Source organism: Bacteroides mediterraneensis (assembly GCF_900128455.1).
Taxonomy (GTDB): Bacteria; Bacteroidota; Bacteroidia; order Bacteroidales; family Bacteroidaceae; genus Phocaeicola; species Phocaeicola mediterraneensis.
On record NZ_LT635783.1, the window covers coordinates 3,148,217 to 3,263,559 of the forward strand.

The following is a 115,343-nucleotide window of genomic DNA, read 5'->3' on the forward strand; positions in this document are numbered from 1 at the left end:
GTTATGGAAGCCGCATCCAAAGCAGTCCATTCTTCTTCTCCCTGCACACGATATTCTACCGCCAATTCGGTTCCGGCCCGGAAGCTGCCGCTGATATACGCCTTCGTGGCCCATGCATTCACGCTTTCCACCGAAGCAGGCACAGAAGACTTCTGCACATCCACTGTCCAGTCGCAAATGTAACGCCCGTTCCGATAGGCCTTAAACACACGAGGCCGTGTAAAATCGGTCACCGTTTCCGCAGCAGGTTCCAATACCGTCTTAGAACCTTCCAGATTCAATTTGTTGATTTTTATGTTTCTATAATCCGCCTCATCCGTCACATAAATAATCGCCACATGAGTTTCCAAATCCAGCAAAGGAGCCGTACCCGATTGATTTTCCACTTCAATGGTACGCTCAATCTCCTGTTTTACCGTAATTTTCCACCAATAATCCTGATACGTCTTCAGCAAGACACTTACCGGATTGGTAAAATTCACTGCCGTATTGGCATTGGCCGGTAACTCATCCAAAGAAGAAAAGCTGAAATCCGGAAAACCGGAAGGTTTGATACAAGCCGTCGAATCCGGATAAATCAATGCCTCCGCATTAGCCACCAATTTTGTAATTGGCAAACTGTCTATAAAAGCATCTTCACCTATAGTCAGTTCAATCGTATGTGTCTGATTATTGAACACGGCTTCTCCCTGCATCCCCTCCACCTGGATTTCCTGAATCACTCCTTCAATATACGGATAAGGGATGTCATTCTCAATACAAGAAGACAAGTTCAGTAACAAGAAAGATATAAAGCTATACTTCAAAGCTTTTACAAGCATAATCTGTCAATTTAAAAATAGGTACAAATTCCGATGTTAATCGAAAATATATTAATTTTAAAGTCCGCCGAACTCTGGCGATAGGAACCATGCTCCACCTGATTTGTAGTCTGTTCCGCCCATTTGAATTTCAATCCCACCACATTGATGGAAACTTCCACCGCCATGTTGTTGGTCACAAAAGCCGTCAAACCTGGAGCCGCACCAATCTGCAGGCTGTGCGTTGTCTGGTAAGTACCTGTCGCTTTCTCGTCTGAACCCGACAAAGTCTTTCCTTCCCCATAGCCATAAGTCAGCCGCAGTTCATTAAAGAATCCGAACACCTTGCTATTTCCCAGTCCCATATACGTCCGCAAGAAACCAGAAGCCGTATATTCATGTTCCAGATACTTATAGTCACTGATGTCAAACGACAAGTCATCCCCCAAATCCAAATTTATACTTCCCAAATCGGCATAAGTACGATTGTAATTCAGACGAAGGCCAGCCGCCATATTATCCCGAAAAAAATAGCCCGCATACGGACTCACTTTAAAGGTATATCCCTCTCCGTTTATATCGTCCAATATAAGAAACTTATAGTTATCTCCCGTCAATTCCATATAGGAGAAAGTCACACCTCCCATCCAGGAACCTTTGGGTACAAAAAGAGAAGGCTTTATATTACGATCATAACTTTTTCGTGCGTACACCGAAGTGACGCACAAAAAAGTTAAAAATAGAATCAAATATTTCTTCATGAAAAATATTAATAGTATGACAATTCAAAATCATCTACCCAAAGGGTACTGCCAACCGCCAGCTGTCCAATTACATTGATTCCGCTAAAGTATCCACCGTAACGACTGGAAGTTGCCACGATAGTAATCTTATCCGGACGCTTATTGGTGACTGTGTATTCAACTGGTATTTCAAAACGAGTATATTCAGAAACTGTCTGATTAGTAATAAAATGTCCTTCACCAATCGTTTCGTCTCCCGACCAAAGCATTACATAAATATCACATTCATCTGAGGTCAAAGTACGATCGGCAGGCACACTTCCACTAGACATCGTAGCTCCCGGCTGATACTTAAAGTATCCAGACAATTTCGTAGGACGGGCACCTGCATAAGGTCTACCAAATGTTACACTTGACGCAGGATCTGAAATATTGGTTTCATAACTTCCAATGAAAATATTTCCCGCAGCTTTTACCTTGACAATGAAAGCATTAACCTCTACGGTTTCCAATCGAGCTGCTAATCCTGTGTGAGAATCTGAAACTCCCGTACTATTTGAACTACCACCAATGGTAACTCCTTTATTACCCGTTGCCCAATAACTATTCGAAGCATCTGTATTTGGGAACCAATTTTTACCCTCCTGCGACCAATCTTCAAAGCCCAAATTAGGTATTGCTTCAAAAGCTTCTGTAGTAAAGCTACGAGTCTCACCCGTCTTATCCCCACACAAGATATAATATTCATATTCCGTATTGAAATCCAATGGGGATACTTTGGCTGAATAATTCTTTGTACCTTCTTCCTGAACAGCCTCTACCGTAATCCATTCCGAATCAGTTTTCTTTTTATAACGGAACTGTACCGGTGAGGTGATTTCTTCCAAATTACAAGCACCTGACAAATAAGCGAACTGGCCCCATACTTTAGATACATCCGATTTTATATCATCCGTTTTCAAATCCGGATTATCCTGCTTCGTGGGCACTTTTACTGTGACATCATATTGATGAATGGTCTGATCGACTGTAATATCAAATGAAGCATTACCTTCTTCTGTAATATCCAGGTTCACCTTATAATAATAAGCAGCTTCTGCGTTATCGGTTATTTCCTGAGAGAAAACTTTTCCACTTCCAAAATCAACCTTCAAAGTCAAAGCCTGTCCGGATTTCACGTATGCCGCACGAGTTTCGTCTTTTGCAAAAGAAATGCTCAATGCATCAGCCCCTTCAATGGAGCAAGCATAATCTGTAAATACATTCTTAAAGCTTTCTGAATAACTGACAGACACCATAGACTGAGCCAATTTGCAGGTCACTTCCACAGCTTTTGCCTTATTTGCTTCAATGGCCACTTCAGTCTGTCCTTCGTAATAAGGAGCTGCATCAAAACCTTGTGCCTCTTTATCTTTATCAGCCGAATAAGCTTTAATAGTATAAGTTGCTACAGGCAACAGCACATCATTTAATTCTTTCCAATCATCCGCATGTTTTACAACCGATGCCGATTCATCCAATACGTCCACAGCAATTGCTTCCGAACTTGTCACATCGGCACGAGTCGTCACACTCTTATTCACATCAACGGAAGATAACTGAAGATAGCCATATCCTTGGGCTTCTTCTATTTCTGACTGACAGGAAGAAACCAAACCCATCCCCAGAAACAATCCAATCATTATATTTGTTAATCTCATAACTTTTTACTCCCCTTATTTTGGATTTACAACAACTGTAATATCGCCGGCTTTTGTATTTACTCCATCATAAACTGATAAGTTAAACGTACTATTTCCAGAACTTACGACCTGTGGAATCAAAACTAATAAACCTCCCAGCTTAAATGTAAAGTCAGTACATGTACCTGCATGCAACTGGGTATATTCCTCGTCTGTAACAAGACCTAACCCTACAATCTTAGTTTTAAGGTCTTCATCCATATTACAAATATCAAATGTAGCAGGTAAATCAACCATAAACAGAAGACTGGCGATTTCTCCGGAAATAGTCACATTTAAATTTTTGATTCCTTTGGGAGCCAAGATACGCACATCCTGCAAGCCTGCAATATCAGAGTCTCCGTATGTACAAGTATAAGTGGCAGGTAATCCTTCAAAAGTAATGGACTCTTCTGGTGTTGGCGTAGGTTCAGGATCCTCACCGGGAGTCGGCACACTAGGACCGTCATAAATGATATTCCCTACCGGAATTTCGATGGTTTCTCCCACTTCTGTGAAGGTCAGATCCACAGTCAAGCCAATAGAAAGATAAGAATCTGTAGAACCTTCGTCTGTCAGATTAATCAAGAAAGAGTCACCGTCTGCCAAGTCTGCAATACCTCCTTCTGCGTCTTCAGGTTTCTGTACGGTGGCATTCAGTTCAATAAAGTTACCTTCTATGGAAGTAGCTTTAACTGAAACCGTCAAATGATTTTGCTGTTCAGGAGTCTGAAAATAATACTTTTTACCCAAGTTTTCTTTATCAAAGACTTGAGTAGCTCCATCCCCATTATCTACCGTAATCGCATAATCATCCTTGAAAGATTCTGTAAATGCACTTGTCACACCCAATTGAATTTCCACACATGAAAGTTTACAAGACAGATTCACATTGGTAGAAACTCCTTTTTTCACAGAGAAAGTTTGTTCTCCCTTGAAATACGGGCGCTCTGAAACCGTCACATTTTCACCCTCGTAATTATAAGCCTTCACTGAATAATTACCTTCAGTCAATGGAATTACCACCTTGCCTTCTTCATTCTTCAATTCGCTGACAAGTGCTTTTTCCACTTCTTCCTGTGTATCTGTATTGGTAACAACCAGCGTATAACCATCTACATTTACATCTTCCTCGTTGAAATTGCCAGTAGTTGTACCGCCATCTACAATTTCAGTGGCACGACTCATTTCGACCCCATTATAAACTGAAGACAAACTAAGCTCCAGCGTACCGGCATTCTCGCCTAATTCATTCTTGCCTAAGATTTCATCACGCATCTCACAAGATGAAAATCCTAACATAAGGCCCAAAAGCCAAATTAAACCTTTATATCTTTTCATATCTTTCGTCTTTTATTTTGAACTTGGAATATATTCGCCCGGGATAACCACTGTCACTTCTTGTTCTGTCACACCGTCATCTACCGTTACAGTCAGTCCAAACTTACCTCCTGCAATATCCGTACTATTCGGTTTAATAGTCAAAGTATAAGAGTAACACGGCTGCAAATTTATCTCTTTCATATCCTCAAAGCCTTCCACTGTTACAGGAGAACCACTTTTATCTGTCAAGGCAAACGACAAAGTAGCTTTCACACCTTCGTCGCCGGTCTTCAGATACAATTCCTGTCCTTCGTTCGATTTGTTCATCGTCCATGCCTTGTCCATGTAGTCAGTCTTGACAGAAACGGTGCAATCTCCAAAATAATCTTCAAAGGTATCGCTGTCATCGTTGCCTTTGTAAACCAGCTTCATTTTTGCATTTGCAGGCTTACAAGTCACATTCACTGTTTTTCTATCCCCCTGAGCCACAGTAAATGTCTGGCTGCCTTTCACATAGAGTTTATCGTAACCAGCCGGTACGTCTTCTCCATAATAAGCAACCAATGTGTAAGGAACTCCAAAATCAACCTTTTGGTCTACCTCCAAATCCCCATAAAGTTTGTCCGTATAAACAGCTTCTTCCCCTTTATACAGAGACACTTTGTAATTTTGTACATTCTGATAAGCGCTCTCATCAATTGAGCGGCTCTTGTAAGACAGGTTCGTTGACAAATCAATCATTACGCTGCCTTGTCCAGAAATACTCTCCTGTTCTTTCTCACTGCTGCAACTTCCCAAGAAAAGAAGTATCGCCAATGAAAAAAACGCCTTTAAATAGTTTCTCATCTTCATTTGATAATAAAATTTTTCTTTTTTCAGTGTGCAAAGTAACACCAATTCCAAAATCCTCACAAGGTCTTTTTTTTTTATTTTTGGCTGATTTTTAATAATACATTAGAAATAATCATCCCTTTTATCTGATAATTAGTATAAAAAACCATTTTATAAAGTAATTCAATGGTCTATTTTTAAAATTCCATCGAACCCCACTGGAGCATCCTATGAAAAAATTTATACCTTTGCAAATACAATACTAAACTGAAAACTATCAACCAAATGAATTCAAAGTACATTTTATCCGGATGCTTGTTAAGCCTCATCTTCAGTTCCTGCATTCAGGACGAGGCACCCAATGTAGAAGCAGCCATAGACGGCTGCGCCGGAGCACAGATTCAGTCTGCCACCATCGACCATTTAAGGAAAGAGGTGGAAGTCTATGTGTTGGACGGAACCGACATTTCCCAACAGGAACTGGTTTTCACCTTGCCTGAAGGCGCTTCCATCCAGGCGGAGGAAACAGAAACAAACGACCGCCCTCCTTTGTATGATTTCAGCCAGCACGCCTCCAGACATTTTGTGGTAACCTCCGAAGACGGAAATACACAGACCGAATACCTTATACGGATAAACAAGCTGGCCTTACCCACAAGTTACTCTTTCGAGGAACTGAAAACCGTCACTCCCTACCATGTCTTATATCTGACAAACGCATCGGGCATCATGCAATGGGCAAGCGGGAATCCCGGATACGACCTGAGCGGCATGGCCTTGAACGAAACGCAATACCCCACCGTACAGTCTCCCGAGGGCTATTCCGGAAAATGCGCCAAACTCACGACACTCAGTACCGGCAGTTTCGGTAAACCACTGGGGATGCCCATCGCCGCCGGAAATTTATTTATCGGTTCCTTTGACACCCAGAATGCCGTACTGGCTCCCTTGCAAGCCACTCACATGGGATTTCCTTTCACCAAACGCCCCTCCCGAATGACCGGCTGGTTCAAATACAAGGCGGGAGAAACCTTTACCGACAAGGCGGGCAACGCAGTGCCAGGGAAAAAGGACCGAGGCGACATCTATGCCGCACTCTATGAAGCTCCCAGCAGCGACTTCTCGCTCGACGGCAATCTTTTCCCGGACGGGACGGGAATCGATGAACACATCGTGCTTTTGGCCCGTATCCCGGAACAGGAAATGACAGAAACAAACGACTGGAAAAAGTTTGACCTGGAGTTTACTCCCCAAAACGGGAAGACTCTCAATGCCGAAGACCTGAAGAACGGAAAATACAAACTTGCCGTGGTGTTCTCTTCCAGCGTCATGGGAGCCTACTTCCAAGGGGCAGTCGGCAGCGAATTGTGGATAGATGAAGTGGAAATTATTTGTGAAAACTAACCGATAGAAAAAACATGAAAAAATATATACTACCCCTATTGGCCCTGTTCTTATGCGGCTTCACTCTGACGAGTCACGCACAGTCTGCCTCCCACAAAGGTCTGGCATGGCTGTCCTCACACGGACTGGACTATGAAATAAAGGCCGGAATTAATATAGGAGGAACTTCTCCCCTTCCTCTGCCCAAGGAAATCAGAAGCTTGGACAGCTATTCGCCCGGGTTGGCCATCACCTTGGAAGGAAATGCCACCAAATGGCTGGACGCAAAACAGAAGTGGGGCGTCAGCCTGGGGCTGCGGCTCGACAAAAAAGACATGGATACCAAAGCTACCGTAAAGAACTATGGCATGGAAATCTTCAGCGAAACCGGAGGGAAAATAAAAGGCCTCTGGACGGGAGGAGTAAAGACTACCGTGAAAATGTCTTACCTCACCATCCCGGTTCTGGCAAACTACCGTATCAGCAACCGCTGGAAAGTGATGGCGGGACCGTATTTCTCTTACATGATAAACGGAGAATTTTCCGGGAATGTATATGAAGGACATCTGCGTACACCCGATGCCAGCGGAAGCCGCGTTAATTTTGAAGGAGAGAACAAGGCTGCATACGATTTCTCGGACAACCTCCGCCGGTTTCAGTGGGGCCTGCAGGTAGGCGGAGAATGGAAAGCCTACAAACACCTGAACATCCATGCCGACCTGACCTGGGGACTGAACGACATTTTCCAGAAAGACTTCACCACGGTCTCTTTTGCCATGTATCCCATTTACCTGAACCTGGGATTCGGATATGAGTTCTGATTACACCTTATATAAAGGAAAGGGCTGAGACGCAAACCTCAGCCCTTTTCTTTATAGTAACCTCTACCTTATTATTATTCGAAGGTAATCTGCAAATCGTCCAGCAGCAATTTACTGTTGGGAGCGCCCTCATACACATCGCCGTTCTTACTGGAGGTGCAGATAAACGCTATTTTATATTTCTTATTGGCATCGTAAGATTTGCCGTTCACTTCCTCGAAGTTCAAGTCAAATTTCTTCCAGTCGGTCGCACCGCCATTCTCAATGCCCGCACGCATCACGATAGGCGCATCGGCCTGCTTGATGGTTTCCCCATCCAACACGAAGCTTTCACTTTCCGCCTCATACAACACCGCATAGATGTCACATTCATCCACTTTGTCGGCTACGGCATTCGCGTCTTTGTCATAATAGGTCTCACCCGGAGTGTACTTATACCATCCTGAGAATTTCAGGGGCTTTCCTTCATGCATCACGCCAAACTTGGTCGATTTCAAAGGTGCTGCCGCATTCAGTTCGAATGTACCCATAAACAAACTTCCTGCCGTAATGTTCGGTGCCATGGTGGCCATCAATGCCCCTACAAATCCGCCATAATTTTTCAGGTCTTGTTTGGCTTGCAGCAGACTGACGGTCTGCAGGCAGGCAGCTGTAGTGCCTTCCTTCACGTCTTTCGTTTCTTGAGTCACGCAGTAAGGAGGTACCACCACTTCCGGATGACTGGCAGCAACCCCTTCCAAAGAACTATACACAATAGCGCTTCCTCCGTTTGTCGAAGCATAAGGGCCTGCCGGGGTATAATAATGATAAGTGTCGTCGTAAGTCCAGTCTTCAAAATTCAAAGCCAGTACTTTCGAACTGATTGAAACCTTATAGGCAGCCACCGTACCGTCTTCAGCAGTTACAGTGTAAGTCACCACCTTGCCATTTGAGAAATCCTGTGCCTCTCCGCTGGCTGGAACCACCGTCGCTCCGGCCGAAACTTCAATGGTAGGTACCAGAGCCGTCAAATAGGCGGCCTTTGCCGTATCGGCAACCATAAAAGTAATGGTCTTTGCCTCTTCATTGATTGTCGTTTCGCCTACAACCAGAGAATCCACTGCGGCCACGGCCTTATCGAAGATAAAAGAAGTGATTTTGGCCTCACTGCTCTCGTTTCCCGTCAGGCGAGTACCTGAATAAGTCACTTTCACGGCCTGTTTGACTCCACCCGTCAGCGTGGCATCTATATCCAAATCCATATTCAGAGTTCCGTTGCTAATCACTCCGGTCGCATTTACGCCTGCCGTAAGCAGTTCGGCCTCAACCGTAGTCACTCCGGTAAACTCATATTTATCGCCATTGGCTGTCAACGCACAATCATTCAAGTTGATGTCTCCGATTTTTATTCCCATAAATGAGAAGTCCGTAATAGACAGACTAATCGTATTATTGCCGGCTTTGCTCACAGAAATAATTTGTGAGTTCACCGTTCCACCCGGAATATCTACACCGCCTTGCGAAATGGAAACATCTAGTTTTCCTTTATACTTACCTGCCAAATCGCTATCAATAGGAATCTCTATTGATTTGTCTTTACTACAAGAAGTAAACAAATTCACCACACACAAAAGGGCAAACATGTAAAAAAATAAGCTCTTTTTCATCTCTTGATTATGTTTTAAATTACAGTTGCAAAGGAAATCAATATGCATTGTTTCTGCAAGGTCGAATTATCTTATTTTTTGCCGATTTTTCAAATTGTCCCAAATCAATTCCTCAATAATTAACTTCTAGATGCATTTTTTCTCATTTCAAATAGTCTATTTTTAAAATATACTATTTTATCTTATTTCCTGTTTTTATATTTTTAAGTGTCAATCCATACAACCGTTTCAAATTTCCATTATCTTTGAAACCACTGAAACTGAAAAAGAAAACCAATATCTTAACTTTTATGAGACACAAAGCACTTGCACATTTCACAGGCATCTTTATTACTTTTTTGATTCTAAATGTATTCAACCTGCAGGCACAATATACCGTAAAAGGTACCCTCGTGGATTCGCTCACCCACGAAAGCGAGCCTTATGCCACCCTGCGCATTATGCTCGACAAATCGCCCGACAAACCGATCCGGCTGAACGTGACGGATACCCAAGGGAAGTTTCAGGAAAAACTGCCTCACACCGGCAATTACACACTGCAAATCACATCCGTAGGCAAGCGCACCGTTATCCGCCACTTTACCATCACGGAAAACAAGCGGGTGGCCGATTTGGGCACGCTCTACACCTGCGACGATACCCAGATGCTGAAAGGCGTGGAAGTGGTGGCACAAAAACCGCTCGTAAAAGCGGAAATCGACAAAATTTCCTACAGCATAGAAGATGACCCCGATTCCAAGACCAACACCACCCTCGAAATGTTGCGCAAGGTACCCCTTGTCACAGTCGACGGGGAGGATAACATCCAGGTCAACGGTTCCAGCAATTTCAAGGTGCATGTCAACGGAAAACCCAACACACTGATGAGCAACAACCCGAAAGAAGTGCTGCGAAGCCTGCCGGCCAATTCCGTCAAATCCATTGAAGTGATTACGGAACCGGGGGCCAAATACGATGCGGAAGGCATCGGAGGCATTCTGAACATTATCACCACCGATGCCAAGATGCAAGGCTACAACGTGACCCTCGGAGCCAATGCCAACAACATGGGCATTTCGGGATATGCGTATGGCACGGTGCAGGTAGGGAAATTCACCCTCACCGGAAACTATTCCTACAACTACCAGGACCAGCCGCGCAGCCTCTCGGAAAGCGGACGCGAGGATTTCACATCTACCGACTACCGCCACCTGTCTACCGGAGGCTCTTCCAAGAACAAGGGGAACTTCCAGTTTGGAAACATTGAAGGAAGCTATGAAATAGACACGCTGAACCTGATTACCTTCTCGGCCAACATTTTCGGAGGGAAGTTTGACACGCAAGGCGATTCGCATACGTCCATGAGCGACAACGAGTGGAACGAACGCTACAGCTATCTCACCCGCAACCAGTCGACCAACCAGTTCGGAAACATCGGCGTGAATGCCGACTACCAGCACTCCTTCAAGAAGAAAGGAGAATACCTCACCTTGTCCTATAAATTCAACAATTCCCCCAACAACAACGAGGCAGACACTTATTACGACGAGGTGAAAGACGTGCCTTTCAGTCTGCCACACCAATATTTCGACAACGAGGCCCACACGGCAGAGCATACCGCACAGATTGATTACGTCAATCCCTTTAACAGCGTTCACTACATGGATGCCGGAATGAAGTATATCTACCGCGAGAATTACAGTGACAGCCAGTACTTCCTGGAAAACGCCCAGGGCGAGATGGAGGCCAGCCAGGACCTTTCAAGCAAATACCAGCAGGGACAGCACATTCTTGCCGCCTACGCGGACTACCAGCTGAAGTGGAAAAAATTCGGGGCGAAAGCCGGTGTGCGCTATGAGCACACGTTCATGGACGTGGAATACGACTACATGCCCGAACGTAATTTCAAGGCCGGATTCGACGATGTGGTTCCCACCCTGAATCTCTCCTACATGCTGGGGATGAGCGCCACCCTCCGGGCCAACTACAACATGCGCATCAACCGTCCGGGTATATGGTACCTGAATCCTTTCCGCGACACCAGTAACCCCACGTCCGTCAGCTATGGAAACCCGGACCTGGACACCGAAAAAGCACATATCCTCGGAATGACGTTCAACACCTTCAGTGCCAAGTTCAGCCTGAATGCCAACCTTACCTATACGTTCATCAACAACGGTATCGAACGCTATTCCTTCATGAACAACGGGGTGCAGGAAAACACTTACGGCAATGTAGGAAAAAGCCAGCGCACACGCCTGGCCTTATGGATGAACTGGAACCCGGGCAGCACCACCCGCCTCTCGCTGAACGCCGGCGGCGACTATGCCGACTACCGGAGCAAGGAATTGAACTCATACAACAGCGGATTCTCCGGAAACCTGTTTGCCAACGTACAGCAGACCATCCCCTGGGAGCTACGCCTCAGCCTCTATGGCGGCGGAAGCACCCCGTACGTGTCGCTGCAAGGAAAAGGCTCTTCCTACTACTATTACGGCATCAACCTCAGCCGCTCCTTCCTGAAAGAAAAGCGGCTGAACATCTCGCTCTTTGCCAGCAGCATTTTCCAGAAATACAATTCCTACCGCAGCGAAACCGTGACCGATACCTTCCGCTCATGGTCGAACAGCAGTTATCCTTCCCGCAGATACGGCATCAGCATCAGCTGGCGGTTCGGTGAACTGAAGACACAGGTGAAAAAGACACAGCGAAGCATCACGAACGACGATTTGAAGGCAGGCGGCGACAACAAGACAGGCGGAACGATGCAGTAATTCCTGTAAATTAGCTATCTTTGCAAAAACTATGCACTATGGAAAAGGAACTGCCTAAAATAGATTTGCCGGAAGAATGGCTCATCGGCACCGGCATCAGCAAAGAACTGCTAGGACTCTACACCAATTATCCGGTACGCCTGAAATGTGAAATCTTCGTACTCTGCACATCCGGAGAGGTGGAAGCCTCGGTCAACCTGAATAAAATCAAGGTGGAAGCCCACGACTTCATTACGCTTACCCCCGGAAGCATCTTCCAGATAAACGCCATCAAGGGCGACCTGAACATCTACTTTGGCGGGTTCTCGTCCGAATACATGGAACACAACATTCAGTCGCACTCCTTCCTCGACACCATGTACCTCACGCTCGGACGCCCCGTCATCCGCCTGAAACCAGAAGGAGCCAAAATGATGGAGGAATACATGCAGCTGCTCATCAAGATGTATGAGTTTCTGCCCGAAAAAATCAGGCCGGAAATCGCCACCAACCTGTATGCCGACATACACAAAGGCATCTCCATGCTCTACCGGAACAAGACCGACGAGGTGCACACCCTGTCGAAGAGCGAGCTGATTTGCCGCAACTTTGCCCAGCTGGTCATGCAGCACTACAACCAGACGCGCAACGTGGCCTGGTATGCCGAAAAGCTCCAGATTACCCACGCCCACCTCTGCACCACGGTGAAACAGATTACGGGGAAGACCTGCGTGGACATCATTTCGTCCATGGTCATCATGGATGCCAAGTCGCAGCTGAAATCTTCACAGCTTTCCATCCAGAACATCTCCGATTCCCTGAACTTTGCCAACGTGTCGTTCTTCGGGAAATACTTCAAGCGATACGTGGGAATGAGTCCGCTGGAATACCGGAACAACGGGTAGAAAAAGGAAGAAATAAGAAGACTTCCGACGACATTCGAAACGTTTTGAAGACCGTAAAAAAACGCAAGTGCGTTTTGCTCAAAACGTACTTGCGTTTCAAGTAAAACGTCCTTGCATTTTAAACCAAACGCACTTGCGTTTTCACATCATCCTGAAACAAATATACAACACACAATAAAGACCTTGAAAAACATGAGAAAAGAAATTCTATTCCTAGCCGCACTGGCTTCTTGCATGTCCTCCTTCGCGCAGCATTTTGAAAAGACTGCCCAAGGGGGAAAATTCCAGACCGCACAACCTGTTTTGAACGGGGAAGTGATTTTTTACTCTCCTTCCATCGTGCGCATCGTGAAATATCCTTCGGCTGAAATGCCCGAGAAAAAAAGTTATCCCGTCATCAAGACTCCGGAAAAAGTGGAGATTGCCTACACTCAGAACGGGAACACGGTGTGCATGACCGCCGGAAAGATGAAAGTCACACTGGATGTGGCCACCGGAAAAGTGACCTACACCGATGAAAAAGGAAAAACCTTGTTAAAGGAAAAAGTAGAAGGCACCAACTTCATCCCCCGGAAAGATGTAAACCGCGATGCGTATACCGTGAGCCAGGCGTTCAGCCTTGCCCCCGATGAAGCCATCTACGGACTGGGACAACGGCAGAGCGGGGCCATGAACCACCGCAACCAGCAGATTCACCTGTCCAACGGCAACACCAACATCTGCATCCCCTATTTCACTTCCGAAAAAGGCTACGGTGTGTACTGGGACAATCCCGGCATCTCCGACTTCAGCGACACGCCCTACGAAACCTCGTTCTCTTCACAGGTGGGCCTTTGCTCCGACTATTACTTCCTCTATGAAGACGGCACACAGGACGGCGTGATTGCCTGCATCCGCGACCTGACGGGAAAAGCCACCATGTTCCCGCTCTGGACCATGGGCTACTGGCAGTGCCGCGAGCGCTACAAGAGTCCCGACGAACTCTGCGGCGTACTCGACAAGTACCGCAAACTCGAGATTCCCCTCGACGGCATCGTACAGGACTGGCAGTACTGGGGATGCGACTCCAACTGGAACGCCATGAAGTTCATGAACCCACGCTACATCAACAAGATGGACGATGCGGAAGCCCTGCGCTACCTGCCGAACGGCGAAGACAAGAACGCCCGCTATCCGAAACCCCGCTTCAAAAGCCCGGAAGAGATGGTGGAATACGTACACAAGAACAACGCCCACCTCATGATTTCCGTATGGGCCAGCTTCGGCCCCTGGACCGACCAGTTCAAGGAACTCGACAAGATGGGTGCCCTGCTGAAATTCGAAACCTGGCCGCCCAAGTCGGGAGCCCATCCCTACGACCCGTTCAACAAGGACGCACGCGACCTCTACTGGCGTTACCTCAGCCATTTGCATCAGATGGGCATCGATGCCTGGTGGACCGACTCTACGGAACCCGACCACCTGAACCCCAAGGAAAGTGATTTCGACCTGCTGACAGCCGACGGTTCTTTCCGTTCCGTACACAATGCCTTCCCGCTGACCCACAACCGGGGTATCTATGAACACCAGCGTGCCGTATCGGATGCCAAGCGAGTGTTCCAGATGACCCGCTCGGGCTACCTGGGCCAGCAGCACTACGGTGCCCTGAGCTGGAGTGGCGACGTAGTATCGAGCTGGGACGTACTCCGCCAGCAGATTCCCGCCGGACTGAACTTCACGCTTTGCGGCATCCCGTTCTGGAATACAGACTTAGGAGGTTTCTTCGGCTGGGAATACAACAACGACTGCACGAACGTGGCCTATCAGGAACTGCATGTACGCTGGTTCCAGTGGGGTTGCTTCATGCCGCTGATGCGCAACCACTGTTCTTCGCCGATGCTGAACGAAATCGACCTCTTCGGCAAGGAAGGCGACTGGGCCTACGACGCACAGAAACGCATCATCGAACTCCGCTACCGCCTCTTACCTTATATATATAGTCTGAACGGAGCCGTGGTACAGGAAGACGGCTGCATGATGCGCCCGCTGGTGATGGATTTCGCCACCGACCGCAAGGCCATCCTGCTGGACAACGAATACCTCTTCGGCAAACAGATTCTGGTACGTCCGGTCACCGAGCCGCTATACACCAAGAAGGTGGAAGGCAACAAGGGCGTGACCACCGTGCCCGATGTGGCCAAGGCTTCCGCTCCGGTGAAAGTGTACTTGCCGAAAGGCACGAAATGGATTGATTTCTGGACCAACGAGACCGTGGAAGGCGGACAGGAACTCCAACGCGCATGTCCGGTAGACATCCTGCCGCTCTACATCAAGGCCGGAAGCATCCTGCCGCTGGGCCCAAAAGTACAATATTCTACCGAAAAGAAGTGGGACAACCTGGACATCTGCGTTTATCCGGGTGCCGACGGCGAGTTCACCCTCTACGAAGACGAATTCGACAACTACAACTACGAAAAGGGAATGTTCTCCACCATCCGCTTCCATTGGAACGATGCCACCCGTACGCTGACCATCGACGACCGCAGCGGAGAATTCCCGCACATGCTGAAAAAGCGCAATTTCCACATCACCCTGATGCAGCCGGGCAAACAATCTGCCGAAACCGTCACGGTGAAACCCGACAAGAAAGTGTCTTATTCGGGTAAGAAGATGACAATCAAGCTGTAAACAAAAAAAGGAGCTGCATCCCCCAATGGCGACGCAGCTCCTTTGCTGTCAAATCATAGTCAAATCTTATGGTTTCTTCATCCAGACCACCGACGTACACAGCTGCGCGATGGCTTCACGGTGACTGATCAGAATCAATGTCTTTCCATGCAGCTGGCCCGACAGACGCTGCAACAGCAGCTGCTCCGTCTCGCTGTCCAGCGAAGAAGTCGGCTCATCCAACAAGAGGATGCTTCCCGGACGCAGCAGTCCCCGGGCAATGGCAATCCGCTGGGCCTGACCTTCACTCAGTCCCGTACCCCGCTCCCCGCACACCGCATCCAGTCCGTCGGACAAGGCAAACACAAAATCGGCCACCGCCAGATGAAGTGCCTGCCTCATCTCTTCCTCCGTCGCGTCGGGATTTCCCATCCGCAGGTTCTCCCGGATGGTGCCGCTCACCAGCGTGTTGCCCTGCGGCACATACGACAGGTTGCAACGTGTCTGCGGCGAAGCCACTACCTCCCGGTTGCCGTGATAGAAGACCACCCTTCCCTTGTCCGGCTCCAGCAAGGCCAACACCAGACGAAGCAGCGTGCTCTTTCCCACTCCGGTCTCTCCCACGATGGCCGTCAGGCTTCCCGGCGGGAAATCGTGCGAGAAATCCGTCAGCACCTGCCGGCTACCCCCCGGATAGGTATAACACACCTGCTCCATGCGGACACCGACCTCTCCCTCCAGGCGTACAGGCGTTCCCTGCCGTTCCTGCGGCAGTTCCTCCAGCTCCACCAGCCGTTCCGTCGAAGTGAAAATCCGGATAAAAGCCGGAATCTGCCGGCTCAGGTCCACCATCGGGCGCTGAATCTGCGCCACCAGCTGCAAGAACGCCGCCATCATGCCAAAAGTCACTGTCCCTTGTTGCAGGCCGAACACCCCCCACAGGAAGGCCACGGCATACCCCGTCATGAAACCTACCTGTACCATAGAGCGGGAAAACACCGAAAAATCCGTGCGCTCCTTCACCTTTCCCCACAGTTCCTCCTGCACCATTCCCAGTTTGCGGACTGCCTGGGCCGTATATTCCAGCGTACGAATCAAGACCCGATGCTGCAAGTTCTCCTGCAAATGACTCTGTATCCGGCTGTCCGTACTGCGAATCTCACGCGACAACCGGCGCATCTTCCGCACATAACTCTTGCTGAACAGCAGAGCCACCGGCATGATGCAGACCAACACCCCCGTCAGGCGGATATCCAGACGGGAAAGAAAGAACAAGGCCCCGCACAGCTGGAAAAACGTGATAAAGACCGAGGGAATCGTAGAGCACAACGCCCCTGTCACGGTCTGCACATCCTCTTCCAAGCGGTTCAGCATGTCGCCGGAGTGCAGTTTCTCCCGCCCCGACCAGCAGCTTTCCATCAGATGCACAAACAGCCGCCGGTGCAGCTCGTTCTGCAACGCCGTTTCCGTACGGCTGACCAGGCAGCTTCTGAACGCCGAAAAAGCCAACTGCGCCAGCAGACACCCTATCATCCACGCGATATAAATTCCCAGCGCATCGGCCGATACGCCCGTGGCAATATCAATCAGGTGCTTGCAGACATACACAAAAAACAGAGAAATACCGACATACAGCACCCCCATCCCTGCATACACGACAATGGGAATCCGAAAACCACAGGAGGTTTTCCACAGCCATCTCACACAATAACTTATCCTCATATCCTCCACCTTCTGCACAGATACAGCAACACCCGGCGCAACGGAAGCAGCTTCCGCCACACCCGCGCCCTGAAAAGTTCTTTTCGCGAAGTACAGTCCACAAACCGCCCGTCGCGTATGATTTTGACGGCCACGCCCACCACCTCGTTCCGGCGGCAACGCTCCGTGGCATACAGATTTCCGTCGCCCATCAGCACCATCGCCTCCTTTTCCAGCCGGTAGACCCGGTGCAACACATAGCTTCCGTTCTGCAACCGTACCAGTACGATACTGCCCACGGCAATATCCTTCCTTCCCTGCAACACCACACTGTCACGCTCGTCCCGGATGAACGGGAACATGCTGTTTCCCTTCGCCCGCATCGTCACGGAATGCCCGTTCTGCAACATCCGGCCTATCTCTTCAAAAAACTGCGCATTATTCAGCCACAACTTCTCCGTCTGCATCTCTTCCTGACACAAAAAATCCCCTTTCCGGCCATTTTCCAAAGCCAGAAAGGGGAGACAAAAAATTACTTACTACGTGTAATTACCACACGGCTCAAGCGAGGATTGTCATAGAACATATTGTCTACCCCACCCTTATATTCCACTTTAAGCTGTGATTTGGAAACACCAAATTCATTGACCAGACAGTCACAAACGGCTTCCGCACGTTCCTTGCTCAGACGCTCGTTCGTCTTCTGGCTGCCTGTACCTTTATCCGCATACCCCGTGATGGTGTACACCGTGTTGGAACCGCCAGCCTTGATGGCCTCAGCCAACAGCTGCAGGTTGGCACGTGCTTCTTTCGACAGAGTGGTCTTGCCAATCGGGAACACTATCAGGTTGGCCGCAATCACCTTGTTGATGACTTCCTGTTTCTGCTGGCCCTCTGCCGCAGCCAAAGCCTCTTTCAGACGGGCTACTTCCTGGTTCATCTCGTTCAGGCGGTCGCGCATCGCATTGGCCTCGGTCTGGTCGTAGCGGGTCACCGTCTTGCTGCGGTCCCATCCGCGACGTTTGAACTTATAGGTCAGGCCGACGGTAGCCGAGAGCAGACCGTCGAACTTGGATCCGCCGATTTCGCCGTCGATGGCATCATCCACCATGGAAGCCCGCAAGTCGATGTTGGCATCCAAGGCATCACACAGGCGGAAGGAATTCAACCAACCGGCACTCATCGTAATATCACCGGCTGTAGGTGCCTCCCACGTACGCATGTAGCCTACACCTGCATAAAAACTGCTGTTCCAGATACGGTTTTCACGATAACCGCAGAACAGGTTGGAAAGGTTGAACAACACATCGGCACGAAGGTTGTAATACTTGAACTTGGAGTAATCCATACCGCTTCCCCAGCCGGGCACCTGCTCGCCGGTAGAGTGGGCTGCTCCCCAACGGGTAGCCCCCTTCAAGGAAAGACCGTTGTACATCAAGCGGACACCGATGCCCGGAGTGAACCATTTACCTACAGCGATGTCCAGCGCAGGCGAAATACGTTTGCCGAACCCAATCTGCTTGTCATGGTCACCGAACATCACCTGCGGTCCCGCACCTACAGTGAGGAACCAATTGTCCCAGAAGTGATTGGTTTCCACTTTATATTTGTCGTCGGTGTATTCCACTTTTTCCGTGATACCACCGTTTTGTGCTGTCTGCTCCGACTGAGCCAAAGCAGGACTTGCAGCCGCCAACGCGAGGGCTGCAAAAAGTGTTTTCTTCATCATAACATTATGTATTAGTTAATGTATTTTTTAGTTTATTCCTCTCTTACGCAACGAATTGCACAGGCATCACGACGACTGGAACTGAAGTCACAGACATTGACCTTGTTTTCTGCTCCCCATGGGGTTGAACCATTCACGTCCGTATAAGAACCTATCGACATATAAGCCGAATAGGCATCCGTTGTACCACCGATATCATAAGGAGAAGCCGACCAATATCTGGATGAACCTCCTCTCATCAGCACCGATCCTTGCCCGGCAGACCACATCGTACCAGTCGATCCATACCGGCTACCCGTCTGAGGATAGAATGTACCTTCGGTATCCGAGTCGTTCTTCTTGAAATAATAACCGTTGTCATACTTGACATAGTTAATATAATCAAGTCGACTCGTCGTACCGGAAATGCCGGCTGTATTCCCGTCACTTCTCTTCACAAATCCAGTCCATGTGTACTTGTTTGCCACACGGTATCCCACCGGTGAAGGATCGTAGATGGTCTTCACATCCGTCCATCCGGCACATGCCGTCGAATCTTCCAGATAATCCGGATACTTCGGGTTGGTACCGTTTGTGTCTCCCCACAGGTAATTGTTGGTTTCACCCAGCCAATTGCCATAAGTGTTGTCGATATATTTCTGCAACTCTGCAGGATGCTGTACACTTTCGGCTATCGTTCCGGTTTGTGAAACATAGATGGGGAAAGAAGTTTCCACCTCTGTCGCCACACCGTCCACATAATAAACCGAAGTGTTCGGGAACGGATCTTTGCGTCCCCACTGATACAAGGTAACATAAAGTGAGGTCTTGGAATGTGCGCCCAGCGTACGGTCCATCACGGTGAACTGTGAACCTACTTTGTTAGTATATACTTCATCAGACGGCATTTCATCGCCTACCCCCCAGATGTGCCAGCTCCAAAGAATATCCCCGGTCTGGTTCTCGCCACTATAAACGGCAATCACCGCATTGCCCACATTCTGGTTTGCAGTATAATAACAACGTCCGTCAGCGCCAAGTCTGACAGAAGGTGCATCAACGAAACCCTCCACATCCTGCCACAACAGTTTAGCAGATTTCGGACTAATGTATGCAGACTCCGTATGGAATCCAGCCCCCGGAATGATACCTTTCTGACCATTGCCTATAACGGTAGCCAAGAAAGAATGTTCCCCAACCGCATTAATCATATAGCAGTTTGCAGTTTCCTCTTCCACCAGGTCAGGAGCTTCTTCTATCACAGCCTGATTGTTTTCCAACACGGTCGCATTCAGCGGCATAACGTAATACTTGCCAGCCTCGAAGTCACAAAGAGCCGTAGTGGTGAATGAAACCTGATGTTTATCGGTCAGGAACATACACTCCCATGTTTTGCCGCCTTGAGCGCCCGGAGCTGCCACAGCGTATGCTATCACCTTTTCCGAAAGCGAAGGTTGGTTGACGAAAGTCAGATTCAGCGAAGTGCTTTGAGCCTCAGATGAACCCGTGAAACCGTTATCCAGATTGGTTAGGTCGTAGGTATAACTCCCGGTAACCGGAGCACCGGTTTTCAGTTCCACACGCTGTAACTTTTCATCTGTGGCTAAACCGTCCACGCCGGTCAGACTGATTTCAAAACGAACCAGTGAAACCATCTGCCGCATATTCAGCTGATAACTTCCGTTTCCCTTATCCGTAATGACATCAGTAGCCTTTACATCGTATGCAGCAATCGAATTCACATCCGCATAAGCCTGCTCTGTAGGGATGGTTACAGGTATAGCCTGAAGATTGACTGCTTGCTCACTATACGGATAGTAAGCATACTTCGGCACATCGCCCGAAGTCATATTTCCAGAGAAAGTCGTTTGAGCAGCAGGAGCCGTATGATTCCCCGTAAACGATGCGTTCACGGTATTATCACCAAACACACCCACCTGGTCACCAACCGACCACTCCATCAGTAATGCCCCGTCTCCAGCCATACTGCCCACCTGCGTGCGGGTTGAAGGCAAAGCGGAGAAACCCTCAAGCGTACCGTTAATACTAATCTGCTCTTGTGCAGGAGAAAAACCTTCGTTCATCTCCGAGCAGGAAACCATCAGGGCGGCCAACCCTAAGAAACAGCCTGTCAATCGAATGTTTTTCATCTATTCTCGTTTAGTAAAAGAGTTAAGGAAGTCATCCGGCTTTAGGCCGGATGACTGTTTTTCCCATTTTGTTTATTTAATTACACTTCCTCCTGAAGTATATGAAGCATCAGAAGCTGTTTGTCCCTGAGCATTATCCTTAGTAATAAGCGGGAAGCGGTAATTATTGTTAATAATTACTGACGGCAAATAAGAACCACCACCTGATTCATACACTCTATCCAGAATTACAATATTCATCGGGCCATAGATATTTTCTGCGCCATAATTCAATATTTTATTATAGAACCAGTTATTGATATCTGTCGCAAAAGACTCAATGTTGCCGGCTATACCACCGTTACCATAACCCAAAGATTGAGTATCACCATTACTATCTGTATAAATACCTGAACCTCCCTCAATATATGGTTTTTTACTTAACTCCACTGCATCATCCACATAATATCCGTCTAGACAGTTAATATAGAATGTCGAACCCTGTTTGTTATTATTATCTTCTATGGCAAGCTCAAAAGTATTCCATATGTCATTTTGTTTTTCTGTTAAAGATTCCTGCCAATAGATACATTGAGTATAGTCTACAACATAATCCCATGTAGGCCTTCCTTCATATGTGTAAGAGGTATATAAGCTATAGTTCTTAGATTCTTTCGCAACGCGTGCCCAATCCTGAATATACGCACTTCCTGTAGTACCATCAGCACGTGTAGTATTATGCTTATAATTTACAGCACCTTTAGTTGGTAAAGTAGGGATAGTACCTCTATTTAACATAGAATTCTCAATAGAACTAGATAAAGAAGAATTCTTAGCCCAGTTATCAACCGGATAACCACGTCTGTTCCAGTTATCCTTCAATGAGCCCCATTGGTCTATAAATACACCTTGTCCAGGATTCGAAAGCTTAAGACTACCATCTTCTTCACTGGTAATACGAGCTAAGAACATCAACGTACCTCTTGCTTCTCCAACAGTAAGATCTCTTGAATAAGTTGTATATTTATATCCTAGATGATCAGTAAAGAACTGATTCAAATCGTCGGCAAAATCTGATACATTAGTTCCACGTCCTGCATTCGATTCAAAGGCAGGCATAATCATAGCGAACTCACCGGAGTTTTGAACTTTTTTCCAAATTTCATCCACAGCCTCACCGAATGTAATACCAAGATCTTGACGATTACACTGCAACTGTACATCTTCAAGACTATTGGTGCTACTATTTGGACATCTCAATTCAAAGCAACGGATTCCGGAATTCCACTGTTGTTCAAAATCAATAGTTTGCGCTTTATAATTTTGTGCATCACTACCAGTATATTTATTAGAGAACGAATTAGCTGTTCCAGGAATAGACAACTGTGAAACAAGCACATTGTCATTCATACCTGTAATCCAATTGTTCACTCCACCAGAGCTAATTTTCGGCGCATTAACTGTAACACGAGTTTTCTGATGTGGACGAAGCAACACTGATGAGCCTTTACTATCAACAAGTTTCATTGTCTTACTTGCTGTATTGAATCCGGCAACTCTGACACTAATGTTATCCAAATCAGTATGTGGTAAAAGGAATACATTAAATGTAATAGATTCTCCATCTTTAAGCTCCAACGGTTTCTGAGTTCCTCCATCATCATAATACCCACTTATCGTAATCATATTCCTTACAGTAGCTGATGACTCATAATCGCAGGTCAATTTGCTATTATCAATTGTTGTAGTACTGGCCTTTGTCAAGTCACAGCTAAAATATCCGGCAATATTATCGCCATCATTTGCAAAAACATTTATTGACGCGATAGGTGCTTCAGTAGGACCTTTTATTGTCAATTCCAGTGTAGTGGTCAATGGTACAAAATGCAAAGATACACCATCATCCTGGGTATCACCACTCGGTATAGGATAATCCTTCAGAACCGCAGCCATATACAGATAATCCATATTCGGTTTTGCAGTCCAAGTACCATCCGTATTATGTGTAATAGTGTGTTGCTGGTTCACAGGTATATACCCTTTCAGAACACCATTTTCAAACGAAACGACATTTTTTACAGCAGTATTACTCATACTTTCTATAGCAGGATAAATAGCATAAAAGTCCTGAGTAGAAGATGCTCCATCCCATTGTAATCCATCACCTAGAGCCAGTAAATAAGCATGACTATTATCAGCATCATTAATATTCGTAATACCATATTCAACCTGTTGCAAAGTTGGAGATGCTGGAGAATATATATCTACATGATCATCAGTCACCCAATTTATAGCCTGACTTACTTTCTCGCCATTGTCACCAGTTACATAATCTCCATACTCTGTTCTGCTTTGAGGATCACCCGCATAACTTGCATTAGCTCCAAACACAATTCCATTTCCCTTAGGAATGTTATTATCTTTTTGTACGAACTCTTCTTCAGTACATCCGCTCATTGCAGCAAGCATCATCGCACTGAATAGAGACCAGTTCAAATACGATTTAAATTTCATAATAAACTCCTTTCTTTTTATTGCCATTCGTTTCCGGTAAAATCATAATCCCCTGAAATCTCTTGATTACCCGCAGTGACGTCACTATTAGGCTCATCTTTGTCTACAACCGAGGCCTTCATAAACCCCTGTTCCAACTCCACTTCCACAAAGGTGGTCTGCGGAGTTTCATACTCTTTTTGCTTTTGATTCTTCATAAAAATTCCTCACTTTCTTTTTAGATTTAATTAATTAACTTCCAAATTCTCAAATAATTCGCTTCACTCTCATTTAGTTTTTCCATACACATTTATTTAAAAACAAGTTTCACTTTTTCTTCTTTTCATGCCCGTATCCATAACCATACCCGTAACCATATCCGTACCCGTAGCCATACCCGTGACGTTCCGGATTAGCCCCGTTCAGCACCAAAGCCATATTCTTCAGCTTCTTTTCCTGATACAGCTGTTCGATGTCGGGCAGCTGGCGGCGGTCCAGCTTGCCGGCACGTACCACGAAAATGGTCAGGTCGGTCACACGGTTGGCAATCGTGGCATCGGCAATCAGCCCTACCGGCACATTGTCCACAATGATGTAGTCATAGCGGCGGCGCAGCTCGTTCATCAGCTCGTCCAGCCGTACGTCCATCAGTAGTTCAGCAGGGTTGGGCGCTACCGGACCCGAACCGATAAAGTCGAACTGCTCCTTTTGCTGGATGATTTCGTCCACCTGAATGGTATTGTCCGACAGGTAGTTGGTCATCCCTTTATGGTGGTGATGCCCAAATTTCCGGCTCAATGTCCCCTTACGGATATCCAGGTCGACGATAATGACCCGCTTCTTCATGTAAGCCAGACTCATGGCCAGGTTGCGGGCAATGAAGGTCTTTCCGGCACCGATGTTGAACGAGGTAAAGGTGATGACCTGCATCGGCTTGTCTTTCTTGGCCAGAAACGCCATGTTAGTACGCAGAATACGGAAAGCCTCGGTCACGATGTCATCCCCCTGCTCTTTCACGGTAAAGGCATTCTTTCCATGCTCTTTCAAAGCCTCCTTGTCCAGCGGGATTTCGCCCAGATAAGGCACGGAAGTGGCACCTTCGATGTCTTTCCGTCCGTGCACCCGCGTATCCATGAAGAGGATGCCCAGGAAAACCACTCCCGGCAAGGCGATGCCAACCAGCACGCCCAGCAGCAGGATACGGTTCCGCTTGGGAGAGATAGGTGCGTTGCTGCCCTCTGCCCCGTCTATCACGCGGGCATTGTTGTCGGCCATGGCCTGCGAAAGCGCATTCTCTTCCCGCTTGTTCAGCAGGAACAGATAAAGTGCCTCCTTGATTTTCTGCTGGCGTTCGATAGACAACATCTTTCTTTCCTTGGTCGGGATGGCCGTCACACGGCTCTGTGCCCGCATCTCGCGGTTCTGCGCATCGTTGCGCTTCACGTCCAGACTCACAATCATGTTGTCCACCGCCCGGATGATGCTCTGCTTCATGGCATGCAAGGAGTTGTTCAGCTCCTTCACCACGGGGTTGTTCACGCTGCTGTCGTCTATCAGACGGTCACGCTTCAGCTTGGCCGCATTGTACAAGCTGATCTGGTTCTCGATGTTCATGTCGCTGATACCCGTATTCGACGGAATCAGGTCGGTTTCCTTGCTGGGGTCGGTCAGGTAGTTCTTGATAAAGCCCGCCAACCGAATCTGCGTCTCCAGTTCCAAGGCATCCGAGCTGTATTTCTGCGACTCGCTCATGTACATGCCTGCCGAAGAAGAGATGTCCACAATCTGGTTCTGCTGCTTGAACGATTCCAGGTCGGATTCCACATTGCCCAGCTCGCGTTCGATGATAATCAGACGCTCACTGATGAAATTGGCGGTATTCACTGCCACCTGGTTCTTTTCCTTGATGGCTTCTTCGTTGTACACCGTAATCAAAGTGTTCAGCACATCCTCCGCACGGGCCGGCGAACTGTCTTTCAGGGCCAGTGTCAGGATGGAAGATTCTTCCTCTTCCTGCTGGATGCCCAACCCGTTTTTATAGTAGTTCACCATTGCCTCTACCGGAAGTTTCCGCACGCGTATCGGTGTGTCCAGCCACGCCTTCTGCAAATAGTTTGTCGCCGTCACCACCACGTTTATTCCTTTGCTGATGGCCACCGTGTCGTTCAATTTCACGTCACGGGGAGCGGCGGCGATGCCCGAAAAGTCGGACAAGGAAACTGTCTTCTCGTTTTTCAGGGTCATCGTGAACGAGAAGCTCTGCTCCGGCAGCACATCCGGGAAACTGACCAACACGGGCGACTGCGTGTAAAGCTCATTCATGCGCAAGCCGTCCTCCACCTGATAGCTCACCTCGGCATGTATGCGCTGCACCACCTCACGCATCAGTTTCTTGGAGCGGAACTGCAAGATTTCGTTGGCCACATTCACCTTGTTGATGATATTGTCAAAACGGTCCAGCCCGGAAGTGGAAGTCTTGTTCGACGGGTCTTTGATGATGACCGTGGCCGAACGGAAATACACCAGCGGCGAACGGGCGTAATTGTACCAGGCGATGCCTCCGCAAATCAGGACGGAAAGCAAGAACCATTTCCACTGGGAAGCCAGATAGACAAATAAATCCACCAGGTTGAGTCCCTGGTCGTTTTTACTAGAAGATTTGGTTGTCTGCATATTGTTCTGAAAAAATAATTAGCGTTACTTTTATTTGAGTACCCACAGCAGAGAACATACTGCCGTAACCACAGACAGCAGGGTGGTACCAATCTGCCAGCCGCGGTCTTCGTTGTCTTTCTTCTTGTACTTGGGCTCTACATACACGATGTCGTTCTGCTGGAGGTAGAAGCAGGGGGAGTCGAAGATGTCCTTGCTGCGCAGGTCGTGCATGAACATCTGCCGATTGCCGTCTACCTCGCGAATCACGGCCACCCGGTCTATTCTCGCCTTGGCCGTCAGGTCGCCCGCCTTGGCAATGGCTTCCAGCAGTGTCACCCGGTCGCCGTCTACCGTGTAAGTGCCGTTACCTCCCACAGCTCCCAGCACGGTGTACTTGAAGTTCAGGAATTCGATGGAAACCAACGGGTCTTTCATGTATTCTCCCTCTTCTATCTTTTCCTTAATCAAATCGCGCACCTCGCTCACCTTCATGCCTTCGATGTGCAACTTGCCCAGAATCGGGAAATCGATGTTTCCGTCCACATCCACCCGGTAGCCTTTTTCATTGACCTTGCTCGTGGCATCCGATGTCACATTTCCGTCTGCCCCGACACGGAACGTTCCGTCGTAGATGTTGAACGGGATGGCCAGTTCCGGGTTCTTGCAACTGACCGTAATGCTCAACCGGTCGTCCCGGTGAATCACAGCCTCATATTTGTTTTCGATGGGATATTTCAGTCCCATTTCCATATCCTGCAAATACACAAAATTCTTGCGTGAAGCGCAGGAACTCAACAGTAGCAGGGCAAACAAGCTTGCCCATAAAAACGATTGTTTTCTCATAATCCAGGTATATAATAATTAAAGTATTATTCGTTTCATTCTCATTGGTCGGACGGTGACAAGGCACGGTGGCACATCAGAGCCGCCTCTTCATCGGGTCTGCATTCCAGTATCCCGACCGGAACCTGTTCGGCCAGCTGGACCAGTGTATCGTACAGGCACGAACGCAAAGCCACATCCTGACGGATGACCGAACAGCCGGGAAGGATGGCCGCAAAAGCATCCACCTCCTTCTGCCGGTAAAACCGGTTGGCCGGAGCCTGCTTCAGACGCACCATTCCCCCCAAGGGAAAACAAAGCGGCTTGTAGCAGGGAGTCTTACCGCTCCACGGAGTGCCGTAAGTATATGCCTTTCCCTGAATCATACGCAGGGTGGGGTTGTCATCGTTCAGCAGTTCCACTCCAGGCACATACTTCATCCACAGTGCCGCATGTGTGCTTTTGCCGGTCCCGCTTCTGCCCATGAAAAGGAAAGCCCGGTTTCCGCAAAAGACCGCCGAAGCATGGAGGGAAATTCCCCCACGGTAAAGCACCGCCTGCGAATAGGCAATCCGAAGTAAGGAAGATAATGCATGCCCTGCCAGCCTTTCGTTTTCATACAAATATACCTGGACAGTAGAAAAGAAAACGTCGGCCTGCATGACATGCAATCTTCCTTTTTGTTCCGCGGAAAGGGTGACACAATACCCCTCAGCTTCCTTATCATATTTATACAAACTCACATAGCCCATATCATTGACCGTACTTTCCAGCAAAGTGCCGGGAAGCACACCGGAAGGTCTTTCCGTTTCCGCCGCCGCATACACCGTACACGTCAGCAGTTTTTCTGTCTCTTCCGCCTCGTCCGGGCAACGGAAAGCGCGGAACGAGGGCAGCAAGGCATCTACATTCCATCCCTGAGGCAGGCTGATTTGCAATGTGAAACCTGCTACCGAAAAATTATATTTTATCCTCATTTGAATTGTCCTTTCAACAGACTGGATACAATCCAGAAACTTTCTTTCGGGGCATAGCGGAACGCAAACCCCATATTTCTCCGAAAAGCGCATGCCGTCTGCCACTTCCGTTTCCACGATGGAACCATCGGGCGCAGATTACCGGCATTGTACTGGCCGAAATTGCCTCCCCGCCAGATTATATCGAGCAAGGGGGAAGCCTCGGAAGCCCTGTCCGGATAAGGCAGACATTCCACCGGCAGTCCGAGATGATTCACCAGGCAGGCATGCAACAGGCTGTGCCAACGTCCCAGTCCCAGGCGAAGACTGATTCTTTTCACTTCCACGGCATCGACTTCCTGATGCAAGGTGTAGCAGGTACGGGCCAGGTCGCACAACTGCCGCAACCCGATGCCCCATCCAAGAGCATGTTTCAAGATATGCAGGCTCTGCAACAACAGATTCAGTACCGGAGAAGGCACCGTGATTTCAGTCCCGTCCTCATTTCCTAAAGAAACGTGGCTGTAGCCGTACCGAGGCACCAGCTGACCTGCATAATGCCGCAGAAAAGGATTGTGTAAATCCAGCAACCGGGTGTGATGCTCTATCGCCACGCCTTTCCAGGTATAGGCAATGCTCTGGTCGGGCATTTTTTCTTCCTGCAACTTGCAGCGGCGCACGAAATAAGAAGCCCGCTCAAAGTCCTGCCGGCTTTCAAAATAAAGATCAATGTCGCCGCATTCCCGCCACAACGGTTTTTCATACAACGAAGCCACGCCTTGTCCTTTCTGCAACACAGGGCTCACACCAATGGATGTAAACATCTTCACAAGCGACACCAGCACCTCATTCATCCGACGGTTCTTCCGCTCGATGGCATCCGTCTCCGCCATCCAGCGCACAAGCAACGGTTCCGAAGGCAACAGGTCCTCGCTCAAAGACAACACCCCTTGGAACACGATTCCGGTCACCGTCTGCTGCCGTGACAACAGATAAACCTTTTGCCACTCCGCTTCCGTCAGCGGGAAACAGGAAGCATCTTCCACTCCACGCTCCCACAAACCGGCTCTCAACAGCACAAGCAATGCCGCATGTATCTTCTCCACTGTCCGATTCTGTTTCAGTGTATGATTCTTTTAGGATTCAGTCACCACCAGTCCGAACTGCCGCCATTCCGCCAGCTGGTTTTCCACGTCGTGGAAAGCCCTTTCCCGTTCCACCTGATAGTCTCCACACAGCCGGTCGGCGAGTTCATCCGGCGAAGAGACACCTTCCGCCAGCCGTTCCCACATCCATGCCGCCGTACCATTCAGACTGTACACATGGCTCAGGTTCACATTATTCTCACACGCATCCACAATCATGTAACGGTTGCCAATCTTCCGCAACTGCAATCCTTTTCGTATTCCAAACTTGTTCTGCTCCATAATTCATCTTCCAATTAAAACTTCTTTCCTCCCAAAATGGCCGTTGCCGTCAGCCAGATAATCTTGATATCCACCCATAACGAACGGGTACGCATGTACTCCAGATCCATCCGCAGACGTTCCAACATCTTCTCCATGGTATCGGTGTACCCATTGTAGAGCGTAGCCTTGGAGAACAGTCCCGGACGCAGCTTGTACAACAGCTCATAATCCGGATTGATGGCCCTGATTTTGTCTACAAAAAACTTCCGTTCCGGGCGTGGTCCCACAAAGCTCATCTCCCCTTTCAGCACATTCCACAGCTGAGGAAGCTCATCCAAATGGTGTTCCCGCAGGAAACGTCCGATTCTGGTCAGCCGCGCATCATCTTTCTGGCATAAGGCCGGCTTTCCGTCCGACTCAGAATCCACCCTCATGGAGCGGAACTTATACAAAGTGAACGGTTTGCCTTTATATCCAATCCGTTCCTGGCTGAAGATTACCGGACCACCGTCTTCCCGTTTGATAAGCCAGGATATCAGCAAAAATACCGGTGAAAAGACAAGCAATGCCACCAGACTTCCCGCTATATCCGCCACACGCTTTATCCTGCAGGAAGTAACCGACATTCCCTCCCCAAAATAATAAGTGCCGCTTGCCATATATGCCATCATAGCTTTCGACATGACATCTTCTTCATTAACCTTTTTCATAACTCCAAATATATCGTTAAACATCTCTCTATCATACGTTCTTTGGTGAACAGGTCCCGATAACGCTTTCTCGCCCCTTCGGAAAACCGCCGATAGGTTTCCGCGTCTCCTGTCACCTTCTCAATGGCCTCCGCCAGCTCCTGCGCCTTTTCCGGTTCCACATTCAAACCCGACACGCCCTCCTGGTTCACCCAGGAAACCCCCGACTGAGGAATTCGTGTGGCCACCACCGGCTTGCCGCACGACATCGCCTCTATCTGTACGATGCCGAACGCCTCCGTCTTCTGTACACTGCTCAGGCAGAACACGTCACAAGCTCCATAATAGGCCGGTAAATCCTCGTCACTGACCCGTCCCAACAGCTTTACTTTCTCTTGCAGGTTCAAATCCTCTATCTGCCGTTGCAACTCTTCCTCCAAGGCTCCCGTGCCGCCAATCAGCACCACATAGTCCTCGCTCAGATACCGGGCTGCCTCGACCAGGAAACAAAATCCTTTGTAAGCCACCAGCCGCCCTAGGGAGAACACGATTTTCTTCCCCGGATATTGCTTCCGGACAGCCTCTACAGCTTCGGGTACAGACACCACGGGCACCACCCCTATGGGCAGGCAAACCGTCTTTTCCTGCACCTCCTGCAAGCAAGGCGATTCGGCCAGATAGACGGGAGAAGTCCCCACAATCTTATCGGCCCGGCGCAACAGCCATTGCTGTAGCGGGCGATACAATTTCAACAGGATTTTCTGCTTCTGAATGTCACTGTGCCAGTGTAGTACCACCTTCCCTCTATACCCCGAAAGAAAAAGGGCCAAACAGGCCATCGGGTCGGGATGATGCACATGGATAATATCGTATTCCCCACAAATCTTCCGCAACGTGAAAATCATGGAAGGCGAAATCATGGTCGCACACGCCTTTACCCACGTCCGGCAACAGATGAGCCGGGCATATTCGTTCAACCGGATGTTCCGGTCGCCCCCCTCTTCTGCCGCACAAAGCATGTCACAAGGTATGTGCCTTTCCGACAATCCCCTCATCAAATCAAACGCCACCTTTTCCACCCCACCCCGTATCGGATAGAATTTCCCCAGTTGCAGCACTTTCATCTTATCTGGATTCATACACCCACAATTTATTTTTCAATTCTGTATCTTTATCTATTTTTCGGACGGGCATTTCCGCTGTTTCACCAGCTCCGGATAGTTTCTCCGGACATACCCTCCCAAACTCTTCTCGTTCAAGTCCAGCCGCCGTGCAATTTCTTTCAGTGTATCCGTCGTAGTGGCATACAGACGTATCGCCTCCGCATATTTGTCTTCACTTCGATGTAACACCTTCCGCCCTTCTTCCGTCACCGTCATCCCCTGCCGGCGGGCCAGTTCCGGCTCATATTTGTGAAGGTAGTTTCTGAACGTTTCCGGATGCAGATGAAATTCCGCAGCCACCTGTGCCACCGCCCGTGGATTCGCTTTCAGGCTTTCAATCGCCTCTGCATATTTGGCTGTCACTGTCTTCATCCGTCGGCGTTCCCGGCACAAATTCGTATGTGCGTCTATCGGTCCTGTTATACCAGCACGCTCAGCCACCAACTCTTTATGCCACTTATGCAGATAAAAACGAAAGCCCTCAGCCGGTACCCCCGTACGCCGCACAATCTCTTTCAGCGTCAAGGCCGTATCTTTGTAAAGCGCCAACGCCTCCGCATATTTCCGTTCCGTCTGCGGTAAAGGCCGGTAGATACGTCCGTTCCCCGTCAGATTTCCCTGCAATTGGCATCCCTTTGCCGCTTTCCGGGATTCCCTTTTCTGCTGCAGCAATTCTTTATGGTAAAAACGCAAATACTGCATCAATCCCCCCACCGAAAGCTGGCACACATCCGCAATCTCCGGCAGCGTCGTATTCGTGGTCTGGTATAATTTCACGGCTTCCGCATACTGTTCCACACTCTCCATGCGTGCCCCACGCCGGAGGTTGTCATTAATTCCCAGCCGGACACGTACCTTCTCACGCCACACCAGCGTATCCTCATAATGAATATGCATGAAATTGGCCAGCGAAGCCCCGTCCACTCCAAACTTACGTGCCACCTGAGACAGGTTCAAATCGATATATTCCAAAGAATCACAAGCTGCTACAGCCTCCTTGTACTTCTCATGTGCATTCACATTCTGTTGGCCGACAGCCTTAATCTTCAGGTTCTCCAGCTGCTTTCCCTCCGCTGAAATATGATTTCGCTTCAGTACCAGCTCCCGCCAGTAACGACGCAGATAATTCCCCAATCCCCCTACCGACACACGGCAGGCTTCTGCAATGTCCGCCAGTGTCTGGTCGGTATCCGCATACAGCTCCACCGCCTTCTCATATTTGCAATGAAGCGCATGCCGGCGCAACAACCTTTCCTTTTCTTTGCCCGTCAAGGAAAAGGTTTCCGATTCAAAGCCCTCAAGAGGATTCATAGTGATTGGGTTTCGTGCGGTTACCCCCGCATTGTCAGTTCGTCGTACAAACGGATATAATCCGCATAACGGTCTTCTTTCTTGAAATGCGCCAACGCATATTCCCGGCACCGGCCTTGGTAATAAGCTTTTCCCCGCTGTTCCACCTGCCGTGCCGCTTCCAACAAGCCTTGCCAGTCACCTTGTTCCACCACAAAGCCCGTCTCTTCCGTCACCGCTTCCACACTTCCCCCCGTCCGGTACGTCACTACGGGAGTACCACAGGCAATCGCCTCCATATTCACCGTAGGATAATTATCCTGCCAGGTGGGATTGATGAACGCATCCGCAGCCGCATACAGTTCCGCCAGCTGCCGTATATTTTCTGTCCGGGCTATCCCGACCACCTTGCCGGGCAGTCTTTTTCTTTCTTCCGGCTTGACTCCTACCAGCACAATGAGCTCATCCTCCCGCAACCGTTCCGCCATCTGGATGAAATCGTCCAGCCCCTTCTCCTTACTCCAGATACTGGCTACCCCCAGCAGCACATGCTTGTTTCCCAGTCCATACTTCTTCCTTACTTCCGTGGAGTCATACACCTGAAACGCCTCCGTATTGATGCCATTGTGAATCACCCGGAAATCATATCCGCGGAAAAACGATTGCTGCATCTCCGACTTAATCCACTCGGACACCGGCACCATAACCAACCGGTCTTTCGGCATGGAAGTAAACGCCTTCCGCTTGTCCTCATAATTTTGTTCGCTCCGGTCATGCCACAAACTCGTCGGGAACAGTCCGCGCTGCGGGCAATCATGACACCCTTCCTGCCAACGGTTGCACCGCACATACGAATAATAATAACAATGCCCCGTGTACAACCAGCAGTCGTGTACCGTCCATACCACCGGGATGTCACATTTTGCCAGATAATCGAACAAAATCCGGTAATTCAGGAAATACCCATGAATGTTGTGGATATGAATCACGTCTGGCTTTATCTGTTCCATCCGTCGGATAAACTGCCGGGTAGCCCCCGAAGAAGCCAGTCCGTGTGCGTCCAGCAACCGCGTTTTCACGCCGTGCCACGCCACGCTCCACTTGTTGCCCACCGGCACCAGTTTCGAGGTGCACGGCTTGATGCCATCCCGTCCGCGGCTGTAGGCAATATAGCTTTCCCAACCATTCCGAATGGCCAGTTCCCCAATTTCCTGCATGATACGTCCCGTTGAAGTAGAGATCCTCAACACAGGATTTATCTGAAGCAATTTTTTCATCGTGCTGTAATAGAAGTAAACAAGCGGATCCATCGTGCCATGACCGCTTCTTCCGAGTATGTGTCGACCACCTTCCGTGCATTCCGTGACAACATTCTGCGGTAAGTCTCATCCGTCATCACCTCCATCATGGCATTGGCCAACGCCTTAATATCCCCCTCGGGCACCAGCAAACCGTTTATTCCGTGCTGGATAATATCTTTCGGACCACATTTACAGTCAAATGAAACTACCGGTACTCCACATGACATAGCTTCTACTAAAACCATGCCAAATCCTTCATAATGTGAACTCATCACTAACAAAGAACTTTGAGCATACTCATTCATAATAGCATTCGTAGGTGGATTTATCCGAGCTGTATCTTGCAATCCTTTTTCATCTATCATGTGCTGAAGCATTTCTCGCCATTCCCCTTGGCCGAAAATATCCAGCCGCCAGTCCGTCAGTTTCCCTGTGCCCTGTATCCATTCCCAAGCTTCAATCAGGCGGTCGAACCCTTTCTGGTAATCCAGCCGTCCCACCGCAATGACCCGTTTGTTCGTCACGTCCGAGTAGCTTTCGCTCACCTGCATGGCCGCATTGGGAATCACCTCGATGTTCGGCAGGTTTCCCCAATATCCCTTGTCTTCGTGGGTCAGCACCACGAATTTGTCAAACCTCCGAACAATCCGTTCATCCTGACGAGTGCGTAGCTTGTCAATCCATCCCAACAAGCCCTTCCGGCCATACTGTAAACGGAAAAACTTACAGAAATGCAGTTCGAGCACCTTCTTGCTTCCATCCTTGATGCCCGGAATGAAGGACGATTCCGAAGGGTAAAGCGACACCACGATGTCCGGCCTTTCTTTTTCAAGCAGTGCCGTCAGTTTCCGTTTGTGCTCCTTCCGCTTGCGGAGATAGCCAAAAATCTTTTTCCACACCCCTTTGTCATTGTCGTCCGAATAGTTGATGTCCAGATCGGTCATCCGTACCTTCTCCGGAAAGGGATAGAACGGAGGACGGTGATGCTGGTCGGTAGTAACTACCGAAATCTCCCATCCTGGAAGCTGGGAAAGGTACGTCACTTTGTTCAACAGTACACGTTCCATTCCGCCGGGGTTACATGTGGAGTGGGTGCAATAGAGGATTTTCATTGATTCTTCAATCCTTTTTATTCACAAGTTGAGGCTTATCCCCAAATAATAAAAACGCAAGATACGATTTCTTTAAAGATATATAGGAATTTACACATACACTAAACCATATAACTCCAATTGACAAAAGTGGGAAAATCAAAATTATATAGATTGCAGAATGTTCTAAATCTGCTTGAATAAATCGTATCGTGATAATCTCTACAATTACTGTCTGAATAACATAAATACCTAACGTATATTTTCCGCTATCTGCCCACTTTTTCAGCAGCCCCCACAACCTGATATTTCTAAATAACTTATAGGATCCAATAATAAAAAACACTGAAGCCGCAATTCCTACAATCATGTTAAGATAACGACGACCCACAATATCCAATAAAAACAAAAAATTTGATTCTATTGACATTAAACCACTAAATAAAGCTTGACGTATCCCTTTACCTGTTATCCAATATTCAGGAGAGAAAGATAAATATAGCGATAATATTAAAAAGAAAGTCCCAGAAATCCATAAGACCAATTTTAAATTATTCAACAAACAATTGAAATATTTATAGATAAACATGCCACATAAAAAACATGGAAACATTATAAAAACATTCCACAGCAAACAAATCTGACTAATCAAAAGTGATAAAATAATATATAATACCCGATTCCCTTTCTTTTTATATGCCAAATATCCTAAAAGAGAACAGATAAAAAGGCTCTTGAAAAACCATAAATCATTGATTAATGTTGCTTTTAACATTGATAAAGACCAAGTATTATCCGCCATTAAACCTTTTACTAAAAAGATTATCATAAGCCAATTTATACAAGGTAACATTACTCGCATAAAACGTTTTGTAAAATATTCTTTAAATGTATTTTTCTCATAGCCTTTACCAGCAAAGAGTCCTGCTAGAGTCATAAACAATGGCATATGAAAAGTCTGAATCCATGCAAATACCGGACATTCAAAAGGAGACCAACTTACCATATATTGTAAAAAATGTCCCATTATCACAAGAAAAATAGCAAAAGTTTTAAGTAAGTCCCATGCCTCAACACGATGATAATTTATTTCTTTTTTATCCATTCCATAGATTGGTTTTTATTATTGACAACACTTAAAGCCTTTAAAACAAAAAGATTTCATCTTTTTTACAATTATAGAACAAAAATGAGCAACATTATATCCGAATAACCGTCTTATCAATCTAAAAATTTTTTTATCCATCGGATACCATGAAGCTGCAAAATGATGAATGGAATATGTATACGAAGAAACCGGACATTTAAAGCTATTAGGATATTTAGGTGAAAAATATGTTGCGGGAAACACACAAAATATATTTTCATCTTTTATAAAATCAGAAGGATATTTCATACGTATATATTTGTATTTCTTATTAATATTGCCTGACATGATTACAGGCAATGTTATCATATCAAAAACACCATTTACATTAAAATGTCTGTTATCATAGTACTCCATCATTTCCTTCATAAATTTCCAGCCCTTTTCACATCCCATAACAGCAGGTTCTATATTACCCCCCTGTTCTTCACCTATAAAATAAGAAAGATGAAGAAGATCATCAAATGGTTTTAAGATTTCCACGTCAGAATCCAAATAAATTCCTCCTTCTGTATACAATGCATAACAACGAATATAATCTGCAGCAAATGCATATTTTCGTGACTCAAAAGCCTCTTTGCACCACACAGAAGAATCTATATCAAAACGTGATAAATTCCATAAACGTATTTCGTAATCAGGAAGTTTATCCTTCCACGAATTAATGCAATATGCTATTTTTGAAGGATATTCATCGTTTGAAAGCCAGCAAAAATGGATTATTTTAGGTATCATATAAACAAATATAAAGTATTTTTTACTATCAATAGTATACCAATTCTATATTGTTTCAATGTATCCATTTGTATTGATATCATCACTTTCCTTAACATCATTAATACACAAAAAAGGAGCAAATACCAAGAATATATCTGTAGAGACTTTAATCCAAATAGATAATCCTAATATAAGAATAGCTATAAATAAGAGTCGATTTTTTTCTATCCCTTTTATACATTCATTACATACAATGATAAAAAAAAGAATAAATGAGGAAAGGCCTATCAATCCAAAATAAAAGATAAAGCGAGAATATCCTGCATCCGTATTCATATAAAAACCATAATCGGCAGGGCCTATATAGTAGGGATCATTTGATCCACTTGCCATATATCCATCACCAATTATCCAAGTTCTAAAATTGTCAGGGAATATCATTCCTTCTGATAACATATTGGTAGAATTAGTCTCAAAAGTACCATGTTCAAAATAATTAAAGAAGGCTTCAAATCCGAATCTTAACAATTTATGCATTTCCGGACTTACATTATATAGCCCGACGCAGATAATCACTCCAATAATGACCACTAAGCCGGCAATAGATAGAAAAGAACGGATAGAGGTTGCCTCAATCTTTCGATCAGAACAAAGAGAGAAGACTAAATAAGCGATGGCTATGGCTGCTCCTACGATGGTAGTACGTCCAATCATATTACCTATTACCAAGATATAGAAAAAGGATCCCAGCAGGCCCATAAACACCCACCAGGCTTTCTGGCGTTTGATAGACTGTAAAATCACATAAGCCAGTATGATGAGTATGGCGCCTAAGCGACCTCCACCGACATCTAAGGCACAACCTATTCCATGAATTCTACCTTCAATTCCTATCATGTATTTCTCTCCAGTAACAATACTATTAACTGCATTATTAATAAATGGGAAATAATTTATTAGCATACCGAGTGTACATTGTAATAAAGCTACCGCCACCAAATAGTTACCAATCGTTTCTACAGATACTTCCCCATGTACCTGACGCATGAGATATACGCAAAAATAAGCGGCAAACAACCATACCCACATGGAAATAATATAACTTAAATAAGAATTATCAGGCGTATTATTTATAGTCATTGAAAGGAAACTACAAAATGAAACGCCTAAGGCCCCTATAGAGATTCTAAAGAGTTTATTCTCAAAAAACTGCGTATGGTTGTTTGAGCGATCTATCACAAAAATAATCAAACCTAAAGCCGCCAAAATCATTTTTGTGTTTACAGACGGTAAAAAGGTAAAGAAAAAAGGAAAGAAGAAAAAACTAGTTAATATAGTTATTATAGAAACTTGTATTGCTCTTATCATTATTTTTTACTCTGATTTATGAATTTATTATGGCCATACTATTGTACATTTTCTAGCTATCAGATTAAATAACTATTTATATATAACACCATACACTAAATGACATATTAATTGATAATGTAACCATACTGCCCAATATAAGTGATAGCGTGCACATATTTGGACCATCCTACTCCTTAATGATATATTTTTATTCTTGAGAATATACTGATTAGCTTCAGGATATAAATTATTCCATAGACGATACAGAGACATCTTGGAAGACATTATCAATAAGGGGTATTTTGCTTCAAGTTTTAAGAATGCTATTTCTGCATCAAACTTATGTCCATAAGTATTATATAAATATTTTTCTATTCTAGATACATTATATTTTAAATCCTCCCAATATTTTTCTGAATAATTACTACTAATAGCAGAAGTGTTTAGTTTTACATAATGATAAAATGCTTTAGGCAAATATATAACCTTTTGAGCATGTACAAACAGCAGCATCATTGTCATATCTTCTCCCATAGCATATCCTGAAGGAAATGTTATATGATTCTTGGCATAAAGTTCTCGGTTTACCAATTTATTCCAGACATTAAACTTCATTCTTCCACCCAACATGGCTTTTAAAGCTTCTTCGGCAGTTGCAAAGTTTGGTTGCTTCATATAGCGTTCTGATTTCTCAAAAGTCAGATACCAGTCACACCACACGATATCTGCACCAGTTTCCGTAGCTTTGTTATAAAGCTGTTCAAGCATTTCCGAATCCACGAAATCATCGCTGTCACAATGAAAGATATACTCTCCTTCAGCCACAGAAAGTCCAGTGTTGCGAGCTGCCGGCAGTCCTTTATTCTCAGTATGTGTCAGAATCCTGACGTGGCTACTTCGTTCGGGATACTCAGCAAGAACAGTACGTAACATGGTGAGGCTGTTATCAGGTGAGGCATCATCTACAAAGATATATTCCACATCCGCCAACGTTTGCTCCATCAACGACCGCGCACATCGCTCTATAAATTTTTCAACTTTATAAACTGGTATAATAACCGAAACTTTATATTCCATCCTATCGTGATTTTATACTGCCAACCAGTTTTTACACAAAATTCTTTCAGAAGTGAATTCTGCACAGCTGTCCGAATTAAACCACACCTTGGGTGCAATGACAGTCTTACCAGAATACACGTTCAGGAATGCACTCCACCAACTATAAGTACTGTTGGATATAATATTATGTTTACACACACTCATCAACTGCATGTCAAAATGACTACCCCAGCCACTGGCGGGATTCCCTTCTACCAGCGTGTAGGGGAAGTCATTAAAATGCTCTTTCACCCATGCCGGATTATCGGTGAAGACATAAAACTTAGGATGGCTCACCTTCTCGGTAATCAGCCGGATTGCCCTTTGATAATATTCCACGGGACAGGTGTTCTGATACCATACTCGCTGTGCGTAGTCCTCTCCTTTGCGGACGTGAATACCAACAGACTCACAGGCAGACATTTCTTTTTCCAGTCTTTGGTTTCGTTCGTCGGTAAAAGGCTTAAAAGTGAAACAACGTTTCACATCCTTTTCTACGGCTTCCACCATCTTCGCATTCTGAAATACACCGATGATATATTGGTTTTTTTTGTCACAAACAGGCAGGTCAGCGTCAAAGGCCGTAGGCATATTAATCACACCAGTGAGAAAAGGTAGATATCTGCGACGAATCTTGGATAAGAAATCAGAGCCTCCTCCCAGTCTCAGCACATTCCAGGAAGAAGCTTGGTCTATCTTTGCCTCTGGGAAGATGTCGTACCAGGCCACTTTCTCATGAGCCAGCTTGGCCGAATGATAGAAATCCACCTGTACTTGGTAACCCTGATGTTTCAGGAAGAGGTAATAGCTATATTGGAACATCCGGTTGGCAAGGCCGCAGGCCATATTTACAATAACAGACATATAGAACGTTCTTAGAATGATAATTTAAACCACAATGCAATGGAGAAGCCTTTACAAAATATCTTTTCCAATATGGGATATTGGGCTATTCTTCTCCATAATCGGATATGGAGATTAAGCGAATTGATATATTGATACAGGAAAGGAGCATTGACTTTGAATTTCCGGTCAAACTCTCTAATAAGGGCCTTGTCTATTTTGGATGTATTAGTGAAATAAGTAAGGTAGATGTCCTGTACATTCGGACGGATCCGGGCATCCAAATAGGCTTTAACAGCAGGGGATACCTTCTGATACAGTCTTTCATATTGAATAGCCATGTCTAACGCACATTTGATACGGTCTACCATCTTCTTTATTTTAACTGCAGGGTCTACGGTTTGTCCTACACGGCCTATCAAGTATTTATAGACAGGCCGGTTAAAGATACCCACGGTCTTCACAGTAGCCATGGGACTAAAAATCCATTGCTGGTCTGTATAAGAAATACCTTCCGTTTGGGAATATCCAGAACTCAACAGTAATTCTCTTCTATATGTGACAGCATGCATTTCCATATCCTTAAAACGATTTGTAGAACAAATCTGTTCCATGGGAATTAAGGATTTACCGAAATTGTAAGATATCTTTTTGGTTTCTATCCGATCTTCATTGACTAGTGTGAAATCAGAAAGCGCTAAATCCACGTCATGCTCTGCAAGGAATGAGACGAAATCGTCCAGATTCTCGGTATTTACGCTGTCATCGGCATCTACCACCTTTACATATTTTGCTGTGGCGACCGGTAGGGCAGCATTGATACAAGAACCATAATTCCCGTTTTTCTTATTTATAATCTTAAAGACATCTTCAGCGCAGGAAACATATTTCTTGGCAATATCCAATGACTTATCGGTACTTCCGTCATTCACAATCAAAACCTCAAGCTTGTTAAGGTTCTTATGAATCAGAAATGAGTCCATACAATATGCGAGATATTTCTCCATATTGTATGTCGGTACGATGATTGATAAAACTTTCTGGGACATTTCCATCTGATTTATTGGATAATAAATCCTGTTTTTCTATCTTTTAAACGCTGCTCCCGTAAGAATTCCAGCAGAATCTCCGGAATGAACCGCTTTATGCGTGCATGCGGAATCTTCCGCGGAGGCACTCGTCTGTACGGAGAGGGAAGGCTCTCAAGCTCAACCTGTTTGGATTGTATGTTTTGCATGATGCTTTGCACGGAATCGGAAATATCTTTCATCATGGAATCCTTATTCCAACTTTCAATGCAGATTCGGCCGTATTTCTCGAGAATCCCCATTTTGTCCAGTTCTTCACGCTGCGTGAAGAATGCGAAGTGTGCTACAATGGCATCTCCATTCCAAGCATTTGACACTCCTTGTGAGGTAGGATATATGCAAGACAGAAATTCCTCATCGTCTCCCGGTACCTTTCCTTCTATTTTCTTCATCTCGTCTCCGAACCACAATACAGCATTAATGGAAAATCGGGTCATGCCCATTTCTCTCTTGCCAAGGTGTAATTCGTTCCATTTCCCGGCCTTTAGATAGTTTTGTATGAACCAAAGGTGTAGGTCACTGGCAAAAAAGCCGTTCTCCCAAAGCACGGGATGAGAAGAGGCTGCCGAATAATATTGGTCCAATTTTATTTTACCTGCAACTTGCAACAAATAGGTGGATAACGAGTTATTAATGACGAGCGGAGAGACCAGGAAGTAGTGAGGATTCTCAACTCTAAACCGAACCATCTTTTCTATCAATTCCGGTTCCATCCACACTACATCATCATCCAGTTTAAAGTAAATCGTATCTGGTTCTATGCAGGCCTTATAAAAAGCATTAATACTTTCGTTGCCATTCACGACGCCGTCCGGTTGCCAGACAAGGTTCACGACGGGAAAGCGGTGTGCTATCTGTTTAAAAAATTCGATATCGGCTCCGTTGTGGGTATTGATCCAGATATCATATCGGTCTACAATAGGAGAAGACACGATATAAGGTATCAGATACTGCATGTATCGCCGGCGTCCTGCTGCGGTATTGACTACCACTTTATAGTTCTTGTACATGATAGATTAAAATTTGAAGTGTTTCAACACCGACTCTATAGTAGGAGCCATATCGTAATATTTATATTCTGCTAATCTACCTCCGAATATAACGTTTGGCTCCTGGTCTGCCAAATGTTTATATTTCTGATATAAGTCAGAGTTACGGCTGTCGTTTACTGGGTAATATGGCTCCATGCCCGGCTTCCATTCCGTGGAGTATTCTTTTGAAATCACAGTCTTAGGACACTTGTCCACTTCCTGTCCGAACATCTCGAAATGCTTATGTTCGATGATACGGGTATACGGTACCTCCCGCTCTGTATAGTTCACGACGGCATTACCTTGATAATTAGCCGTATCGAGCGTCTCCGTCTCGAACTTTACAGTCCGGTATTCCAGCTTGCCATAGCAATAGTCAAAATACTCATCTATGGCACCAGTATAGACCAGCTTGTCTGCAATCTCATGCCATGTATCCTTCAGTGTCGAGAAGTCCATGCCTGTACGTGTTTCTACACCATCCAGCAAGCCCTCGATCAGTCTGTTATATCCACCGATGGGAATTCCTTGGTACTTGTCGTTAAAATAGTTGTTGTCGAACACCAGACGTACGGGTAGGCGCTTGATGATGAATGCCGGCAGTTCCGTACATTTACGTCCCCACTGCTTCTCCGTGTAGCCTTTTATCAGCTTCTCATAGATATCCTTTCCTATGAGGACCTGTGCCTGCTCCTCCAGATTCCTCGGTTCCGTCACTCCGTCCGCCTTCATCTTGGCCACGGCCTCGGCTTTCTGTTCCTCTATCTTGGCCACGGCCTCGTCTGGGGTCGTTACTCCCCACATCTGGTAAAAGGTGTTCATATTGAACGGCAGGTTATACAACTTACCTTTATAATTGGCTACGGGAGAGTTGGTATAACGGTTGAATTCAACCAGCGAATTGACAAAATTCCATACTCGTTTATTAGATGTATGGAAGATATGGGCACCATATTTGTGGACATGAATACCTTCCACTTCTTCACAATAGATATTGCCGCCTAAATGAGCACGCTTGTCAATCACCAGACATTTTTTCCCTTGCTGATGAGCTAAATATGCGAATGTGGCTCCAAACAGGCCAGAGCCAACTATCAGATAATCGTATCCTTTCATACCAAGATTATAGTATTAAAGTTTTATTTTATTGAGAAGATACAAATGCCTTTTAATTTGTTGTATTCCCATCTTATGTATCAGTGCGAACAATGTACGTTGAAATAAAGTGTTGATTTTCGGATCCATCTTATTTAAAACCTCCCGGTAATTCATTTTTAGGAATTTTTCAGGCGAGACAAATAAATCCGGATGTTCCATTCTAACTTCTTTTACTTTGTCACAGCAATAGGTTCTATTAGCGTGTAAATGAAACCAAACTGGACCTGTAAACATTACCTTGTAGGGATTATGGAACAGTTCCGTACAAGAATAAGTAAGTTTATCTGCAAAGCGTCTTGAAAAAAAAGTTTTCTCTGTTAATTTGAAGATTACAGTGTCACCTTCTCCATTATATGGAGGATGAATATTAAACCTGTCAAAGGGAACATACCATTGGTCATCTTTAAAAAGGTTCAGACCCGACAAAGCTATACATGCTGTACCTCGTAATAATCTCCATTTGGCATAACGGATATATGGATTAATAAAAATATTAACTAACTTATCTGGCAACATAAATATTTCAGGTCTATTCAATTTCACAGAAATATGTCTATATACTGAGAAATATATCATGAATAACCATCCCCACAAGTAGGTCGGTCTCCATTTTAAAGGATATTTCCCGGCACATACATCCCGCCATTTTTTTATCTCGTCAGCAAAGTATATTTGATCAGCATCTATCTTTACAGCATATTTATATTGCATTTTGGATAATCCAAAATTACATTGGTTGCAATATAGACGTGGCGAGTCGTCTGGTAGGGCCTTCGCATATTCAAACTCTTCATGGGTTAAATCAAAAGAAAGCACTTTGTGATTATATGCATAAACCTTAAGCTTATCAGGATACTGTTTTCTCTTTTTTTCTAAAACCGATTCCGTATCATCTGTGCAATCATTATAGACAACAATTAATTCATCTAATGCATCAATGCAAGAATCGATACAAGGTCCAAGAAGTCTTGCTTCATTTCGAGTTCTCATCAAACCTGATAAACCGTTTTTCTGATTAAGTCTATTCATAAAATTAACCTCTACCAATTAAAGTTCTAATTTTACAAAATAATGATACACAAAAACTCATTTTGTGTACAAGCAACCACATTAACAATTTTATTTTACGATTACAAAAAGAAGTGGGACAACTCAGTATGTAACGATGTGAGAGTGGATACATAGTTAGAAACCGATGATGTAGTTCAGGTTTTAAAACTAAATCTTGTTTGCATCTTAATATACGCCATGAAATCTCTTTTTCATATAAATTTAATACTCCATTGCTTTGAAAAAAGTTGATAGTATCTATATAAGATAAATATTCACTATTTCGTCTTTCTTCATTAGGATTATTCAAGATAGAATTTACATTTTCTCTATTGTAATAATATAAAGGAATATGTAAACTATATATTTTTTTAGCATAATAAAATAAGCGAACAGTTAACCAGAAATCCTCACAATTATTAATATCCTTTGGGATTTTTAAATTATTATCGACATACAAATTACGACTTACCAACATGTTACATAAAGAAGTAAAAGACAATATGTAGTTGCGCAGAATTTCTATTTTATCACTTTCTGTAGAAATAGCCTCTATTAAAAATGTTTTACCTAAGCCATGATATTCATAAAAACTGCACAATACAATATCAGCTTGAGTAGATACAGCCGTATTATACAATTTTTGATACATATTCTTATCAATCCAATCATCAGCATCCACAAATGTTATCCATTGTCCCTTTGCATTATCTAATCCTACATTACGAGCAGAACTTACACCTTCATTTATTTTATGGAAGACTCTTACCCGAGAATCTTTATTAGCATACTCATCACAAATTTTCCCCGAACAATCGGTACTACCATCATCAACCAACAGAACCTCTATATCTGTATATGTTTGAGACAAAATACTATCTATACTACGATTTAAATATTGGTCAACATTATATACTGGAACAATTACCGAAATCAAGGGATATTTTTTCATAACTTATGTTTAAATATTCATATTACGAATAGCATATTTATTTTATGATCAATTTCTTTGTACATCTAAAGATATATCCGTTTTTTTATGTTCTTTTTATAAATTGATATTTCTTATAAAATTTAGAAATTTAGAAAATAAACTATACGACATTAATGCATAAGTTATTCTATATTTTAATGAAAAACTATCTTTGATTAAATTATAGATATACTTCACTCTTTCATCTTTATACCAAGAACTTACATTTTGATAAATATGTTTTTGACAAATCAGTTTGTAATCACCAAAAATTCTTCTTTCAAAATCTTTTGAACGTACTTTTAGTTTTTGGTAAGATAGATATATCCTGTTTAAACAATATATTGAACTTTTTACATCAAGACTATACTTTAGAATGAAGTTATTAGGCATATAATACAGATATACGTCTTTGTCTATAACTCTCAATTCTTTAACTCGTTGCAAATATTGCATTACGAAAAGTGTATCTTCTCCTACTTTCATATTGGTATCAAAATCCAAGCCCTTACATAGTCTATTTCTAAATAATTTTCCCCAAACGACTCCAAAGATGGGAGCGCTTATATTTTTGGTATAGAACTCTGATAAATGATTTTGATAGAAGACACCGGCATGTAAGAACCAGCGATGATATTCCTTGTCTTCTTTAGCTTCATAATATGCTCCTACAATTAAATCTTCTGTAAAATATTTACAATCATCTGTAAAAGTATTCTTGGGTATTTCGTCGTCTGAGTCAATGAATGTAATCCATTCTCCTTTAGCATGGTTTAATCCGGTATTTCTGGCTGAACTTACTCCGCCATTCTTCTTATGAAAGACTTTGATTCGTTGATCTTTTGAAACATATTCATCACAAAGCTCTCCGGACCGGTCAGTGCTGCCGTCGTCTATCAGCAATAATTCCCACTCCTGAAAGGTCTGACTCAAGATACTGTCGACGCATCTATTAAGAGTCCTTTCTGCATTGTAAACTGGAACAATGATAGAAATTGAAGGATTCATTTTTCAAAGATTAGTTTTTAGAAATGAAAGAGACTGAGCTTGAAGGAACTGCAGCCGGTCTTGTACTTGATCGTAATCAATTGAGGACAAATTACCCATATATTCATCGGGAGACAAAATCAATCGGTCTTGTAAAGAAAATAATGTCAAAAGAGATTGGAAGCGACTCAATCCTCTTCCTTTATTTCCAATAGCCAGGAATTGTTTTCTAAAAATAATGGAAAAGGCACATCCGTGAAAGGAGTCAGTCAGAACAAAGTCGGCATCATCGAAGCTGCGGAGCCATTGCTCCACCGGCATTTTAATACGCTGCTCTAAGGGAAGAGTTTCATCATCAGTGTCATTGCTCATCCAAAATGGTGTTAATCCCTTTTCTTGGGCTATGCGTTCAACAAACGCTTCTTTTTCTTTAGTCCGGTCTATCATATAAACAAGCATATTGCCTTTTGATGGTTGAGTCTTGCCTTTCTTTATGAGAATCCTGTAGTCATCGACGGAAAGAAGCAGGGTAGGATCAAGTGCCTGAACTGCCTTGGTATCAAAATATTCTTGACAAAGCTGAACACCGGACGACTCGCGTACGGACACGGCATTGAATTTCTTTAGGAGAGACGAACAAAATTTTCTCTGCTCTTCTGTATATTCGCAATAATCTACACCGAACGAAGCAGCGTAAGCAACGCGCTTGATATCTGCATCACCTAAAAAAGACAAGAATGCTTCTTCTATTGGTTGATAGTACAAGGGGCGCCAAACTTGATCACTACCGACAACAATCGCATCAAAATGAGAAGCAATCTGAGCTATCCATTTTCTTTGGGTGTATTGATGAATATATCGGTGCATAAACTTGTTTGTGTTTTGTCTGATAATTTGATGAGGAGCCTTAAAAATAGCAACTTTCTTACCCAATACAACGCGTTTGAGTAAACGTTTACAAACTGCTAAAGGATATATGATATAATAAGAACGCCCATATTGAGGCCTTGTCAAAACCTGTACATCATGTCCCATCCATTCTAATACAGTCTGTAAGGCATAGCATTGTAAGATACCTCCATAATTAGTATGCAAAGGCAAAGTCAATATCGCAATCTTCATATAATTTGCAAAAGTTATCTATGTACTATTTTTCTTACGGTATCATATCCATTCTTACCAAGAATATTTTTTGCTGTTTGCTTAATCGTATTCTTGAATGCCAGTTTAGGGTCTGAAAAGATATTCAATATCTGCTCCAAAGCTTTACTTTCATCTTCAGTTTGAGTAAACACCTCTAATAGCATCGGTTTGTCTGTCATTTCTGGAGTAAGGAACCTATCTATTACAGCTTTGAACTCACTTTTGTTGCTAGCTACCAAATATTCGTATCCCAGATCTGTTGAAAAATCCTTTACCAACTTTCGTGACATATTACCAAAATGTCCTGCAGCACCTACATATAAGTCTGCTTCCTCTCCTAAAAAATAACAAGGATGATTGTAATTGCGAAACTCATTACCTTTTCCATTATTAATCAAAAGAATACGCACATTATTACCCACATGTCTGTTTCCGATTACATTTAAGTCATAAAAGAAGGCCAAGTCTCCAAAAATACCAATAAAGATTTTTTCAGGATGTATAAAGGAAGCCCCCATCATCGTAGACACTCCTCCATCTATCCCAAACCCTCCTACATTGCATTTGGCTTGTATACCAATTGGAAGTTTAAAAAAGTTCCATGATCTAAGACAATGATATATACCGAGGTGTAGTTCACAACCTTTAGGAAGTCTATTGTGCATTTGTTGTGCTATCCATACATTGCTGAAAGGTAGTTCTGGAAGTTTTTCTTTAACAGCCTCAACTTCTGCCGTCATGGCATCCAACAATTCCGTATGACTGACATTATCCTCTGCATATTTTTCAAAGAATTCTTCTTCAGGCATCATGAAAACACGTCGGAGGTTACCGAAAGTATCACGCAAAGCACCGTCTGGACTTACACGCCATGTGTGTTTCGCATATAGCTTATATTGGTCCCCAGAAACTTCACCTATATGAATACATAAATCCACATTGGCTAAAGGAGAATGCCATTGCTGCTGAGCACACACAATCTGATAGTGCACCTCATACTTTCCACGATAACCGCTTGTATGATCACACAACACCACGGAATCATAAGTAGCACAGAATCTGTCAACAGCTGCTGTAAGGCGATCAGAAAAGTCAGCATGCGCTCCTACAAAGATAATAATTTTGCTATTCTTGGGAATCACCGGAAGATTCTGATCAAAGACCGTATATCGGTAGATAGCATTGACATAAGGAATCTCCGTTACACCGCAATTCTGACTATATCGAGTATATAAATTAATGTGTGCCGGTCCACCACCATTGAGCTTCAATGCCAGTATAGCCTTGTTAGTTTCAACTTCACAAAAACGCTCATCTTCCTGATCCTTAACCATCGGGATGGTTACACTCTCTATTGCAATGTCATTTGGAAGATTCCGACGATCAATCTGCTGATCGATAAGATGACCAATTTGATAATTTCCACGTGTTGAGGTAATTGCAAGTACCGGCAATTTTCTATAATATGCTTCTGTCAGGCCGGGCATATAATTACGGGATGCAGTAGCCCCAGTGCAACTGATAACAACCGGCTCACCAGTTTCTGCCGCCATGCCACAAGCAAGATATGCGGCACTACGTTCATCAACCGATGACCAAATCTGAAACCAAGGGTCGTTTTCAATGCTGACTACAAAGGTCATATTCGTTGCTCCAGGAGATACAATTACACGATGTATGCCATGAGCTTTCAGCAAAGCAATGACAATCTGAACATTTCGTTCATCTGTATATTTGAACTTTGATTTCATTATAAATTTATCATTTAAGAGAAAACACACAAATAAAAAATTAAAAACTATAATCTATACCTTCAAAAGAAACAAGTGCAGATCCACCTGTCATATATATGATATCACCTAAAATAGTTTTACCCAAACCACTAACCAAGAATACTGCCATATTTGCAATTTCCTCTGGCAAAGCATAACGACCAAGTATTGTATCATTTGCCAAGCTTCTTGAAGTATCCTTTAACAACATCGGTGTCGCTGTAGGCCCCGGAGCAATACCGTTTACAGTAATTCCATACGGAGCAAAAGCTCTTGCTAATCCCAATGTAAGCCCCCGAATACCCCACTTAGATAACATATATGCAGAAACTGCAGGTCTAAGGCTCGATGAAGAAGCTATATTCAATATATTACCTTCTATTCCATTTTCTTTCATATATTTACCGAATAACTGCGATAAAAAGAAAACTCCCCTAAGGTTCGTATTCATAACATTATCATATTCTGTTACAGATGTCGTACGTATATCTCCCCCCAATATCCCTGCATTATTTACGAGAATATCAATATGACGTCCACCTATTAGCGATATCGCATTTTGAAAAGCCTGTTCAAATGTATTTACTTTGGTATTGTCCAAGACAATACCAAATATTCTCTCTTTATATGATTCAGCAAGTTTTTCACAAGATATTTTTAGTCTTTCATCGTTACGACTTGTTATGATTACAGTTGCACCGCTATCAAGAAACGCCTTTGCTATACAAAATCCGATTCCACTTGTCCCCCTGTTATTAAAGCGTAACGGCCTTTTAACAATTCATTTGGTGCCAATGTTACAATTGTGGGTGTAATTTTTCTGACCGGAACCCCTTTAACAATGAAATGCAATCCTCGTTTAAGATATTCTTTGAGTGCCATTACTTATTTAATTTAACTATAGTTATAAGCTTATTAGATATCATTTCCCGCTCTGTTTCTTCCAAGCCCAATACATATATTACAGATATAGTTGAAAAAAAACTGATAATACAGATTACACACAATCTAAGAAATCCTTCCTCAAGAAAATACAACACTAATAATGGCATTACAAAAGAAACAACAGAGACTATACTAACCTTCAGAATAACATTGAATATATATAATTTTATCGGAAAGTCCATCAGACCTCTTGCAATGTAGGCTCTGACAAAATTTAAAAGGAAATAAATGACAATGTATATTATATACGTAGCTTCAGGAGGAAAACCCAATTTAAAAGCAATCCATGTCAATGGAAAAACAAAACAGCCAGTAACTGTTATCCAAATTTGATATCTTTTTATGTTTCCTGTGGCCTGTATAGCTGTGAGCATTGTGTTGCCCAACAAGGTTATTAATGTACCGAATAACATCAATCGTAAAAATGTCGGTGCATACTCAGGAACAGTCTTTAGCCAAAGATGTAGAATATAATCAGTCTCACATACAATCGGTACGGCAAATATCAAAAGGAGAAAATAAGAAAAACGGGCACCACGGCAAACTAACTTATTCATATATTCTCTATCTCCTGAAGCATACGATTTTGTGATTTGAGGATTGATAGCTACCGTAAAATTACCCACAAACTGCATGACCGCATTTTGTACCTGTGAAGCAACCCCTTTTGCAGCGTTGAGTGTAACTCCGAAAAAGATATTGATGAGCATATCTACTCCTTGCGTGTTGAGCATATAGGCAGTATTACCAAAAAAACTCCAGCCGGCAAAACCAGTCATTTCTTTTATCAAAGGTCTATCACATATAAACTCATAGTGACTTTCAATAAAGTGTTTATTACAATACCATCCATATATCAATCGCATTATCAAAGAAACCACAACAAATAATACGGCATAGCTTATAAGTTTATCATAGGGAGAGATGAAAAGCATGTAAACTATAGCCAACTTCAAAATAGTTTCCAAGATACTCATATATGCAAAGACGGACATCCGTTCATGAGCTATAATACAAGCATTATAAGGAACACTAATGAGACCGATGGCAAATGACAAAAGTGAGCATTGAAAAACCCAATTGGCAGCAACCAATCTACCTGCCGGGATATTCAATTTGTGATTGACAAACCAAACTCCTATACATTCGGCGAGTATCACAATAATCAGTGCTATACCGATTTGAATGTTTACACTTGTAGAAAAAATCCGTTTTAACTTAGTGATATCACCATGCCCCAGCTCGTATGTGATAAAGCGACTAATGGACGAAGAGAGGGAACCAGAAATGACAGAAAACATGCCGACGACTCCACCCACCACATTACTAATACCAAAATCGGAAACTCCCAACGTGTTCAATATCACACGGCTTGTATATAGTGACACCAACATTGTAAATAAAGTGCGCACATACAGCATCAACGTATTCTTGGCAATCCGCTTGGTATTTTCCGACTGTGAGGTCATAGCTGAAAAAATTACGGTTTCTACTACTGAATATACTCCGGATCCACCTCCACGGCTGCCGTCAGGAGATTAGGCAGTTCCACGAAAAGATGTTTTGCATGCGCTCCCTGTATCTTCTGCAAATATCCTTCGTAGCCATCCAAAGGGCCGCCCACGATTCTCACCTTCTTGCCAACCATGGAAGGCTTTATTTCCTCCGGAGTATAGAAACAAGGAGCACTCATGGTACTTACCGCCTTTATGAAACGTTCCATCTCCTCCGTTCTCACCGTCATGGGCATGCTCATCCCACCTCTGACAAAGCGATATTGAAGAGTGGGTATCTGCTCCACAATAGGGTCGAGAGTCTTGCGTGAATCGTAAACGAACAACAAATCTTGCATGAAAGGAACCAGCTGAGGAATCCGCTTGCCACGACGAACAACGGTTTTCCACACCATAGGCGTAAAAAACCTGATATTCAATTCATCCAGCAGTTTATATGCCGGACACTTGGCATTGCTTCTCTTCAAGTCGCGCATGACGAACCATTGAGGCAATGTCTTTGTGTCTGTAGGCGACTGCAAATCATTGGTTTGTAGATTGCCCTGACCAGGCTGACAGAAGTCTTTCATAGTTCAATATGGGGTATACTCTCTAATCCTGCAAGCTGTAATAAATCGCTAAACAACAAGCAGTTACAACACACCTTATCAGAAAAATAATATTCCTCCCCTCACATTTTCTCCCAATCTTCTCCATTTCATGAGCAAGAATGAGATTCTCTCTTTTGCAATCATAAAGATTATCTCCTAAGATGAGATAATGGACTACCAATTAATCATTAAATATCAAATAATTAAGCATTTCAGACCAACTATTTTGGTCAACAAATCAGGATTCTTTTGAATACAAGTATAAAACTGACACATAGAACTAATGTTTATCTACAAAATATACAACTAACTAGAACTTAATTTACAGCCATTCAATTATCCAAACTCAATAAACGAATTTTTTAAAACTTCATGGGATAATCTCTGTCCCATAGTGTGGTTTTTATATCCCACAGTGTGAAATACAAATCTCACACTGTGGGATATATATTTCACAGTGTGGGACAGAGAATTTTCTTATAGATTCAAGGAAATAGATAGGAAGAAAAAGGATTTTCTGAAAAGGCAGAAACAGGTTCCCGCCATTGGTCAGACCGAATCAATGGCGGGAATCTTGTCAGAAATCAGATGTGACGGTACGGCCTCCATTAACGAACGTGAGGCGTTCGAAAAATGTATAAATTATGAATGAAATAAAGATTTAAAAATACTTGAATATAAATTTAATTTCCTATCTTTGCCGCGATGAAGACTGTCTCATCTTAGGAGATATCCCATTTATACACAAGCATTTAAAGGTCTCTCAGGATTTTCCGGTTGGCCCTGTCCACCTCTTCCGACTTGATGGAATCCAGGTAAATTTGCGTAGTGGCTTCCGAATCGTGCCCCAACCCTTCACTGATGACAGACAGAGGTATGGATTTCCCTCTGGCTATTGTGGCCCAACTGTGACGGCTATAATACAAGGATAAAGGGACAGACAAACGCATGAGAGAGGCAACCTCCTTCAGGCTGCGGTTTATCTTCATCATCTGATTCTGATACTGACGGCGTTCGCTGCCGTCTTCACGGACAATCAGGGGAAGAAGATACCGGGTGGAATTGCCCTTGTACTTGTCTATGAGCGACTGCATCTGCCGGGTCCACTCTATGGTGAGCAGCTGGCCGGTCTTTTTCCGACGGTAAATGAGATAGCCGTTCTTCAAATCGCTCTTCCTGAGATAGGCCATGTCCACAAACGACATGCCGCGGGTGCAAAAACTGAAAATGAACATGTCGCGGGCAAAATCCAAAGCCGGCTTGAGGGACAAGTCCAGCTCTTTCATCTTTTTTATCTCGTCGAACGACAGGCATCGCTTCACCGTTTTGTCCATGCCGCAATACACGTGCTTGAAGGGATGGCAATCTTGCGTAAGCCCTTTTTCTACCGCCAGTTTGTAGTTCGTACGCAATATGCGCAAATAGAAGGAACTGGTATTCCGCACGACTCCCCGCCTCCGCAATTCCGCCTCATAAAGTTCCATCAACTCCGAATCGAACATATCGAAAGTCAAATCGACTCCTTGCCTGAAATTCATGAAGCTGTTAAGAGTGGCCTGGTAGGTCTCGCTGGAACGTATCTTCCCCAATTGCTTTTTACGCAGAATCTGGCTTCGGATGAAATGGAACACACTGTATTCCTTATTTATATAAGGATTGTATTTCCGTATCACCAGGTCGAGGTTCCATTCTTTTCCGGAACGCTCAAACGTATCGATTATCTTTCCGAGACGCCTGAGCTCCCATTCCACATTATAACGTATGACATGCAACTGGCCACATCGGGATGGGTCGGAGGTCGCCAATGCAATCCGTCCGGCAGTATCGTCCCATTCCTCCTTGTAAATCTTATATTCACTCTTGATTCTGCGGACCTTACGCCCACGAATCAACTGAAATATCAGTGAACCGGCCTTTCGTGGATCCACTGATGCCCTAAATTTTAGCTTGATGGATGTTCTTTTCATACTTTCCTTAGTACTTTTTTTGTTAATTACAATTTCTCAAAAAATAACCATTAGTAATAGCAATAAAATAATTGGGCAAGCCTTGACTTCTCTAAGTCTAGACTTGCCCCTGCACCTGAATGTATAATTTGTATTCCACTGATGAACAAACAAAAAAACGATTCTGTTTGTTCAACTTGCCAATTTACTCAACTTTCCGGCAATTCGACCACACCCAGTTTTTTCTTGCCGTCCATCTTGACGGAAAGCGGCTTCTCAAACCGTACCCAGCGGAGGAATTTCGTTTCTTCCACGGCGGGCATGCTGTCGAGCAATGCCTGATTGTAGATACCGTCGTTCATATAGGCATTGATGGTGAAATAGCCCACCCCGAACGAAGTCAGGTTCTGGAAGAAATGGGTGCCCTGACTGGGGTCTACCCGGTAGTTGGTCAGCCCGGCTTCCACGATAATCCGGGCTGCCGAAATGTTGGGCCATTTCACCGGTATACCAAGCCAGGTATCGCTGCTGCCCCAGCGTCCGGGACCCACCAGAATGTAATGCTTTCCTTCATCGAGGAAGCGGCGGTTGAGCTTTTCGATGTCGTAGGCTATCAGCTGGTTGTTGGAGGCAGAATAGCCTTCGGTCTTCACATAGATGACATCCTGTAGGTCGTCCATCACGCCATGCCCCAGTGAGTTTTCGCTCTTGAGCAGGAGCTTTTCTTCCGGCACCTGAGTCAAGTCTTCATCCAGCCCGGCTTTCACATCGACCATCGGACGGATTTGCAGCAGATAGAACACGCCGCTCTTGGTACGGGCATCCAGATTGACGGCAAACTCGATTTCTACCGGACGGCGCATCTCGCCCTGACCGTATTTCTGTACGAGCTGGAGAATCCGGGCCAAGGGGAAGACGTCGTGCTGGAGGATGTTGGCAAAGGTGATGAGCTTGCGCCCGCCGGGATAGATGCCGTCGCGTATCACCATGTCATACGGGTCGTAGGTCGAGGCGATGAAGTTCAAGGCGCCGTCGGCTTCGGCATCTTTCACATGGAGCTTCAGCAGGTTGAACCCGTCGTCGAGCGAGAAGTTCTGCCCCAGGTTTTTCAGGTCGAGGGCATAGAAGCGGGTCTGTGTCTCGCGCAAGGCGATTTCCATCTCGCTGGTCTGGAGCACCTGCGTGGGGTGGTACGGACAGACACGCAAGGTGAGGCCGCCGTCGACAATGTATTTCCCGAGTCCCAGCGCCAGGCTCACCGTGCCTTCTTCGGCCAGTTCGTCGTTGATGGGATAATAGTTGATGGAGCGGGCCACACCGGATATGGCCGGATAGTAACGGTCGCCATACTGGGTGCCGACCACTTCCTGAAGGATGACGGCCATCTTTTCCTGGTCGATGACGTTGCTGGTGGCTTGCATGTAGGCCTTGCTATCCTTATAATATACGGAGGCATACACGCCCTTGATGGCATCGCTCAGCATGCGGAGCATCTCGTACTTGTCGTCCAGATAGGGAATCATGTAGGTGGAATAGATGCCGGCAAACGGCTGGTAGTGGGAGTCTTCCAGCAGGCTGGACGAACGGATGGCAATGGGGGCCTTGACGGCATCGAAGAAGGCGAAAAAGTCTTCCACCAGACTGTCGGGCAGCTTGGCCCGGAGGAAAGCCTGCAGAATCACGTCGTCGGCGGCATCGCTCAAGGCTATCTGGTACAGCTGGTTGGAGTCCATGAACTCATCGAACACATCGGTACAGAGCACCACGGTTTTCGGAATCATGACCGAGGCGTTTTCAAACTCGTCGAACTCGGGATGACGCTTCACCATATTGTCGATAAAGGCCAGTCCGCGCCCTTTTCCTCCCAAAGAGCCGTCGCCGATGCGGGCAAAATTGGAATAACGGTCGAAACGGTCGCGCTGGAACACGGCCACCACGCCCTGGTTTTTCATCTTGCGGTATTTCACAATGGCTTCGAAAATAATCTGCCGGTGCGCATCAATGTCCTGAAGGGATTCCCACGTAATCTGTTTCAAGAACTCGGCCACCGGGAAGATGGCACGCGAATACAGCCAGCGCGAGATGTGGTTGCGGCTGATGTGGTAGAGGAAGGACTCTGCCGGAATGGCGAAAATCACGTTCTGGAGTTCTTTCAGGTTATGGATGCGGGCCACTTCCTTCAGGGTATGGGGGTCGCGGAAGATGAAGTCGCCGAAACCGAAATTGTCCGACACGGCTTCGCGCAGGTCGATGTTCATCTTCTTAGAGTTTTTGTCGATAAACACGGCATCCAGTTCCGGGGCATATTGGCGGTTGCTTTCTTCGGCCGACTGCAGAATCAGCGGGATGAATGGGTCGCGCCTGCGTATCTCACGCAGCAAGCTTACCCCTGCCTCCGCATCGTTTTCGCCTTCACGGGGGAAACGGGCATCGGAAATGACGCCCAGCATGTTGTTCTGGTACTTGTTATACAGGTCCATGGCTTCCTCGTACGAACGGGCCAGCACGATTTTAGGACGACCGCGCATGCGCAGCGTACGCTGGTGCTCGTTCAGGGCTTCGGTGGCAAACTCCTGGCTCTGTCGGAGCACGAACTTATAGAGATTGGGCAGCACGGACGAATAGAAGCGGATGGAGTCTTCCACGAGCAGAATCATCTGTACGCCAATTTCCTTGATGTCGTGCTCCAGGTTCATCTTGTCCTCAATCAACTTGATGATGGAGACCAGCAGGTCGGTATTCCCCAGCCAGCAGAACACGTATTCGAAAATGCTCAGGTCCTCGTGTTCCATCCGTTCCTTGATGCCATGCGAAAAAGGAGTCAGCACCACCAGCGGCAGATGGGGATACTCCCGCTTGATGTCGCGGGCAATGTCGAAGGTGTCACTGTTGTCGGAACCCGGCATACAGATGACCAGGTCGAACATGGTGTTGCGCAACTGCTCCCAAGCTTCCTCTCCCGTAGACACCTGGGTGAAACGGGGCGGATAGCGCAGGCTCAGGTTCATGTATTCATTAAAAATCTTCTCATCGATGCGGCCATCGTCTTCGAGCATGAACGCGTCGTACGGATTGGCCACCAGCAGGACGTTGAAAATACGCTTTGTCATCAGGTTGGCAAACTGCGTATCCTTGAAATAAAGCTGCCGGAGTTTAATTCTCAGGTTGTTTAGCATGGCATCTTCTTTTAGGCTTGTTCTTATTTATAAAAACAAAAATCGGAAATTCACCTGATTTTTGCAAATCTTTCTTGAGCGTTGGTGAAAAACTATCAAAATTCAAGCCGGCACACGAAAAATATGAGGAAAAGCTTTGTCAGTACAGGTAAATTCCTATCTTTGCATATACAAAATATTTCATTTTGTCAGACCTTAAATTATTTGATTATGGATATTAATAAGATCATGTCATCCCTGGAAGCCAAGCATCCAGGTGAATCTGAGTACCTTCAGGCAGTGAGAGAAGTATTGCTTTCCATCGAAGATATTTACAACCAGCATCCCGAATTTGAAAAGGCTAAAATCATTGAACGGCTGGTAGAACCCGACCGTATTTTCACTTTCCGCGTCACATGGGTGGACGACAAGGGGGAAGTACAGACCAACCTGGGTTACCGCGTGCAGTTCAACAACGCCATCGGCCCGTACAAGGGTGGTATCCGTTTCCATGCATCGGTCAACCTGTCTATCCTGAAATTCCTGGGATTTGAACAGACTTTCAAGAATGCGCTGACCACACTGCCGATGGGCGGCGGAAAAGGAGGCTCCGACTTCTCTCCGCGCGGAAAGAGCAATGCGGAAATCATGCGTTTCTGCCAGGCCTTCATGTTGGAATTGTGGCGCCATCTGGGTCCGGACATGGATGTGCCGGCAGGCGACATCGGTGTAGGCGGACGCGAAGTGGGCTACATGTTCGGCATGTACAAGAAACTGACGCGTGAGTTTACCGGAACGTTCACGGGCAAGGGACTGGAATTCGGCGGTTCACTGATTCGCCCGGAAGCTACGGGCTTTGGAGGCTTGTATTTCGTGAAACACATGCTGGATGCAAAAGGTATTGATATAAAAGGAAAGACGGTGGCCATCTCTGGTTTCGGCAACGTGGCCTGGGGAGCTGCTACCAAGGCTACCCAGCTGGGGGCAAAAGTAGTCACCATCTCCGGACCGGACGGTTACATTTATGACCCGGACGGCATCGAGGGAGAAAAGATTGACTACATGCTGGAACTGCGTGCTTCGGGCAACGACATCGTAGCACCGTATGCAGAGAAATTCCCGAGAGCTACTTTCGTGCCGGGACGCCGCCCGTGGGAGGTGAAAGTGGACATCGCCCTGCCGTGTGCTACCCAGAACGAACTGGACGGCGAAGATGCGCAGCATCTCATCAAGAACCAGGTGCTCTGCGTGGGCGAAATCTCCAACATGGGATGTACGCCGGAAGCTATCGATGCCTTCATCGAACACAAGATGATGTATGCGCCGGGTAAGGCTGTCAATGCGGGCGGAGTGGCTACTTCGGGACTGGAAATGAGCCAGAACGCCATGCACCTGAGCTGGACCGCACAGGAAGTGGACGAGAAGCTGCACCAGATTATGCACAACATTCACGAACAGTGCGTGAAATATGGTACGGAAAGCGACGGATATATCAATTACGTGAAGGGTGCCAACATTGCCGGATTCATGAAAGTGGCTCATGCGATGATGGCCCAAGGAATCGTATAAGCATTAAGAATCTTTAAATAACTCTAGAAGGAAAAGTAAAGTCTAAAATTTTACCGTATATTTGAAAGCTTTAATTTTAGCACAAAATCTCGTTTAGTTGTATTTGTATTTTGTATTGTAGCTTGCGCTATCCAGCCTGTGAAGGTCTGATAGCGCATTTTTTTTGTTTTTGCAAGAAGGGAAAGGATACAAAAAAAGGCCTTGCTCATGCAAGACCTCTTTAAGGGGTGACTAGTGGGACTCGAACCCACGACATTCAGAACCACAATCTGACGCTCTAACCAACTGAACTATAGTCACCATGTTGGTATGAAAAACGTTAAAAATGAAGGAGGGTGACTAGTGGGACTCGAACCCACGACATTCAGAACCACAATCTGACGCTCTAACCAACTGAACTATAGTCACCATGTTGGCTTCCTTTTCAAAAGCGATTGCAAAGGTAGAGGATTTTTTCGAAACTGCAAACATTTCATCGAAAAAATCACCTAAAATCTCAATATATCGCCTTTTTACCAGCCAACAGCGTATTTTTCATCAAAGAAACGATGGTCATCGGCCCTACTCCACCGGGTACGGGCGTAATGTAAGAGCACTTGGGTGCCACTTCGTCGAACTTCACATCGCCCGTCAGCTTAAAGCCTGATTTCTTGGAGGCATCGGGCACACGGGTGGTACCTACGTCTATCACCACGGCCCCTTCTTTCACCATGTCGGCTTTCACAAAATTGGGCTGTCCCATCGCGGCAATCAGGATGTCGGCTTCCTGGCACTCCTTCACCAAGTCCTTGCTCCGGCTATGGCATACGGTCACGGTGGCGTCTCCCGGCACGGACTTCTGCATCATCAGCATGGCCATCGGTTTACCCACAATATTGCTCCGGCCCAGAATGACGCACTTCTTTCCCCGCGTCTCAATCTGATAACGGCGCAAAAGTTCCATAATTCCATTGGGAGTGGCTGAAATATAGCACGGCAGCCCGATGGACAAACGGCCTACATTGATGGGGTGGAAACCGTCGACATCTTTCCGATAATCGATTGTTTCTATCACTTTCTGTTCTGAGATATGGGGCGGCAACGGAAGCTGCACGATAAAGCCGTCCACATCGGCATCAGCATTCAGTTCACGCACCTTCGCCAAAAGTTCCTCTTCCGTCACATCCGACTCGTAACGAATCAGGGTTGACTTGAACCCACACACTTCGCATGCCTTGACTTTTGCAGCCACATACGTTTCACTGCCTCCATCATGTCCCACCAGAATGGCAGCCAGATGAGGACGCTTGCCTCCTTTTGCCACTATATCGGCCACCTCGGCAGCGATTTCCTGTTTCACTTGCTCAGAAACTGCTTTTCCGTCGATTAATGTCATAAATACTCCTTTCCATTTTATGATTGATACAAATGTAGGAAATTTAAAGTAAAGACCTGCTTATTTTTCGGATTTTATAGCAATTATAACAGCAACGGAAGAATTCTTCCGGCCACAGGAAAGCTAGTCGATAAAAAAATATTAACTTTGCCACGTTATTATAATTATGCAAAGGAGAAAATTCGACATACTGTTTATAGCCCTAAGCCTGCTGCTGGCTTTCAGCCTATTCCCTGAAACGCATGCTGCCGAAACTCGCTTCACCGTCGTGATTGATGCCGGACACGGGGGAAATGACCCCGGAGCCATAGGCCGAAGAGGGAAGGAAAAGAACATCAACCTGAGCGTGGCGCTCAAATTGGGAAGGCTCATCAGGCAGAATTGCCCGGATACACGTGTGGTCTATACCCGCGAAAGAGATGTATTCGTTCCCTTGCACAGAAGAGCGGAAATAGCCAATGACGCGAAGGCCGACCTCTTCATCTCCATCCATACCAATTCGGTGGCTTCGCGAAACAAAAGTGTCAATGGGGCAGAAACGTACACCCTCGGACTGCACCGCACACAAGAGAACCTGGAAGTGGCAAAAAAAGAGAATGCCGTAATCCTCATCGAAAACGACTACAAGCAACGGTATGCAGGATTCAACCCGAATTCATCGGAAAGCTACATCATTTTTGAGTTTCTGCAAGACAAGAACATGGCACAGAGCGTCAGCTTTGCCACCTCTGTACAAAAGTGTTTCCGGAATGCCAACCGGACGGACAAAGGGGTGCATCAGGCCGGTTTTCTGGTGTTGCGGGCCACTTCCATGCCGAGTGTGCTGATTGAGTTGGGATATATCACCAATCCTACGGAAGAAGCTTACCTGATGTCGGAACAAGGCAGCTCAACCTTGGCCAAAAGCATCTATCGCGCATTTCTGAATTACAAGGGAGGCAAGGTTTCGTCCGCACAACTGGCAGCGGAACCGGACAGCTCCTACAAGCCCGAAGAAGAGGAAACCACTGTAGCATCTCAACCGCAAACACCGGCTGTTCGTACACAGGTCTCCTCCAAGCAGGATGTGACACGGGCCAGCGTAGCGGGAAAGCCGGTCTTCAAAATACAGATATTGACTTCCGACCGCAAACTGCCTTCCAAAAGCAGGCAGTTCAAAGGGCTCAGTCCCGTAGACAGCTACGAAGAGAACGGAATCATCAAATATACTTATGGGGCCGACACGAACTACAACAAGATTCTCCGCCTGAAACGCAACAAAGTGGACAGCAAATTCAAGGATGCGTTTATCATTGCATTTAAAGACGGGCAGAAAGTCAATATCAACCAAGCCATACGAGAATTCAAACGAAACAGATAAAAATAGAAGTAAAGTAAACTATATGAAGAAAGAAGTAAAAATCGGATTAGCAGGAATCGGCTCATTGTTGATTCTCTTTTTTGGCATCAACTACCTGAAAGGAATCAGTATGTTCAAGCCGGAGAGCTATTATTATGTGGATTTTACCGATGTAAACGGACTGGCACAGTCAAGTCCGGTATTTGCCAACGGCTACAAGATAGGTATCGTACGCGACCTTCAATACAATTACCAGAAACCGGGACATGTGGTGGTAGGTATTGAAGTAGATCAGGACATGCGCATCCCGGCTGGCAGCAAAGCGGAACTGGTGACTGAAATGCTGGGAACCGTCAAGATGAACATGCTGCTCAAACATGAATCGACCACTTTTCTGACCCCTGGAGATACAATTGAAGGCTCAGCCAATACGGGCATTCTGGGCAAGGCTGAACAGGAATTGCTGCCGAAGGTGGAACAGATGATGCCTAAACTGGATTCCATTCTGGGCTCATTGAACCAGCTGTTGGCCGACCCTGCCTTAAAAAACACTTTGCACAATGCGGAAAAGCTGACGGCCTCGCTCAATGCGACCAGCACGCAGCTGCACAGTTTGATGAGCAAGGACATCCCGCAGCTGACAAGCAATGTCACCACCATCACGGAAAACCTGAAAGGTATCAGTGAGAACCTGAAAGGGATTGACTACGCATCGACCTTCCAGAAAGTGGATTCCACTCTCCAGAATGTACACATGCTGACCGAAAGACTGAGCAGCAAGGATAACTCTATCGGACTTCTCCTGAACGACGATGCTTTATACCAGAACCTCAGTGCAACCTCGGCCAACGCGGCCTCTCTGCTGAAAGACTTGCAGGAGCATCCGAAGCGCTATGTACATTTCTCCCTGTTCGGAAAGAAAGACAAATAAAATATCTCCTCTTCATAAGCACAGGAAGGTATACATCCAGCAAATGCCTTCCTGTGTTTGTTTGAAAACGAAGCATTTGAGTTGCTCAGCTAAGATTTCCTCCAAATTACATTATATAGAAATAATCTAAATAATAAAGATGAGGACCCATAGGCTTCGACAAATTCGCAACCGCCTAATTCTCAAAGACAAGCATATTTGTCCAATGGAACATTCCGCAGCAAGGGCAGAATGATAAGCATCTGATAAATAGAAAATTATAAATTCACAAGAGAATTTCTTCTTATCAAATATTTAACAAATTCATAACTCCCTATTTATCAATGACTTAATTTATCAAGATAAAAAGCAAGGAAAATGGCATTTGTTTTTCTGAAATTTCATTACGAAATTTGCAAGCGTAGAAGTTTCGCTTTATTAATAACAACGCACGTATGATTGAACATAACCAAGCCGTTGCATTGTGGAACCGTTGTCTGGCATTCATCAAGGACAACGTGAATGCTACGGCTTTTAAAACATGGTTTGAGCCTATCGTACCTTTAAAATATGAGGATACAGAAAAGGCATTGACAATCGGCGTCCCAAGTCCTTTCTTCTATGAATATCTGGAAGAAAAGTACGTGGGACTGCTGCGCGCCGCCATCTATAAGGAAATAGGTGAAGGCACGGAGTTGATGTACTCTATCCTGACCGATAAGACCAACCATATTACTGTCAATATAGAAGGGACCAAACGCTCTTCTGCATTGCCGGAACAGGCTCCTGTGTACAATGGAAACAAGGCGCCTAATCCTTTGCAGGCTCCGGCACCACAGGATCTGGACCCGCACCTGAACCCGAACTACAACTTTGAGAATTTCATCAAAGGTAACAGCAATGAGTTCTCCAGAACGGTGGCGGAAACTGTGGCTCAGAATCCGGCACGCACTTTCAACCCCTTGTTTATCTATGGCCCGTCGGGGGTAGGTAAGACTCATCTTATCAATGCCATTGGTACAAGAATCAAGGAATTGTATCCGGAGAAACGTGTGCTGTATGTATCAGCTCATCTTTTTCAGGTGCAATATACAGACTCCGTGCGAACCAACCACTTCAATGATTTCATTAGCTTCTACCAGACAATCGACGTGTTGATCATTGATGATATACAGGAATTTGCAGGGGTAACCAAAACGCAAAACACGTTCTTCCATATTTTCAACCATCTTCACCAGAACGGAAAACAGCTGATTCTGACTTCCGACCGTGCACCTGTCATGCTGCAAGGTATGGAAGACCGCTTGCTCACTCGCTTCAAATGGGGATTGGTGGCTGAACTGGAGAAGCCGGATATCGAACTCCGGAAAAACATCCTGCGCAACAAAATTAAACGTGACGGACTGGTGATTCCGGAATCGGTTATCAGCTACATTGCGGAAAGCGTGAACGAAAGCGTGCGTGAGCTGGAAGGTATTGTCAACTCCTTGCTGGCGCAATCTATCTTGTTCAAACGTGAAATCGACCTCGACTTGGCACAGCACATTGTGAGAAAGGCGGTGAAGTGCGCAGAAAGCAAACCGATGACGGTGGCCGATATCATCACAAAGGTGTGCGAACACTACAAGATAGATGAGACGGCTATCCACACCAAGACACGCAAACGGGAAGTGGTACAAGTGAGACAGGTAGCGATGTATCTGGCAAAGAAACATACGGATACGTCTTCTTCCAAGATCGGTCAGCTTATCGGAAACAAAGACCATGCCACGGTGTTGCACGCATGCAAGATTGTAAAAGACCAGGTGGACGTGGACAAATCGTTTAAGGCTGAAATCGAAGAAATAGAAATGAGTCTTCGAATGAGATAAAAAAACAGGTGGCTTGATTTTGAAGCCACCTGTTTTTTTTATACCGGCTATCTCTCAATCATCGAAGCCTTGCCGTTTCAGTACTTTCTTAAGGCCTTCCGACATGTATTCATTGTCGGACTTCTTGTAACGGATATCTGTAAAAATCTGAGCCAGCGTTTCTGTATGGTTGATTTCTACAAAATGCTTGTTCTCCGGCAGACTTTCCTTATAGGCATAGATATCGTCAATTTCGGAAGGGGTATAGTCGTGATACTGCTCTTCGTGGATAATCCCCCGGATGGGCAAACGGTCGGGTTGGTCCGGACACTCATCGGGGTAACCTACTGTAATGGTGGCCACAGGCACCACAAGCTTCGGAAGCTTCAGCAAATCAATAATCTGTTCAGGATTATAGATAGTGGTTCCCAGGTAACAGATGCCCAACCCTTTCTCTTCGGCCAGGGTACAGAAATTCTGCGTCACCAACAGGGTATCACTCGCCGCATTCAGAAAAGATATCAGATTATTATATCCCGGCACGGCCTTCCGTTGTTCACACCACTTGCTAAAACGGTTAAAATCGGCACAGAAAGTAAGTACGACTGGAGCTGAAGTCACCATCGGCTGGTTAAAATGAGCAGGTGCCAGACGCTCCTTCATTTTTGCATCGCGGGTCACCACCACACTATATAATTGCATATTGCCCATGGTGGACGCCCGGAAGGCTTCCTCCAACAACTCATTGAGCAACTCAGCAGGAATGTCTTCCTGTTTATACTTGCGAATTGTCCGTCTGTTTTTTATTGATTCCATAATATATCGGCTTTATAGATTGTCTACAAAGATAACAAGAATCGGTGAAAATCCCTACTTTTATAAGACATAAGAAACAAGCTGAAAAAAGCAAAGTTTTCCAAAACGGAAAACTTTTCAATACGTCAAATTTTATAATACACTAATTATCAGATATCTAATATTTTAAAATAGAAAACCACTCACACTGTTGATAACTTCTTACTTTTTTATTTTGCGAATTAAAAAAACATCTTTAGCTTTGCAGACGTTTGTTAGAAATAAAACGACCTTCTACATTTTGCGACTTATCATTTTATTGCGAACAAACTTATTCATATACAAACAACCGTGGAAAAGAAAACGTATAGCTACGATGAAGCTTATAATGCTTCGTTGGAGTATTTCAAAGGAGACGAACTGGCAGCTCGTGTTTGGGTAAACAAATACGCTGTGAAAGACTCATTTGGAAACATCTATGAGAAATCGCCTGAGGACATGCATTGGCGAATTGCCAATGAGGTGGCTCGCATAGAAGCAAAATATCCTAATGCTCTCAGCTCTCAGGAACTTTTCGATTTGCTCGACCATTTCAAGTACATCATACCGCAAGGTAGTCCGATGACGGGAATTGGCAACAATTATCAGATTGCGTCGCTGTCCAACTGTTTTGTAATCGGACTTGACGGAAATGCCGACTCGTATGGTGCCATCATCCGCATTGATGAAGAACAGGTACAACTGATGAAACGCCGTGGGGGCGTAGGACATGACTTGTCGCACATCCGCCCGAAAGGTTCTCCGGTGAAAAACTCGGCCTTGACTTCCACCGGACTTGTTCCTTTTATGGAACGCTACTCCAACTCTACACGTGAGGTTGCTCAAGACGGACGTCGCGGTGCACTGATGCTGACTGTATCAATCAAGCACCCGGATTCAGAAGCGTTCATCGATGCCAAAATGACGGAAGGAAAAGTAACTGGGGCTAACGTTTCCGTGAAACTGGACGATGCCTTCATGCAGGCTGCCATTGAAGGAAAGCCTTACACGCAGCAATATCCGATTGATTCGGCCAACCCGATGGTCGCCAAGGATATTGATGCTTCGGCACTGTGGAAAAAAATTGTACACAATGCATGGAAATCGGCAGAGCCGGGGGTGTTGTTCTGGGATACCATCATTCGTGAGTCTGTACCCGACTGTTACGCCGACTTAGGTTTCCGCACGGTTTCAACAAACCCTTGTGGCGAAATTCCTCTGTGTCCGTACGACTCTTGCCGTCTGCTGGCCATCAACCTGTATTCATACGTAGTAAATCCATTTACTCCGGAAGCTTACTTTGATTTTGAACTGTTCAAGAAGCATGTGGCATTGGCACAGCGCATAATGGACGACATCATCGATCTGGAACTGGAAAAGATTGAACGGATTTTTGAAAAAATAGATTCTGACCCTGAAAGCATGGAAGTGAAAGGGACAGAACGCCACTTGTGGGAAAAGATTTATCGTAAATCGGGCTTGGGACGCCGTACGGGTGTAGGTATCACGGCTGAAGGTGATATGTTGGCTGCCATGGGACTGCGTTATGGTACGGAAGAGGCTACTGAATTCTCTGAAAAAGTACACAAGACCATCGCCCTCGAAGCTTACCGTTCTTCCGTAAACATGGCCAAGGAACGTGGGGCTTTCGAAATCTACGACGCAGAGCGTGAAAAGAACAACCCGTTCATCAACCGTCTGAAAGAGGCCGACCCTGAATTGTACGAAGAAATGAAGAAGTATGGCCGACGGAACATTGCCTGCCTGACGATTGCACCGACAGGAACTACCAGTCTGATGACTCAGACTACTTCGGGTATTGAACCGGTATTCATGCCTGTGTACAAACGTCGCCGGAAAGTCAATCCGAATGATACAAACGTTCATGTAGATTTCGTGGATGAAACTGGAGATGCATTCGAAGAGTATGTAGTGTTCCATCACAAATTCCTGACTTGGATGAAAGTGAACGGCTACGATCCAGACAAACGCTATACACAGGAGGAAATTGACGAACTGGTAGCTAAATCACCGTATTATAAAGCCACTTCCAACGATGTGGACTGGCTGATGAAGGTGAAGATGCAAGGACGTATCCAAAAATGGGTGGACCACTCCATCAGTGTGACCATCAACCTGCCGAACAACGTAAGCGAAGACCTCGTGAACCAGCTTTATGTAGAAGCTTGGCGTTCTGGCTGTAAAGGTTGTACCGTATATCGGGATGGCTCCCGTGCCGGCGTACTGCTTTCAACAAAGAAGAAAGACAAGAAAGAAGAAGAGGAATGCCGCTGCAAACCGCCTCAGGTAGTGGAGGTACGCCCGAAAGTGTTGGAAGCCGACGTGGTACGTTTCCAGAACAACAAGGAAAAATGGGTGGCATTTGTCGGTCTGCTCGATGGAAGACCTTACGAAATCTTCACTGGTCTGCAGGATGATGAGGAAGGCATCGTATTGCCGAAATCTATTACCTCCGGACGTATCATCAAGAGCTACGACGAAGACGGTACCAAACATTACGACTTCCAGTTCGAAAACAAACGTGGCTACAAGATGACCATCGAAGGACTTTCTGAAAAGTTCAACAAAGAATACTGGAACTATGCCAAGCTGATTTCGGGTGTGCTCCGCTGGAGAATGCCGATTGAACAGGTCATCAAGCTGGTAAGTTCTCTGCAACTGGATAGCGAAAGCATCAACACGTGGAAGAACGGAGTGGAAAGAGCCCTGAAGAAATACGTGCAGGACGGTACTGAAGCCAAAGGCGTGAAATGTCCGAACTGCGGCCATGAAACCCTGGTATATCAGGAGGGCTGTCTGATTTGCAAGACTTGCGGTTCTTCACGCTGCGGATAAGAATTTATGACATTCGAGTGAATTACTCAACCATATCGGGCATGAATCTGGCAAGAAGCTTTGAACAAGCGCCGGATTCATGCCTCTCTTATATCCCCTTCAACATGAAACAATCTGAAATGTACATTCACCTGAACGGACTGAAAATCTATGCCTTCCACGGCGTACTCCCTCAGGAAAACAAGGTGGGTGCCGAATTCACCCTCAATCTGCGGCTAAAAACGGATTTCAGCCGCGCATCGCAAACAGACGACCTGAATTATACGCTCAATTATGCAGAGGTGTTTCAGGTGGTGAAAGAAGAGATGCAAGTGCCTTCCCGCCTACTGGAACACGTCGTCCAACGCATTGCCGAACGGTTGTTCCGGGACTTCCCCACCCTTACGGAAGTCAAGATTGCCTTGTTCAAGCAGAATCCTCCCATGGGGGCAGACTGTAGGGAAACCGGAGTGGAATCAACTTACACCAAAAACTAACGCGATATGAAGAAACTTGTGATTTTTGACTTAGACGGAACTTTGCTAAACACGATTGCCGACCTGGCCGCGGCTACCAATTACGCCTTGACTCAATTCGGCTATCCTACTCATCCGACCGACGCCTATCGCTTTTTTGTAGGCAACGGCATCAACAAACTCTTTGAACGGGCACTTCCCGAACAGGAAAGGACTCTGGAAAACGTCATACGCATCCGTTCGAAGTTTGTCCCCTACTACAATATCCACAATGCAGATTTAAGCCGTCCCTATCCCGGCATCGAAGAACTGCTCAACCTGCTGCAACAGCATCATCTCCAGCTTGCCGTAGCCTCCAACAAATATCAAGAAGCCACCGCCAAACTCATCGGACAATATTTTCCTGCCATCCATTTCACGGCAGTTTTCGGACAGCGGGACAACGTACCGACCAAACCAGATCCTCAGGTGGTAAATGAAATCATACAAATGGCCGGAGTAAGCAAAGAAGAAGTGGTCTATATCGGCGACTCCGGAGTGGACATGCAGACCGGACTCAACGCAGGAGTCACCACCATCGGAGCATGCTGGGGTTTCCGGCCGAAAAGTGAATTGGAGGAATTTCACCCGGATTTGCTGGCGGAAAAGCCTGAGGATATCAGCCATTTCCTGCAATTATCCAATATCTAATATCACAGCCCGCGCATTCACACCACAATTTACGGGCATAAAAAAACGCCTTTACGTTCTATGCCAGACGTAAAGGTGCTTTATTACAGACAAAAGGATGCTTCGAATAAGACGCTAATCACTTTTCGGAAGAAGATAAATCACGACTCTGACAGTCGTTTAAGGGCCAGATGATGCCCTGCCTGAGCCGCTTTCTTATACCAGAACATAGCCAGATGGAGGTCGGGAGTTCCGGTCCAACCTTCTTCGTATCCTTGTCCAATCCGATAAAAGGCATAAGGATCGGATGAGTGGCGGTAAGCCTCGAAAGCCTGCGGCAAGGACACAGGCAACCGACCGCATCCCTTGCGGTACAAATCTCCCAGATTGGCCGAGGCATAGGTCAAATCACCCTGACGGACAGCCTCTTTGAACCAGAACTCAGCTTCATAGCCATCGGAATCCACCCCGACTCCTTCCTGATATAACGTTCCGATGTCATTCAAAACCACTCCATCCACACGGGTTCCTTCGCGGTATTCCTTTCCCAGCTCCAAGAGCATATCCACGTCTTCCTGTGAAAAACTTTCCCAGGTTTCCGTACCGTCGGACTGCCATGACTTGACACGACCGATTGATACATGCTGTGGCACATCCACTTCCACGTCCATGGCATAAGCCAGACTGTCGGCTATAAATTCATCCCGCGTTGCTTCCAAAAGCCATCCCTTTTGCAACAAATACTGGATGTAGCCATAAATACGGGAAGTGGAAGAATGAAGATTCACCCCATATTGCTTCAGCTGTTCGAGCGAAACATAGCGGATACCTTCTTTAGGCAATTCCAGATAACAACGGGGCACAACGGAAAGCACCACCTTCAACGAAGCAATCTCTTCCCCTATGCAGTCTTCAATCCACTGCGTTCCCAAGCGTTCATACACAGAATAAGTCTTTCCATCCTCTCCCGATACCAGTTTCGGACTATGTCCGTTCAGACACAACCCCAGTGTGTCAATCAGATAAGGAAAGAACTTATAATCATCATAAGAAGACAAACCGTCCATGGCCACCACCACCTTCCCCTTCTGGTCTTCTGAAATAGCAAATGAAGTCGTGGAATATTCCGGACGATGAAAATAATACAGATTTTTTCCCTGATACGTGCCCTGAAGCGTCACCTTTACCGGTACCTCCAGCCTGCGTATAAGTTCCTTCATACGAAAAGGGGCAACCGTATTCAGTTGAAAAGAAATTCGCATAGTCAGCCTTTCTACTTTAAAAATTCCCTTGTTCTTATCTCGCCACTGCCTATGCACAGGCGAGCATCCTTGTCATAAATCACCCCGAACTGCCCAGGGGCTATCCCCTGTATCGGCTCCGCGCTGGACACCAGCAATCCGTCTTCCGAAAAACGGACGGTTCCAGTCTGAAAGGTATCCGTGTGGCGTATCTTGAAACAAACTTCAGTTTCCGGTTCTTTCCAAGGATTCAAGGTAATGAAATGGAAGTCCTTCAAGTAAAAGGAGTAGCCAAACTGCTTTTCTGTATCATAACCATGCGACACATAGATAATGTTTTCATCCACATTCTTATCTACGACGAACCACGGACCGCCACCCAGTCCCAACCCTTTGCGTTGCCCAATGGTATGGAACCAATACCCCCGATGCTGTCCGATGACCTTTCCTGTCTCCAACTCAACCACCAATCCTGGCCGTTCACCCAGGAAACGACGGATAAAGTCATTGTAGTTAATCTTACCCAGGAAACAGATTCCCTGACTGTCTTTCCGTCTGGCACTTGGCAAGGAAGCCTTCAAAGCCAACGCCCGCACTTCCTCTTTCATCAATCCGCCCAACGGGAACATCAGTCGCGACACCTGAAGGTAATCAATCTGTGCCAAGAAATCCGTCTGGTCCTTCACCGGGTCTTTGGCTGTAGCCAGCCACGTATGCCCGTCAATTACAAGTGTAGAAGCATAATGTCCTGTAGCTATCTTATCATAGTCATGTCCGGCCTTTTGGTCGAAACAACCGAACTTTATCAATTTATTACACATCACATCCGGATTGGGAGTCAGCCCACGCCGTACCTTATCGATGGTGTAAGCCACCACATTGTCCCAATACTCCTTCTGCAAATCCACGATATGGAACGGCAGCCCATATTTCCGGGCAGTGGCAGAAGCCAGTTCTATGTCCTCTTCCGCCGTACACGTCAGCTCCTCATCCGTATCCATACCAATCTTTATGTAAAACAAATCTGGCTTATACCCTTGTTCACACAACAGATGTACAGCTACCGCGCTGTCAACTCCTCCCGAAATCAATGCTGCTATCTTCATATTTATCTTTTTTAGCGGCAAAAATACCGCCTAGATTCTAAGTGAACAATACCCTTTTCAGGGTATATCTCATTTCAAAGCCTGAAACTGCTCTATCAATGAAGTAAGGTTTGCTGTAAACAAACGGGCCGAAATGGCCAACAAGATGATGCCGAAGAATTTACGGATGACATAAATTCCTCCTTTTCCCAGCATGCGCTCGATGCGGTCTGTCAGCTTCAATACGATATAGACCCACACCATATTCAATATCAACGCCAACACAATGTTAATCGGCGCATATTCCGCCCGCAACGACAACAAAGTGGTAAATGCGCCGGCACCTGCCAGCAAAGGGAACACCAAAGGCACCAGAGTGGCCTCTTTGATAGGTCCTGTATTCTTGAAAATTTCGATATCCAGAATCATTTCCAGCGACATCAGAAAAATGACAAAAGCACCGGCTACGGCAAACGAAGCAATATCCACCTGAAACAAACGCAACATCATGTCGCCGGCATAGAAAAAACCTAGAAGAAGCGCAAAAGCGATAAAAGTGGCCTTAGGGGCATTTACAGCCCGCCCTTTCTGCTTCAAATCCAGAATGATAGGGATAGAGCCAATGATATCAATCACGGCAAAAAGGACGATAAAGGCACTTAAAAACTGTTGAAAATCAAATCCAATCATTGTTATTATCCAAATTACTTTTGCAAAGTTATCATTTTTTTATACACCTGCAAGATTTGACAAACATTATCAGACTGTAAGAAAGAATAAAAAAGATAAAACCTATAATCAAGGAACTGCTGCACTGAGGAAATATACTTAACTTTGTATGTTAAAAGATAACTTAATAAAGTTAACGAGAGATGGAATTGACAATGTACGACAAGCTTTTACAGCTCCCTCTGTTTCAAGGGATGTCGAAATTCGACTTTACCGACATCCTGGAGAAAGTAAAGATTCACTTCAATAAATATGAACCTGGAAGCTGCCTGGTAAAACAAGATACTCCGTGCGACCAGCTTATTTTTGTGCTGGACGGAGAAGTACAGATAGAATCCAACGATGCTCCGCACAAATACACTTTGTGGGAAAACTTTAAAAGTCCGAATGTCATCGAGCCTTATTCCTTGTTTGGAATGCGCCCTTATTTTACGGCATCATACACTGCGCTGACCGAAGTAAATACCTTGCACATTGAGAAATCCTACATTCTCAACGAATTGTGCCGCTATGAAGTGTTCAACCTGAACTATATGAACATGCTGAGCAACCGGAGCCAGGTAATTTACAACAAACTGTGGAATTCCCATATCGGGAAGACACGTGATAAAATCATCAACTTTCTTCTGTTGCGCTGCATGACGCCTTACGGTCCGAAGAAACTGTCCATCCGGATGGAAGACCTCGCCCGGCTGATTGACGACACGCGCATCAATGTGTCGAACGTGCTGAACGACCTCCAGAACCGAGGCTTAATCCAACTGGGACGCCGCACGTTCAGCATTCCCGATTTAAGGGAGGTAATTCTCCTTTCGGACAAAAAAGAATAAACCTAAATTTTTACAGACTAGCTTTATGAACAATCCATTTTTGCAACCCTATCATACCCTCCACGACACCACTCCTTTCCAGCAGATACGGATAGAAGACTACGAACCGGCTATCCGGGAAGGAATGCGCCTGGAAGATGAGGAAATTCGGCAAATCACCGGGAATCCGGAGATGCCTACCTTCCAGAACACGGTTCTGGCACTGGAACATGCCGGAAAGACCCTGGACAGAGTCACCACCGTCTTGTTCAACCTGCTGAGTGCGGAAACAAACGATGAACTGGAAGCCATTGCGGAGAAAATGACGCCGGAACTTTCGGAACATGCCAACAACATCAGCCTCAACGAGACATTGTTTACGCGGGTCAAGGCGGTATATGAACAGCGGGACTCACTTCAGCTGACACCGGAAGAACGGCGCCTGTTGGAAAAGTCATACGACGGATTTGTCCGTAACGGTGCCAACCTGCCGGAAAAGGACAAAGAGACTTTCCGCAAGCTGAGCATGGAACTGAGCAGCCTGACTCTGAAATTCTCACAGAACCATCTGAAAGAGACGAACAGCTTCGAACTGGTTCTACAACACGAAGACGATTTGGCCGGACTGCCGGAAAGTGCCGTGGAAGCAGCGGCCCATACCGCTCATGAGAAGGGGAAAGACGGATGCTGGATTATCACCCTGCAGGCCCCCAGCTACGTACCCTTTATGAAATACAGCGATAAAAGAGAGCTGCGCAAACAACTTTACATGGCCTACAACACCCAATGTTGCCACGATAACGAATTCAACAACCTGAACATCGTAAAACGGTTGGTCAACCTGCGCATGGAGCTGGCTCAGCTGTTGGGATTCTCCAATTATGCGGAATACGTACTGAAAAAGCGTATGGCCGAAAACAGCGACCATGTGTACAAGCTGCTGAACGACTTACTGGAGGCCTATACCCCTGTGGCCCGGAAGGAAGTGGAGGAAATCCGCACTTTGGCCCGTGAACTGGAAGGAAGCGACTTCGAACTGATGCCGTGGGACTTTTCTTATTATGCAGAAAAGCTGAAGAACCGGAAATTCAGTCTCGACGAAGAAGCGCTCCGTCCCTATTTTGAACTAAGCCGCGTAAAAGCGGGCGTATTCGGACTGGCCACCCGCCTGTATGGCATCACCTTCAAGGAAAACCAAGAAATTCCGGTGTACCATCCGGATGTACAGGCCTACGAGGTGTTCGACCGCGACGGTAGTTTCCTAGCCGTACTTTATACCGACTTTCACCCCCGTGAAGGCAAACGTTCGGGCGCATGGATGACCAGCTACAAAGAGCAATGGATAGAAGACAATGACACCAACAGTCGTCCGCACGTCTCCGTAACCATGAATTTCACCAAACCCACAAAAGACAAACCAGCCTTGCTGACTTTCTCGGAGGTCAACACCTTCCTGCATGAATTCGGCCATGCTCTGCACGGCATGTTTGCCAATACTCGCTTCCAAAGTATGAGCGGTACGAACGTGTATTGGGATTTTGTGGAACTTCCTTCACAAATCATGGAAAACTTTGCCATAGAAAAAGAATTTTTAAATACATTCGCATGTCATTACCAGACGGGCGAACCGATTCCCGAGGAACTGATTCAACGCATTGTAGATGCTTCCAACTTCAACGTAGCTTATGCTTGCCTGCGTCAAGTCAGTTTCGGATTGCTCGACATGGCCTGGTACACCCGCCAGACCCCGTTTGAGGGAGATGTAAAGGCATACGAGAAAGCTTCCTGGCAAAGCACCCAACTGCTTCCACAGCTGGAAGACACCTGCATGAGCGTACAGTTCGGGCATATCATGTCGGGCGGCTATTCAGCCGGATACTACAGTTACAAATGGGCGGAAGTACTGGATGCTGATGCCTTTTCGGTTTTCAAGGCGAAAGGAATCTTCAATCCGGAAACGGCACGTTCCTTCCGGGAAAATATTTTATCAAAAGGGGGCACCGAACATCCGATGACGCTTTACAAACGCTTCCGGGGACAGGAACCGACCATCGACGCATTGTTAAAAAGAAATGGAATAAAATGAACATACAAATGAAAACATTCAAAATCTACTGTTTCTTTACGTTAATCCTGCTGCTGGCCGGATGTAACCAGAAAGACGATGTACATGAAATTTTCTCCAGCGGCCAGACATGGCACTGGAGCGGCTCTTACAGCACCAGCGACTGGAAAGATGACAACAACTTCAATTCCACTTTGACGCGGGATGAACTGGCCAGAATCAATGATGGCCAAGACAAATACAATATCATTTTCAAAGAAGACGGCACAGTGGAAGGAAACGGAAGCAGTTTCAACTTTACCGGCACATGGAGTGCCAACGGGGATGACCAAAGCTTTTCTATCCAGCTGAAGCCTAACGGAAACCGCAGCGGACTGGACAAGACCTTTTATGACGAAATAACCAACGCGAAATTCTATCGGGGCAGTTCACGGCTCATCAAGCTCTTTAACCTCGACAAGAATCATTACATTCAATTTTACCCCAAAGGTTTTAACAACTAGGCAGCATCATTATGGAACCATCAGAACATAAACAAGAAATCCTAGACAAGCGCTATATGCGCATGGCACTCATCTGGGCCGAAAACTCTTATTGTAAGCGGCGTCAGGTAGGAGCCTTAATCGTCAAAGACAAGATGATTATCTCGGACGGATACAATGGTACACCGGCCGGATTTGAGAATGTGTGTGAAGACGAAAACGGAGTAACCCGCCCTTACGTGCTCCATGCGGAAGCCAATGCCATCACCAAGATAGCCCGTTCCAGCAACAGCAGTGAAGGGGCTACCATGTATGTCACCGCCTCCCCTTGCATCGAATGTGCGAAACTGATTATTCAGGCTGGCATCAAACGGGTGGTCTACGCTGAGAAATACCGCTTGGAAGACGGACTGGACCTACTGAAACGAGCTCATATTGAAGTTGTATATCTTAACCCCAATGAATAAAAATATGAAAAACAATAGTACACGCTTTATTCCGTTTCTGCTGGCCATCTGCCTGATTGCAGGTATCGCCATCGGTACATTCTATGCCAACCATTTTTCCGGCAACAAACTGGGTATCATCAACACGTCCTCCAACAAGTTGAATGCCTTGTTGCGTATCATCGACGACCAGTATGTGGATACCGTCAATATCAGCGACCTGGTGGAAGAAGCCATGCCACAGATTCTTTCAGAACTTGACCCACATTCTTCATATATTCCAGCCAAAGACCTGGAGGCCGTTACAGCCGACCTCAAAGGCAGCTTCAGTGGCATCGGTATCCAGTTTACCATCCAGAATGACACCATCCATGTGAACAGCGTCATCCAGGGAGGCCCGTCCGAAAAGGTGGGACTGATGGCAGGCGACCGCATCGTGGAAGTAGATGATTCTGCCTTCGTGGGAAAAATCGTAACCAACGAAGAGGCTATGAAGCGCCTGAAAGGCGAAAAAGGCAGCAAGGTCAAACTCGGTGTGTACCGCCCGGGAGAAAAAGAGCTGCTGCATTTTACAGTCGTACGTGGCAACATTCCGGTCAAAAGTATTGACGCAGCCTACATGATTAACGAAAAAGTGGGTTATGTCAAAGTCAACAAGTTCGGTGAAACCACATACCCGGAATTACTGATAGCCTTGGCCAAACTGGCTCAGAAGCACTGTGAGGGACTGATTATAGACCTTCGTGGAAACACAGGAGGGTATATGGCTGCTGCCATCCAGATGGTCAACGAATTTCTTCCCGACAACCGCCTGATTGTGTACACACAAGGACGGAAATCCCCGCGCCAGGACTACAACTCCAACGGTACGGGAAGCAACCAGAAAATGCCGCTCGTGGTTTTGGTGGACGAAGGCTCGGCTTCTGCCAGCGAAATCTTTGCCGGAGCCATCCAGGACAATGACCGCGGAACCATCGTCGGACGCCGTTCGTTCGGAAAAGGCCTGGTACAGCAACCCATTGAATTCAGCGACGGCTCTGCCATCCGCCTGACCATCGCCCGTTATTACACTCCGTCGGGCCGTTGCATTCAGAAGCCATACGAAAAAGGGAAAGAATCGGAATATGAATTGGATTTGCTCACCCGCTACGAACACGGAGAGTTCTTCTCGGCCGACAGTATCAAGCAGAACGAAACAGAAGTCTACCACACCCGTCTGGGACGTCCGGTGTATGGAGGAGGAGGCATCATGCCCGATATCTTCGTTCCGCAAGATACCACGGGTATGACTTCCTATTTCCGAATGGCGGCCAACCGAGGACTGATTATCCGCTACACCTTCGAATACACCGACCAGAACCGTAGCGTATTGCAGAAATACGACACTTCGGAAAAGATGGAGGAATACCTGAAAAAACAGAACCTGCTGAACAATTTTGCCGCATGGGCCGAAAAGAAAGGATTGAAACGCCGCAACAATCTGATGGCCAAATCACGTCAGCTTTTTGAAATGAGCCTTTACGGAAACATTATCTACAACATGCTGGGCATGGAGGCGTATGTGGAATTCCTGAATGAAACCGATAAAACGGTTTTGAAGGCGGTAGAAATTCTGGAAAAGGATGAGTCTTTCCCACAGGCTCCTGAGGTGGAGACTTCCAATGAGAAAAAGAAATAAAATCTCATGGACAAAAGAGAATTACGCAAACAGATGGCACAAGAGAAGCGGAAATACTCCGCTTCTCAAAAAGCGGAATGGTCTTCCAGCTTATTCCAGAAGCTGGAAGACCATCCTTTATTTTTACAGGCAAAAACCATCCTGCTCTATCACTCCCTGCCCGATGAAGTAGAAACTCATGCGTTTATCGAACGGTGGTATCCGCACAAGCGCATCATACTGCCACTGGTAAAAGGAGACGAACTGGAATTCCGGTATTACGAAGGAAAAAAATCATTACAGACCGGTTCATTCGGCATTGAAGAACCGACCGGAAGAAAAGTGGAAAACTTAGCTGAAATCGAACTGAGCATCGTTCCCGGTGTAGCCTTCGACCGCACTGGAAACCGATTGGGACGTGGAAAGGGATACTATGACCGTGCTCTTTCCCGACTTCATTCCTATAATATAGGTGTCTGCTTTCATTTCCAGCTCTGCCCTCACATACCGACAGAACCTACAGACCGCCCCATGCACGAGGTTTGGACTGAAGAAGGATGTGTATACTCAACGGAACACAATGTTCACGATAACTTGTGAGCCTACTTGCGCATTCAGGTTACGAATCAGCATCTCCCGCCCCATCATCAGTTCTTGGCGGATGACCGAGGAAGAGAGGCTGACATAAAGCACCTGGTTCTTAATAAACAGATTCGTAGTGTAACGGGTGATGACCGGTCCCACCACATCCTTCCAGGCATCCACCAGCCGATATTCGTTCAAGGGGGTCTCCAGCCCCTGTTGGCGAAGGAACTGCCGGAGCACATCCCCTATCTGTTCCGTATTATTCCGCTTCATAACCTTCCTTTCGTTCTGATACCTCGCCGTTTTCCACCTCGAACAGCTTATAGTCCCCCTCAATCTTTTTCAGGATACGGTCCAGATGGTCACGGTTGGTATCCGTAATGAAAATCTGCCCGAAACTGTCGCCTGCCACGAGCTTCACAATCTGTTCCACCCGCAAGGCATCCAGCTTGTCGAAGATATCATCCAATAAAATCAAAGGAGTAGTACCGCTTCCTGTCCGCTTCAAGAATTCAAACTGTGCCAGCTTGAGCGCAATCAGATACGTTTTGTTCTGCCCCTGCGAGCCTTCCCGCTTCATGGGAAACTCTCCCAGTTGCATAATCAGGTCGTCCTTGTGAATACCTTTCAGGGAATATCCCATCACCCGGTCCCGCTGCCGGTTCTCACGCAGCAAGGTCAGCAAGTCTCCCTCTGCCGCATGCGACTGATACGACAGTTTCACCTGCTCCCGGTTCTGGGAAATATAAGCATAATACGACTGGAAAATCGGAATAAACTCATCAATAAACTGCCGACGTTTGCGGAACACAATCTCTCCCGTAGAAGCCATCATTTCCTCCCACACATTCATCAGCTCCTCATCCGGCTCGAGCTCCGCTTTCAACAACGTATTCCGCTGTGCCAGCGCTTTGTTGTAACGAATCAACGCATCCAGGTATTCACGGTCGAACTGCGAAATCACCACGTCCATGAACCGTCGGCGTTCTTCACTTCCTCCCGCTATCAGCAGCGTATCCGCCGGAGAAACCATGACCAGCGGTATCAGTCCGATATGGTCCGACAAACGGGTGTATTCCTTCTTGTTCCGCTTGAACTGTTTTTTCTGACGGCGTTTCAACCCGCAATACACTTCCTCCGGATCGCCGCCGTCCGTTTCATAAAAACCCTGTAGCACAAAGAAATCCTGTTCATGCCGAATATTCTGAGAATCAATGGGATTGGTTGCGCTCTTACAGAAAGAAAGATAATATACGGCATCCATCAGGTTGGTCTTTCCCATCCCGTTCTTGCCGATGATACAGTTCATCTTACGGGAAAAAGTCAGTTCCGCCTGCTCCAGATTCTTATAGTTTACGATTGAAATGCGTTTAAGCCACATAAAACTCTTGTTATTTAGGATACAAAATTAACAATAAAAGCAAGATTCATTAAAAAAACTGCCCGCAAATTTCGTTTATAAGTATAAATAAACTACTTTTGCTGTCCGAATAAGTGGATTTTGAAAATAATAAAAAACAAATATCAAATGACTGAACAAAAACACACTCATGACCCATTGAATGTAGACGAAGCGCTCAGCACTTCGGAAGCATTTCTTCTCAAAAACAAGAATTTACTGTTAGGTATAGTAATCGCTTTGGTTGTCATTGTTGGAGGTTACCTCGGATACAAGCATTTCATTGCCGAGCCCAATGAATTGAAAGCCTCTGAAGCTATTTTCAAAGGCGAACAATATTTCGGAGCCGACAACTTTGAAGTGGCTCTGAAAGGCGACAGCCTTGGCTACGCAGGTTTCGTGAAACTGGCAGACCAGTTCAGCGGTACAGATGCCGGCAACCTGGCCAACGCATACGCAGGTCTTTGCTATGCACAGCTCGGCAAATACGAAGACGCCATCAAATACCTAGACAAATTCAGCGGCAGCGACTTGCTGGTAGCTCCTTCCGTAATGGGAGCACTGGGAAACTGCTACGCACAGGTAGGTCAGCTTGACAAGGCTGTGGCTACTTTACTGAAAGCAGCCGAACGTGCCAACAGCATGTCACTGAGTCCGATTTACCTGATTCAGGCCGGACAGATTCTGGAAAAGCAAGGTAAGAATGCAGAAGCCGTAGACGCTTACAAACAGGTAAAGAACAAATACGGTAACTCTTACCAGGCTATGGATATTGACAAATACATCGAACGTGCTTCTTTGAAATAATTCCAGCAAGACATTCTTCTATTATCATAAAAGAGTATCATCATTCAAGCCGGACCGAAAAACTCAAAGCATCTGCGGATGTACTCCAGTTTTTCGGTCCGGTTTCTTTTATCCTCTAATAACCTTTAAAAACAACAAATATGGCAACAGCTTATCACAATCTTTCTGATTACGATTTCAACTCCGTACCCGATGCCTCACAGATGCGTTTCGGCATCGTCGTATCCGAATGGAATCACAATATCACCGGTGCCCTTCTCGAAGGGGCTGTCCGTACCCTGAAAAAACACGGAGCCAAAGATGAAAACATATTGGTTTATCCGGTTCCGGGAAGTTTTGAACTGACTTTCGGTTCCGCACAGCTCATCAAAAGCGGAAAAGTGGATGCCGTCATCGCATTAGGCTGCGTAGTGCGTGGCGATACCCCCCATTTTGACTATGTTTGTGCAGGAGCCACACAAGGTATCACCGAACTGAATGCAACCACCGACACACCAGTGATTTACGGCCTGATTACTACCAACAACATGCAACAAGCCGAAGATCGTGCTGGAGGCAAATTAGGGAATAAAGGTGACGAATGTGCTGTTACTGCGATAAAAATGATTGATTTTGTTTGCAAGTTAAAAAAATAATCGTACCTTTGCAACGCAATTGAGAAAAGCACTAAATCTCGGTTGCGGACGGGCAAATACCAGAGTGGCCAAATGGGGCAGACTGTAAATCTGCTGGCTTACGCCTTCGGTGGTTCGAATCCATCTTTGCCCACCAAATTTGCGGAAGTAGCTCAGTTGATAGAGCATTAGCCTTCCAAGCTGAGGGTCGCGGGTTTGAGTCCCGTCTTCCGCTCTTTTTTTGAAATTCTGTTGGGCAAGTACCAGAGTGGCCAAATGGGGCAGACTGTAAATCTGCTGGCTTACGCCTTCGGTGGTTCGAATCCATCCTTGCCCACCGCAAATTTGCGGAAGTAGCTCAGTTGATAGAGCATTAGCCTTCCAAGCTGAGGGTCGCGGGTTTGAGTCCCGTCTTCCGCTCTCCGAGAGATTGTCTTTTAAAGACAGTCTCTTTTTTTATATCTTCCCTTCCTCTTGTAAAACTGAATGGCTGAAAAGCAGCTCATGCCACCCTTCAGCCATCCTTTATTCCCTGTGATGCAAACGGAAACGCTTATCGGCCACCCTTTCTGAGCTTTCGCAAGACATCCTGCATCTGGAACACCACCTCCGGATGTTCAATGGCCACATTCTGCTGTTCACAAGAATCATCCGATATTTTATAAAGCTGCGGAGATATACTGTTTCCCGACTCTATTTCCGGAACCCATGGCACACCGGCAGGACCGTCATTCGGTTCGATGTATTTCCAGTCCTTCGTCCGCACGGATAAAGTATGGTTATACGACTGCTCCACAACCCATTCTCTTCCATCTGCGTCTTTTCCCAGCAACACATTCAGCTGATTCTCGCTGTCTGGCGCACTCCCTTTCGGAAGTATCGCACCCAACAGTTCTCCCATGGACCTCATCAGGTCAATCTGCGAAACCAGCGCGGCAGAAGTTCCTGCTTTCTGCATACCGGCAGGCCATGATACAATAAAAGGTATTCTGGTTCCCCCCTCAAACGCACTGTACTTATTGCCTCTCAAGCCCCCTGTAGGTGAATGTCCGTTTAAAAGCTCGGCAGCCTTGTCGTCATAGCCGTCGTCACAAACCGGTCCGTTGTCACTCGTCAGGATAATCAGAGTATTGTCCCGCAACTTCAATTCTTCCAGACAGGCAAGCAGCTGGCCTACGCTCCAGTCGAACTGTGCAATCGCATCCCCTCTCAGGCCCATCACATTTTTCCCTCTGAACCGCTCATGTGGAAAACGAGGCACATGTACGTCGTTCGTAGCAAAATACATGAAGAAAGGCTCTTTACTGTGCTGACGGATAAAACCAATGGCATGCGCCGTGATAGAATCAGCAATATTCTCATCCTTCCACAAAGCTTTTCCTCCACCCTTCATATATCCAAATCGTCCGATTCCATTCACTATGGCCTTGTTGTGCTCATGAGTAGGTTGCAGATTATACATCAGTTCCGGATGGTCCACTCCTAACGGCTCACCGGGAAACGGCTTCGTATAACTGACTTCTATCGGATGTGCAGGGTCATAATTCGCCACCTTGCCATTCTCAATGAAGACGCAAGGCACACGGTCGGCCGTAGCAGCCATAATATAAGAATAATCAAAGCCCAAATCTCCCGGATGCATAGGAAGAGGAGCATTCCAGTCCTGCTTGCCAGTTTCATGCCCCAACCCCAAATGCCACTTACCGATTACCGAGGTCGCATATCCTTCATTTTTAAACACGTCTGCCAAGGTGTACTGTCCAGGATCTATAATCATGCTGGCATCCCCTGCTGCCACATCGGTACCTTTCTTTCGCCAGGCATACTCCCCAGTAAGAAGCGAATACCTCGACGGGGTACTCGTGGATGCCACCGCATACGCATTTGAAAACAGGATTCCGTTCTGAGCCACACTGTTCACAGCCGGTGTATGTATATTCTTGGCATGATAACACTCCAAATCTCCATAACCTAGGTCATCCGCACAGATAATAATCACATTGGGACGAGAAGGCTTATTGGCGTCGGCTGCCAAAAGGTGAGTCGAAGCTAGTAAAGACAGAAAAGAACCCGCATACAAGAATTTTTCTTTCATTTGCATAGAAACAATAAATGCAAAGCCGTCGGAGAATTTTCTGAGACGACTTTGCATCTGAAAATAATCAAAATCTTATTTCAAAATATCAGGAAATCTTTCGGAAAGGAGGCTTCACCACCTGCGCTTTCAGCTTCCGGCCACGGTTGTCCAAATAGATTTCCGTACCCGGCTTCGCATAGTCTATTTTGACATAACCCATACCGATGCCGATTTTCCGCGTAGGCGACATGGTACCCGACGTTACCTGCCCGATGGTTTCTCCCGCCTCGTTCAGCAAGGCATATCCGTGACGCGGAATCCCTCGGTCAATCATTTCAAATCCCACCAGTTTCCGGCTCACCCCTTCGGCTTTCTGCTTTTCCAGTGCCGCACGGTTAGTAAAGTTCTTTCCATCCACAAACTTCGTAATCCATCCCAACCCGGCTTCCAGCGGAGAAGTCTCGTCGGTAATGTCATTGCCATACAGACAGAAGCCCATCTCCAGACGCAACGTATCGCGGGCACCCAGTCCGATAGGCTTGATGCCGAACTCCTCCCCGGCTTCAAAAATGGCATCCCAGATTTTCAGTGCCACTTCCGGATAGAAATACAGTTCGAAGCCCCCTGCTCCCGTATATCCCGTATTGGAAATAATGACATTCGGAACACCGGCAAATTCTCCCACCTTGAATGTGTAATAAGGAATCGATTTCAAATCTACCGGAGTCAGTTTCTGAAGTGTGTCACAAGCCTTCGGACCTTGCACAGCCAGCTGTGCCATACGGTCGGATGCGTTTTCCAGCTCCGCCCCTACCCGGTTATGGCCCACACACCAGTTCCAGTCTTTCTCGATATTGGCCGCATTGACCACCAGCATGTATTTTTCGGGCTCGTATGCATACACCAGCAAATCGTCTACAATTCCTCCCGTCTCGTTCGGGAAGCACGTGTACTGCACCTTACCCGGCGTAAGCACCGCCGCATTGTTGGAAGTCACCTCCTGAATGAAATCCAGCGCATGAGGACCTTTCACCCAGAATTCTCCCATGTGCGACACATCGAAGACACCCACCGCATGGCAGACCGTCAAGTGTTCATCAATGATTCCGGAATATTCAATCGGCATGTTATAACCTGCAAATTCATGCATTTTGGCACCGAGTGCAATGTGCTTCTCGGTAAATGGAGTTGTTTTCATAAAGTATATTTTAAGGTTGATGTATAAAGTTGCAGACCTGTGCAGAAACAAGTCCGCAACTTTCAGAATGATTTAACGATATCTTTTGGCGGTCAGCTCTGCAATCTTCACAACCACCATCATGGCCTTCTCGATAGACTGGACAGGCACAAACTCATAACGTCCGTGGAAATTCAGTCCTCCGGCAAAAATATTCGGGCAAGGAAGGCCTTTGAACGAAAGCTGTGCCCCGTCTGTCCCCCCACGAATGGCTTTTACCTTCGGAGCGACCCCTGCTTCCTGCATGGCTGCAAAAGCAATGTCGATAATGTGCATCAACGGTTCTACCTGCTGGCGCATGTTGTAATACTGGTCTTTCAGCTCCACAGATACCGTACCTTCTCCGTACTTCTGGTTCAGCTGTGCGGCATAGTCCAACAAGGCCTGCTTGCGCGCCTCAAACTTCTGACGGTCATGGTCGCGGACAATGTAAGACAACACGGTCTTTTCCACTTCACCTTCCATTCCAATCAGGTGATAGAAACCTTCATATCCTTCCGTCGTACCCGGAGTCTCATTAGCGGGAAGCAAGGAAGCGTATTCAGTGGCCACCAGCAAAGAATTAATCATCTTGTTCTTGGCATATCCCGGATGCACGTTGCGTCCCTTCACCACCACTTTAGCTGCCGCCGCATTGAAGTTCTCGAACTCCAGTTCACCCACTTCGCCGCCGTCCATCGTATAGGCCCATTTCGCACCGAACTTCTCCACGTCGAACTTATGGGCTCCCAGGCCAATTTCCTCATCCGGATTGAAACCGATACGGATATCCCCATGCTCGATTTCCGGATGCGCCTTCAGATAGGCCACCGCCCCTATGATTTCCGCAATTCCGGCTTTGTCGTCGGCTCCCAGCAAAGTATGACCATCGGTCACAATCAAATCTTCGCCCACATGATCCAACAGCTCCGGGAAATTCTTCGGTGACAAAATGATATGTTCTTCTGCACACAACGGAATATCCTGCCCGTCGTATTTCTCCACAATACGTGGCTTCACATTTGCTCCGCTCATGTCGGGGCTGGTGTCCATGTGGGAAATAAAACCGATAACCGGCACCTCATGGTCCACGTTCGAAGGCAATGTGGCAAACAGATAACCGTTTTCATCGAGCGAAATATCTTTCAGTCCCAGTTTCTCCAGTTCTTCCTTCAGATAACGGGCGAACACCATCTGTTTCGGCGTACTTGGCGTTACCCCGGTCGATTCGTCCGACTGTGTATCAAAAGTCACATACTTTAAAAAGCGTTCAATTACTGTCATATACTTCATTATTTACAAATATCTTACTTCTGTAAAAGTAAGAAATACCCGAAAAACGACCAAAATACTTACCATTTTTTATTAGAACACAAGAATGATTTACCTTGCCCCTACAGAAAATCCACCACATCGACAGACTTTTAAGTTAAAATGATAGACCAGTTCCACAATCTCTTAAAACAAGACCAGACAGATTCAGGCGTTTTTTGTAATTTTGCCGCATGAAAAAATACCTACTCATCTGCATTTACTGCCTGTTTGCCATCATGGGGAATGCGCAAGAAACTTTGCAAGCACAAGACAGCCTGCGCATCCAGCAACAGACCGCGAAAGAACTCAAGAAAAAGAAGAAAGCTGAACGCAACTTTCACTATAACATATTGGGGGGGCCTAGCTATACCCCCGACTTCGGTCTGCTGATAGGCGGTAGCGCCCTCATGACATTCCGGATGAACCCGAAAGACACCACCATGCGCCGTTCGGTCATCCCCGCAGCCTTGGCTTTCATGTTCAACGGAGGACTCAATCTGGTGGTGAAGCCGCAACTTTTCTTCCAGAACGACCGGTTCCGCATCTTCGGACAGTTCTCGTTCAAAAACACCCAGGAAAATTTCTATGGTGTAGGCTACAGCACCAACAAGAATTACCTGCGAAGCGACTCCACCAGTCAGTACCGCTACAGCGGTATCCAGATAAACCCATGGTTTCTGTTCCGGCTGGGAGAAAGCGATTTCTTTGCCGGCCCTCAAATTGATATCACCTACGACCATATCATGGACCCGGCCAAATACCTGGTGGAGCAACCCGACTACAAACGGGCAGGAGGAACAGCCGACGGATACAAGAACTTCAGTTCGGGTATCGGTTTCCTGCTGACCTACGACACGCGCGATGTGCCCGCCAATCCCTACAAAGGACTGTATTTCGACCTGAGAGGGCTGATGTATGAAAAATTCCTGGGAAGCAATACCAGCTTTTACCGCGTAGAACTGGACTACCGGCAATACAAGACGGTAGGAAAACGAAAGGTACTGGCCTGGACGGTACAAAGCAAACATTCTTTCGGACATAACCTCCCCTTGAACAAATACGTGCTGAGCGGCACTCCCTTCGACCTGCGAGGATATTACATGGGACAATACCGCGACAAGTCATCGCACGTGGCACTGGCCGAATACCGCCAGATGTTCAACACCGACCAAAGCAACTGGATCAAGAAGGTCATCAACCGGCTGGGCTTCGTGGCGTGGGGCGGATGCGGCTTCATGGGACCTACTCCCGGAAAGATTGAGGGAGTGCTTCCCAATGCCGGACTCGGACTCCGTATCGAGGTGCAACCCCGTATGAACGTACGCCTGGATTTGGGACGTGATTTTACCAACCAGCAGAATCTGTTTTATTTCAACATGACCGAGGCATTCTAAAAAACACCCCGACAAAATACCCCTTGTGTCACAGCATTTTCTCTGTCCCACACTGTGGGATACAAAAACCACACTGTGAAATACATATCCCGCAGTGTGGGATACATATTTCACAGTGTGGTACAGAAAATATGCTTATGCATTTTCCGGAATGTGCAGGGAAGATGCTTGTTTATCTTCCCCACATCCGAAACATATTATCAGAAACAGCTGGAACCGTCGAAACAGTGTGTGCAAATCTTACACTTCGGCAGTCCGATAGCCTCAACCAAAGTCTCCAAGGTGTTGAATTTCAGCGAAGTCAATCCAAAACGGGCACGGATACGTTCCACCAGCTCCTTATACTCCGGAGAATCCGTCGTCGCATATTTGTCCAATTTGGCATTTTCGTCGCCTTCAATCTCCTTGATGATGCGACGGGTAATCAATTCCATGTCGCTCTTGGAAGAAGTGAAACCGATGAAAGGACATCCGTAAATCAACGGCGGACATGCGATACGCATGTGTACTTCCTTGGCTCCGTAGTCATAAAGAATGTTCACATTGTCACGGAGCTGCGTACCGCGTACAATGGAGTCATCACAGAACAACAGACGCTTTCCCTGCAGCATGGTACGGTTTGGAATCAATTTCATCTTGGCCACCAGCGAACGCATGCTCTGGTTGCTCGGCGTAAAGCTTCTGGGCCAAGTCGGAGTATATTTGGCAATGGCCCGGTGATAGGGAACTCCCTTTCCTTCTGCATACCCCAATGCCATTCCTACACCCGAATCAGGGATACCACACACACAATCCACCTCGGAATCATCCTGCTGTCCCATCTTGTATCCACTCATGAAACGCACTTCCTCTACATTTTTCCCTTCATAGCAAGAAACCGGGAAACCGTAGTACACCCACAGGAAGGAACAAATCTGCATCTTTTCGTTTGGTTTGCGAAGCTGTTCAAGGCCGTCGGCCCGCATACGCAAAATCTCCCCCGGACCTACATAACGGTCGATTTCAAAATCCAGGTTCGGAAGACTGCTCGACTCACTGGTTGCCGCGTATGCCCCTTCCTTCTTCCCGATGACAATCGGTGTACGTCCCCATTTGTCACGGGCTACGATAATCCCGTCTTCCGTCAGGACCAACATGGAACAAGAGCCCTTGATTTTTTGGAACACGTTCTCAATGCCTTCCACAAAATCTTTTCCCTGCACGATGAGCAATGCCACCAGTTCCGTAGGATTGGTCTTTCCCATGCTCATTTCAGAGAAATGCATATTGCTGTCCAACAGTTCCTTCACCAGCTCATCCATGTTATTGATTTTTGCCACCGTCACAATCGCAAAACGTCCCAGATGCGAATTGATCATGATGGGCTGAGGATCCGTATCACTGATGACACCGATGCCCGACTTGCCCTTAAACTTCGGAAGCTCATCTTCGAACTTCGTACGAAAGTAAGAACTTTCCAGGTTATGAATCGAACGTATGAAACCTTCGCCTTCCGCGTATGTAGCCATACCGGCGCGTTTCGTTCCTAAATGTGAATTGTAATCCGTACCGTAAAATAAATCGGTCACGCATTCAGCCTTAGAGACTGTTCCGAAAAAGCCACCCATTCTTTATTTTTTATTTAGTTGTTATGATTTTCGGGTGCAAAAGTACGGAAAAAAATGGGAAGTCCTTATGCGTAAAAAACCTTAAACACATTTTTTTACACAAACAATGAACATTTTCCTCTCTTTATTTGTTTCTAACTCCTTTACTGAATCTCCCTTCTCCCAAAGGGAAAGAAGCCATATATTACCAACAAAAGGCTTAACTAAACTAACTTATGTACAAAAAAAGCCACCGCACAACACCGGTGGCTTTTCTTTTTTCATCCGTACAGACACAAAAAAAGTCGGACAAACTTGTCCAACTTTTCCGAGCCTCTTGTCGGATTCGAACCAACGACCCCGAGATTACAAATCACGTGCTCTGGCCAACTGAGCTAAAGAGGCAATCAATATGTCTTTTTTTTTGAGCCTCTTGTCGGATTCGAACCAACGACCCCGAGATTACAAATCACGTGCTCTGGCCAACTGAGCTAAAGAGGCGGGTGGGTAAGCTTACCATATCGCGCCGCTACAACCAACTACCTTTGCTGCGATCAAGCCCTAGAGGATTCGAAGGGAGCTGGCCGTATGGGACTTACCCGTTTTCAATCTGTTTTCGAGCGACACCGTCAAAGTGTTTCTCGATTGCGGGTGCAAAGGTAGGTATTTTTTCCGAATACACAATACCTTCGCGAAAAAAAATGCTCAAAAATGGAAAGATACATGATTTTTCAGTCTTTTATATACCACAGCTCACCGAAAAAGACTACTTTTGTAACCACTAACAAACTTTTTTATATGACAGCAGAAAGACCAATCACCCTACAGGAATATGCCATGCGGTTCGGAACTTACATGGGACTGTTCTGGATTTTCAAATTCATTTTTCTTCCCATCGGTTTTTCCATACCGTTGCTTCAACTACTGTTCATCCTGATGACGCTTTTTGTGCCTGTACTGGGCTATATTTATACCCGCCGCTACCGCAACCAGTACCGTGAAGGCAGCCTTTCCTTTACCCAGGCCTTCAGTTTCTGCTTTCTGATGTATCTCTTTGCTTCCATTCTGGCTGCACTGGCTCATTATGTGTACTTCCGTTTTATCGACCAAGGTTATTTATTAAATACATATCTCAGCCAACTGGATAATATAAAAGATTCCGTCAGTGGCGACATGAAGATTTCTGTAGAGCAACTCATCAGCAGTTTTGAAGTCATTTCATCACTTACCCCTTTGCAACTGACTTTCCAACTGCTTTCGCAAAATTTCTTCTATGGAATCCTATTGTCTGTTCCAACGGCCCTGCTGACCATGAAAAAAAAGAATTAATCGATTAGAAATAAAAATATGGATATATCTGTAGTCGTACCTCTCTATAACGAAGAGGAATCCTTACCCGAATTGTATGCCTGGATTGAACGCGTCATGTACGCCCACCACTTTACGTATGAAGTCATTTTCGTGAACGACGGCAGCACGGATCACTCCTGGCAAGTCATCGAAGAACTCAGCCGGAAGTCAAAAGAAGTGAAAGGCATCAAGTTCCGCCGCAATTACGGAAAATCACCTGCATTGTTCTGCGGATTCGAAAAGGCTGAAGGTGATGTGGTCATCACCATGGATGCAGACTTACAGGACAGCCCGGACGAGATTCCGGAATTGTACCGCATGATTACAGAAGAAGGATACGACTTGGTTTCAGGCTGGAAACAGAAACGCTACGACCCGTTGTCGAAGACCATTCCGACCAAGCTGTTCAATGCAACGGCACGTGCCGTTTCGGGCATACACAACCTGCACGACTTCAACTGCGGACTGAAGGCCTACCGCAAGGACGTGGTGAAGAACATCGAGGTGTACGGCGAAATGCACCGGTATATCCCATATCTGGCCAAAAATGCAGGTTTTACCCGCATTGGAGAAAAAGTGGTACACCATCAGGCACGCAAATACGGAAAGACGAAATTCGGCTTGAACCGCTTTGTAAACGGCTATCTGGACTTGCTGTCGCTCTGGTTCCTCTCCACTTTTGGGGTGAATCCCATGCACATATTCGGCTTTTTGGGCTCCATCATGTTCATGCTGGGATTTATTGCCGTCATCGTCATAGGAGCCAACAAACTATACGACATGTATTGCGGAAACCCTTACCGTCTGGTTACAGAAAGTCCCTACTTCTATCTGGCCTTGACCACCATGATTCTGGGAACCCAGCTTTTCCTGGCCGGGTTCATCGGTGAACTGATTGCACGCAACTCGCCGGAAAGAAACAAATATCAAATCGAGAAAGAACTTTAATGATGAAGAAACTACCGATTGTATTCAGCCTGTTCCTGTTGGCGGTTATTTCCTTCTTCCCGGCCTGCGAAGTGGAAAACTGTCCGCCCAATGCTTTGGCGTATGCACAGTTTAATTTCGTGGACCAATACGGAAAATCGGTGGAATATACAGACACGCTAACTGTTATTGGACAATTACAAACAGCTGACACCCTCATATATGATACGCTGATTAATAAATCAACCAATACCAGTACGCTGAGCCTACCTCTCAGTTATGGGGAGCAGACCCGTTTCATTTTCCAGTACAATAACCGGCAGCGGGACATCATTACGGTCAACCACCGCAACATCCCTTATTTCATCAACCTGGACTGTGGCACCATGATGTTCTACGAGGTTACCAGTGCGGAAGCTACTACCCGTATGCTTGATTCACTCGTCATCACCAACCCGAACATAGACAATTATGAAAAAGAGAATTTCAAGATATATTTCACGATTACTGCTACTAATGAGTAGCCTCCTTTTCTGCGGGTCCTTATGGGCACAGCGGCCGGGAGCCCACAAGGCACAGCCGATACAGATAAAAAAAGAGGAAACGAAAAAAGCAGAACCGACGGAAGATGTACCCCTCTACCAAGGCACAAGCATCGGCGTGGAAATTGCCGGTATCGGGAGCTACCTGCTGGGAAGTGACATTCTGAACAGTGAAGTATCGATACAAGCCAATTTTAAAAACCGCTTTCTGCCCGTGGTGGAAGTGGGATATGGGAAGGCAGACGCCATCAACGATGGCAACGACCTACACTACAAAACCTCAGCGCCTTATTTCCGGGTGGGAATGGATTACAACGTATTTTACAAGAAGCCGCACCTTCCTGGCTACTTGTTCGTGGGACTCCGCTATGGCATGACCTCATTCAGCTACGATGTGAACGGCCCGGACATGAACGACCCGAACTATGGTGGGGAAATCTCCTATCCTTTCTCCTACTCCGGCTTGAAGAGTAATGCCAGTTGGCTGGAGGGTGTGCTTGGGCTCAAGGTAAAAATCTACAAAAGCTTTTGCATGGGTTGGACTGTAAGATACAAAATGAGGATGAACGTAAAAGGCCATGAAAATTCCATTCCATGGTATGTGCCTGGCTTCGGCAAAAATGCAGGAAGCAGTTTCAACCTGACGTATAATCTCATTTATAACTTACCCTTCTGACTTGCATGAATTTAATTGAAACCCTTTTATTATCTGTCAGTCTGGCCATCGACTGTTTCACTGTATCGGTCACCAGTGGAATCATCCTGCACCGTATCCGTTGGGGTACCTTCTTAAGAATGGCTTTTTTCTTCGGGCTTTTCCAGGCGATGATGCCTTTTCTGGGATGGTTAGGAGCCAGCCGTTTCCAGCATCTGATTGAAGCTTACGACCATTGGATTGCTTTTGCCCTGCTGGCCTTTCTAGGAGTCCGGATGATACGGGCCCAGTTCAAAGAGGAAGAAACGGCTTCGTTCAATCCTACCAGCCTGAAGGTAACACTAGCTCTGGCAGTAGCTACCAGCATCGACGCACTGGCTATCGGCATTTCATTTGCCTTTGCCGGACTCACCCAAATAGAAGACTTGGGAATGCCACTGACCAGCATCGGACTGGCCTCTTTCATTCTCTCTCTGGCCGGAAGCCTCATCGGAGTCTTCTTCGGCAAACGTTTCCATCTGCGCGTGGAAATTTTCGGCGGTCTGGTACTGATTGGTATCGGCATCAAGATTTTAATAGAACATTTATTCTTACTATAACTCATGAACAAGAACAAACTGAAATGGCAAGTACCTTTCCTCATCCTGCTCATTGTGGGAACCGTACTGATTCTGAAAAAGCAATCGCCTTATCAGACCGACCAAGGTCTGGTGTTCGGCACCGTTTATAAAATCACTTACCAGTCGTCGGAAAACCTGAAAGACGAGATTGAAAAAGAACTGCAGAAGGTGGACAATTCTTTATCCCCGTTCAATAAGCAGTCGGTCATTACACGTATCAACCAAAACACAGACCTGCATACTGACAGCCTGTTTGTCTACGTGTTCAATCTGGCCAAAGAAGTGTCTAACAATACCGGAAAGGCATACGACGTAACGGTAGCTCCGTTAGTCAATGCTTGGGGATTTGGCTTCAAGCACTCCCAGTTCCCCGACTCGCTGACCATCGACAGCCTGCGCCAGTTTGTGGGTATCGACAAAGTCCAGCTGAATGCAGACGGAGAAGTCGTCAAGTCCGACCCGCGCATGATGCTCGATTTCAGCTCCATTGCCAAAGGATTCGGAGTAGACTGTGTAGCCCGTCTGTTCGACCGGAAGGGTATCAAGAACTATATGATTGACATAGGCGGAGAACTGGTCATGAAAGGACAGAATGCCAAGATGGAGACCTGGCGGATTGGAGTCAACAAACCGATTGACGACTCCTTGTCTGTCAATCAGGAATTACAAACCATACTCGAAATCACCGATGCCGGCATGGCCACATCGGGCAACTACCGTAACTTCTACTACAAAGACGGGAAGAAATATGCACATACCATCGACCCACGTACAGGCTATCCCGTACAACACAACATTCTTTCCTCCACCGTCATTGCCAAGAACTGTGCTACAGCCGATGCCTACGCTACAGCTTTCATGGTACTAGGATTGGATTCTGCCAAAGCAGTCTGCAACGCTCATCCCGAATTGGATGCCTATTTCATCTATACGGACAGGAACGGAAAATTACAGACTTATTCCACAGAAGGCATGAAGAAATACATGCGGAATTAAAAACTGGGAAGTACTCCACAAAAATGCCGGAACGCAGCCTATCGCACGTTCCGGCATTTTTGTGGATAAAAAGACGAATCTTAAGTCTCACTTTCTTATCCCAATACATTTCCCAGATAAAGGAAGAACATCCCAATCAGTACCAAAATCAAATCGACCACCTTGCTCTTCAGGTTCTTCTCCCGGAAAATCATGGCCCCAAACAGGAAAGAAACAATCACGCTTCCCCGTCGTACCATGGATACAATGGAAATCATGGCTCCATCCATCCCCAAGGCATAGAAATACACGAAATCAGCGGCCGACAAGAAAACAGAAATCAGAATGATGCACCAGTCCCAGTGGAACGGTGTACTGTGCTTCCGCTTGGGCCACCATAAGAACATCAATACTCCTCCCATCAGGAAAAGCTGATAAACATTGTACCATGCCTGCACCACCATGTTGTTGAAACGTCCCATCAGGTATTTGTCATACAATCCGCTCACCGCTCCCAACACAGCAGCCAGTACCACAAACCAAATCCACTTGTCGTGCTTGAAGTCAATGCCTTCCTTCTTTCCCGAACGGCTCAACATGAAGAACGAGATAATGGCCATCAACACCCCAATCCACTGGTACACATTCAGGCGCTCGCCGAATATCAGCAAGGCCCCCACCAGCGTCATGACCGGACGGGTCGCATTAATCGGCCCCACGATGGTCAACGGCAAATGCTTCATGCCAAAATAACCGAACGTCCACGAAGAAAGCACGATAAACGATTTCAGCAGAATGAACTTATGTACCTCCCAGTCTGCCGAAGGCACATAAAAAAGCGTATCCTTCAAAGTTTCCGGATGAAAGTGTGAAATCAAAATAAACGGCAGGAAAATCAGACTCGAAAAAAGCGTATTCAGTCCCAGCACCGGGAGCACCGCATTGTTTGCCAACGATTTTTTCTTGAAGACATCATAAAAGCCCAGCAACGCCGCTGAGCAAAAAGCCAGTAATAACCACATGTTCTTTACATTAATTCGAATTACAGCCTGCAAAATTAGACAATAAAGCCGTGACCCGCAAGTTTCACCGGCAGAACCTTCCCTTCTTTTTCAAAAAGTCTTCCTGTAACCGGCTCAACCGTTCTTTCCGGACAAGTCTGCACGCCGTGCAGGGAACGAAATACGGAATCGTGTCAATCCATCCGGATATGTCCGCAAAGAGAACGTACACCCATGACGGGTCAGCACTTCGCGGATAAAAATCAGTCCGATTCCTTGTCCGTGGGGCTTGGTAGAAAAGAACGGGCTGAACAGTTTCGTTTCCACCTCCTTGGAGATGCCTTTCCCCGTATCAGCTATTTCAAGCATGACTGGAGACACCGACGTACGAATGAAAATATCACCCCCCTGTCCGATACTTTCTGCCGCATTCTTGATGATGTTCACCAGCACTTGCTCAAATAAAGCCGTATCCATCCATACCTTCGGGTTTTCAGCACACAGCTCATTGTGCAACGTAATCTGCCGCTCCCGGCAGATGGTTTCCATAAACATCCTGCACGCGGTCACCCTGTCGTTCAATCGCACTTGTTCCAAACTCGGTTCCGGAATTTTCACCACATTGGCAAAATTGGTGATGAAACGGCTCATCCCCAGACAACGTTCCACACAAACCTGCATGACCTCCCGTAAATCGCCCGTTTCTTCTTCCAGCGTTTCCAGTGCATCTCCTACCGTCTCCAAAGTTGAGGTTATGCCTGCCGTGGTATTGTTCACCTCATGGGCAATCATCCGAATCACTTTTTCGTAAGCCTTTTTCTCTGCCTTGACCACCTCGGTCGTCAAACTCTCTATCAGCACAAAGGGATGAGCAAATCCACGGTCTACAAACGAAAGCCGGGAACAACGGTAGATTTTGGCATCACTCAAACGAATCGTATCGGTCGTATCCTTAGGCAAACGTGACACTTCCTCAGCCAGAGGCGTATCCAGTTCCTCCAACCGCTTCCCCATCAGTTCCTCGGCTGAAGTATACCCCAAAAACCGCAAAGCCGCAGTATTCAGCATGGATATCTGCTCATCAAAAGTCAGAATAATCACCCCCATAGGCGACACATTAATGAGCAAGTCCAAAAAGTGGTTCTGCTCCCGCAAGCGCAGGCGTTCATTCTTCAACTGGTCCATCATCCGGTTGAACATCTCCACGATACGGTCGGCTTCGGCCTGTCCCACCGGCGCAAGCCGGCTGCTGAAATCCTGTTCACGCAGCAAGTCCATCCCACTCGCAATACTGTTGAGCGGTTTAATCACCTTCCAGTAAAAATAAAACAAGATAACCAGACTGAAAGAAATCACTCCTTCTCCTACATACAAAAACGGACTCTTCGTACTTAAGGTGAAAGACAATAAGATTCCCCAGGCCAGAGCCAACAGCAAACCCAACAGAAAAAACAACGTGCTCAACCTCATCACTCTTCCGATTAATCGTTAAACGAAATACCATATTTTTCCAACCGGCGATACAAAGCCGACCGACTGATACCCAACGAAAGAGCGACCTGCGTCAGATTATTGTCATGAGCCTCCAATGCCTGAAGAATGGTACGCTTTTCCAATTCCTCAAGTGTAAGTCCTTTTACCTCCGCCATAGAATCTGTGGGAACAGCAGCCGGACGGTACTGTGACTGAAAGTCGGCTGCCGTCAGACAGTCTTTTCCACACACCAGCAACGTACGCTCCACCAGATTCTTCAGTTCACGAATATTCCCGGGGTAAGGCAAACGACTCAAAAATGCCAACGCATCCCCCGAGAGTTCCACTTGCGGCAATCCGTCGGCCCGGCAACGGCTTTCCACAAAATGACGGGCCAGCAGAGGAATGTCCTCCCGCCGCTCACGCAAAGCCGGAAGATGCACCGTAATCAGGTTGATGCGATAAAATAAATCCTCCCGAAACGTATGTTCACGCACCATCTGCTCCAGATTGGCATTGGTGGCACAGACCACCCGTACATCCACCTTCCGCGGACGGCTCTCCCCCAACGGTTCAAACGTCTGCTCCTGCAACACCCGAAGCAGCTTAACCTGACACGACAAGTCCAGTTCACCGATTTCGTCCAAGAAAATCGTCCCTTTATCCGCCAGTTCGAAACGTCCTTTCCGGTCGGTCACCGCATCAGTAAACGCCCCTTTCTTGTGTCCGAACATCTCACTTTCAAACAAAGTCTGCGAAATTCCTCCCAGATTGACCTTGACAAAAGGCTGGTTCCTGCGCGGACTGTTCAAGTGTATCGCCTCGGCAATCAATTCTTTTCCTGTACCACTTTCCCCCGTCACCAGTACCGAAGCACTTGTTCGGGATACCCTCTTCACCGTCGCCAACACCGCTTCCAAGGCCTTGCTCTTCCCAATGATATGACTGCGGTCGAAATCCTCTGCTTCTGTGACCGAGACACCGGCAGTTTCCTCTTTTGCCGTCAGTTCCAACGCCGTTTCAATACGCTGCATCAACGCCGCATTGTTCCACGGTTTGGTAATGAAATCAAAGGCACCGGCCCGCATTCCTTGTACAGCCAGAGGAATACTTCCCCAAGCCGTCATCAGAATAACAGGTACATCCGGACAAAACAGTTTGACCTGCTTCAACAAAAGCAGGCCTTCCGCCCCGTCGGTAGAAAGACTGAAATTCATGTCCATCAATATCAACTGCGGAGTAATGGAACGTACTGCTTCCATCGCCTCTTTAGGCCCAAGTACCGCTAGTACCTCATATTTCGCCCGTTTAAGCATAAAACTGAGCGACGAACGAATGGCACTATCATCATCTATTATTAGTATCATAACACGACAAAAGTAAATATAATTTCACAAAAGAAACGGGTCAATGCCTGACTATCTTCTCAAAATCGGCCTCAATCCCTGTACCTGCCGCAAAATCCCACAGTGTGAGACTGCGCAACTGGTAATAATAGTACCAGTAATAAAACAGCTCATTGATATGCTTGCGGCGTGCCTCATCCTTCTGACTCTGCGAATCGTTCAAGTCGAGTGTAGAAATCTTGCCGACCAGAAAAGTCTCCACGTTCGTATGATAGCGTTTACGGGCAATCTTATCGGCCTCATCCGCCAAATGGAGCTGTGTCTGCTGGTTGTTGAACTGCTCCACCAGCACAAACAGATTCTGATTGAAATTCATGGATTCCTGCCGCAATTTGCTTTCCGTCACTTCCCGGTTGCTCTGTGCCACTTTTACCTGCCCGCGACGTTTGCCCCAGTCCAAAATCGGAATCTTGAAACCAATCTCCACTACCTGGTTGTCTTTTAACCGACGATAAGCCGTGTCAAAACGTCGGTCGGTTCCCGTAAATCCGACCTGAGCGAACAGCGTAATCTCCCGCATATTTCCCTTGGCCTTAGCCACCTCATAGTCGGCCTCCAGCTGTCTGCGACGGATATTCTGAGCGAATGAATTGTTGGCCAGCGCCTTGGAAAGAACATCTGCATAATCCAACCGGACTTCAGGCACAGAATCCGGCACCTCCGGTACCAGTTCTTCATGCTCCCCCAAAGCCAGAAAAGAACGTAAGGTAAACATGTGACTCTTCAAGGCACTCTCGTTGGAAGTCAGCGAGGAACGGGCATCCAGCACATTCAACTGCAACTGCAACACATCATTTTCACTAATCTGTCCCATCCGACGCTTGGCTTTAGCTACCTCATACAATTTCTCTGCATTTTCCAGATTCTGTCTGGCAATAGCCACATTTTCACGAGCCAGTAACAGATTGAAAAAATAATTGATGGTGGTCATCGTCACCTCTTCCGTTGCACTTAAGAATGCCGCCTTGGCCTCCGCATAACGCACCGGTTCAATCCGACGGTCCCATTTGGTCTGATTCACCCCAAAGACAGGCTGGTTCAAGGTCAAAGCCAACGGAACCGACATAAAGCGGTTACCCGAACTGCCATCCATCTGCCGCAGAAAATCAAGAGAGGTATTCAACGACAACGTACCTCCCGTGAACCAGATATTCTGGTCAATGGAAAGCTGTCCATTCATCTGCATGTAGTTGTTCCGCACATAGGTATAGGAACCGTCATTCTGCTGGTACGAATTATACGCCTTGTGGTAAGAAGGGAGAATGGCCGTAAAATTCACCTCCGGCAACAATTCCGCACGATAAGTACGATACTCCCAATACGCCGTTTTCAGCTCGTTTAAAGCCACGGCCGCATCCACACTCTGTACCCGTGCCAGCATAATGGCCTCGTCCAGCGTCAATACATGTGTTTTTCTCATCGGCTCCACAGCCCCTCCTTTACAGAAAAGGAAAAAAGAAAATAAAATCCATACACTCCGTTTCATACTCATCCACTCATTTATCGTATCACATCCGTTCCTCACCTCAATTTTTCCAACCAGCCATCCGCCTTATCCTACCTGGCGGCCATCAAAGAAGCGTACGATACGTGAGGTCTGTTTAGCCTGCTCTTCATTATGAGTCACCATCACCACCGTACGCCCGTCTTCCTGGTTCAGCTTGTGCAGCAGCTCCATAATCTCCGCTCCCATCTTGGAATCCAAGTTACCGGTCGGTTCGTCGGCCAGCACGATTTCCGGATTTCCCACAATAGCCCGGGCAATGGCCACACGCTGGCATTGTCCTCCGGAAAGCTGCGACGGCATGTGATGCATACGATGACTCAGCCCCACCTTCTGCAACACTTCCTCAGCCCGTTGCCGGCGTTCTTTCGCAGAAACATCGCGATAAAGTAAAGGTACCTCCACATTATCCAGCACATTCAAGGAATTAATCAGGTGGAACGACTGGAACACGAATCCCAAGTTCCAGTTACGGAAAGCAGCCAGTTCCTTGTCTTTCATTCCCTCCACTTTCACTCCCGCAATCTGGATGGTACCGCTGGTAGGCGCATCCAGCAATCCCATGATGTTCAGCAAAGTAGATTTTCCACATCCTGAAGGTCCCATAATGCTGAGGAATTCTCCTTTTTCTACCGTCAGGTTCACATTTTCCAATGCCTGTGTCTCTATCTCATTGGTCCGGTAAATCTTATTGATTCCGGTTAATTCTATCATATTCATACGCATCTTGTTTAAAAGTTTATCATTGCATCTGTATTCAGACGAATTGTTTCACGTGCTTTTTATTCATCCCGCAAGGCTTCCGTGGGCGAGATGGCGCTTATCCGGCGAGCCGGGATATAAATACCTGCCCATACTACCAGCAGCAGCACCACATACACCGCCAGTGAGACAAGGAAAAAGTGCAGTCCAAAATTGTCCACCCAACTGGGAATCACCGCCGGCATCCAGGAATTTCCCTTATTCAGCCCTTCACTAAACGCATATTGCAGATAAATAAAACAGCCTATGAAAGTAGCCAGCGTGGTCAGTACCGTACCTTCTCCCAAGAGCATCAGACGAATACGATGCGGTGTCGCTCCATAAGAAAGCATCACCCCCACCTCTTCCCGACGGGTACGGGTCTGCATCCAGAAAGTACCAATCACCCCCAGACAGAGATTGATTAGGAAAAACAGTGCAATGCTCAAGTTACGACGATAAAGTGCTGTCGAATCACTGAATTCACGAGCCGCATTGATTTCATCGTACGACTGCAATTCACGAGCATAAAGATTTCCGGCACGTAGCTGTCGAAGCATCCAAGGGCGGAAATCGTGCAAGAAACGCTCCATGCTGACTCCCTCTTTCAAACGAATGACCATCCTCATATCGTCCAGATTGGAACGTATATCCGGATGCTGCTGCGGCATGAACACAATCGGTACTGGACGCCAGTCACTCAGATACTTGCATGCTTTCACCGTCCCCTTCACTGCCGTATAAAACGTGTCTGTACCATTCACCTCCCAGTAACGCTGGTTCCGATACGTATGTGTATGAAACATTTCTTCCAGCAAATCTTCCGTCATGATATAATAGTACCCATTGTCCAGCTCCGACAGCTGAACCGCACTCATACTCCCCTCCCCAGATTGGAAACCGTAGGTTTCAAAGAAATGGGTATGAGGTAAAAATTCGATATAGAGAGCCGAATGAACTACCGAATCACCTTCTGCTACAAAGTCGGAAGTCCCACTTCCCATCGCACCCGGATATACAAAAGAAAGTACCGGAGCGGCCTGTTCCACCCCAGGATACTGCCGGGCACGGTCTACCAGATTCAAATACGCCTGCATCAACGAAGCCGAATCGGTCGCTTGCGGCTCATACCCAGGAGCCTCCGGAGGAAGCATAGCCACAGACACCATACACAGGCGGTCTGCATCGTATCCCAACGGAAGATGTCGCTCATAAGTCACTACCATCACGGGGTCGAAAATGGCCCAGGAAAGAATGGCCACCAATATCAGTTCAGCCAGTAACCATCCGTTACGACGGCGACGGCTCCAAAGATTTTTCAAAATCAGTTTCCACATATCCACAAACTATTTTTTCGGATTATCTCTTTTCATACAATGAATACACAATCGGCTTACGCAACGACATCCATGCCGGCCACAAAGCGGAAAGCAAATTCAGCACCAGACACAATAAAAAGGCAATGAGAAACACGACCGGTGCAAACAGCATCTCACCTGACACATACAGATTGGCTCCTTCCGGAATATCCATCGGCCAGGAATCAAACAACATAAAAATCCATTCACGCCCCACATAAAGCATGATCCATGCCACCAGCAAGCCCAGCAGACCTCCCACTAATGTAAGGAAAAAATTCTCCCACATCACCTGCGACAGCAAGGCACTCCGACTGGCCCCAAAAGACTTACGAACGCCCATCTCCGGCAAACGACTCTCCATACGACTGGCTATCAGTCCGTTCAGGTTAAGTGAAGGTACTACCAGAAGTACCAGTACCCACAGTATCAGCCGACCTGCCACCCTCCAAGAGCTGAAACTCGTATCCGCCGGATACTCTTTAAACACACTGAGTGCATGCGAAGTGGGCTGTTCCCACAATTCCATCTGCCACTGCCCTTTATATTGTGTGTTCACTCTTCTGGTCAAGTCCTTGATTTCAGCCCGTAAAGCCTTTGCTTGTGCATTGTCTTTCACTAAAAAAGTCACGTCAAACAGACCACAATAGGGGAAGCTGGAGACAACGGGGTCCTTGTAATTTGATTCAATGGAATAAGGTACATAAACCTGTGCATACGACTGGCGGGTCAAAAAACTCGCTCCACGTACCACCCCACATACGTGATAATTCACATAATCCATGGAAAACGAACGTCCCACCACGCCTTCTGTCGCACCAAACAAACGACGAGCAAGATCATCGGAAATCACAGCCGTATGAATACCACTTGCCAAATCGGCCTCCGTGAATGGATGTCCCTCCAGAAATTGCAACGCATAGATACGGAAGAAAGCCGGGTCTACCAGTTTCAATGCCGGACGGAAATCCCCGCTCCGATCGGCAGGCTGTATATAATAGTCCATTGCATTGCTGAAACGCGCAGAAACCGCGACCACATTCTTTAGCGGATAAATCCATTCCTGTAAAGCCCGATACGACAAAGCGGACTGATAGGTTCTTGATTCCTGTTCCGATTTGAAACTGACATGAGTCAGATACAACGTGTTTTTCCGATTCTCTTCCGGATAGATAGGAGCCAGTTTCACGTAATAAACTACCGCCACTATCACGGTCATGGCAATGGCCAGGCCTGTACCGACAATGTAAAGCATACTGAACAGACGGTTCTGTTTCAGTAACGTAAAAGCCTGTGTCAAATAAGTTCTTCGCATTCTCATAAAATTTCACTCTCAGTTTAATCTTGTATATTTTCTTGGTCATCTATTATTGTCTCGAAAAGTTTTTCCTTCCATCCATATCCAACTCAATGTTTCAACCTTACCTTCTGCTTGTTCCGAAAATCCTTCATATCGCTGACCACCACTTGGTCGCCCGGCTGAAGCCCGGAAATAACCTCCACGTATTCAAAATTGGAATCTCCTAACTGCACTTTCCGCTGGACCAGTTCATCTTTTCCATCCCGCACAAAAAGTGCATATTCTCCCTTTCCCACATAATAACTGGCATTATCGATTCGCAGTACGTCCTCTTTCACGGCATTCATCACATACACATCCACTTTCAATCCGGAACGCAACCGGCGATAATGGTCATTGGCCAGCTGTACAATAAAGGAAATCACGCCATTTTTAGATAAAGGCGTCACACTGCTGATTTGTCCTTCCAGTTTTTCATTGCCTATCTTCACAATGGCCCGTCCGCCTGCCACGACCTGGTCTGCATAGGTATCGGCAATTTCGGCTTCCACTTTAAAATGACTCAGGTCTGAAATGACCGCCAGTCGGGTTCCTTCCGTCACCTGTGCCCCCACCTGATCATTGATATAGGTAAGAATGGCTTTTCGCGGTGACCGAATCTGTGCATCCTCCAAGGTCCGCTTCATCTCTGCCATCTCCTTGCGGAAAATCTCATATTCCAGCTCCTTCACCCTCAAATCGGCCGCTTTCACCTGCCGTTCGTTGGCCAGCTGCTGACGAAGCTGTTCCAGTTCCAGTCTTCCCGTCTGAAAATTCAGTTCCGCCTGACGCACCCGGTCGGTCGTACCCGAACCCAAGCTGTCAAGATATTGTTCGTTACGCAACTCCGCCTTCATCCGGTTCAGTTTCATGGCCGACACCTTTACCTTCATTTCCAAATCGCTGAGATACGTTTGATTGTTGATTTTCACCTGATCCAGCTGATAACGCTTCATCTGGTCTTCATCCTGTAATTTCTGATAGCCGGTCTCAGTGCTCTGCAAATCCAGTTTCAACAACGGCGTGCCTACCTCCACACTGTCTCCTCCTTTTCCATATACCTCCACAATACGCGAATTAATCGGCGTATTGATGATTTCTTCAAAGGCAGGTACGACCTTACCCGACGCGCTCACACTTACTTCAATCGTTCCCCGGGTCACTTCTGAAAAAACCAGATTGCTTTCTTTCACACTGCTGCGCATCCATGAAAAAAGCAAAACCAACACCATCATGCATCCGGCTCCAATACCTCCATAACGTATAAGTCTCTTATTGCGTACCCTTCTTCGTACTTCTTTTGATATTTCTCTATCCATATTTTTATCAATCATCCCACTTTTCAAAAGCAACATCCATGCCAAAAAGATAAACAGCTGATATCCAACAACAACCCTTCTTCAGAAGGTGTCCGATATCGAACACCCTGTTCGGTTTTAAACGCAGACTTTCCGTTTTTCGCGAGAAATCTTCCCAAACCGTTGCACATTTCAGGAACTCTCCCTACCTTTAAATCTGGAAAGGAATAGAAATATGAACGAGCAGGTAATACAAAAACTAAAGATACTGACGGAATCCGCCAAATATGACGTGTCGTGTGCTTCCAGTGGTACCTCCCGCAAGAATACCAAAGGAGGGGTGGGAAATACCGTGGGCGGATGGGGCATCTGTCACAGCTTTTCGGAAGACGGACGCTGTATCTCCCTGCTCAAAATCATGCTGACCAACTACTGCATTTACGATTGCGCCTACTGCATCAACCGGGTGAGCAACGACATTCCGCGAGCCACGCTTTCCGTGACGGAACTGGTGGAATTGACCATGGAATTCTACCGAAGAAACTACATCGAGGGACTGTTCCTCAGCTCAGGAGTGGTACGCAATCCCGACTACACCATGGAGCGCCTGGTTCGAGTGGCCAAAGACTTGCGAGTGGTACACCGTTTCAACGGATACATCCACCTGAAAAGTATCCCTGGCGCCAGTGAGGAACTGGTACAGGAAGCTGGATTATATGCTGACCGCCTCAGTGTCAACCTGGAAATCCCGACCGAAAAAAATTTAAAATTGCTGGCTCCGGAGAAGGACCACCAAAGTGTATATCTCCCGATGAAATATATCCAGCAAGGTATCCTGACCCATCTGGAAGATCGGAAACATTATCGGCATGTGCCTCGTTTCGCCCCCGGCGGACAAAGCACACAGATGATTGTCGGCGCTACTCCTGAAACCGATAAGGATATCTTGCGAGTTTCTTCCTCGCTCTATGAACAACCCACCATGAAGCGAGTATATTATTCGGGCTATATTTCAGTCAACACCTACGACAAGCGGCTGCCGACCTTGAAGCAACCGCCTTTGGTCCGGGAAAACCGACTCTACCAAGCCGACTGGCTGTTGCGTTTCTACCAGTTCAAAGTAAACGAAATCGTGGACGACCAGACTCCCAACCTGGATCTGGACATCGACCCGAAACTGGCCTGGGCCCTCCGCCATCCGGAGTTTTTCCCTGTGAACATACAGACCGCCGATTACGAAGCTATCCTGCGCGTGCCGGGCATTGGAGTAAAATCTGCTCGCCTGATTGTGGCTTCCCGCCGTTTCTCGCGCATCGGTTTCTATGAACTGAAAAAGATGGGAGCCGTGATGAAAAAAGCTAAATACTTCATCACCTGCAATGAACTGCCCGACAAGACTATCCATGAACTGGGGGCAGCCGGTGTACGAAGACTGTTGCTCCCTACTCCCCGCAAAAAGACCGATGAACGTCAATTAAGTTTTGACTTCACAGAAACAGAAGAAGCTGCCCCCACACACAAGTGAAAGCAGCTTCTTTCTTATTATTCCTATCCCGCATCCTCAACGGATGGACACTTCCATCACTGGTTGTTCCTTTACGGTATCCAATGGTACCGCTCTGTATTTGACGCGCTGGAAATCAATCTTGTTCAAGTCAATGCTGCGGATAGATGCATTATACATCGTGCGGAAATAAATCATCCGATGCCGCATGTCCGTAGCCGAAGTCCACTGGGTCGCACTTGGGATATTGGCCGGAATCTTTCCTCCCTGAAACTCAATACCTACCGGGATATCAAAATTATTCAGAATCTGAAATCCCTGAAGTACCGTCTGATGGGCATTCTCCTGCTGGGGTGCCGTAGTCTGATAAAAGGCAGCCCGCACAAAACGGGAAGGAGGAGTCACATCGCCCGGCATTCCCAGAAAACCGCTTCCTGCCCCGAAAGAACGTAAGGTAATCTTCCCAAACTCCTGGGGCTGCGCACTGCCCGCATAGAGATTCACATAATTGTTCAAGTTGGTCAGCTGCCATTCAAAGCCCGGAGAATTGGTCAATACGCCCAATTCGTTTTCATAGAAATGCAATTGTCCGTCTACAATCTCCAGTACTACCTGTCGTCCCGATACATCGGCAAACCGCCAGTGTACAGTGGACGCTCGTGGGTCAATGGCTACTACATGTACCTCTTTCAGACTTTCCATCACCTCGTCCACGGTCTGGCAATTCCCCAAGACCCAAGCTACCAGCTGCAAATCGGCAATAGAAGAGGACTTCCACTCAGCCTTATAGACCTCATACTGGCCGTAGTTCGGGAAATAAAACAAACCGGCAGAAAGTCCTTTCTCGTTCAGCCCTTCGGCCACAAACTCCTTCTGCTCCACCGAAAGACCCACATAACCATATTTTGCCGTAAATTTCATGCCATCCTGCCCGCCGGGTACATACGACTGTGCCGTATAGCCACGCGGAACCACCACATAGCAGCTGTTCAAATCACTTCCGCCCCATTCAATGGTACGGGCCAGAATGCGCGTACTGTCTTTTGCCGTCAAGGTAATACCGGTACAAGCCTGCGAAGGCTGCGACAGGAAGACGGCCACTGTGGCCATCACCCCCAAGAACATAAATTTGTAATTCATCATTCACTCGATTTTAGTATACAACAAAAAACGTCTGATTTTGTTTCGGTTTATCGTTTTTTACTACTTTTGTTCTCCGAAAGCTTTTTCCAAAGATAGAAAATTTTCCATTAAAAGCCATGATTATTTTTCAATATGACGCCACATTCGAAGGTCTGCTCACCGCCTTGTTCGATGCCTATTTCCGGCGGACTTTTCCCGACCTCTTGCTTACAGAAAAGGAGCCGCTGCCTCTTTTCTATGACGAAAGTCATCGGGTAATAACCGACATGACCAAAGCAGAACGGGTATGGAAACTGCTTTCCCGAAAACTTTCCCGGAGTGCCCTGTCCTGCCTCACTTATTGCTGGCTTTCCGAAACCCCGGAGGCCCCGATGCTCCTTTTCCGCTACATGCGAAAAGTGACGGATGCTTCCCGTTCCATCGAACAAAATTTTGCCGACCCAGATGTGCTTGGAGTATATCAGCTAAGCAAGAAAGTGGCAGGCGAACGGATGCGGGTACTCCAATTCATGCGTTTTCAAAAGACAGCCGACCAAACTTATTTCGGCATCATGGAACCAATATACAATGTGTATCCACTGACCATCCAGCATTTTCAAGACCGCTTTGCCGACCAAGCATGGATTATTTACGACGCCCGCCGCCGATACGGATACTATTACGACCTGAAAGAGGTGAATGAAATTACGTTTGAAAACTCACAAGCCGATTTTCTGCGCCACGGAAAACTGCAGGATGAACTCCTGGATAAAAACGAAAAGCTTTTCCAAGAGGGATGGAAAAGCTATTTTCACAGTGTATGTATTCAGTCCCGGCTCAACCCCGCAAAGCACAAAAAGGATATGCCGGTCCGTTTTTGGAAATACCTTACAGAAAAAGATTAGGCAAACGGGAATAAATCGTCCGGATATCCGATATCGACCAAAAAGAGGGCATGCCCCGGTACGGAAGTTCCGGCACTGCAGCGGTTCTTCTCTTCTATCACTTTCCGGAATCCCTCGACCGAAAGTTTCCCACGTCCCACTTCTACCAGTGTCCCGACAATGGCCCGTACCATGTTCCGCAAAAAACGGTCGGCCTGAATGGTAAACACCCATTCCGTATCACTTATCTGATCCCAATGGGCCTGCATAATCTTGCAGTTATTGGTCTTGACATCCGTATGCAACTTACTGAAACTGGTAAAATCCGTATAATCGAACAGCGTCTGGGCTGCTTCATTCATTTTCTCAAAATCCAGCGGCTGAAACAACCTCCAGCAATAAGCCCGATTGAACGGGTTCTTCTGCGTAGTGACATAATACTTATACGTGCGATAGGTAGCATCAAAACGGGCATGGGCATCCTGATTTACCCTCCTGACACGATACACCGAAATATCTGGCGGCAACAAACGGTTAAGCTTATCTGTCACCATGTCTTCCTCCAACATCCATTCCACATCAAAATGGGCCACCATCAAACGGGCATGTACCCCTGCATCCGTCCGTCCGGCACCGACCACTTCAATGGCGTCATCCCGTAAAAACGTATGCAAAGCTTTCATCAAGGTTTCTTGCACACTGCTTCCATTCGGCTGTATCTGCCAGCCATGATAGTTGGTCCCATCGTAGGCCAAATAAATGAAATACCTGAACATCACGCTATAATTTATCGGGCTGTTATATGAAAACACCCTTGTTTCAACTCATACTTCACATAGCAGCGGTCTGCCTTGCGAAGGTCGCGCAGCACTTCCGACAACACCAGCTTCAAGGTATCCGCACTTACGTCCTGCATGGGACGGCCGTCAGGGTCTTCCACCTTTTCAAAACGCTTCCAGCTCACATCGAATGTAGTCCCGTAAAAATGACAGGAATTCAACGAAGCATTGCCGTTTGTGCGACGTAAGCGCTTCACGTCGTCTTTCGTACGCGTCACGGAAGTCACAATCACCTTATTGGGATTCAAGCCTTTATTCTCTAACGAATCTAAGAAATTAACCCCAATCGTATCCAGCAACGCACTGGCCTGAGGCACCAGATAAGGAATGGAATGTGTCAATGAATCCAACCCGTAACGCTCACAAGCCATAATCTCCACCAGACGGCCTTTCATTTCTTCCGCTTCTTCACGGGTACTGATGGGACGAATGCCGATTTTCTTTGCTGTAGCCAGCTGTACGTCGTTCAAATCACCAAACGAGCGCTTATAACTAATCACTCCCCTGATATTACGCGGGTTATTCATTTTCATCGACATATCCTTTTCCTTGCATCCAAACAGGCACATTCCCGCCAGCAAGGCCACCACAAAGCACGACTTGAGTAATAGCTTCATTTCTTCCTTATCCTTTTTAATTCGCGACAAAGATAACACAAAAAACCTATAAACCTACATTATTACTTTTAGTTATCACACATAAAAAAAGGTGAATAGGACATTCCATCAAAAACACCTATCTTTGCGCCAAATTCAAGAACACAATAATTCTATACACATAAAAACAAGTCTATATGTTTGAAAAAGGAAACAGAGCCAATACCTTACACGGTATTCTTTTGATTGCACTATTCTCATTTGCGGCCTTTTATATCGCCGAAATCCCCTTCGTCAAAAGCCTCTCATTCAGTCCGCTGATTGTCGGTATCATCCTGGGTATGTTGTATGCCAACAGCCTTCGCAACAAGCTTCCTGAAACATGGGTACCCGGTATTAAATTCTGTACGAAGCAAATTCTGCGTGCCGGTATCGTACTCTACGGATTCCGTCTGACACTGACACAGGTCGCAGCCGTAGGACTTCCGGCGGTCATTGTAGATACCGTCATCGTAGCGGGAACCATCTTCCTGGGTGTATGGCTGGGAAAAATGATGAAAATGGACAAAGACACTTCCCTCATGACAGCTACCGGTAGCGCCATCTGTGGAGCTGCTGCCGTACTGGGTGCTGAACCGGTCGTAAAATGTGAAGGACATAAAACAGCCATTGCCGTATCGACTGTAGTCATCTTCGGAACCATCTCCATGTTCCTCTATCCCATCATGTACCGTGCCGGATTGCTGGATGCCCTGGGCAATACAGGAGTAGCCATCTACACCGGAAGTACCCTGCATGAGGTAGCCCACGTGGCAGGTGCCGGAAATGCCATGGACCCGACCGACACTTTGGGAATTGCCGGAACAGCCACTATTACCAAAATGATTCGTGTGATGATGCTAGCTCCGGTATTGGTCATCATGAGCTTCGCCCTGGCAGGCAGAAAGAAAAACAATGCGGAAGGAAAAGCCGAAAAGAGCAAGATTACCATTCCTTGGTTTGCCTTTGGATTCATCGGTATCATCTGTGTGAACTCCCTGCTGCAATACCTGACAGGTGCTGAAACAGTAAAGGATATTCCGCTGAACGGTGCCATTGAATACATCGATACCTTCATGCTGACCATGGCTATGACGGCACTAGGTACAGATACCAGCCTAGAAAAATTCAAGCAAGCCGGAGCCAAACCGTTCCTGCTGGCAGGGTTGCTCTACATCTGGTTGCTAGTGGGCGGATACCTGCTCACGCAGTACATCACTCCGATGTTCGCCTAAGAAAACCTGCTCATACAAATACATAAAATGAATGGAGGCAGCCTTTCGGGTTGCCTCCATTCATTTTATGTAATTATACATTATTTATTGCGATACTGTTTGGGCGACATTCCCGTGTAACGCTTGAAATACTTCCCGAAAAAGGAAATATCCGAAAAATTCAGCGAATAAGCCACTTCCTGTACAGTCATGTCTGTAGAACGAAGTTTTGCCTGTGCATCCCGTATGATAAAGGAAGAAAGAATATCAGTCAGTGTTTTTCCTGTTACTTTTTTCACTGTCGTACTCAAATGCTGAGGAGACAGATGCAATTTTTCGGCATAAAAAGATACATTGCGTTCTGTCTTATAGTATTGCACAATAATTCGTACCAGTTCTTTCACTATTTCCTGGTTACGATTATACCTCGGTGAATTATCCTCTCCCCTCTTCTTATATACTCCGCCCAATGCCAGCAAAAGCTGCGTATAAATCAAGCCAACCTGCATTTCCGTCATTTCTTCCTGTATTTTCTGACGACGAATCAACAGACGAATACTGTCACGGAACAATTCAAATTTTTCTTTTTGCATTTCTATTACCGGACGTTCAAATATATAAGGAGTGTATTCCACCGTATAAGAAAACAATTTAGCTCCTTCTATCAGTTTTCTGGAGAAAGCCACAAATATAAACCGGCAATCCGTGCTTTGTTCTTCAATTTGGAAAAATACACCCGGAAACAAAATGGCCAGCGCTCCTTCCTTCATTTCATAATGCGTCAAGTGAATCTTCACACGACAATTTCCCCTCAGACACAAAAGGAAAAGGCATCCCGGAAAAGGAGCAGAAACCTGAAACAACTGTCTGAAGCCGCCCGTCATGTCTATACCTGCTATCATATTCTGATCTTCAGGCAACAAATCAAGCTTTTCCAATTTTTTCATTCTATCACTCTTTTATTCAAGGCAAATATAGAGGTTCTCCCAATAGATTCCAACACAAAGGAATACACAATGAGTTAAAAAGAAAAAAGAAAAGCCGGATATGCTCCGGCCTTTTACTAATCCTTTATTTCTTCAATAGGCACCACATCTTCTATCTTGCTCTTTGTCTTGCGGAAACGCAGCAACCGGAAAAGATCCATCAAAGCATATATAATGGACGATACTCCCAGCACGATAAAAGGGATTTCTGCTGTTTCAAACGGATTAAACAACACCGTAATGCCTGCGGCCAGGACCAGCACCGGCACCACATATACACCAAACGGCACCGGCATGAACGAACGGGCTGCAATCAGATTGGCCAGCTGACTGATTCCTCCCAGAACCAGCAACACGCCAAGTACATACATCAACACGCCCACAAAAAAAGAGGGCATGATAATGAGCCATATTCCAAAAAGAGTGCTCCCCAAGGCCACAATCGGAAATACCGGACGAGGAGCCTCTGCCTTTCTCCGATTCAGCATGGCCAAATAAGTGAACAATCCCACTAAACCGGGAATCAGAAACAACACCCCAATGGTAATTACCAGGTAATTCACCGCCACATCAGGCCATGTCACGAGCAGGATTCCGAGAATCAATGCACAAAGTGATCCTACCAATGCATAATTCAAAGATTTCATACTTTCATCTGTTTAAAATTCATTACTCAAAGGTAATAAAAAAGCATCAATCTACAAACAAATCTTTCAAAAGGATAATTAAGAGATTATCCCGCATAACTATGCATACCTCCTAACACATAGTTCACTCCAAAATATGTCATCAATACCGTGGAAAAGGCTAAAATCAAATATAAGTGAAAGACACTTGGATGACGAAATAAGGAAAAACTTTTCCCATGAAAAGCTGCTCCGTAAATCAGAAAAGTGATTAAAGCCCACACCTCTTTCGGGTCCCATGTCCAATAACTCCCCCAGGAAACATTAGCCCAGACCGCTCCAATAAAAATACCTATACCTAGCAACAATACTGCAGGATAGAGTAACAATCGGCAACATAACGTGAGACGTTGCATCTGAGCCACCTGTTTCCGTACCGCAAGTGCCAAGATACTGCACAGGCAAATAAAGGCAAACAATGCATATGAAATCATGATAATGGACACATGGATACTCAACCAAGGAGAAAGCAACACTGGCATCAATGGGGTAATCTGCGGATTCTTTTCTCCCAACCAGGCAACCAACAACACCCATCCGGACAGCAACAACCCTGACGGCAAAAGCAACACCAAACGACGTTGCCAGATACAAGCACCCAGCAGCAGACAACCGGCTAGAAAAAGCATCGTTTCCGGCCCATTTCCAAGCGGGATACGACCTCCAATATACCATCGAAGCAGATAAGCCCCCCAATGTACAAGACACGATGTCCAAAGCCCAACCTTCAATACAACATAAACCCAATTTCGTCTATAGTTGCCTTGAGGAACTACCACATAAAAACGTAACCACCAGAAAAAGCCTACAATTCCCAGAAAAAGGTTGCACATAAACAAAATTTTGGAAAAAGGAATCGCATTGTAGCACAATTCCGCCAGAACCCGAAGAGATGACAATGGCTCTACACTTCCATCAGTCGGCAAAGGTCGGATAAGCGTACCCTTTTTCAACATCAAGACCATACCCACTTTTTCATCCAGTTCCCGTATCTCTTTCTCCAATTTCTCCGCCTGATGCTGTTCCAGCCATCCTTTAAGCCCACTCTGTCTTTTTCTCTGCCATTCATTCCACACTTTTTCCAAACGATAACTCTTTCCGTCGAATAAATCCACCAAGGCTACATGGTCAGACTTCAACTTTAACATCTGACGAAGATTTTCACTCTTCACGTAAAACATTGGTTCATGCTGCCATTCTTCAGGATATAGTAACCAGCTTGCTACGACCTGTTCCGGAGTCAAGCCTTGGTAGGAGGAACTCCCACATAACTTCAACGTAAAATCACGGGCCAAAGTATTAAACGGTACCACCCGATCCTGATAAATGACTTGACGTGTTTTCAACTTTTCTGCATCCTGCCGTGCCAATACACGCACTGGCTGAGCCTGCAGAACTGGTAATGATATTCCCCATAGCGCACAAATCAAGCCTACCTTTCTCCAAGCTGGATGATGCAACAAGTTCCAAAAGGTTTCCCTCCGACTCACCAGCAGACTGACTGCAGAAAAAAGCAAACACACATATCCTGCATAGGTCACAACAATGCCCCAAGGATCATAATTGACACTCAACCAACTACCAGACCAATCTGTATCGAAAGACGACTGATAAAAACGATAACCGTCTACCGAAAGAATATGATTCATTGAAATGACTTCCTTACGTTCTTCTCCCTCCACTCGGCAGGTCACATAACTTAAATAATCCATCGGAGCTTCCGTACCTGGATAATATGCCACTCTGAAACTGTCCAATCGAATATGGAAAGGCATTTCTCGTAATACCTGATCGGAAGTTCCGACAAACTGACTGATTTCCTTCCCTTGTTCAAGATGTACATACCCTTTCTCTCCCGTCAAAAAGGTAAGCAAGGCCCCTCCCAATATGACCAGGAGGGAGCCGTGCCACCACACAACGGAGAAACGCATTCCCAGCCGGTACTTTCCCAGCACCCGCAACAGGACACAAGCTAACGTTCCCCACAAGCTACAAAACCAAAAAGAACGATAAATATGAGTTTCCACAAAAGAAGTTCCATATGCTTGCTCCAGCAAAGTGGCTGCAACCAACACTATAATCAGGGTTACATAAAGAAAGATTCCAACTATTTTCCATCCACGTACTTCCATAGATTTCAAAAATCAGGATAAAGCGTGTTTTTCTGTGCCCTTGTACCCATACATTCCATTTCAATAAGCCAACCTGGACGGCAAACAGGAGCCAGCAGAATCACTTTCGGAATTTCTGGGAAACGCTGGTCGAACATCTCACGTACCGTCACATAATCTGCCCCATCACGTAGATATACCAACATTTGTCCAATATCTTCAAACGACATCTCTGCCTCTCCAAGCAAGGCCTCCACATTTTGCCACATCCGTTCAGTCTGCCGGCGAATATCACCCGGATAAACAATGTCTCCATTCCGGTTAATACTGGCTGTGCCAGAGATGAAAACCTGACGACGATCTCCATAATCCACATACGTTCCACGTTCAAAGCTCACTCCATACTCATAAGTCGGATTCAAGTAATCGCGTGCATATAAATAGTGTATTTGTTCCCGACAAAGCCCCAATACGGCATACGTATCCATCTGCACCAAAACTCCAGCATCAGCATGACGTCCGCTAATACCTGTACTTGCAATATAATGCGTCTGTGGAGTAAGCCCTTGAGTGACAAATACCTCATTACGGGCCTTAACTACCCCAGCATAATTCACATCGATATTTTGCACGAAAAACCAGGTCCGAATACAGTTCTCAGCCAAATGTCCTCCCCATGCAATCAACTGGAGAATATAATCATTCAGCAACAAACGGGTCTGGTACTCCGAATTGGCCGCACGATTGCAAGCCGTTCCGCCCCATAAATGCCGATAACTACCATGCGAAACTTCAAACAAGCCGTTTTCAAGAGAACTACTCTGCATCTCCGACTGCAAATATACCCACATGGCAATCTTACTGCCATCCAAAGGCGGCTGCTCTACTATGGAGCAGGCACAAGTTGTGCTCTCGGGTACTTGTGCTGCCAGCCAGTCAGCCTGATTGGCCGCATCACTCAAGAAATAACGCTTGAACACGGCAACCGCCCCTTTCAATTCGTTTTCCAATAAAGCATAATATGTATCGAGTACCGCATCCAATTGTTCTTTATATGTCAAGGAAGGCCGAATGACATGAATCATGACTTGATATTCATTCACCCCTTCCTCTTGTGTAAAACATGAGATCTCGACTAAAGTCTTTTCTTGTAACTTGTGAATTCGTTGTTGTTTGTGGCTCATAATCAATCTAATTTATCGATCAAGGCTTTGCGCCTTCAGTTATCCAGTCGTCTATCAAATTTAATAATACAGGTTCTGCTGAAAGAATATCCTGATGGTCATGGTGTACATGTCCATTCTCGTTCAACACCAAGTGCAGAAAACTATGCTCAGCGTCTTCC

Annotated in this window: 97 protein-coding genes and 8 tRNA genes (2 of these 105 running past the window's edge); 34 read left to right on the forward strand and 71 right to left on the reverse strand. The window is 46.1% G+C overall.

Going from position 1 to position 115,343, the window contains the following annotated elements:
* The 5 genes in view from BQ7480_RS13425 to BQ7480_RS13445 are tightly spaced (at most 15 nt apart) and all read right to left on the reverse strand, a layout consistent with a single transcriptional unit that may run on beyond the window.
* On the reverse strand, positions 1-821 hold the 5' portion of the coding sequence (locus BQ7480_RS13425; RefSeq protein WP_072543267.1) for a PCMD domain-containing protein. It extends 799 nt beyond the left edge of the window; 821 of the gene's 1,620 nt are visible here — the first part of the coding sequence; its start codon is at positions 819-821; the stop codon falls past the left edge of the window.
* Between the two features lie 11 nt (positions 822-832).
* On the reverse strand, positions 833-1,561 hold the full coding sequence (locus BQ7480_RS13430) for a hypothetical protein (RefSeq protein WP_072543268.1): 729 nt from the start codon (positions 1,559-1,561) through the stop codon (positions 833-835).
* Positions 1,562-1,569: 8 nt separating this feature from the next.
* Positions 1,570-3,243, reverse strand: a complete 1,674-nt coding sequence (locus tag BQ7480_RS13435) for a DUF4493 domain-containing protein (RefSeq protein ID WP_072543269.1) — start codon at positions 3,241-3,243, stop codon at positions 1,570-1,572.
* 15 nt (positions 3,244-3,258) lie between these two features.
* A complete protein-coding gene (locus BQ7480_RS13440) occupies positions 3,259-4,605 on the reverse strand; it encodes a DUF4493 domain-containing protein (protein ID WP_083581826.1) in 1,347 nt (448 codons plus the stop codon).
* 12 nt (positions 4,606-4,617) lie between these two features.
* Positions 4,618-5,433, reverse strand: coding sequence for a DUF4493 domain-containing protein (locus BQ7480_RS13445; protein ID WP_210436335.1), 816 nt, complete (start codon positions 5,431-5,433; stop codon positions 4,618-4,620).
* 270 nt (positions 5,434-5,703) lie between these two features.
* On the opposite strand from BQ7480_RS13445, the gene BQ7480_RS13450 reads away from it, so the two are divergent.
* Positions 5,704-6,822: a PCMD domain-containing protein gene (locus BQ7480_RS13450; RefSeq protein ID WP_072543272.1), complete on the forward strand. Its 1,119-nt coding sequence runs from the start codon at positions 5,704-5,706 to the stop codon at positions 6,820-6,822.
* A gap of 14 nt (positions 6,823-6,836) precedes the next feature.
* Positions 6,837-7,622 carry a porin family protein gene (locus tag BQ7480_RS13455; RefSeq protein ID WP_072543273.1) on the forward strand — a complete coding sequence of 262 codons (786 nt, stop codon included), beginning with the start codon at positions 6,837-6,839 and terminating at the stop codon, positions 7,620-7,622.
* Positions 7,623-7,696: 74 nt separating this feature from the next.
* Here BQ7480_RS13455 and BQ7480_RS13460 read toward each other — a convergent pair whose 3' ends face one another.
* Positions 7,697-9,268 (reverse strand): PCMD domain-containing protein, encoded by a 1,572-nt coding sequence (locus BQ7480_RS13460; RefSeq protein ID WP_072543274.1) that lies wholly within the window; start codon positions 9,266-9,268, stop codon positions 7,697-7,699.
* A 290-nt stretch (positions 9,269-9,558) separates the two neighbouring features.
* Between BQ7480_RS13460 and BQ7480_RS13465 the strand changes: the two genes are divergently transcribed.
* The 3 genes from BQ7480_RS13465 to BQ7480_RS13475 all read left to right on the forward strand — a co-directional run bounded on the left by BQ7480_RS13465 (position 9,559) and on the right by BQ7480_RS13475 (position 15,572).
* Positions 9,559-12,021: a TonB-dependent receptor gene (locus BQ7480_RS13465; RefSeq protein ID WP_072544039.1), complete on the forward strand. Its 2,463-nt coding sequence runs from the start codon at positions 9,559-9,561 to the stop codon at positions 12,019-12,021.
* 38 nt (positions 12,022-12,059) lie between these two features.
* On the forward strand, positions 12,060-12,905 hold the full coding sequence (locus tag BQ7480_RS13470; RefSeq protein WP_072543275.1) for a helix-turn-helix domain-containing protein: 846 nt from the start codon (positions 12,060-12,062) through the stop codon (positions 12,903-12,905).
* A gap of 192 nt (positions 12,906-13,097) precedes the next feature.
* Positions 13,098-15,572: a glycoside hydrolase family 31 protein gene (locus BQ7480_RS13475; RefSeq protein WP_072543276.1), complete on the forward strand. Its 2,475-nt coding sequence runs from the start codon at positions 13,098-13,100 to the stop codon at positions 15,570-15,572.
* Positions 15,573-15,638: 66 nt separating this feature from the next.
* Here the strand turns inward: BQ7480_RS13475 and BQ7480_RS13480 are convergent, their stop codons facing one another.
* The 34 genes from BQ7480_RS13480 to BQ7480_RS13650 form a co-directional block, all read right to left on the reverse strand.
* Complete coding sequence (locus BQ7480_RS13480; RefSeq protein ID WP_072543277.1) at positions 15,639-17,273, reverse strand: ABC transporter ATP-binding protein; 1,635 nt, start codon at positions 17,271-17,273, stop codon at positions 15,639-15,641.
* Entirely contained in the window at positions 17,270-17,719 is a 450-nt protein-coding gene (locus BQ7480_RS13485) for a S24/S26 family peptidase (RefSeq protein ID WP_072544040.1), read from the reverse strand. Before BQ7480_RS13485 ends, BQ7480_RS13480 begins: the two co-directional genes overlap by 4 nt.
* Before the next feature lie 65 nt (positions 17,720-17,784).
* Positions 17,785-18,981 (reverse strand): OmpA family protein, encoded by a 1,197-nt coding sequence (locus tag BQ7480_RS13490; RefSeq protein ID WP_083581828.1) that lies wholly within the window; start codon positions 18,979-18,981, stop codon positions 17,785-17,787.
* Positions 18,982-19,013: 32 nt separating this feature from the next.
* Positions 19,014-21,110, reverse strand: a complete 2,097-nt coding sequence (locus BQ7480_RS13495) for a hypothetical protein (protein WP_072543278.1) — start codon at positions 21,108-21,110, stop codon at positions 19,014-19,016.
* A gap of 72 nt (positions 21,111-21,182) precedes the next feature.
* Complete coding sequence (locus tag BQ7480_RS13500) at positions 21,183-23,630, reverse strand: PI-PLC domain-containing protein (RefSeq protein ID WP_072543279.1); 2,448 nt, start codon at positions 23,628-23,630, stop codon at positions 21,183-21,185.
* Positions 23,621-23,800, reverse strand: a complete 180-nt coding sequence (locus BQ7480_RS13505; RefSeq protein WP_072543280.1) for a hypothetical protein — start codon at positions 23,798-23,800, stop codon at positions 23,621-23,623. The genes BQ7480_RS13500 and BQ7480_RS13505 overlap by 10 nt, the downstream gene beginning before the upstream one ends.
* Positions 23,801-23,909: 109 nt before the next feature.
* Positions 23,910-26,255, reverse strand: coding sequence for a GumC family protein (locus BQ7480_RS13510; RefSeq protein ID WP_072543281.1), 2,346 nt, complete (start codon positions 26,253-26,255; stop codon positions 23,910-23,912).
* Between the two features lie 30 nt (positions 26,256-26,285).
* Positions 26,286-27,080 (reverse strand): polysaccharide biosynthesis/export family protein, encoded by a 795-nt coding sequence (locus tag BQ7480_RS13515; protein ID WP_072543282.1) that lies wholly within the window; start codon positions 27,078-27,080, stop codon positions 26,286-26,288.
* 41 nt (positions 27,081-27,121) lie between these two features.
* Positions 27,122-28,036, reverse strand: coding sequence for a hypothetical protein (locus tag BQ7480_RS13520; protein WP_072543283.1), 915 nt, complete (start codon positions 28,034-28,036; stop codon positions 27,122-27,124).
* Positions 28,033-29,121, reverse strand: a complete 1,089-nt coding sequence (locus BQ7480_RS13525) for a nucleotidyltransferase family protein (RefSeq protein ID WP_072543284.1) — start codon at positions 29,119-29,121, stop codon at positions 28,033-28,035. Before BQ7480_RS13525 ends, BQ7480_RS13520 begins: the two co-directional genes overlap by 4 nt.
* Positions 29,122-29,151: 30 nt before the next feature.
* Positions 29,152-29,442: a PqqD family protein gene (locus BQ7480_RS13530; protein ID WP_072543285.1), complete on the reverse strand. Its 291-nt coding sequence runs from the start codon at positions 29,440-29,442 to the stop codon at positions 29,152-29,154.
* A gap of 14 nt (positions 29,443-29,456) precedes the next feature.
* Entirely contained in the window at positions 29,457-30,083 is a 627-nt protein-coding gene (locus tag BQ7480_RS13535; protein ID WP_374045596.1) for a sugar transferase, read from the reverse strand.
* A gap of 47 nt (positions 30,084-30,130) precedes the next feature.
* Positions 30,131-31,252: a glycosyltransferase family 4 protein gene (locus tag BQ7480_RS13540; protein WP_139255784.1), complete on the reverse strand. Its 1,122-nt coding sequence runs from the start codon at positions 31,250-31,252 to the stop codon at positions 30,131-30,133.
* A gap of 36 nt (positions 31,253-31,288) precedes the next feature.
* Entirely contained in the window at positions 31,289-32,587 is a 1,299-nt protein-coding gene (locus BQ7480_RS13545) for a hypothetical protein (protein ID WP_235816688.1), read from the reverse strand.
* Between the two features lie 20 nt (positions 32,588-32,607).
* Positions 32,608-33,783, reverse strand: coding sequence for a glycosyltransferase (locus tag BQ7480_RS13550; RefSeq protein ID WP_161946439.1), 1,176 nt, complete (start codon positions 33,781-33,783; stop codon positions 32,608-32,610).
* A 56-nt stretch (positions 33,784-33,839) separates the two neighbouring features.
* Complete coding sequence (locus BQ7480_RS13555) at positions 33,840-34,934, reverse strand: glycosyltransferase family 4 protein (RefSeq protein WP_235816689.1); 1,095 nt, start codon at positions 34,932-34,934, stop codon at positions 33,840-33,842.
* Between the two features lie 52 nt (positions 34,935-34,986).
* On the reverse strand, positions 34,987-36,063 hold the full coding sequence (locus tag BQ7480_RS13560; RefSeq protein WP_072543289.1) for an acyltransferase family protein: 1,077 nt from the start codon (positions 36,061-36,063) through the stop codon (positions 34,987-34,989).
* Between the two features lie 18 nt (positions 36,064-36,081).
* Positions 36,082-36,840 (reverse strand): glycosyltransferase family 32 protein, encoded by a 759-nt coding sequence (locus BQ7480_RS13565; protein ID WP_072543290.1) that lies wholly within the window; start codon positions 36,838-36,840, stop codon positions 36,082-36,084.
* A gap of 45 nt (positions 36,841-36,885) precedes the next feature.
* Positions 36,886-38,190, reverse strand: coding sequence for a hypothetical protein (locus BQ7480_RS13570; protein ID WP_139255785.1), 1,305 nt, complete (start codon positions 38,188-38,190; stop codon positions 36,886-36,888).
* Between the two features lie 72 nt (positions 38,191-38,262).
* Complete coding sequence (locus tag BQ7480_RS13575) at positions 38,263-39,249, reverse strand: glycosyltransferase family 2 protein (RefSeq protein ID WP_072543292.1); 987 nt, start codon at positions 39,247-39,249, stop codon at positions 38,263-38,265.
* Between the two features lie 12 nt (positions 39,250-39,261).
* The gene (locus tag BQ7480_RS13580; RefSeq protein WP_083581831.1) at positions 39,262-40,134 is read right to left on the reverse strand and encodes an alpha-1,2-fucosyltransferase; all 873 of its coding nucleotides are present in this window, start codon (positions 40,132-40,134) and stop codon (positions 39,262-39,264) included.
* An 11-nt stretch (positions 40,135-40,145) separates the two neighbouring features.
* A complete protein-coding gene (locus tag BQ7480_RS13585; protein ID WP_072543294.1) occupies positions 40,146-41,168 on the reverse strand; it encodes a glycosyltransferase in 1,023 nt (340 codons plus the stop codon).
* A 5-nt stretch (positions 41,169-41,173) separates the two neighbouring features.
* Positions 41,174-42,211, reverse strand: a complete 1,038-nt coding sequence (locus tag BQ7480_RS13590) for a hypothetical protein (RefSeq protein ID WP_072543295.1) — start codon at positions 42,209-42,211, stop codon at positions 41,174-41,176.
* Between the two features lie 6 nt (positions 42,212-42,217).
* Positions 42,218-43,348 (reverse strand): UDP-galactopyranose mutase, encoded by a 1,131-nt coding sequence (gene glf, locus BQ7480_RS13595; protein WP_072543296.1) that lies wholly within the window; start codon positions 43,346-43,348, stop codon positions 42,218-42,220.
* Between the two features lie 15 nt (positions 43,349-43,363).
* On the reverse strand, positions 43,364-44,419 hold the full coding sequence (locus BQ7480_RS13600) for a glycosyltransferase family protein (protein ID WP_072543297.1): 1,056 nt from the start codon (positions 44,417-44,419) through the stop codon (positions 43,364-43,366).
* Positions 44,420-44,423: 4 nt separating this feature from the next.
* Positions 44,424-45,392: a glycosyltransferase family 2 protein gene (locus BQ7480_RS13605; RefSeq protein WP_072543298.1), complete on the reverse strand. Its 969-nt coding sequence runs from the start codon at positions 45,390-45,392 to the stop codon at positions 44,424-44,426.
* A 96-nt stretch (positions 45,393-45,488) separates the two neighbouring features.
* Positions 45,489-46,421 (reverse strand): glycosyltransferase family 2 protein, encoded by a 933-nt coding sequence (locus BQ7480_RS13610; RefSeq protein WP_072543299.1) that lies wholly within the window; start codon positions 46,419-46,421, stop codon positions 45,489-45,491.
* Between the two features lie 3 nt (positions 46,422-46,424).
* Positions 46,425-47,522, reverse strand: a complete 1,098-nt coding sequence (locus BQ7480_RS13615; protein ID WP_072543300.1) for a polysaccharide pyruvyl transferase family protein — start codon at positions 47,520-47,522, stop codon at positions 46,425-46,427.
* A 14-nt stretch (positions 47,523-47,536) separates the two neighbouring features.
* A complete protein-coding gene (locus BQ7480_RS13620) occupies positions 47,537-49,294 on the reverse strand; it encodes a thiamine pyrophosphate-binding protein (RefSeq protein WP_072543301.1) in 1,758 nt (585 codons plus the stop codon).
* Between the two features lie 40 nt (positions 49,295-49,334).
* Positions 49,335-50,096 (reverse strand): SDR family NAD(P)-dependent oxidoreductase, encoded by a 762-nt coding sequence (locus tag BQ7480_RS13625; RefSeq protein ID WP_317043169.1) that lies wholly within the window; start codon positions 50,094-50,096, stop codon positions 49,335-49,337.
* A gap of 100 nt (positions 50,097-50,196) precedes the next feature.
* Positions 50,197-51,729: an MATE family efflux transporter gene (locus BQ7480_RS13630; protein ID WP_072543302.1), complete on the reverse strand. Its 1,533-nt coding sequence runs from the start codon at positions 51,727-51,729 to the stop codon at positions 50,197-50,199.
* A 23-nt stretch (positions 51,730-51,752) separates the two neighbouring features.
* Positions 51,753-52,250: a UpxY family transcription antiterminator gene (locus BQ7480_RS13635; RefSeq protein ID WP_072544044.1), complete on the reverse strand. Its 498-nt coding sequence runs from the start codon at positions 52,248-52,250 to the stop codon at positions 51,753-51,755.
* Positions 52,251-53,116: 866 nt separating this feature from the next.
* On the reverse strand, positions 53,117-54,331 hold the full coding sequence (locus BQ7480_RS13645; protein WP_072543304.1) for a site-specific integrase: 1,215 nt from the start codon (positions 54,329-54,331) through the stop codon (positions 53,117-53,119).
* 188 nt (positions 54,332-54,519) lie between these two features.
* A complete protein-coding gene (locus BQ7480_RS13650; protein WP_072543305.1) occupies positions 54,520-57,486 on the reverse strand; it encodes a PEP/pyruvate-binding domain-containing protein in 2,967 nt (988 codons plus the stop codon).
* A gap of 210 nt (positions 57,487-57,696) precedes the next feature.
* On the opposite strand from BQ7480_RS13650, the gene gdhA reads away from it, so the two are divergent.
* Positions 57,697-59,034 (forward strand): NADP-specific glutamate dehydrogenase, encoded by a 1,338-nt coding sequence (gdhA, locus tag BQ7480_RS13655; protein ID WP_072543306.1) that lies wholly within the window; start codon positions 57,697-57,699, stop codon positions 59,032-59,034.
* Positions 59,035-59,260: 226 nt separating this feature from the next.
* On the opposite strand, the gene BQ7480_RS13660 is transcribed toward gdhA, so the two are convergent.
* The 3 genes from BQ7480_RS13660 to folD form a co-directional block, all read right to left on the reverse strand.
* Positions 59,261-59,334, reverse strand: a tRNA-His gene (locus tag BQ7480_RS13660).
* 34 nt (positions 59,335-59,368) lie between these two features.
* Positions 59,369-59,442: transfer RNA gene (locus tag BQ7480_RS13665), tRNA-His, on the reverse strand.
* Between the two features lie 88 nt (positions 59,443-59,530).
* Positions 59,531-60,409: a bifunctional methylenetetrahydrofolate dehydrogenase/methenyltetrahydrofolate cyclohydrolase FolD gene (folD, locus tag BQ7480_RS13670; RefSeq protein WP_072543307.1), complete on the reverse strand. Its 879-nt coding sequence runs from the start codon at positions 60,407-60,409 to the stop codon at positions 59,531-59,533.
* A gap of 166 nt (positions 60,410-60,575) precedes the next feature.
* On the opposite strand from folD, the gene BQ7480_RS13675 reads away from it, so the two are divergent.
* From BQ7480_RS13675 to dnaA, 3 genes are all read left to right on the forward strand, one after another.
* Positions 60,576-61,769 (forward strand): N-acetylmuramoyl-L-alanine amidase family protein, encoded by a 1,194-nt coding sequence (locus BQ7480_RS13675; protein ID WP_072543308.1) that lies wholly within the window; start codon positions 60,576-60,578, stop codon positions 61,767-61,769.
* A 22-nt stretch (positions 61,770-61,791) separates the two neighbouring features.
* Positions 61,792-62,679: an MlaD family protein gene (locus BQ7480_RS13680; protein ID WP_072543309.1), complete on the forward strand. Its 888-nt coding sequence runs from the start codon at positions 61,792-61,794 to the stop codon at positions 62,677-62,679.
* Positions 62,680-63,113: 434 nt separating this feature from the next.
* Entirely contained in the window at positions 63,114-64,529 is a 1,416-nt protein-coding gene (gene dnaA / locus BQ7480_RS13685; RefSeq protein ID WP_072543310.1) for a chromosomal replication initiator protein DnaA, read from the forward strand.
* A 54-nt stretch (positions 64,530-64,583) separates the two neighbouring features.
* On the opposite strand, the gene BQ7480_RS13690 is transcribed toward dnaA, so the two are convergent.
* Positions 64,584-65,324, reverse strand: coding sequence for an NADPH-dependent oxidoreductase (locus BQ7480_RS13690; RefSeq protein ID WP_072543311.1), 741 nt, complete (start codon positions 65,322-65,324; stop codon positions 64,584-64,586).
* A 330-nt stretch (positions 65,325-65,654) separates the two neighbouring features.
* Between BQ7480_RS13690 and BQ7480_RS13695 the strand changes: the two genes are divergently transcribed.
* From BQ7480_RS13695 to BQ7480_RS13705, 3 genes are all read left to right on the forward strand, one after another.
* The gene (locus BQ7480_RS13695) at positions 65,655-68,198 is read left to right on the forward strand and encodes an adenosylcobalamin-dependent ribonucleoside-diphosphate reductase (protein ID WP_072543312.1); all 2,544 of its coding nucleotides are present in this window, start codon (positions 65,655-65,657) and stop codon (positions 68,196-68,198) included.
* Between the two features lie 104 nt (positions 68,199-68,302).
* Positions 68,303-68,674 (forward strand): dihydroneopterin aldolase, encoded by a 372-nt coding sequence (gene folB / locus BQ7480_RS13700; RefSeq protein WP_072544045.1) that lies wholly within the window; start codon positions 68,303-68,305, stop codon positions 68,672-68,674.
* A 6-nt stretch (positions 68,675-68,680) separates the two neighbouring features.
* Entirely contained in the window at positions 68,681-69,343 is a 663-nt protein-coding gene (locus tag BQ7480_RS13705; protein ID WP_072543313.1) for an HAD family hydrolase, read from the forward strand.
* 140 nt (positions 69,344-69,483) lie between these two features.
* On the opposite strand, the gene BQ7480_RS13710 is transcribed toward BQ7480_RS13705, so the two are convergent.
* From BQ7480_RS13710 to BQ7480_RS13720, 3 genes are all read right to left on the reverse strand, one after another.
* A complete protein-coding gene (locus tag BQ7480_RS13710) occupies positions 69,484-70,542 on the reverse strand; it encodes a tetratricopeptide repeat protein (RefSeq protein ID WP_235816691.1) in 1,059 nt (352 codons plus the stop codon).
* A 53-nt stretch (positions 70,543-70,595) separates the two neighbouring features.
* Positions 70,596-71,669 (reverse strand): tRNA 2-thiouridine(34) synthase MnmA, encoded by a 1,074-nt coding sequence (gene mnmA / locus BQ7480_RS13715; protein ID WP_072543315.1) that lies wholly within the window; start codon positions 71,667-71,669, stop codon positions 70,596-70,598.
* Between the two features lie 69 nt (positions 71,670-71,738).
* Positions 71,739-72,338, reverse strand: a complete 600-nt coding sequence (locus tag BQ7480_RS13720) for a MarC family protein (RefSeq protein ID WP_072543316.1) — start codon at positions 72,336-72,338, stop codon at positions 71,739-71,741.
* A 182-nt stretch (positions 72,339-72,520) separates the two neighbouring features.
* On the opposite strand from BQ7480_RS13720, the gene BQ7480_RS13725 reads away from it, so the two are divergent.
* The 6 genes from BQ7480_RS13725 to BQ7480_RS13750 are packed head-to-tail and all read left to right on the forward strand — an operon-like array spanning position 72,521 to position 78,436.
* Positions 72,521-73,207 (forward strand): Crp/Fnr family transcriptional regulator, encoded by a 687-nt coding sequence (locus BQ7480_RS13725; protein ID WP_072543317.1) that lies wholly within the window; start codon positions 72,521-72,523, stop codon positions 73,205-73,207.
* A gap of 25 nt (positions 73,208-73,232) precedes the next feature.
* Positions 73,233-75,272 (forward strand): M3 family metallopeptidase, encoded by a 2,040-nt coding sequence (locus BQ7480_RS13730; RefSeq protein ID WP_072543318.1) that lies wholly within the window; start codon positions 73,233-73,235, stop codon positions 75,270-75,272.
* An 8-nt stretch (positions 75,273-75,280) separates the two neighbouring features.
* Entirely contained in the window at positions 75,281-75,754 is a 474-nt protein-coding gene (locus tag BQ7480_RS13735; protein ID WP_072544046.1) for a DUF4847 family protein, read from the forward strand.
* An 11-nt stretch (positions 75,755-75,765) separates the two neighbouring features.
* Positions 75,766-76,200: a dCMP deaminase family protein gene (locus BQ7480_RS13740; RefSeq protein ID WP_022354294.1), complete on the forward strand. Its 435-nt coding sequence runs from the start codon at positions 75,766-75,768 to the stop codon at positions 76,198-76,200.
* A gap of 4 nt (positions 76,201-76,204) precedes the next feature.
* Positions 76,205-77,857: a S41 family peptidase gene (locus BQ7480_RS13745; protein ID WP_072544047.1), complete on the forward strand. Its 1,653-nt coding sequence runs from the start codon at positions 76,205-76,207 to the stop codon at positions 77,855-77,857.
* Positions 77,858-77,890: 33 nt separating this feature from the next.
* On the forward strand, positions 77,891-78,436 hold the full coding sequence (locus BQ7480_RS13750; RefSeq protein WP_235816743.1) for a 5-formyltetrahydrofolate cyclo-ligase: 546 nt from the start codon (positions 77,891-77,893) through the stop codon (positions 78,434-78,436).
* Here BQ7480_RS13750 and BQ7480_RS13755 read toward each other — a convergent pair.
* Both BQ7480_RS13755 and recF read right to left on the reverse strand, forming a co-directional pair.
* Positions 78,404-78,694 carry a DciA family protein gene (locus BQ7480_RS13755; protein WP_007561091.1) on the reverse strand — a complete coding sequence of 97 codons (291 nt, stop codon included), beginning with the start codon at positions 78,692-78,694 and terminating at the stop codon, positions 78,404-78,406. The genes BQ7480_RS13750 and BQ7480_RS13755 overlap by 33 nt on opposite strands.
* Complete coding sequence (recF, locus tag BQ7480_RS13760; RefSeq protein WP_072543320.1) at positions 78,681-79,802, reverse strand: DNA replication/repair protein RecF; 1,122 nt, start codon at positions 79,800-79,802, stop codon at positions 78,681-78,683. Before recF ends, BQ7480_RS13755 begins: the two co-directional genes overlap by 14 nt.
* A 147-nt stretch (positions 79,803-79,949) precedes the next feature.
* Between recF and BQ7480_RS13765 the strand changes: the two genes are divergently transcribed.
* The 6 genes from BQ7480_RS13765 (at position 79,950) to BQ7480_RS13790 (ending at position 81,661) form a co-directional block, all read left to right on the forward strand.
* A complete protein-coding gene (locus BQ7480_RS13765; protein ID WP_072543321.1) occupies positions 79,950-80,627 on the forward strand; it encodes a tetratricopeptide repeat protein in 678 nt (225 codons plus the stop codon).
* A 140-nt stretch (positions 80,628-80,767) separates the two neighbouring features.
* The gene (gene ribH / locus BQ7480_RS13770) at positions 80,768-81,262 is read left to right on the forward strand and encodes a 6,7-dimethyl-8-ribityllumazine synthase (RefSeq protein ID WP_072543322.1); all 495 of its coding nucleotides are present in this window, start codon (positions 80,768-80,770) and stop codon (positions 81,260-81,262) included.
* A gap of 50 nt (positions 81,263-81,312) precedes the next feature.
* Positions 81,313-81,398 (forward strand) — tRNA-Tyr (locus BQ7480_RS13775).
* A 5-nt stretch (positions 81,399-81,403) separates the two neighbouring features.
* A tRNA-Gly gene (locus BQ7480_RS13780) sits at positions 81,404-81,476 on the forward strand.
* A gap of 19 nt (positions 81,477-81,495) precedes the next feature.
* Positions 81,496-81,578, forward strand: a tRNA-Tyr gene (locus BQ7480_RS13785).
* A 10-nt stretch (positions 81,579-81,588) separates the two neighbouring features.
* Positions 81,589-81,661, forward strand: a tRNA-Gly gene (locus BQ7480_RS13790).
* 133 nt (positions 81,662-81,794) lie between these two features.
* Here the strand turns inward: BQ7480_RS13790 and BQ7480_RS13795 are convergent.
* From BQ7480_RS13795 to pepT, 3 genes are all read right to left on the reverse strand, one after another.
* A complete protein-coding gene (locus BQ7480_RS13795) occupies positions 81,795-83,336 on the reverse strand; it encodes a sulfatase-like hydrolase/transferase (protein WP_072543323.1) in 1,542 nt (513 codons plus the stop codon).
* Between the two features lie 88 nt (positions 83,337-83,424).
* Positions 83,425-84,516: a glycine cleavage system aminomethyltransferase GcvT gene (gene gcvT / locus BQ7480_RS13800; protein WP_072543324.1), complete on the reverse strand. Its 1,092-nt coding sequence runs from the start codon at positions 84,514-84,516 to the stop codon at positions 83,425-83,427.
* A 72-nt stretch (positions 84,517-84,588) separates the two neighbouring features.
* Positions 84,589-85,818: a peptidase T gene (gene pepT, locus BQ7480_RS13805; RefSeq protein ID WP_072544048.1), complete on the reverse strand. Its 1,230-nt coding sequence runs from the start codon at positions 85,816-85,818 to the stop codon at positions 84,589-84,591.
* Positions 85,819-86,084: 266 nt separating this feature from the next.
* On the opposite strand from pepT, the gene BQ7480_RS13810 reads away from it, so the two are divergent.
* On the forward strand, positions 86,085-87,242 hold the full coding sequence (locus tag BQ7480_RS13810) for a BamA/TamA family outer membrane protein (protein ID WP_394332658.1): 1,158 nt from the start codon (positions 86,085-86,087) through the stop codon (positions 87,240-87,242).
* Between the two features lie 200 nt (positions 87,243-87,442).
* Here BQ7480_RS13810 and BQ7480_RS13815 read toward each other — a convergent pair whose 3' ends face one another.
* From BQ7480_RS13815 to BQ7480_RS13825, 3 genes are all read right to left on the reverse strand, one after another.
* Positions 87,443-88,849: an amidophosphoribosyltransferase gene (locus BQ7480_RS13815; protein ID WP_072543325.1), complete on the reverse strand. Its 1,407-nt coding sequence runs from the start codon at positions 88,847-88,849 to the stop codon at positions 87,443-87,445.
* A 310-nt stretch (positions 88,850-89,159) separates the two neighbouring features.
* Positions 89,160-89,233, reverse strand: a tRNA-Thr gene (locus tag BQ7480_RS13820).
* Between the two features lie 22 nt (positions 89,234-89,255).
* Positions 89,256-89,329 (reverse strand) — tRNA-Thr (locus BQ7480_RS13825).
* 297 nt (positions 89,330-89,626) lie between these two features.
* Between BQ7480_RS13825 and BQ7480_RS13835 the strand changes: the two genes are divergently transcribed.
* From BQ7480_RS13835 to BQ7480_RS13860, 6 genes are read left to right on the forward strand one after another with little or no spacing between them, the layout of a single operon-like run.
* Entirely contained in the window at positions 89,627-90,157 is a 531-nt protein-coding gene (locus tag BQ7480_RS13835; RefSeq protein ID WP_072543326.1) for a DUF4199 domain-containing protein, read from the forward strand.
* A gap of 18 nt (positions 90,158-90,175) precedes the next feature.
* On the forward strand, positions 90,176-91,126 hold the full coding sequence (locus BQ7480_RS13840) for a glycosyltransferase family 2 protein (protein WP_072543327.1): 951 nt from the start codon (positions 90,176-90,178) through the stop codon (positions 91,124-91,126).
* Positions 91,126-91,629, forward strand: a complete 504-nt coding sequence (locus BQ7480_RS13845; RefSeq protein WP_235816692.1) for a DUF6452 family protein — start codon at positions 91,126-91,128, stop codon at positions 91,627-91,629. Before BQ7480_RS13840 ends, BQ7480_RS13845 begins: the two co-directional genes overlap by 1 nt.
* Positions 91,577-92,323 carry a DUF6048 family protein gene (locus tag BQ7480_RS13850; protein WP_072543329.1) on the forward strand — a complete coding sequence of 249 codons (747 nt, stop codon included), beginning with the start codon at positions 91,577-91,579 and terminating at the stop codon, positions 92,321-92,323. Before BQ7480_RS13845 ends, BQ7480_RS13850 begins: the two co-directional genes overlap by 53 nt.
* A gap of 5 nt (positions 92,324-92,328) precedes the next feature.
* Positions 92,329-92,901, forward strand: coding sequence for a manganese efflux pump MntP (locus BQ7480_RS13855; RefSeq protein WP_072543330.1), 573 nt, complete (start codon positions 92,329-92,331; stop codon positions 92,899-92,901).
* A gap of 3 nt (positions 92,902-92,904) precedes the next feature.
* Complete coding sequence (locus tag BQ7480_RS13860) at positions 92,905-93,918, forward strand: FAD:protein FMN transferase (RefSeq protein WP_072543331.1); 1,014 nt, start codon at positions 92,905-92,907, stop codon at positions 93,916-93,918.
* A gap of 95 nt (positions 93,919-94,013) precedes the next feature.
* On the opposite strand, the gene BQ7480_RS13865 is transcribed toward BQ7480_RS13860, so the two are convergent.
* The 8 genes from BQ7480_RS13865 to BQ7480_RS13900 form a co-directional block, all read right to left on the reverse strand.
* Entirely contained in the window at positions 94,014-94,919 is a 906-nt protein-coding gene (locus BQ7480_RS13865) for a DMT family transporter (RefSeq protein WP_072543332.1), read from the reverse strand.
* A 114-nt stretch (positions 94,920-95,033) separates the two neighbouring features.
* The gene (locus BQ7480_RS13870; RefSeq protein ID WP_072543333.1) at positions 95,034-96,368 is read right to left on the reverse strand and encodes a sensor histidine kinase; all 1,335 of its coding nucleotides are present in this window, start codon (positions 96,366-96,368) and stop codon (positions 95,034-95,036) included.
* Positions 96,369-96,379: 11 nt separating this feature from the next.
* Entirely contained in the window at positions 96,380-97,738 is a 1,359-nt protein-coding gene (locus BQ7480_RS13875) for a sigma-54-dependent transcriptional regulator (RefSeq protein ID WP_072543334.1), read from the reverse strand.
* A gap of 40 nt (positions 97,739-97,778) precedes the next feature.
* On the reverse strand, positions 97,779-99,263 hold the full coding sequence (locus tag BQ7480_RS13880) for a TolC family protein (protein ID WP_072544050.1): 1,485 nt from the start codon (positions 99,261-99,263) through the stop codon (positions 97,779-97,781).
* 66 nt (positions 99,264-99,329) lie between these two features.
* Complete coding sequence (locus BQ7480_RS13885) at positions 99,330-99,995, reverse strand: ABC transporter ATP-binding protein (RefSeq protein ID WP_072544051.1); 666 nt, start codon at positions 99,993-99,995, stop codon at positions 99,330-99,332.
* A 68-nt stretch (positions 99,996-100,063) separates the two neighbouring features.
* The gene (locus BQ7480_RS13890) at positions 100,064-101,359 is read right to left on the reverse strand and encodes an ABC transporter permease (RefSeq protein ID WP_072543335.1); all 1,296 of its coding nucleotides are present in this window, start codon (positions 101,357-101,359) and stop codon (positions 100,064-100,066) included.
* A 22-nt stretch (positions 101,360-101,381) separates the two neighbouring features.
* Positions 101,382-102,695: an ABC transporter permease gene (locus BQ7480_RS13895; RefSeq protein WP_072543336.1), complete on the reverse strand. Its 1,314-nt coding sequence runs from the start codon at positions 102,693-102,695 to the stop codon at positions 101,382-101,384.
* 92 nt (positions 102,696-102,787) lie between these two features.
* On the reverse strand, positions 102,788-104,038 hold the full coding sequence (locus BQ7480_RS13900) for an efflux RND transporter periplasmic adaptor subunit (protein WP_072544052.1): 1,251 nt from the start codon (positions 104,036-104,038) through the stop codon (positions 102,788-102,790).
* Between the two features lie 214 nt (positions 104,039-104,252).
* On the opposite strand from BQ7480_RS13900, the gene BQ7480_RS13905 reads away from it, so the two are divergent.
* Positions 104,253-105,542 carry a putative DNA modification/repair radical SAM protein gene (locus BQ7480_RS13905; RefSeq protein ID WP_072543337.1) on the forward strand — a complete coding sequence of 430 codons (1,290 nt, stop codon included), beginning with the start codon at positions 104,253-104,255 and terminating at the stop codon, positions 105,540-105,542.
* 36 nt (positions 105,543-105,578) lie between these two features.
* On the opposite strand, the gene BQ7480_RS13910 is transcribed toward BQ7480_RS13905, so the two are convergent.
* Entirely contained in the window at positions 105,579-106,661 is a 1,083-nt protein-coding gene (locus tag BQ7480_RS13910; RefSeq protein ID WP_072544053.1) for a linear amide C-N hydrolase, read from the reverse strand.
* A 119-nt stretch (positions 106,662-106,780) separates the two neighbouring features.
* On the opposite strand from BQ7480_RS13910, the gene BQ7480_RS13915 reads away from it, so the two are divergent.
* Positions 106,781-107,548: a TIGR03915 family putative DNA repair protein gene (locus BQ7480_RS13915; RefSeq protein ID WP_072543338.1), complete on the forward strand. Its 768-nt coding sequence runs from the start codon at positions 106,781-106,783 to the stop codon at positions 107,546-107,548.
* On the opposite strand, the gene truA is transcribed toward BQ7480_RS13915, so the two are convergent.
* On the reverse strand, positions 107,545-108,303 hold the full coding sequence (gene truA / locus BQ7480_RS13920; protein WP_139255788.1) for a tRNA pseudouridine(38-40) synthase TruA: 759 nt from the start codon (positions 108,301-108,303) through the stop codon (positions 107,545-107,547). The two genes, BQ7480_RS13915 and truA, sit on opposite strands and share 4 nt — an antisense overlap.
* An 11-nt stretch (positions 108,304-108,314) precedes the next feature.
* Complete coding sequence (locus BQ7480_RS13925) at positions 108,315-108,983, reverse strand: DUF5715 family protein (protein WP_072543339.1); 669 nt, start codon at positions 108,981-108,983, stop codon at positions 108,315-108,317.
* A 176-nt stretch (positions 108,984-109,159) separates the two neighbouring features.
* Here BQ7480_RS13925 and BQ7480_RS13930 point away from each other — a divergent pair, with 176 nt between their 5' ends.
* Positions 109,160-110,236, forward strand: coding sequence for a YeiH family protein (locus BQ7480_RS13930; RefSeq protein WP_072543340.1), 1,077 nt, complete (start codon positions 109,160-109,162; stop codon positions 110,234-110,236).
* A gap of 80 nt (positions 110,237-110,316) precedes the next feature.
* On the opposite strand, the gene BQ7480_RS13935 is transcribed toward BQ7480_RS13930, so the two are convergent.
* From BQ7480_RS13935 to BQ7480_RS13955, 5 genes are all read right to left on the reverse strand, one after another.
* Positions 110,317-111,162, reverse strand: coding sequence for a helix-turn-helix domain-containing protein (locus BQ7480_RS13935; protein ID WP_072543341.1), 846 nt, complete (start codon positions 111,160-111,162; stop codon positions 110,317-110,319).
* Between the two features lie 116 nt (positions 111,163-111,278).
* The gene (locus tag BQ7480_RS13940; protein ID WP_072543342.1) at positions 111,279-111,848 is read right to left on the reverse strand and encodes an HdeD family acid-resistance protein; all 570 of its coding nucleotides are present in this window, start codon (positions 111,846-111,848) and stop codon (positions 111,279-111,281) included.
* An 86-nt stretch (positions 111,849-111,934) separates the two neighbouring features.
* Entirely contained in the window at positions 111,935-114,019 is a 2,085-nt protein-coding gene (gene ccsA, locus BQ7480_RS13945) for a cytochrome c biogenesis protein CcsA (protein WP_072543343.1), read from the reverse strand.
* 5 nt (positions 114,020-114,024) lie between these two features.
* A complete protein-coding gene (locus tag BQ7480_RS13950; protein ID WP_072543344.1) occupies positions 114,025-115,182 on the reverse strand; it encodes a Rid family hydrolase in 1,158 nt (385 codons plus the stop codon).
* Positions 115,183-115,201: 19 nt separating this feature from the next.
* Positions 115,202-115,343: the final stretch of a hypothetical protein gene (locus BQ7480_RS13955; protein WP_072544055.1), read on the reverse strand. 581 nt of this gene lie beyond the right edge of the window; only the last 142 of its 723 coding nucleotides appear in the window; its start codon lies off the right edge, out of view — the gene reads right to left on this strand; it ends in the stop codon at positions 115,202-115,204.

What these genes read in the sequence shown, in the direction of transcription:
- BQ7480_RS13750 (WP_235816743.1), top strand. Translation starts at nt 77,891, where the DNA reads ATGGCACAAGAGAAGCGGAAATACTCCGCTTCTCAAAAAGCGGAATGG.
- BQ7480_RS13475 (WP_072543276.1), top strand. Translation starts at nt 13,098, where the DNA reads ATGAGAAAAGAAATTCTATTCCTAGCCGCACTGGCTTCTTGCATGTCC.
- BQ7480_RS13645 (WP_072543304.1), bottom strand. Translation starts at nt 54,331, where the DNA reads ATGAAAAGAACATCCATCAAGCTAAAATTTAGGGCATCAGTGGATCCA.
- BQ7480_RS13885 (WP_072544051.1), bottom strand. Translation starts at nt 99,995, where the DNA reads ATGATAGAATTAACCGGAATCAATAAGATTTACCGGACCAATGAGATA.
- BQ7480_RS13880 (WP_072544050.1), bottom strand. Translation starts at nt 99,263, where the DNA reads ATGAAACGGAGTGTATGGATTTTATTTTCTTTTTTCCTTTTCTGTAAA.
- BQ7480_RS13540 (WP_139255784.1), bottom strand. Translation starts at nt 31,252, where the DNA reads ATGAATCCAGATAAGATGAAAGTGCTGCAACTGGGGAAATTCTATCCG.
- glf (WP_072543296.1), bottom strand. Translation starts at nt 43,348, where the DNA reads ATGAAAGGATACGATTATCTGATAGTTGGCTCTGGCCTGTTTGGAGCC.
- BQ7480_RS13635 (WP_072544044.1), bottom strand. Translation starts at nt 52,250, where the DNA reads ATGCGCGACTTGAAGAGAAGCAATGCCAAGTGTCCGGCATATAAACTG.
- BQ7480_RS13585 (WP_072543294.1), bottom strand. Translation starts at nt 41,168, where the DNA reads ATGGAAATGTCCCAGAAAGTTTTATCAATCATCGTACCGACATACAAT.
- BQ7480_RS13725 (WP_072543317.1), top strand. Translation starts at nt 72,521, where the DNA reads ATGGAATTGACAATGTACGACAAGCTTTTACAGCTCCCTCTGTTTCAA.
- BQ7480_RS13440 (WP_083581826.1), bottom strand. Translation starts at nt 4,605, where the DNA reads ATGAAAAGATATAAAGGTTTAATTTGGCTTTTGGGCCTTATGTTAGGA.
- BQ7480_RS13505 (WP_072543280.1), bottom strand. Translation starts at nt 23,800, where the DNA reads ATGAAGAATCAAAAGCAAAAAGAGTATGAAACTCCGCAGACCACCTTT.
- BQ7480_RS13710 (WP_235816691.1), bottom strand. Translation starts at nt 70,542, where the DNA reads ATGAAGGAACTTATACGCAGGCTGGAGGTACCGGTAAAGGTGACGCTT.
- BQ7480_RS13905 (WP_072543337.1), top strand. Translation starts at nt 104,253, where the DNA reads ATGAACGAGCAGGTAATACAAAAACTAAAGATACTGACGGAATCCGCC.
- mnmA (WP_072543315.1), bottom strand. Translation starts at nt 71,669, where the DNA reads ATGAAGATAGCAGCATTGATTTCGGGAGGAGTTGACAGCGCGGTAGCT.
- BQ7480_RS13480 (WP_072543277.1), bottom strand. Translation starts at nt 17,273, where the DNA reads ATGAGGATAAGTTATTGTGTGAGATGGCTGTGGAAAACCTCCTGTGGT.
- BQ7480_RS13460 (WP_072543274.1), bottom strand. Translation starts at nt 9,268, where the DNA reads ATGAAAAAGAGCTTATTTTTTTACATGTTTGCCCTTTTGTGTGTGGTG.
- BQ7480_RS13915 (WP_072543338.1), top strand. Translation starts at nt 106,781, where the DNA reads ATGATTATTTTTCAATATGACGCCACATTCGAAGGTCTGCTCACCGCC.
- BQ7480_RS13615 (WP_072543300.1), bottom strand. Translation starts at nt 47,522, where the DNA reads ATGAAGATTGCGATATTGACTTTGCCTTTGCATACTAATTATGGAGGT.
- BQ7480_RS13560 (WP_072543289.1), bottom strand. Translation starts at nt 36,063, where the DNA reads ATGGATAAAAAAGAAATAAATTATCATCGTGTTGAGGCATGGGACTTA.
- BQ7480_RS13890 (WP_072543335.1), bottom strand. Translation starts at nt 101,359, where the DNA reads ATGTGGAAACTGATTTTGAAAAATCTTTGGAGCCGTCGCCGTCGTAAC.
- BQ7480_RS13855 (WP_072543330.1), top strand. Translation starts at nt 92,329, where the DNA reads ATGAATTTAATTGAAACCCTTTTATTATCTGTCAGTCTGGCCATCGAC.
- ribH (WP_072543322.1), top strand. Translation starts at nt 80,768, where the DNA reads ATGGCAACAGCTTATCACAATCTTTCTGATTACGATTTCAACTCCGTA.
- BQ7480_RS13450 (WP_072543272.1), top strand. Translation starts at nt 5,704, where the DNA reads ATGAATTCAAAGTACATTTTATCCGGATGCTTGTTAAGCCTCATCTTC.
- BQ7480_RS13520 (WP_072543283.1), bottom strand. Translation starts at nt 28,036, where the DNA reads ATGAGGATAAAATATAATTTTTCGGTAGCAGGTTTCACATTGCAAATC.
- BQ7480_RS13430 (WP_072543268.1), bottom strand. Translation starts at nt 1,561, where the DNA reads ATGAAGAAATATTTGATTCTATTTTTAACTTTTTTGTGCGTCACTTCG.
- recF (WP_072543320.1), bottom strand. Translation starts at nt 79,802, where the DNA reads ATGTGGCTTAAACGCATTTCAATCGTAAACTATAAGAATCTGGAGCAG.
- BQ7480_RS13895 (WP_072543336.1), bottom strand. Translation starts at nt 102,695, where the DNA reads ATGCGAAGAACTTATTTGACACAGGCTTTTACGTTACTGAAACAGAAC.
- BQ7480_RS13630 (WP_072543302.1), bottom strand. Translation starts at nt 51,729, where the DNA reads ATGACCTCACAGTCGGAAAATACCAAGCGGATTGCCAAGAATACGTTG.
- BQ7480_RS13490 (WP_083581828.1), bottom strand. Translation starts at nt 18,981, where the DNA reads ATGATGAAGAAAACACTTTTTGCAGCCCTCGCGTTGGCGGCTGCAAGT.
- BQ7480_RS13465 (WP_072544039.1), top strand. Translation starts at nt 9,559, where the DNA reads ATGAGACACAAAGCACTTGCACATTTCACAGGCATCTTTATTACTTTT.
- BQ7480_RS13745 (WP_072544047.1), top strand. Translation starts at nt 76,205, where the DNA reads ATGAAAAACAATAGTACACGCTTTATTCCGTTTCTGCTGGCCATCTGC.
- BQ7480_RS13485 (WP_072544040.1), bottom strand. Translation starts at nt 17,719, where the DNA reads ATGCAGACGGAGAAGTTGTGGCTGAATAATGCGCAGTTTTTTGAAGAG.
- BQ7480_RS13930 (WP_072543340.1), top strand. Translation starts at nt 109,160, where the DNA reads ATGTTTGAAAAAGGAAACAGAGCCAATACCTTACACGGTATTCTTTTG.
- BQ7480_RS13545 (WP_235816688.1), bottom strand. Translation starts at nt 32,587, where the DNA reads ATGAATCCTCTTGAGGGCTTTGAATCGGAAACCTTTTCCTTGACGGGC.
- BQ7480_RS13435 (WP_072543269.1), bottom strand. Translation starts at nt 3,243, where the DNA reads ATGAGATTAACAAATATAATGATTGGATTGTTTCTGGGGATGGGTTTG.
- BQ7480_RS13500 (WP_072543279.1), bottom strand. Translation starts at nt 23,630, where the DNA reads ATGGCAATAAAAAGAAAGGAGTTTATTATGAAATTTAAATCGTATTTG.
- BQ7480_RS13650 (WP_072543305.1), bottom strand. Translation starts at nt 57,486, where the DNA reads ATGCTAAACAACCTGAGAATTAAACTCCGGCAGCTTTATTTCAAGGAT.
- pepT (WP_072544048.1), bottom strand. Translation starts at nt 85,818, where the DNA reads ATGACAGTAATTGAACGCTTTTTAAAGTATGTGACTTTTGATACACAG.
- BQ7480_RS13865 (WP_072543332.1), bottom strand. Translation starts at nt 94,919, where the DNA reads ATGTGGTTATTACTGGCTTTTTGCTCAGCGGCGTTGCTGGGCTTTTAT.
- BQ7480_RS13875 (WP_072543334.1), bottom strand. Translation starts at nt 97,738, where the DNA reads ATGATACTAATAATAGATGATGATAGTGCCATTCGTTCGTCGCTCAGT.
- BQ7480_RS13590 (WP_072543295.1), bottom strand. Translation starts at nt 42,211, where the DNA reads ATGTACAAGAACTATAAAGTGGTAGTCAATACCGCAGCAGGACGCCGG.
- BQ7480_RS13815 (WP_072543325.1), bottom strand. Translation starts at nt 88,849, where the DNA reads ATGGGTGGCTTTTTCGGAACAGTCTCTAAGGCTGAATGCGTGACCGAT.
- BQ7480_RS13950 (WP_072543344.1), bottom strand. Translation starts at nt 115,182, where the DNA reads ATGAGCCACAAACAACAACGAATTCACAAGTTACAAGAAAAGACTTTA.
- folB (WP_072544045.1), top strand. Translation starts at nt 68,303, where the DNA reads ATGAAACAATCTGAAATGTACATTCACCTGAACGGACTGAAAATCTAT.
- BQ7480_RS13810 (WP_394332658.1), top strand. Translation starts at nt 86,085, where the DNA reads ATGGGGAATGCGCAAGAAACTTTGCAAGCACAAGACAGCCTGCGCATC.
- BQ7480_RS13860 (WP_072543331.1), top strand. Translation starts at nt 92,905, where the DNA reads ATGAACAAGAACAAACTGAAATGGCAAGTACCTTTCCTCATCCTGCTC.
- BQ7480_RS13455 (WP_072543273.1), top strand. Translation starts at nt 6,837, where the DNA reads ATGAAAAAATATATACTACCCCTATTGGCCCTGTTCTTATGCGGCTTC.
- BQ7480_RS13580 (WP_083581831.1), bottom strand. Translation starts at nt 40,134, where the DNA reads ATGTCTGTTATTGTAAATATGGCCTGCGGCCTTGCCAACCGGATGTTC.
- BQ7480_RS13730 (WP_072543318.1), top strand. Translation starts at nt 73,233, where the DNA reads ATGAACAATCCATTTTTGCAACCCTATCATACCCTCCACGACACCACT.
- BQ7480_RS13680 (WP_072543309.1), top strand. Translation starts at nt 61,792, where the DNA reads ATGAAGAAAGAAGTAAAAATCGGATTAGCAGGAATCGGCTCATTGTTG.
- BQ7480_RS13530 (WP_072543285.1), bottom strand. Translation starts at nt 29,442, where the DNA reads ATGGAGCAGAACAAGTTTGGAATACGAAAAGGATTGCAGTTGCGGAAG.
- BQ7480_RS13735 (WP_072544046.1), top strand. Translation starts at nt 75,281, where the DNA reads ATGAAAACATTCAAAATCTACTGTTTCTTTACGTTAATCCTGCTGCTG.
- BQ7480_RS13705 (WP_072543313.1), top strand. Translation starts at nt 68,681, where the DNA reads ATGAAGAAACTTGTGATTTTTGACTTAGACGGAACTTTGCTAAACACG.
- BQ7480_RS13675 (WP_072543308.1), top strand. Translation starts at nt 60,576, where the DNA reads ATGCAAAGGAGAAAATTCGACATACTGTTTATAGCCCTAAGCCTGCTG.
- BQ7480_RS13600 (WP_072543297.1), bottom strand. Translation starts at nt 44,419, where the DNA reads ATGAATAGACTTAATCAGAAAAACGGTTTATCAGGTTTGATGAGAACT.
- BQ7480_RS13765 (WP_072543321.1), top strand. Translation starts at nt 79,950, where the DNA reads ATGACTGAACAAAAACACACTCATGACCCATTGAATGTAGACGAAGCG.
- BQ7480_RS13900 (WP_072544052.1), bottom strand. Translation starts at nt 104,038, where the DNA reads ATGGATAGAGAAATATCAAAAGAAGTACGAAGAAGGGTACGCAATAAG.
- gdhA (WP_072543306.1), top strand. Translation starts at nt 57,697, where the DNA reads ATGGATATTAATAAGATCATGTCATCCCTGGAAGCCAAGCATCCAGGT.
- folD (WP_072543307.1), bottom strand. Translation starts at nt 60,409, where the DNA reads ATGACATTAATCGACGGAAAAGCAGTTTCTGAGCAAGTGAAACAGGAA.
- BQ7480_RS13795 (WP_072543323.1), bottom strand. Translation starts at nt 83,336, where the DNA reads ATGAAAGAAAAATTCTTGTATGCGGGTTCTTTTCTGTCTTTACTAGCT.
- BQ7480_RS13605 (WP_072543298.1), bottom strand. Translation starts at nt 45,392, where the DNA reads ATGAAAAAATATCCCTTGATTTCGGTAATTGTTCCAGTATATAATGTT.
- BQ7480_RS13515 (WP_072543282.1), bottom strand. Translation starts at nt 27,080, where the DNA reads ATGAGAAAACAATCGTTTTTATGGGCAAGCTTGTTTGCCCTGCTACTG.
- BQ7480_RS13690 (WP_072543311.1), bottom strand. Translation starts at nt 65,324, where the DNA reads ATGGAATCAATAAAAAACAGACGGACAATTCGCAAGTATAAACAGGAA.
- BQ7480_RS13510 (WP_072543281.1), bottom strand. Translation starts at nt 26,255, where the DNA reads ATGCAGACAACCAAATCTTCTAGTAAAAACGACCAGGGACTCAACCTG.
- BQ7480_RS13620 (WP_072543301.1), bottom strand. Translation starts at nt 49,294, where the DNA reads ATGAAATCAAAGTTCAAATATACAGATGAACGAAATGTTCAGATTGTC.
- BQ7480_RS13555 (WP_235816689.1), bottom strand. Translation starts at nt 34,934, where the DNA reads ATGGAACGTGTACTGTTGAACAAAGTGACGTACCTTTCCCAGCTTCCA.
- BQ7480_RS13935 (WP_072543341.1), bottom strand. Translation starts at nt 111,162, where the DNA reads ATGAAAAAATTGGAAAAGCTTGATTTGTTGCCTGAAGATCAGAATATG.
- BQ7480_RS13445 (WP_210436335.1), bottom strand. Translation starts at nt 5,433, where the DNA reads ATGAGAAACTATTTAAAGGCGTTTTTTTCATTGGCGATACTTCTTTTC.
- BQ7480_RS13470 (WP_072543275.1), top strand. Translation starts at nt 12,060, where the DNA reads ATGGAAAAGGAACTGCCTAAAATAGATTTGCCGGAAGAATGGCTCATC.
- BQ7480_RS13565 (WP_072543290.1), bottom strand. Translation starts at nt 36,840, where the DNA reads ATGATACCTAAAATAATCCATTTTTGCTGGCTTTCAAACGATGAATAT.
- BQ7480_RS13740 (WP_022354294.1), top strand. Translation starts at nt 75,766, where the DNA reads ATGGAACCATCAGAACATAAACAAGAAATCCTAGACAAGCGCTATATG.
- BQ7480_RS13610 (WP_072543299.1), bottom strand. Translation starts at nt 46,421, where the DNA reads ATGAATCCTTCAATTTCTATCATTGTTCCAGTTTACAATGCAGAAAGG.
- BQ7480_RS13535 (WP_374045596.1), bottom strand. Translation starts at nt 30,083, where the DNA reads ATGGCAAGCGGCACTTATTATTTTGGGGAGGGAATGTCGGTTACTTCC.
- ccsA (WP_072543343.1), bottom strand. Translation starts at nt 114,019, where the DNA reads ATGGAAGTACGTGGATGGAAAATAGTTGGAATCTTTCTTTATGTAACC.
- BQ7480_RS13570 (WP_139255785.1), bottom strand. Translation starts at nt 38,190, where the DNA reads ATGATAAGAGCAATACAAGTTTCTATAATAACTATATTAACTAGTTTT.
- BQ7480_RS13495 (WP_072543278.1), bottom strand. Translation starts at nt 21,110, where the DNA reads ATGAAAAACATTCGATTGACAGGCTGTTTCTTAGGGTTGGCCGCCCTG.
- BQ7480_RS13940 (WP_072543342.1), bottom strand. Translation starts at nt 111,848, where the DNA reads ATGAAATCTTTGAATTATGCATTGGTAGGATCACTTTGTGCATTGATT.
- BQ7480_RS13840 (WP_072543327.1), top strand. Translation starts at nt 90,176, where the DNA reads ATGGATATATCTGTAGTCGTACCTCTCTATAACGAAGAGGAATCCTTA.
- BQ7480_RS13755 (WP_007561091.1), bottom strand. Translation starts at nt 78,694, where the DNA reads ATGAAGCGGAATAATACGGAACAGATAGGGGATGTGCTCCGGCAGTTC.
- truA (WP_139255788.1), bottom strand. Translation starts at nt 108,303, where the DNA reads ATGTTCAGGTATTTCATTTATTTGGCCTACGATGGGACCAACTATCAT.
- gcvT (WP_072543324.1), bottom strand. Translation starts at nt 84,516, where the DNA reads ATGAAAACAACTCCATTTACCGAGAAGCACATTGCACTCGGTGCCAAA.
- BQ7480_RS13720 (WP_072543316.1), bottom strand. Translation starts at nt 72,338, where the DNA reads ATGATTGGATTTGATTTTCAACAGTTTTTAAGTGCCTTTATCGTCCTT.
- dnaA (WP_072543310.1), top strand. Translation starts at nt 63,114, where the DNA reads ATGATTGAACATAACCAAGCCGTTGCATTGTGGAACCGTTGTCTGGCA.
- BQ7480_RS13850 (WP_072543329.1), top strand. Translation starts at nt 91,577, where the DNA reads ATGAAAAAGAGAATTTCAAGATATATTTCACGATTACTGCTACTAATG.
- BQ7480_RS13910 (WP_072544053.1), bottom strand. Translation starts at nt 106,661, where the DNA reads ATGAATTACAAATTTATGTTCTTGGGGGTGATGGCCACAGTGGCCGTC.
- BQ7480_RS13550 (WP_161946439.1), bottom strand. Translation starts at nt 33,783, where the DNA reads ATGCAGGAAATTGGGGAACTGGCCATTCGGAATGGTTGGGAAAGCTAT.
- BQ7480_RS13845 (WP_235816692.1), top strand. Translation starts at nt 91,126, where the DNA reads ATGATGAAGAAACTACCGATTGTATTCAGCCTGTTCCTGTTGGCGGTT.
- BQ7480_RS13575 (WP_072543292.1), bottom strand. Translation starts at nt 39,249, where the DNA reads ATGGAATATAAAGTTTCGGTTATTATACCAGTTTATAAAGTTGAAAAA.
- BQ7480_RS13835 (WP_072543326.1), top strand. Translation starts at nt 89,627, where the DNA reads ATGACAGCAGAAAGACCAATCACCCTACAGGAATATGCCATGCGGTTC.
- BQ7480_RS13925 (WP_072543339.1), bottom strand. Translation starts at nt 108,983, where the DNA reads ATGAAGCTATTACTCAAGTCGTGCTTTGTGGTGGCCTTGCTGGCGGGA.
- BQ7480_RS13870 (WP_072543333.1), bottom strand. Translation starts at nt 96,368, where the DNA reads ATGAGGTTGAGCACGTTGTTTTTTCTGTTGGGTTTGCTGTTGGCTCTG.